Below are 113346 nucleotides of genomic sequence, written 5' to 3' on the forward strand. Positions count from 1 at the left end.
CAGCGACGCTTGCGCTTCCTGTCTCGGTCCCATCATGGCTGATCCCTCCCTTTAGGAAGAATTGAATCAGCAACTTACCAACCGATCAAGCCCGAGTTTTTCAACAAAATAGTCCGAACAGGAACGCCAGTTCGGCTTTTGATAGCTTCAGATCCTGCGTCCCTGATACAGGGTCCGCCCTCCCTGATCCGCCGGAACAATTCCCTGTTCCCGCGAGAAAATTCCCTGTTCCGCTTTTTAGGGAATTTGCAACATAAACCTCTGAAAAACATGCAGTTCTGACAGGAGAAATGACCGAACTCAGACCCGTTTCACGAAAATTCCCTGTAAATTGCCGGGTATCAGGGAAATCCAGCCCAAAGCGACCCCGCCAAAATGCGGCACTGAGACTGCGGCCGGAATTGCGCTCTGAATGTACAGTCTGCTCCGTCTCTGATTGAAAGCGCACGCGCCAACTCGCGGAAATTGCGGCACAATTCCGGGTCAGAAAACACAACTGAAGTGAGACGGGTATGGGTGGCGGGGAGACAGGGATTCGAACCCTGGGGACGCTCTCACGCCCAACGGTTTTCAAGACCGCCGCATTCGACCACTCTGCCACCTCCCCGTCGAAGGCAGGGTCTAAGCGCAAGTTCTGCCAGAGGCAAGTCGAAATCGGGATTTCTTGCCGAAGCCCGCGCAGCGGTCTTTCCATGACTCTTCAGCCGCGTTATGATCCCCGAAATAGACCGAAACAGGCTGGCAAGCAGAACCAGCAGACCGGCAGCGGGGTTCCGAGAACGAGACCCCTTCAGGCAAGGGATAAGCAGATGAAGCGAGCGATCATGACACGCCCGGGACCAAAACGGTTGGCGTATCTGGCGTTGACTTTGACAGTTCTGAGCGGGTGTGAGGACATTCTTCAAGAGTCTGAAAAACCTGAAGAAAACTCAAACAAAACCGAACTCCTTCCCGAGGCGGCATCGGGTTCGCAGCGTGACGTTGAAGCTCCCGAGGTTTTTCAGGTCACCGAAGCGGGGCTTTGGGATGGCAGACCCTCGCTGGGCGGGATCTGGGTCGCGTACCCGGATGTTTCACAGCCCGAGCGTGTCGTGATTACGAACACTACAAACAACAAGTCCGTAACAGGGGCCCTGTTCCGACGTGAACGCAACCTGCCCGGCCCGGCACTTCAGGTGTCATCTGCGGCTGCGGAACAGCTCGGAATGCTGGCGGGCGCGCCGACAAAGGTCAGTGTTGTCGCTCTGCGCCGTGAAGTTGCAAAGGAATCACCACCAGAGGACGCGCCCAAACCGGAAGACGAGGCGGCGGATACGGCTGCGGTGTCGGACGCCGCGACCACCGACGATCCATCCGCGGCAGATAGCGAAAAACCGGCCAAGCCGAAATGGTGGCAAAAGAAGGCGCCAGCGGCAGCAGCTGGTACAGCAGTGGTTGCGGCGGAAGCGGCAAGTTCTGCCAATGAAGCAACCGAAGGTACGGGAACAACCACCGATGCGGGATCATCCACTGAGGATCCGACAGAGCCCGCTGAAGAAAAACCCGCCAAGCGGAAGTGGTGGCAGAAACAAGAGCCAGCAGCGGCGGCTGCGGGAGCCACCGTGGCTGCGGCGGATGTCGCGACGGACAGTGTTGATGTGGCCGCGGATGTAGCGGTAGCCGCAGCTGCACCGGCGTTGTCGGATGCGCCTGTCGAAGCCCCCGCTGAAAAACCCGCGAAACGGAAGTGGTGGCAAAAGAAAGATCCCACTGAAATCACCGAAACGCCGCTGGACCCCATCGAAGGCGCGGCAGCCGCGATTGACGCGACCGAAGCGATTCCGGCCGCGGCAGCAGCAACAGGCGCTGCGTCTCCGCTGAGCAAACCATTCGTGCAGATCGGGACATTCAGCGTCGAAGCAAATGCCAATGCCGCTGCTGAGAAAGTGCGCCGGAATGGCATGTCGACTGTTGTGCGGGAACTGAAAACCGAAAACAAAACAGTATGGCGGGTCCTGGTTGGCCCTGCCACAACCCGGGCCGAACGCAAAGCCATTCAAAAAGATGTAAAGGATCTTGGTTTCAAAGATGCGTTCACCGTGTCCGACTGATACAGGGAGGCATAACATGCTATCCTCATTGCGAGTTTCTGTTCTGGCCTTTGGGCTTGCCGTGCTGGCAATCCCGGCTCAGGCTTTTGATACATCCGCCCGCGCGGCATATGTGATCGATCAGACCACCGGTACGGTGCTTTTAGCAAAAGACGCTGATCAACCCTTGCCGCCTGCATCCATGTCCAAGCTCATGACGCTGTATGTTGCTTTCGAAGCGCTGCGTGACGGAAGACTGACGCTGGACGAAACCCTGCCCGTGTCTGAACACGCGATGAGCTATGGCGGCTCGACCATGTTTCTGAACACGCAGGACCGGGTTCGGGTCGAGGACCTGCTGCGCGGCATCATCGTTCTGTCAGGCAATGACGCTTGCGTGGTGCTCGCCGAGGCGCTGAGCCCCGACGGGACAGAGGCCGGGTTTTCCCGATACATGACCCAACGCGCCAAGCAGATCGGTATGAACAACTCGAATTTCGCGAACTCGAACGGTTGGCCTGCCGCCGGACATATGATGTCGGTTCACGATCTGGCGGTTCTGGCCGACAGGCTGATTACCGACTTCCCCGAATATTACCCCCTGTTTTCAGAAGAGGAATTCGAATTCGATGGCCGTGCGCCATCGAATGCCCGTAACCGCAATCCGTTGCTGAAACTGAGCATCGGCGCGGATGGCCTTAAAACCGGCCACACGCAGGAGGCCGGATACGGCCTCGTCGGCTCCGCCAAACAGGGCGACCGCCGTGTCATCTTCGTCCTCAGCGGGCTGGACAGCACCGGCCAACGGGCAGAGGAGGCTGAGGCCGTGGTTAACTGGTCGTTTCGAAATTTTGTCGAGAGGACAGTTGCCAACGCGGAAACGCCGATAGCTGAAGCCAAGCTGTGGATGGGCGAGAAAAAGACCGTAGGTCTTGTACCTGACGGCGATCTGACGGTTCTGTTTCCAGTTCTGGGCACACAGAACGTCAAGGCCGAAGTGGTCTATCAGGGTCCCATCAATGCGCCGGTCAAAAAAGGCCAGCAACTGGCCGAGCTTGTCATCAAGCCTGAAGGATTGCCGGAAATAAGACGTCCGCTGGTGGCAGCGGAAGACGTTGCAATTGGTGGATTTGTCGTTCGTATGCTGACCGTTGGTGGCATTGTTCTGAAAGACGTGATCAATAACCCGCTGGAGTCGATGTGACCAGGGCTGGGTTATTTCTGACTTTCGAAGGCATTGACGGATCAGGCAAGTCAACTCAGGCGCGGATGCTGGCAGATCAACTGCGCGCGCAAGGTCATGAGGTCGTTTTGACGCGTGAACCGGGCGGCTCGCCTGGCGCGGAAGAAATTCGTAGTCTGGTGTTGGAAGGTGATCCCGACCGCTGGTCGGCAGAAACGGAAATTCTGCTGTTCACGGCCGCCCGCCGCGACCATCTGGAACGTACGATCGAACCCGCGCTGGCCGCAGGGCAAGTCGTGATCTGCGACCGTTTTGCCGACAGCACACGCATGTATCAGGGCCTATCGCGGGGAGATCTGCGCGGCCTTGTTGATCAGCTGCACAGCCTGATGATCAAGCGCGAGCCTGACTTGACGCTGCTGATCGACATGGACCCCGATACCGGCCTGTCCCGCGCCAAAGGGCGGCAAGGCGCGGAAGAACGGTTCGAAGATTTCGGCCCGGACCTGCAAAAGAAAATGCGGGCGGGCTTTCTGGCGCTGGCCCGTGAGTTTTCCGACCGTTTCCGCGTTGTGGACGGCAACCGGGACATGGACAGCGTTGCACAGGATGTGACAGAAATCGTCCAGGCTGCATTGCGATAGACGATGAATGACGAAATCCCCTCTCCGGATCAGGTGCCTGGTGCGCCGCATCCCCGCGAGACCGCCCAGCTTTTTGGTCAGGATGCGGCAGAACAGGCGTTTCTGACCGCCTTCAACTCGGACCGGCTGCACCACGGCTGGTTGCTGACCGGGCCGCGTGGCGTCGGCAAGGCGACGTTGTCTTGGCGGATTGCGCGGTTCTTGCTGGCAACACCTTTGGCAAACGACGGTGGGCTGTTTGGCGCGCCGCCACCGCCAGGGACTCTCGACATTGATCCCAACCACCCGGTGTCACGTCGCATACTGGCCGGGGCCGAGCCGGGATTGGCCGCGATAGCTAGGTCACTGAATGATCAGGGGCGGCTGCGCAACGAAATCGTTGTGGACGACATCCGAAAACTGGGAAAGTTCTTTGGCCTGTCCTCTGCCGATGGCGGGCACCGGGTCGTAATCGTGGATTCCGCGGATGAGATGAATGTCAGCGCCGCTAACGCGTTGCTGAAAATGCTGGAAGAACCTCCGGCGCGTACAGTCCTTTTGCTGGTGTCGCACCAACCCTCACGCTTGCTGCCAACCATCCGCTCTCGTTGCCGTACCCTACGTCTGGGGCCCCTGAGCGCTGGGGATATGCAGGACGCGCTGTCGCAAACCGGGACGACCTTACCGGCGCACCCCGAATATCTCGCCGCATTGGCCGCTGGCTCGGTCGGGGACGCGGTTCGCCTGATCAATCTGGGCGGACTTGAAATCTATGCCGAACTGATTGCCATTCTGGGCACCCTGCCCCGTCTGGACCGGCAGCGCGCACTGGCCCTGGCCGAGGCTGCAGCACAACGCGGCGCGGCCGAGCGCTTTGATCTGCTGCTGACACTGATCGATGTCGCCTTGTCTCGGCTGGCCCTGACCGGGGCAACCGGCGCACCACCGTCCCCCGAAGCCGCCCCGAACGAAGCTGAAACGCTGGCCAGATTGTCGAATTCTACGGATCAGGCTCGTCGATGGGCCGAAGTCGCCGCGACAATCACAGCCCGCGCGCGACATGGTCAGGCGGTGAACCTTGACCCTGCCGCTCTGGTCCTAGATACGGTGTTCAAGATACAGGAAACCGCCGGCCAGGTCAGATGAGCGACACCCCCCAGATCACCGACAGTCATTGCCATCTGGACTTCCCGGATTTTGACGGTCAGTTGAGCGACATCATTTCGCGCGCAGCCGAGGCTGGCGTGACCCGGATGGTGACGATTTGCACCAAGCTGCGCAATGAACCCGCGGTCCGTGCGATTGCCGAAGCCCATGCGCCGGTATTCTACGCCGCAGGGACCCACCCGATGAGTGCCGCAGACGAGCCTATGGTCTCGGTCGATGAACTGGTTGCACTGGCACAGCACCCGAAATTTGTGGGCATCGGCGAATCCGGTCTGGATTACCACTATACAGCCGACAGAGCAGAGCTTCAGAAGCAGTCGCTGCGCATTCATATCGAAGCCGCCCAGTGCACAGGGTTGCCTTTGATCATTCATGCCCGCGCCGCAGACGACGATATGGCCCAAATTTTGGCCGAAGAGTATCGCAACGCGCCCTATTCCTGCGTGATGCACTGTTTCTCGTCCTCGGCCGAGTTGGCCAAAGCCGCGCTGGATCTGGGGTTTTATCTGTCCATGTCCGGCATTGCGGCCTTTCCCAAAAGCCAGGAGTTGCGCGACATTTTCGCAAGCGCGCCAGTGGATCGCATTCTGGTGGAAACTGACGCGCCCTATCTGGCACCGCCCCCTTATCGTGGCAAGCGAAACGAACCGGCCTATACCGCACATACAGCCCGAAAAGGGGCCGAGCTGTTCGGGCTGGAGTATCCGGCTTTTGCCGCCCAAACTCAGGCGAACTTTGACCGGCTGTTCAGCAAGGCGGCAACGTACAGGGCCGCTGCATGACCGAATTGAGATTTACCATTCTGGGCTGCGGATCGTCAGGCGGCGTACCCCGGTTGGGTGGTCACTGGGGTGATTGCGACCCTGCAAACCCCAGGAACATTCGCCGACGCTGTTCCCTGCTTGTCGAGCGTGACGGTCCAGGCGGCACAACCTCCGTGTTGATTGATACGACCCCGGACATGCGCAGCCAGTTGCTGGACACGGGCACCGGGCGGCTTGATGGTGTGGTCTATACACATTCTCACGCGGATCATGTCCATGGAATCGACGACCTGCGCATGATCGTGTTCAACATGAAAACCCGTGTTCCGGTCTGGGCTGATGGTGATACTCAGAACGCCCTGCTGGGGCGGTTTGGATACGCCTTCATTCAACCCGAAGGGTCACCCTATCCTCCGATCCTCGACCTCAAGTCCATCGAAGGGCCGTTCGAAATCAACGGACCCGGCGGTTCCATTCCGTTTCGTCCATTCAAGGTGAACCACGGCTCGATTGATTCTCTGGGCTTTCGTATGGGGCAGCTCGCCTATTTGCCGGATGTTGCCGAAATTTACGACCACGCATGGCCTGAAATGGAAGGGTTGGATTATCTCATTATCGACGCCCTGCGCCGAAGCCCTCATCCCACACATGCACATCTGGAAAAAACGCTGGAATGGATTGGGAAGCTGCAACCAAAACAGGCGATACTGACCAATATGCATATCGATCTGGACTATGCGACCGTCGATGCAGAAACTCCGGACAATATCACCCCCGCCTATGACGGGATGGTGATACATCACGCGTTTCAGACCCCTGTTCCTTTTGCATAAGATAACGCAGCTTGGCAGCTGCATGGGGGCCAAATGCTGCAAAGCCTGATTGACGTCATTCTTCCTGTCTTTCTTGTGATCGGTGCCGGTTACACGGCAACACGAACAGGTTATTTCAAAGAAAACCATGTCGACGGGCTGATGAGATTTACGCAAGGGTTCGCGATCCCATGCCTGTTGTTTCTGGCAATCGCGCATCTGGACCTCAGTGCCAGTTTCGATCCCCGGCTTTTAGCCAGCTTCTATTCCGCCGCTGCCTTGTGTTTCACCACGGGTCTTTTTGGTGCGCGCATCATTTTCAACCGCGAATGGGAAGACTGCGTGGCAATCGGGTTTTGTTGCCTTTTCTCAAACTCGGTTCTGCTTGGATTGCCGATTACCGAACGCGCTTATGGTCTTGAGAACCTGACAGGCAACTATGCGATTATCGCCTTCCATTCCCCGTTTTGTTACGGCGTTGGGATCACGGTGATGGAGGTTGTCCGCAATCGCGGAAACGGTGGCGCGCGCATGGCACGTTCTGTTCTGTCTGCAATGTTCAAGAACGCGCTGATCCTTGGTATTGCACTGGGGTTCGTGGTCAATCTGTCCGGTTTGACCATCCCAGCTGTGGTGGACGAAGCCCTTGGTCTTATCACTCGGGCCGCCCTGCCCGGCGCCCTGTTTGCACTGGGCGGGGTACTGGTCAAATACAAACCCGAAGGCGATCTGCGAACTATCGCCTTTGTTTGCGCAATCTCGCTGATGCTACATCCCAGCCTAGTGTGGATATTCGGCAAGTCCACGGGGCTGCCGCAGGACCTTTTCCGCTCGGGGGTGTTGAACGCAGCCATGGCGCCCGGGTTTAACGCCTATATCTTTGCCAATATGTATGGCCGCGCCAAGCGGGTCGCAGCTTCTTCTGTTCTCATTGGGACAGCCACATCCATCCTGACTGTCTGGCTTTGGCTAACGGTTCTGGGCTAACAGTAGTGTTGACTTCAGTTCGCACAGAGGCACGTAACGCATATCGTGTCAGGAGATCCAAATGCCACATGCCATCATCGTCGCACATGGCCAGCCGTCCGATCCAGAACCGGCTGAGGCTGCTTTGGCTGCATTCGCGGCTACGGTCGGCGCCCTGACCGAGCATGTAACGGTGCATGCTGCAACTCTGGCCGCGCCCGGCGCGTTCGAGGTTAAACTGAACAGCCTGCCGGAAAACACGGTCATCTATCCGCTTTTCATGGCAAACGGATGGTTTGTCACCAGCGCACTACCCAAGCGATTAGGGGATCACAAAGCGCGCATTCTAGACCCATTGGGTGTTGACCCAGAGCTACCGGCATTGACCGCGCACGCCCTGCAATCCGAGTTGTCCCAAAGGAATTGGGCAACTGCGTCGACCGATCTGGTCATTGCCGCACATGGGTCGGGGCGTAGCCGAAACCCGTCGGCCGTGGCTCTGGGTTTCGCATCGCAGCTTCAAGAAATGCTGGCTTTCAAATCTGTCCGCGTTGGGTTTGTTGAAGAACCGCCATCCATTTCCGAAGCCGCGACTGGCATGGGGGCTCAGGCGCTGTGCCTTCCGTTCTTTGCCTGCACCGGGGGGCACGCAGTAGACGACGTGCCCGCAGGATTGAGCCAAGCAGGCTTCGAAGGCGTCCTGCTGCCAGTGGTTGGGGAACTGCCACCCATCCGGCACCAGATTGCCAAGCAGGTAACGAAGGCCGTTCAGCTCGCGTAAAAATTCGCTTGAGTTCTTTGCCCCGGAAACAGGCAAAACTCAGGTTTGCGCTTTGATCAGAGTGGAATACAGGCGGTGGCAGGACCGGCCATCTCGCTTGGCCTGATAAAGGGCGACGTCGGCGGCGTGAAGGATGTCGGCGGCTTTGGGAACCTTGAACTGGGTGGACAAGGCCGTTCCGATACTTGCAGAGATACAGCACGGTTGGTCCTGAAACATTATGGGTTCATTCAACCTCGCGATCAGGCGCCCGGCGATGGACTCCAGGGTTTCTTCCCGCGTCAGACCTTTGAAAATAATGACAAACTCATCCCCGCCGACCCGCGCGACCGTATCGTCTCCACGCGTCTCTTCAAGCATGATGCGGGCCGCCTGTTGCAGGACGTAATCCCCGGCAGCATGGCCCAGCCGATCATTCACGGATTTGAAGAAGTCCAAATCCAGATGCATAAGGGCGAATGTAGAATTTGTCAGGATCAGATGCCCCAGCAAATGATCCATCGCGCGGCGGTTCTTCAATCCTGTCAATGTATCGGTATATGCCTGCTCTTCCGCGGCTAGCATTGCCCCCTGAAGCCTGAGATTAAGTGAACGGGACGCTTCCATCGCGGCAGATTTGGCTTCGACCAGATACAACAGCTCGATCGCCAGGTCGGTGCCGGAAAAATCTGCGCTCGTCAGGGCGTAATCCCGAACCGCATCCAAAATCGAAATACCGAATGACAGATTGATGACTGCACCGCCCGTCTCGGGCAAGGGTGCGACCAGGCCTTTCAGGGTCGTACGTGGTTCATCGCGAAATCTCAGATGCAGTTTGGCACCGGCCATCGACATCAATGCGGGAAGGGTGGTGACTGTTCTGGGGCGGATCAGCTCGAACATGTCCAGAACCCCCAGCCCGACCAAAGGCAATTCGGGCCGCAACTTTTGCAATGTCGGGCCCGCTTGTTGAATGCATCCGCTGCGGTCCACCAACATGAACATCGGGCAAAGCGTTTCCAGAAGTTCGGCCAGTTCTTGGGTATGCGTCATCTGTTCCGAGCCCCCAGATCAAAATGGCGCCCCTCGGCAAAGGCGCTTTCGACCAAAATGATTGAAATGATTTCACAAAACTCCTGACGACCCTCATGCGACAGCATCACCAGCGCACCATAATCATCGGCCATCGCTCGTAGGACCCCGACCATAACACTGGAAAATCCCGGTAAGTCCGGAAGGCAGCACAACTGGTATTCCGTGGCTGAAAGCTCTCTCAACTCAAGCGCAGGCAAAGTCAGATCAGAGACAGCCAGTCTCACACGATCCGCAAGATCATCTAGGGAATGAAGAAACTCGACATAGGTGACACCCCCAAACCTGAGCAGTCGGCGCAGCCCTTCCATGTTCGGATGGGACACCAGATATGTTCCTAGATCTTCAAGGATTTCCGCCTGTGGTCGGTTGAGGTCAATACTCAGGGCCTCGAGCAACCGGGTCGTCATGTCATCGTCATAGATGAGCATGGCTTCAAACTCGACAAACCCAAGCCGCGCACCTTCGGTCACGCGAACCCAGCAGGATTGCCCGTAGGTCGCGCCGACAAAGGACTGTATCGCCCGATTGATCAGACCATGCATCGGATGCCTCAGATTGGTGTCCTTGGCACTGTGGTCTGAGAAACCTTAACAAATAGCCAAAATTCGCCCCGAGTTGCTGTGAATGCAGCGGAGTATCAAGACGACACTACCCACCTTGTCAGAAGTCCGTCGGCGCGCCGCCTTCGGCCTTGCGGCGTTCGACGAACTCGGCCAGTTCCTCGCGAATACCATCGTCCATCGGAGGGGCTTCAAAGCTCGAGATGATCTCTTTGAACATGTGATGCGCACGCTCAGCCGTCCAGATGCCTCCGGCGGCCTCCCAGCCTTCATAGTTCTTCCAGTCACTCAGGAAGGGCTGGTAGAAGGCCGTGCTGTAGCGATCCTGTGTATGCTGGATGCCAAAAAAGTGACCGTCATTGCCAACCGCTCGAATTGCATCCAAAGCAATCTCATCCGGCCCGGTCGCGGTCAGATTAGGGTTCATATAGCGCTGAATTTGCTGCAAAACCTCGCAATCCATGATGAATTTTTCCGGGCTGGCGATCAGGCCGCCCTCCAGCCAACCGGCGGCGTGGTACACCATGTTGGTGCCCGACTGTACGGCCGCCCAGAGCGAGTTCGAGGTTTCCCACACGGATTGCCCGTCTGGCACATTGGCCGCACACACACCGGATGAACGCAGCGGCAGCCCATAATATCGCGCCATCTGCCCGGTCATCTGTGTCGAGCGCATGTATTCCGGCGTCCCAAAAGCGGGCGCGCCTGATTTCATGTCCACATTGGATGTGAAAGTTCCGATTACACAGGGGATACCAGGGCGCACATATTGGAACAGAGCGATGGCGCACAAGGCTTCGGCCAGGGACTGTGCAACCGCACCCGCCATCGTTACTGGTGCCATTGCCCCCGCCAGCGTAAAGGGGGTTACGACAATCGCCTGCCCGCGCCGCGCCAATCTCAGGCAACCATCTATCATCGGATGGTCATGCTTCAACGGCGAGGTCGAGTTGATGTTGGTGTACATCCGTGGCGAGGCCTCGAATTCCTCGTGGCTGAGACCGCCCGCGATGCGCACCATCTCCATCACATCTTCAACACGTTCCTTACCCAACGAATAAGCGTGCATCGCCTTGTCGGTCAGGGTCAGCTTGTCATACAGCACATCCAGATGCCGGACACTGGCATGAATATCGACGGGTTCTACAGGATATCCGCCAGCGAAGTGAATACAGTTGAAGTACTGCGTCAGTTTCAGAAGATTCTGGCACATCTCGCGATTGCCCGGCACTTTCTTTCCGATTTCCATGTCCCAGTAATTGGGCGGCGACGAAACGTTGCCAAACAGAATGTTCTTTCCACCTATCTCGATCCTGTGGTCAACATTTCGGGGGGTAATGGAAAACTGGCTGGGCGCCTTGGCGATCATCTCCATGACAAAATCGCGCCCCATGCGGACGTTGTCACCATTGATCGTGCACCCCGCTTCGCGCAGGATGCCGATTGCCTCTTCGTTGTAGAATTCGATCCCGATCTCTTCCAGAATACGCATGGCCCCTTCATGGATCGCTTCGATCCCGGCCTGATCCAGCGGTTCAGTCGGGCGATCTATATTGATGGGTGGGTCCCACGGCATCTGGTCAATCACCGCGCTACCCCTGCGCGCTGCCGCACCTGCGCGTCCTCCGCCGCGGCGTTTGCGTGTGTTGGTTTCGGCCATGGTTGCCTCCGTTCTGGCTTGGTACAAGCAAGACCCGAAGACGCGTTTCTGGCCGCTCCATCTGCGACAGAGCTTGTCGGTTTTCTATAATTGTTCGTCGATTTTCTGGATCAACACATCATTTTTCGGCCAGCCACGCTGGAATGTGACCGATATCCGGAAGGACCACATCCGCCATCGGTGCCAGCGCATCTGCTTCAGCCAATCCGGTCAAAACGCCAATGGTGATCATCCCGGCTGCGCGCCCCGCTTGCAGGTCATGAACACTGTCCCCCACCATTGCAATGCGCGACGGCTCGACCCCGACCTGTGCGGCAAAGGCCAGCAACTGACCTGGCCCGGGTTTGAACCCATGACCACTGTCATACCCGGCGACAAAATCGAAGTGTTCGCGTATTCCCGCAGATTCCAGATGCTGCAAAGCCGGATGCTCGCTGTCATTTGTCGCAAGGCCCAGTTTGATCCCGGATTGCTGCAACCCTTTCAGGAATGGACCCAACGGCACGGCAGGGGATTGAGGAGCCGCTGCGGCCTCGGCATTCATCATGTCTACAACTTCCTGCAATGTCACATCGTCAACATGCGCAATAAGCACCTCGGCGATTTCTTCGACTGTTGCGGCTATCACAATGCTATCCGTGGAATACCGCTCTTGCTCGAAGTCAAATCCGATGATGCTGCCGAGTTCCACAGCCCGGTCTACATCCCCCTTTGTCAGACGCATCAGCAACGACCGCCCGAAGGTTCCCCAGGTTTTGGCAAAATCGAACAAAGTGCCATCCTTGTCGAAGACGATTGCTTCTATTGGCATCGCGTGCTCCTGCGGAAAAGGTGTTCAGGTCCAGTGTACATCGCCACCGCCTGACAGAACCGCCCGCGCTTGGGCAGGGTGATCATAGGCGATCGAGTTGGCGTCACAAAACGCCATGACCCACGAATCGTCAAGCACTAGAAAATCGAGAACCGAAGCCAGAAAGTCCCGGTCACCGGCCCGATTGCGAACATCCCCGATCGAAGCACCTGTCGAGCCAAGAAAGACAGGCAAAAGCTCGTCATTGCTGACCAGCCAACCCAAGGCCGTCAGAGCAAGAGTCTCGGCTGAATCGGGCGAAATGGACATAAACAGTGCTCGGATCAGGTGATGGAAAGAGTTTGTTAACCAGACTCATAAACAATTTGTTCACGCATGCAATCAACGGTGAACGACTATGTCTGTGCAAGGCACCATCCTTGTCCTCGACGGGGTATCAACCAACCGCATAATGCTGAAGGTTCAACTGACCGCTGCCTGGTATCACGTGGTACAGGGTGGAAAACTTGAAGGGCTACAAGCCCTTGCGCGTCGCGTTCAGCCGGACCTTGTACTGACGGCACAGACATTGCCCGACGGAACAGCCGCAGATGTCAAGAAAGCCCTTACCGAAGTATCTGGCCTGGATGACGTGCCCGTTGTCGTACTTGCAGCACAGAATGACAAAAACGCGCGCCTGCGTGCCCTGAAAGACGGGCTGGACGATGTGTTGACGCATCCTTTCAAAGATACGTTGCTGCTGGCACGCATTCGCAGCCTTTTGCGTGCGCGCGCAGTTACTCAAGATTTGCAGGTCAGCAACGGATCACAACCTATTGGATTTGGGGAACCCGCCCCTGTCATGATCACCCCCCCGAACGCGGCCCGGGTTGATATCTTGACCAATACTGTCCGAACCGGTGCCCTTTGGCACAAGGCCTTGCAAGGCCAGCACCATTTCGATCTGTCCTGGCACCTTCAATCGAACTTGCAGGGCGTTTTGTCCGGACCGATACCGGACGCGATTGTGGTCGAACTGAGCTCGCACCCGTCCGCGCTGAATATCCTTGCAGATCTCAGGTCACGGGCAGCAACCCGGAACACTGTCCTGATTGGCGTCTTGCAAGACTACGATGCCGTGCAGGCCTCAGAAGCGCTGGACAGAGGAGCAGACGCCGTGTGCCTGGGGGGGTTCTGCGCGCAAGAGATCCTGTTGCGGCTGAACAATCAGATTGCGCGCAAGGCGCGGCTTGATCATTTGCGCGTATCATTGAGAAAAGGGATCGCCGAGTCCTGGATTGATCCGCTGACCGGGTTGCACAATCGTCGTTACGCCATGCGGGCATTGGATCAGATCGTGCGCCAGTCTGCCCGTACCGGGTGTGGCTTTGCCGTCATGCTGGCGGATCTGGACCATTTCAAGGCCATCAATGACTGCCATGGCCACGGCGCCGGTGATTGTGTTCTGACGCTGGCCGCAAAACGCATGCAAAGCGCACTAGGATCCAAAGGTTTTGTCGCCCGTATCGGCGGTGAAGAGTTCATGTTCGCGGTGCCCGATGTGTCACAAAAGCAAGCCAGAAAACTGGCTGAGACCATCTGCGACAGCATTTGTCGCGCCCCGTTCCTGCTATCGGACCAAGGTTTACAGGTTAACGTCACGATCAGCATTGGGCTGGAGATGCCGCAATCGGGTCAGCCGGGAAAAGAACGCACGCCCGTTCCTGTAGAAGATATCCTGAAAGCCGCCGATAAAGCCCTTTACGCAGCAAAAAAAGCGGGGCGCAATCAGGTGAGTATCAGGCAAAGCGCCGCCTGAACCCGTCAATCCTTTTTCTTGTGTCCATGCGGCCCGCGTTCGACGATCTTTTGCAACCTGTCCGCATAAGACTGCCGCTCTGCGTCGCTCATGGCGGTGACGCGAGCCAGCCATCGTGTCTGCAAGGCTAGTTGCAGTTCTGCCGTTGCCTGCGACTGTTTCTGCAACAACACTTCAACGGCGACTGGTTCGAAGGGCACTGTGCGCAGTGCCAGGCTCAAGGCTTCAAAGTCCTGTCTGCGCCCCCTTAGGTCTTTTTCGCGTAGCGCAGACAGTTCCCCTCGCATCGCTTTTCGATCATCTTTCGGCAAAGAGCGATATAGCGCCGGGCCGAATCCCGGCGGTGCCTCGGTGTGATCTCCATCCTTCAGGCGCAGCACAGTTCCGACTGCAACACCGACAACCAACAGGTTCAGAGCCAATGACAAGACCAGCAATACTGTCATCCACCGGCGTTTCGGTTTAGGGGCAGCGTTCATTCTGTGCTCTCCAGAAAACTCGTGTCATATCCAAGGTCAGCCACAAAAAGAGCCGTCTCTTGCGAGGTCAGCAGATTAGCAGGGTCGGGCAGGAACCCCGGCGCGGAAAAGCCGATCCAGAGCCCCGCCGCACTGGCGGCGATCAAGCCGCCCACCCCCTGCCAGCCACCAACGTTGTCCATCATTCGATGCCAGATCGAAGATTGAGGTCGAGGTTCAGGCCCTAGGCGACTAAGACGGAGTTTTTCAGCATCTGTCTGGATGCGCACGGCCAGATCGTCGGGCAGCGCCGGTCGGCTCTGCCGAGCCTGCGCAAACAAATGATCCAGTTCCAGGTTTTCATCCGTCATCGTCATACCCCAGTTCTTCACGTCGCCCGGCCAGTATCGCGGTCAGACTTCGTTTGCCCCGCGCGGTCAAGCTTTCAACCGCTTCCACTGAAATTCCCATGATCCCGGCAATTTCAGTGTTGGGCAACTCTTCGATGTGGCGCAGAACCACAGCCTGCTTCTGCCTTTCTGGCAGCTCCGCCAGGGCAAGCTGCAACGCGTCCACGCGGGCTTCATCCTGCAGTCGGTCGGCCACGCTGGCTTTGCCATCTTCCGGCTCAGGAATATCCGACAACCTGCCGGGGGCCTTCCTGCGCCGGATGTCCACACACAGGTTCAGCGTTACGCGATACAGCCATGTCGAAACTTTGGCCTGACCCGGCACCCAATCCGGCGCCATCTGCCACAACCGCATCATCGCCTCCTGCGTTACGTCTTCTGCCTCGGCCCGATTGCCCAACATACGCAACGCAACGGAATAACAAAGCGGCCCAAGGCGATCGGTTAAAACCCGCGCAGCCTGTGCGTCACCATCAGCGAATTGGCTCAGCAACACATCGTCGCTGAGAGAGCTCGCGGTGCAATCCGCACCGCGAACATCGTGTAGGTGGGAGGTCAGGTCCTCCACCCTGCTTCAGTTGTCGATTGCACCTGACTTATGGTTCTTTTTCTTATGGTGCCGTCCCATCCGGTCTTTGGCATCGGCAAATTCCTGTTCCGATATTCCACCACTGTTATCTGCATCCATCCGGTCAAACATCTTGTCACCCCGGCGCGGTTTCGGCAACTCGTCCTGGCTTAGGAACCCGTCATTGTTCGCATCGTTGTTTTCGAACATTTTGGCGACCCGGTCGTTTGCTTTTTTCTGAGCAGCAGCCTGCATCTCCTCTAGGCTGAACTGGCCGTCCCCATCGGTATCCGCGGCTGAGAAACGCTCGGTGTAATGTGCTTCCATCTCCTGCTGCGTCACTTGACCATCGCCATTGGCATCCAATTCCTGAAAGGACACTGGCTCACGACCACCCGGACCAGCCGCCAGAACGGACGTGCCGGTGATTGCAACACCCGACAGGACAATCGCCGTGATGAACTTTGCATTTTTCATTTCGGTTTTCCCTTGTTGACGCGGCCTGAGTGCCGCTGCTCATAACCATTCAAACGCGCGAGGCAGGGAATTCCGTCGCGGTGCCAGCAACTTTTTTTGAACCAGCGCGGTATTTCACGACGTGGTTCACCTGAGGTGCGTTGCAAAGCGACGCACCCCCCTTTAAAAACCACCCGTTCAGGCGCATTATCCGCCAAAGATTACTGCGCGAGTTATATTATGACGGATCAGACGATCGACACCACAACCCAGAACGAGCGAGAAACCTGGCCTGCATTGGTCAAAGGGTTTCGGTGCAAGTGCCCAAATTGCGGTGAAGGCAAGCTGTTGCACAGCTACCTGAAGGTGAATGACACCTGCTCGAACTGTGGGCAGGAACTGTTTCTCCATCGCGCCGATGATGGCCCAGCTTATCTGACGATCCTGCTGGTCGGGCACCTGTTGGCCCCGGCCCTGCACGTCTCGTATGTGAACTGGCGCCCGGACCCATGGGTGATGGCCATCGGGTTTTCCATTGCTTGCGTTGCACTGTCGCTGTTTTTGCTCCCCCGTCTGAAAGGCGCTGTGGTCGCTTATCAGTGGGCGCGTCGTATGCACGGTTTTGGCAACGTTTCATGAGCCGGAAGAAGCGATTGTTTTCCGCATGACGACCGACAAGACCGCCATCCGCGATGCCGCAACCGTCATCGTGCTGCGAAACAGGTGGACCAATCCGTCGATCCTGATGGGGCAACGTGGGTCCAAGGCCGTGTTCATGCCCAACAAATTCGTGTTCCCCGGTGGAGCTGTCGATCCGGCGGATGCAGATGTACCGCTTGCGACCGCACTGCCTGACCTGTGTTTTGAGCGGTTGGCGGAACAGGCGGAATCCGGAAAACAACACGCCCTTGCCGCCGCAGCAATTCGCGAGCTTTGGGAGGAGACAGGACTTGTCCTTGGCCAGACAGGACACTGGCCGGGCAGCGTTCCTGACGACTGGCAGAGCTTTTCCGCCATGGGTTACGTGCCGTCGGCAGCTGCGCTGCAATTTGTTTTTCGCGCAGTCACACCGCCCGGCCGCCCCCGCCGCTTCGATGCGCGGTTTTTTCTGGTCGATGCCGATGCGCTGCAGGGCGATCTGGATGATTTCAGCCATGCCTCGGACGAGCTGTCGCATCTGCAATGGGTGGAACTGGATCGGGCGCGTGAACTGGATCTGCCGTTTATCACCGAGGTTGTTCTGGCCGAGGTCGCAGCCCGGGTGACCTCACCCGAGCCGCCAGTATCGGTTCCGTTCTATCAGAACAACGAAGAAGCCAATCTGTTCCTGCGGCTCAGAGGCTATCCGATGCCCGAGCACGACTGACCAATCAGTTTCACCGCATCCGGCTGACAACCACCGTCACTTCGGGTTTTTTGCCGATTTCCGCTTTTGCCGTCTGACGCACGATCCGGCGCATTTCGTCTTCCAGCTTGTCGTCATCTCGTAGGGTCTTGGCCGCCGCCCGCATTAGGAACTGGTTCAGGTCTTCTTCCAACACTTCGACCAATCCGGCGCGGGACGTTCCGACCTCGGGCAGGCCCATCGTGTCGCACCACGGTTCGCCCAGCGGCTCGTCTTCTTCATCCAGAACAACCGTCACAGTAACATGGCCGTTCAGAGCCATGCGAATACGGTCCCGTACCACGCCGTCCAACGCACCGATTTTCACCGTACCGTCCAGATAGGTACGCCCGGATTCGACATAGTCGACCACCACGGGTGCATTGCCGCTGAGGTCCAGCATGGTGCCGTTTACGGCCAGCACACCCGTTCTGCCGCCCTGCTCAGCCAGTTTGACATGCTCGCGCAGGTGCCGGTGCTCTCCATGCATTGGGATCACAATTTGCGGATCGATCAGCGCGTGCACCTTCTCAAGATCAGGTCGGTTCGCATGGCCAGAGACGTGATAGAGGCCCGAGCTGTCATCCACCACATCCACGCCCTTTTCACTGAGCTGGTTCATGATGAAAATCACGCCACGTTCGTTTCCGGGAATGGTTTTCGACGAAAACAAGAACAGGTCGCCTTCGGACAGTTCCAGACCACGGTACTTGCCACGGGCCAGTTGCGCGCTTGCCGCACGGCGTTCGCCCTGGCTGCCAGTCACGATCAGCATCAGGTTCTGGCGCGGCAGATCCAACGCTTCTTCCGCGCTGATCACCTTGGGGAAGTCCGACAGGATACCGGTTTCGGTCGCAGCTTCGATCATCCGCCGCATTGCGCGCCCTAGCAACACAACCGAACGCCCCGCTCGCGCGCCCGCCTCGGCTAGTGTTTTGACCCGTGCCACGTTCGACGCGAAGGTGGTTGCCACAACCATACCCTCGGCGTTTTCGACTAGCTTTGTAATCTCTGGCCCGACCTCGGATTCCGAACGGCCCGGATGCGCCGAGAAAACATTCGTGCTGTCGCAAACCAACGCTTTGACGCCCGGCTTGGCAATCTCGGCCCACAGGTCGGGATCAAAGGCTTCGCCCACGACTGGGTTTGCATCTAGCTTGAAATCACCCGAGTGCACCACGCGCCCTGCGGGCGTGTCGATGACCAAAGCAGCACTTTCCGGGATCGAATGTGAAACCGGAAGGAAGCCCACCGTAAACGGTCCGACTGAGATCGTTTCGGGCCAAGAGGACACGGTTGTCACCGCATCGGTCGGGTGCGCGTATTCTTCCATCTTGCGACGCGCGATATTGGCCGTGAAAGCCCGGGCATAAATCGGAGCTCCCAGTGCCTCATAGCAATGAGCCACGGCGCCGACATGGTCTTCATGTGCATGGGTGATGAAAACGCCATCCAGCCGGTCGGCCCGTTCTTTCAACCAAGAAATATCCGCATAGATCAGGTCGACGCCCGGTGTTGTGTCCATATCGGGAAAGGTGACACCCAGATCCACCAGGATCAGGCGTTCCTGCCCGGGCTGGCCATATCCGTACACGTAGGCATTCATACCAATTTCGCCCGCGCCACCCAGCGGCAGGTAGATCAATCTTTCACTGCTCATATCGAGCCATTATCCTTGTTATAGCGATGAATCACGGTCAAGCCGTGCATCGTCAAATCATCTTCGATTACGTCGAACCCCACGTCGGCCTGATCGAACAAGGGGGCCAACCCTCCGGTTCCCACGACTTTCATCGGCATTCCATATTCGGCCTTGATCCGCGCGATCAGCCCCTCGATCAGGCCGGAATACCCCCAATACACGCCTGACTGGATACAACCAACCGTATTCGTACCGATCACCTTCTCGGGACGCGTGATGTCGATATGCGGCAGTGCGGCTGCGCCCTGATGCAAAGCCTCAAGGCTGAGATTCACACCCGGAGCGATGACGCCCCCAACATAGGCACCGTCCGCGGCGACAACGTCGAAATTTGTTGCGGTACCAAAGTCCACCACAACGACATTGCCGCCATGACGGTCAAATGCACCAACTGCATTGGCCAGTCGATCCGGGCCCGGCACAGTCCCCTGATCCACGCGCGGCGGCACGGGCAACAGGCAATCCGGCCTACCTACCACCAGCGGCCTGCACCCAAAAAAGCGATCGGCAAAGATGCGCAGGTTGAACACCACGCGCGGCACGGTCGACGCAATGATGACATCCGAGATATTCGCCTCGATCCCGTAATGTTTCACCAGCGTCGAATACCAAGTGAAATAGGCGTCCGCCGTGCGTGCATGATGGGTCGAGGTGCGCAGGGTGCACAGAAATTCCTGACCGTTCCAGATCGAGAAGACTGTATTGGTATTGCCGCAATCAATGGCCAGAAGCATTTGCGCCCCTTTCAGAAATAGACATCCGCCGCAGGAATGCTCACGCGGCCTTTGGCGGTGTTTAAGACAAGGTTACCGCCTGCGTCTACCGTTTCGAAGGTCCCAACCGTCTCAGACGTGCCGGTACGGGCCGTAATAACCTCGCCCAGCCGGGCAGCACGGGACAGCCACGCGGTGCGAATGGGTTCGAACCCGTAGGTAACAAACTGAGTTTCATATTTGGCATAGGCTGAAGCAAGCTCGGTCAGAAAATCCTCGGGCGTGACGTTTGCACCGGTTTCCGACAAAAGAGAGACAGGTCGGACCGCGCCCGGTTCCACCGCGTCGGCGTCTGGGGCGTTGGCCAGATTCACACCAATACCGATGGACAGATACGCCACACCACGCCCCTGCCCGGCGCTTTCCAGCAAAATACCAGCAAGCTTGCCACCGTTCAGTAGTACGTCATTGGGCCATTTCAACGACAGCCCCGCCGCACGCCCCGTCACAGAGACACAAGCGTCAAACAGAGCCAGTGCCGCAACAAAACTGCGCAGAGCCGCCTGTTCTGGAGCACCTTCAGGGCGCATCAAAAGGGTCGCGGCAAGGTTGCCCATAGGGTTGGCCCATGACCGTCCGCGTCGCCCACGCGCAGCCGTCTGATGATGCGCCATGATCCACACAGGACCACGGGCATTGGGGGCAATCCGCGCAGCTTCGTTGAGTGTGCTATCAACTTCCTGCACCTCGTGCAGGCCATAGCCTTGTGGCCACTTGGTCATATCAAAAAGGCCCGGTCACGCGACCGAGCCCCCTCTTTCAGATTGTGCAAAACGTTCAGTTGACAAGAGTTGCCGCCGCAGCCGCTGCCGCGCCCTCGATCCCAAACTGATAGAAGACCCCGATCAGCATCAGCGCCGCGGACCCCATCAGGGCGACCCACAGAACGGGTGTCGACCGCGTTTCAATCGGGTCTTCGTTCTCGGCCCCGAAATACATGTAGAACACAATCCGCAGGTAATAGAAGGCGCCAATTACCGATGCGATGGCTGAAACTACAACAAGGCCGGTCAAATCGGCACTTACACCAGCCCGCCAAACACCAAACTTCGCAAAGAAACCCAGCATCGGTGGCACACCGGCAAGCGAGAACATCAGGATCAGAACAGCAAGGGCCTTGCCCGGATCACGTTTGGAATACTGGCGCAGCGCATCAATGTCAGTGACGGGTTTGCCGTCGCGTTCCATCATCAGGATAAACGCAAACGTGCCGATGTTCATGGTCACGTAAATCGCCAGATACATCAGCATCGCCTGAATACCCAACTCGGTGCCTGCCGCCAGACCGATCAGCGCATAGCCCATATGGGCAATCGACGAGAACGCCATCAGTCGCTTGATGTCGCGCTGACCAATTGCGGCAACCGCCCCCAGCAGCATCGACAGCACCGACAGCAAAACGATCACTTGCTGCCAGTCTTTGACCACACCTCCGAAGGCGTCATGCAGCAGGCGTGCAAACAAGGCCATTGCCGCGACTTTCGGGGCGGTGGCAAAGAAGGCCGTAATTGGCGTCGGCGACCCTTCATAGACATCCGGTGTCCACATATGGAACGGAACAGCCGAAACCTTGAATGCCAGACCCGAAATCAGGAAGATCAGGCCAAACAACAGACCAACCGAGACATCCCCATGATGGACCGTCTGAATAATGCCCGAGAACAGTGTCGTGCCTGTGAACCCGTAAACCAGCGAAGCACCATACAGCAGCAGACCTGAACTGAGAGCGCCCAGAACAAAGTATTTCAGCCCTGCTTCGGTTGATTTCGCGCTGTCACGACGCAGCGCGGCAACAACATACAGCGCAAGGGATTGCAGCTCGAGTCCCATGTAAAGAGACATCAGATCGCCCGCGCTCACCATCATCATCATACCGACGGCTGCAAGGGCCACCAGCAACGGATATTCAAAGCGCAGCAGACCCCGGCGCGCCATGTATTCCTGGCTCATCACCAGCACGGCACCTGCCGACAAAAGGATGGCAACTTTGGCAAAACGCGCGAACCCGTCATCCACGAACATGCCATTGAAGGCTACGTTGGTGCCACTGCCCTGGGTAGCGATCCAGATCGCCAGAACCGCCATCAGGCCCGCCGTGGTCCAGACCAGAACCGAAGCCAGCCCGTCTTTCGAGGTGTAGACAGCCCCCAACAGAGCCACCATCGCATAGATCGCCAGAACGATTTCCGGCAGGATAATTGTCAGATCAGCCTGGATCATGTCTCCAAAGCTCCCTTAATGCGAAGCGGCAGTCTGGGTCGCAGCCTTAGCCGCGGCCAGAGCCGTGTCATAGTTCGAAATGAGTGCCGTCGTCGATTGGCCGATCACATCGGTCACCAGTGACGGGTAAACGCCCAGAAGGATCGTCATCACGATCAGCGGGGCAAAAATCAGCCGCTCGCGCGAGCTCATGTCGGTCATCGCCTTCAGGCTTTCCTTGATCAGATCCCCGAAGACAACGCGACGGTAGAGCCACAGCGCGTAGGCTGCCGAGAAGATCACACCGGTCGCCGCAACTGCAGTCACCCAGGTGTTAACCTGGAATGTACCCATGAGTGTCAGGAACTCACCAATAAACCCGCTGGTGCCCGGCAGTCCGACATTGGCCATGGTGAACAGCATGAAGACCAGCGCATAGGCGGGCATCCGGATGACCAGACCGCCATAAGCCTCGATATCGCGGGTGTGCATCCGGTCATAGATCACGCCGACACAGAGGAAGAGCGCGGCAGAGATGAACCCGTGGCTCAGCATCTGGAAAATCGCGCCGTCAATGCCTTGCTGGTTCGCTGCAAAGATGCCCATCGTGACAAAGCCCATATGCGCGACCGAGGAATACGCGATCAGCTTTTTCATGTCTTCCTGCACCAGTGCCACCAGCGAGGTATAAACAACCGCTATAGCTGACATCCAAAGCACAAGATCAGTCATCACCGCCGAGCCAACCGGGAACATCGGCAGGCTGAACCGCAGGAAGCCGTAGCCGCCCATCTTCAACAGGATCGCGGCCAGCACGACCGAGCCCGCCGTCGGCGCTTGAACGTGCGCATCGGGCAACCAGGTGTGCACCGGCCACATCGGCATTTTCACCGCAAAAGACGCGAAGAAGGCCAGGAACATCAGCGTTTGCATACCGCCGGTGACATAGATGCCCAACACGCTGAAACTCTCGGATGCGAACTGATGGGCCATCAGCGCTTCGATATCCGTGGTGCCCGCGTCAGCATACATTGCGACCATGGCCACCAGCATCAGCACCGAGCCAAGGAAGGTGTAAAGGAAGAACTTGAAGCTGGCATAGATACGATCCTTGCCGCCCCAGATACCGATGATCAGGAACATCGGGATCAGACCCGCCTCGAAGAACAGGTAGAACAGCACCAGGTCCAGCGCCATGAACACGCCCAGCATGAGCGTTTCCAGCAGCAAGAAAGCAATCATGTATTCTTTGACGCGGTCCGTCACATTCCAGCTGGCCAGAATGGTCAGCGGCATGATGAAAGTGGTCAGCAGCACGAACAGAACGCTGATTCCATCCACACCCATCTTGTATTTCAGGCCCATCAGCCATTCACCCTCTTCCACCATCTGGAAACCGGTGTTCGAAGGATCAAAGCCTGTGTAGATGCCAATTGACACCAGAAACGTCACAGTTGTCGCCAGCAATGCAATCCACTTGGCGTTGCGCTGCGCTGCAACGTCGCTGCCGTGCAGGAACAGCGCCAGAATGCCTGCTGCGATGGCGGGGATAAAGGTGACAATAGATAGGATATTGTCCATTAGTGTGCGCCTCCGCCGATCGACATCCAGGTGACAAGGGCCGCAATGCCCAAAACCATCCAGAAGGCGTAAGTAAAGATGTACCCGGTCTGCGCCTTGCCTGCGAGGCGGGTGAAGAAGGGAATCACGCCCATAGCAACCCCATTCAGGAAGCCGTCAATCGTGTTGCCGTCACCGCGTTTCCATAAGAACCGGCCAAGGGCGACAGTGGGTTTGACAAAGATCGCGTCGTAGATTTCGTCGAAATACCATTTGTTCAGCAGGAACAGGTACAGCGGACGCTGGTTTGCTGCCAGACGTGCGGGCAGAGACGTGTTCACGATGTAGAACCAATAGGCCACGATAAAGCCAAGCACCATCGCAACGAATGGTGAAACCTTGACCCATTTCGGAGCCGCATGCGCATCGTCCAGAATGTGGTTGTCCGGCGCCATATAAAGCGCCCCTTCACCCGGCTCGCCCGCAAACACATAATGGTGGTCCCCGCCCTCTGCGGCATTCTCACCATGCGCGGCGTCATCAGCATGGCTGTCATCGGCATGGCTGTCTTCGCCGTGCGACGCATCCGCCGCCGCGTGATCACTGGCCTCGGCATGCTCTGAGGCTTCTGCAACCGGAATACCGTAGAATTTGCCGACTTTATCCGCATGGCCAAAGAAGTTTCCGTACCAAATCATGCCCGCGAATACCGCACCCAGCGACAGTACACCCAGCGGCACCAACATCACCATCGGGCTTTCATGTGCGTGATCATGCGTGTGCTTGTCGCCGCGCGGCTCGCCATAGAAGGTCAGGAAGATCAGACGCCAGCTGTAGAACGAGGTGAACGCGGCAGCGACGACCAACAACCAGAAGCCATAGCTTGATCCGCCCGCATAGGCGCTCTCGATAATTGCGTCTTTTGACAGGAAACCGGCAAAACCAAAGGTGGTCAGCGGGATACCAACACCGGTAATCGCCAGGGTACCGATCATCATCGCCCAGAAGGTGTAGGGGATCTTCTTCCGCAGACCGCCATATTCGGTCATCTCCTGTTCGTGATGCATCGCGTGGATCACGGAACCGGCCCCAAGGAACAACAACGCCTTGAAAAAGGCATGCGTAAACAGGTGGAACATCGCCGCCGAATACATGCCCACGCCCGCCGCCACAAACATGTAGCCTAGCTGCGAACAGGTCGAATACGCGATGACACGTTTGATATCGGTCTGAACCAGACCAACAGTAGCAGCGAAGAACGCGGTTGAGGCGCCAAGAACAGTGATGAACCCTGTCGCACCCGGTGCGAACTCCATCAGCGGGGACATGCGACAGACCAAAAAGACGCCTGCGGTCACCATGGTCGCAGCGTGGATCAGTGCTGACACAGGCGTCGGGCCTTCCATCGCGTCCGGCAACCATGTGTGCAGGATCAACTGCGCCGATTTACCCATTGCACCGATGAAGAGCAGAACGCAGATCACTTCGATCGCGGTCCATTCCCCCCACAGGAAATGCAGCTTCTCTTCTGCCAGCGCAGGAGCAGAGGCAAAGATATCCGAGTAGTTGATACTGTCGGTCAGGAAGAACAGCGCGAAGATGCCCAGAGCAAAACCAAAGTCGCCAACCCGGTTGACCACAAAGGCCTTGATTGCCGCCGCATTGGCCGAAGGCTTGCGATAATAGAACCCGATCAGCAGGTATGAGGCGACGCCGACGCCCTCCCAGCCAAAGAACATCTGCACCAGATTATCCGCCGTCACCAGCATCAGCATGGCGAAAGTGAAGAAGGACAAATAGGCAAAGAAACGCGGCTTATAGCTTTCGCCTTCGCGCCATTGCGGATCGTGATCCATGTAGCCGAAGGAATACAGGTGCACGAGCGCCGAAACGGTTGTCACCACGATCAGCATGATCGCCGTCAGTCGGTCCAGACGGATGGCCCAGCTTGTCGAAAGCGAGCCGCTTTCGATCCAGCGCATGATCTCGATCTGCTGCGTTTGCCCGTCGAAGGTGAAGAACACGATCCAGGACAGCAGACAGGCCAGGAACAGCAGGCCCGTCGCGGTCCACATGGCCGCTTTCTCGCCAATGAACTTCCAGCCGAACCCGCAGAGCAGCGCGCCCACCAGCGGGGCAAAGAGGATGGTGGTTTCCATGTTCCCTTACCCCTTCATCATATTGACGTCTTCAACCGCGATCGTACCGCGGTTGCGGAAGAAACAGACCAGAATGGCCAGACCAATCGCCGCCTCGGCTGCTGCAACGGTCAGCACGAACAGCGTGAACACCTGCCCGACCAGATCGCCGAGGAAACTGGAAAACGCCACGAGGTTGATATTCACTGCCAGCAGCATCAGTTCGATGCTCATCAGCAGGATGATGACGTTCTTGCGGTTCAGGAAGAGACCGAAGATGCCGATGACGAACAGCGTCGCCGCGACCGTAAGATAGTGTTCAAGTCCGATCATAGCTTCGCTCCTGGCGAGTCGGGGTAGTAGAGTTTGCAGCCGCAGGTGTAGTCGATGCGCTTGTGGTTTTTGGTTCGAGCAAAGAACTTCCGGATATCTTTCGTGAATGAATTTCGATGTTCGGATGCAATCTGCTTCAGTTCGGCGACTGTTGTCTCAGCGGTTAGTCCGATGGGACCTTCTGGCTTTTGTATCAGATCAATAGAACTTGGCACGTAACCGGCGATGTTGGTCGGCCTATATTCTCTATCGATAACGATACCTTCTCCGCTGCCGCAGTTTTGAAAGAACAGGCTTTGTTTCGGGCTGCAACCGTCTCCGGCATTCACACGTTGTCCAATGCGTCCATTGCCGATATTGACTACGGCTTCTTCGGAGAACGTTTCGAATTGCCCTCTACCGCCATTTACAAAGCTGCAATCGGAGTTCATTCGTTTTAACTTGTAACCCTCGTTCTGCGGCGCACTCTCACACGCCAACAGCGACGCCGGAGCTAGCGCAAGACAAGCCGTCATGGCTAAAACTTTCAAGAGTTCGCCTCTCACAATCCCTGCCCCGGTTTCACGTCCTTCAACTCCATCGCCTTGGCCGGGTCACGCATCATCTGGCCGATAATGTCCTGACGCTTGATGTCCTTGCGGTGGCGCAGCGTCAGAACGATGGCGCCGATCATGGCCACCAGCAGGATCAGGCCCGCCAGTTGGAACAGAAGGAAGTATTGATCGTAAAGGATGAGGCCAAGCGCCTCGGTGTTGTGGCGGTCTGTCGGGACCGGCTGGGCCAGATTGGCCGCAGCACCCTGTGCGCTGTCCCACGCCCCGAAAGCCATGACAAACTGCATCAGGATGATCAGACCAATCAGCAGGGCCAGCGGCATATAGCGCGCCATTTCGGCCTTGAGCTCGGCAAAGTCCACGTCCAGCATCATCACCACGAAGAGGAACAGAACCGCGACCGCGCCGACATAGACGATGACCAGCAGCATCGCCACGAACTCGGCCCCCAGCAGCACGAACAGCCCTGCCGAGGACAGAAACGCCAGGATCAGCCACAGGACCGAGTGCACCGGTTGGCGGCTGATCACCGTGAACAGCCCGCCGGTGATGGCGCTGATGGCAAACAGGTAGAAGGCAAAGACGGTCATTGATCCTCATCCTCGTTGTCGCCCATGACCTCTTGCGCCAGATCCAGCGCGCGGGTCATGGCCGGGATGCCGGCAAAGACCGACATCTGACCGATCGTTTCCACGATCTCTTGTTTCTTTGCGCCCGCTTCCAGCGCATGACGCACGGTCTGACGAACAGCCGAATCCGCCTGAGCGCCCTGACAGGTCAGCCCGGCCAGCGTCAGCAGCAGGCGTGTTTTGGCATCCAGCCCGTCCTTGTTGACGGTGTTGCCGAACATCATCTCCATGACCTCTTTGGGCATGGTCGGCCACAGCGCCTCGAACCCTTTGGGCGAGAAGCTTTCCATCGCCGGGTTCATCGCCTTGGCCATGTCCTGAGCTTGCTTCATCATCAGCTCGAACGGATTTGTCGGGCTGTCACTCATCGGTAAGGTGCGTCCAGTTCCAGATTGCGCGCGATCTCGGCTTCCCAGCGTTCGCCATTCGACAGGAGTTTTTCCTTGTCGTAGAACAGCTCTTCCCGGGTTTCCGTCGCGAATTCAAAGTTCGGGCCTTCGACGATGGCATCAACCGGGCATGCCTCTTGGCAGAAGCCGCAATAGATGCACTTGGTCATGTCAATGTCATAGCGCGTGGTGCGGCGGCTGCCGTCCGCGCGGGGTTCGGCATCGATGGTGATGGCCTGTGCCGGGCAGACCGCCTCGCACAGTTTACACGCGATGCAGCGCTCTTCACCGTTTGGATAGCGGCGCAGGGCGTGTTCACCGCGAAACCGCGGGGACAGAGGGCCTTTTTCGTGCGGATAGTTCAGGGTGGCCTTGGGAGCGAAGAAATACTTCATCCCCAGTTTGAAGCCGACCCAGAAATCCTGCAGCAGGAAGTATTTGGCAGCGCGGGTGTAATCGATGTTTGCCATATCAGCCTCCTACGCTCCAACGGGCGAATGCGCCCCAGAACCAGTCGAATTTCGCCGCAAAGGCCACAAAGACCACCCAAACCAGCGAGAACGGCAGGAAAACTTTCCAGCCCAATCGCATCAGCTGGTCATAGCGGTAGCGAGGCGTGATGGCCTTGACCATCGCGAAGATGAAGAAGAAGAACGCCATCTTGGCGACCATCCACAACACGCCATCGGGCAGGCCCGGGATTGGCGACAGCCAGCCGCCGAAGAACAGCAGCGAGGTCAGCGCGCACATCAGGAAGATCGCGATGTATTCACCGGCCATGAACAGCAGGAAGGGTGTGGCCGAATATTCGACCTGATAACCCGCCACCAGTTCCGATTCCGCTTCGGGCAGGTCAAACGGTGGTCGGTTGGTCTCGGCCAGCGCCGAAATGAAGAACAGAAAGACCATCGGGAAATGCGGCAGCCAGTACCAGCTGAAGAAGCCGAACGACCCATCCTGCGCGCGGACGATGTCACCAAAGTTCATCGACCCGGTCGAGATGATCACACCGATGATGATCAGACCGATGGAAACCTCGTATGAGATCATCTGTGCGGCTGAGCGCAACGAGCCCAAGAACGGGTACTTTGAGTTCGACGCCCAACCACCCATGATCACGCCATAAACCTCAAGCGAGGACACGGCGAAGACATAGAGGATTGCGACGTTGATGTCCGACAGGACCCAGCCATCATTGAACGGGATCACCGCCCAGGCGATCATCGCCAACACGAAAGAGGTGAGCGGCGCGAGGATGAAAACCGTGCGGTCGGCTCCCGCGGGGATCACGACCTCTTTGACGACGTATTTCAACGCATCCGCCACCGATTGCAGCAGACCGTAAACGCCGACCACGTTAGGGCCGCGGCGCATCTGGACAGCGGCCCAGATCTTGCGGTCGCCATAAACAAGGAACAACAGCGAGATCATCACGAAGGCAACAACAGCAAGCACTTGCGCCAGAATGATGATGGCTATTCCGCCGGGGGTGTTAAAGAATTCAGCCATTGGTCCTCACACCGTGGGTATTCCGTTTTTCGCGCGCGATGCAAAGGCCCGATGCCTGCGCAAACTGCGGCTGGGTCGGCGCGTTGGTGTAAACAGTATCTGCCGCCATTGCGCCACCCTTTTTCTTTCGTTTCAAGCACATTTCCGGCGCAGTCAGGTGCCACCCGACCACAGCGCTGGTTTGCGATATGAAACTGCTTTCGTTCATTCCGCCGCAATCTTCTCAGCTTTGCGGGCTTGCGCCTGCGCCGAAAGCTCGGCCATCAGTTGCGAGGCCCGAGCGATCGGGTTGGTCAGATAGAAATCCTTGATCGCATTGCGGAAGGTCGCCTTGCCCAAAGACCCGGCCTCCAGCGCTTGAACCTCATTCTCGATCACCTCGTCGATGCGGGCCAGATGGGGAACCGCCTCGATCAAGGCTGTGCGCAACTGCGCAAGCGAGTCATAGGGGAGTGTCGCCCCCAGCTCAGCCGACAGCGCACGCAGGATGGCCCAGTTTTCCTTGGCCTCACCAGGCGCAAACCCAGCGCGCATCGCCAGTTGCGGGCGGCCTTCCATGTTCACGAACAGACCGTTTTCTTCGGTATATGCCGCGCCCGGCAGGATCACATCTGCGCGATGCGCGCCCCGATCCCCGTGGCTGCCCTGATAAATCACAAAGGCGCCTTCGCCGATTTCGACCTCATCCGCACCAAGGTTATAGATCACATCCGCAGCATTTATTGCTTCCATACCGCCATCGTTGGTGGCGTCCACATCCATCGCGCCCACGCGCGACGCCGCAGTGTGCAAAATGATCAGGCCGCTTTCCGTATTTGCGGCAATTGTTTGCGCGGCAGCCAGAACAGCTCCTCCGTCCGCCTCCTGCAGCGCTCCCTGCCCGACGATGACCAGCGAGCGTTTACCCCTGATTTCATCGTCGCCGCCCATGTCGACAACCTTTTGCAGCGCTGCGCGATCATCGCCCACATGATGGTACCCATAAGTCAGATCGACCGCTGGACCCACCAAAGCGACTTCGGCCCCGTGCGCCCACGCCTTGCGGATACGCGCGTTCAAAACCGGTGCTTCATCGCGCGGGTTGGTGCCAATCAGAAGAATACGCTCGGCCGTATCGATGACTTCAATCGCGGCGGTCCCGGCATATCCGCCACGGTTCCCGACCGGAAGCTTGGCCCCATCGGTGCGGCACTCAACAACTCCGCCTTGCCCTTCGATCATCTGTTTCAATGCGAATGCGGCCTCGACCGGTACCAGATCACCGACGATACCGGCTGGCTTCTCAGCACCTTTCAGCGCTTCTGCGGCCTTGGTAAGTGCTTCGGACCATGAGGCCGGGCGCAGCTTGCCGTTTTCGCGGATGTAAGGTTTGTCCAGTCGCTGACGCCGCAACCCGTCCCAGACAAAGCGGGTTTTGTCGCTGATCCACTCTTCATTCACTCCGTCATGATTGCGAGGAAGGAAGCGCATCACCTCGCGCCCTTTGGTATCGACACGAATGTTCGATCCCAGCGCGTCCATAACGTCGATGCTTTCGGTTTTGGTCAATTCCCACGGGCGCGCCGTAAACGCATAAGGTTTCGAGGTCAGCGCCCCAACCGGGCACAGGTCGATAATGTTGCCCTGCAGGTTCGAATCCAGCGTCTGGTTCAGATACGAGGTGATCTCGGCATCCTCACCGCGCCCTGTCTGACCCATCTGAGTGATCCCAGCGACTTCGGTGGTAAAGCGCACGCAACGGGTGCAACTGATGCAGCGGGTCATTGCCGTGCCCACAAGCGGTCCCAGATCCAGATCATCAACCGCGCGCTTGGCTTCCTTGAACCGCGAACCGGACAGGCCATAAGCCATCGCCTGATCCTGAAGATCGCATTCGCCGCCCTGATCGCAGATCGGGCAATCCAGCGGATGGTTGATCAGCAGGAACTCCATCACACCTTCGCGGGCCTTTTTGACCATGGGAGAGTTCGTCTTGACCACCGGTGGCTGCCCTTCTGGCCCCGGGCGCAGGTCACGCACCTGCATCGCGCAGGATGCAGCCGGTTTCGGCGGACCGCCCACCACTTCAACCAGACACATCCGGCAGTTTCCCGCAATCGACAGACGCTCGTGATAGCAGAAACGCGGCACCTCGACCCCGGCCTGCTCACAGGCCTGTATCAGGGTCATCGCACCTTCGACTTCGATTTCCTGCCCGTCGATATTGATCTTGCGGAGGTCAGACATGGCTCTCAGTTCGCTCTCAAATAAACGCCAATGGCGCTGTTTCTTTGGATTTCCTTCTGCCCCAAAGAGCAGAATGTTTTGGGGTTGTCGTAGGACACGCCGTTTTTCGCCAGATAAGCCTCGCCCTTGGCCCGCATCCGATCCTTTTCAGCATCCGACTCGACATATGAGCGGATTTCCGTGTCCGAGTACCCCAGATTATTCGCTTTGGACCGCAGTCCCCACATCACACTGATCGCTTTCAATCGCCGCCCGCTGATCGACGGGCAGAACTCGGAAATCTCATTTGCAATGGCGATGTAGTAGAGTTCGTTGTCGATCTCTTTGACATCCCTCAAGGGCGGCTTTGCTTCTGCAACCACGGGCAAGGCCATCAGCGATGCGAGGGCGGCTAGTTTTGTAACAGACATGGGTTTTCCTTTCGTCTTGGACTGTCCAAGACGAAGCGGTTCGCGGCTGCTAGGCAATAACACCCTGCCCGCCCACCGGAGATATGGAAAAACACCGGTCATGGCCGCTGGCAGGTTCCTGCAAATGTCAGTTGATCATTGCTGATGCTAAGGTTCTGCGGGTCTGTATCCGGACCCACCGTCCACGAAATCCGAGACGACCCGAAGTTCTGGATGCAGAATTTGGTACCTTCATGACGTCCGGCCTCGCGCGCACCATCGAGTGAAGCAGAGACGCCTTTGACGACAACCGTAAAGTCCGCGGGCGAGGTCTTCTTGTCGACCACCTTCGCCTTGGTTCTGAACGACTTGCCATCAAACAAAAGCCGATCTGCCGACGGCTTAACCAGACCGCAAGCGGAAACACCAACCAATGCCAGCGCAACAATAAGGGCTTTGGGGGCCTTCATACTTTCCCTCTTTGTTTTCTGTTCCGCTGCGTCGCTATCAAAACGCCGCGACCAATGCCATGAGCCCGATTACGACCATGCACGCCCATCCGATCACATACAAAATTGTCCGCGGGCCGCTGGTTGGCTTGCCGATCCCCTTCAAGTGCACCACCAGCATCGCCAAGCGCGCAACCAGCGCCACCGAGGCCAGCAGGTTTACCCAGAACGGGCTGACGCCCAGCAGAATCGCCGCTGTAATGACTGTCACAAACGCAGGAAGTGTCTCCGTCCCGTTCAGATAGGCCCGGTTCAGACGATACGCCTTGTCGGCATAATCCTGGTCAGGTGTCGCACCGGGTGCCAGCCCCTTGGCTTGTTTGGCCAGTGCCGAAAACGGCGCCAGAAACAATACAACCAGCGTGAATAGCACAACCGACGCAATTGCGTGGCTATATTCTGCAAACACTTCCATCTTCGTTCACTCCGCTGCCATCGCACCCATACGGCCCGATTTCTGAGCCTTGATGCGGTCTTCGATCTCTTCCCGGAAATTCCGGATCAGGCCCTGGATCGGCCAGGCGGCCGCATCGCCCAAGGCGCAGATCGTGTGTCCTTCGACCTGTTTGGTCACGTCAAACAACATGTCGATCTCTTCCAGCTCAGCTTCACCACGCACCAGACGATCCATCACACGCATCATCCAGCCGGTGCCTTCGCGACACGGCGTACACTGACCACAGCTTTCATGCTTGTAAAACTTCGACAAGCGCCAGATCGCCTTGATGATGTCGGTGGACTTGTCCATCACAATCACCGCTGCCGTACCCAGACCCGACCCCAGATCGTTGCGCAGGTAATCGAAATCCATGATCGCGTCGCGCATGTTTTCACCGCGCACGCAGGGAACCGAGGATCCACCAGGGATAACCGCCAGCAGATTATCCCACCCGCCGCGAATGCCGCCGCAATGGGTTTCGATCAGCTGTTCGAACGGGATCGACATCGCCTCTTCGACGACGCAAGGGTTGTTCACGTGGCCCGAGATCGCAAACAGCTTGGTACCTGCGTTGTTCTGACGACCAAATCCAGCGAACCAATCCGCACCCCGTCGCAAGACGGTCGGCACCACCGCGATGGATTCCACGTTGTTCACAGTGGTCGGACATCCGTACAGCCCCGCGCCCGCCGGGAACGGAGGTTTCATCCGCGGCATACCCTTCTTGCCCTCAAGGCTTTCGATCAGGGCGGTTTCCTCGCCACAAATATAAGCCCCTGCCCCGTGATGAAGGAAAAGATCGAAATCCCAGCCCGAACCAGCGGCGTTTTTGCCAAGAAGCCCCGCGTCATAGGCCTCGTCAATCGCGGCCTGCAATGCCTCGCGCTCGCGGATATATTCGCCGCGCAGGTAGATATAGCAGGTATGCGCGTTCATCGCGAAAGAGGCGATCAGACACCCTTCAATCAACGTGTGCGGATCATGGCGCATGATCTCACGGTCTTTGCAGGTGCCGGGCTCGGATTCATCGGCATTCACAACCAGATAGGAAGGGCGACCGTCGCTTTCCTTTGGCATAAACGACCATTTCAGGCCAGTTGGGAAGCCCGCACCGCCGCGTCCGCGCAGCCCGGAATCCTTCATTGTCTGAATGATCCAGTCCCGGCCCTTTTCAATCAGGCCAGCTGTGCCGTCCCAATGCCCGCGGGCTTGCGCGCCTTTCAGCGTGCGTTCGTGCATCCCGTAGATGTTGGTAAAGATCCGGTCCTGATCCTTCAGCATCATTCGTTACCTTCAGCTGTCCTGACGCATGCGCCAGAGTTGAAAAATGTTCACACCCGCATAAATGAATGCCGCCAAAGCGGCAAAATCAAACAGCAGCGCGTGCCGGGCTGTCAAACCCAGCGCGGGGCCAATGAACAGATTCATGGCAAGCCAGATCACCATCGTCACCGCTATTACGATGCCGATATGTCTGCCCTTTCGGGCTATGGCCTGATCCTTATCCTTGTCCATCATCCCCCGATGCCCCGATGGGGCACCCGTTTAGTCTTCGTAGGTGCCATCTTCCTTGGCACGTTTGGCAAATTCGGTTTCCTCACCCGCCGCAAGCTTGGCTGCCTGTTCAATCCAGCCATCGCGCTCGATCCGGCCCTTGAACTTCAGCCGAGCATCGACCCAGGCGACCTGTTCCGGCGTCCAGGCTGCGATCTGATCATAGTGGAAGAAGCCCAACTCGTTCAGGGTCTGCTCCAGCTTGGGGCCTACGCCTTTCAACAGTTTCAGGTTATCTGCCTTGCCGTTGCGCGCGCCCGTCAGTGTTTCGGGCTGGTCCTCTTGCGCTGCCTTCGCCTCAGCGGCCTGTTTCACAGCAGGTTTCGCCGGGGTTGGCGCTTTGGGCGGCTTCGGTGCAGCTTTGGTCGCAGCCGCTTTGCCATCCTTGCCCAACCAAGGGGTCAGGATCGGAACCTCGGTCCCATCAATGCGCCTGACCGTATCGCCAATATCGGTGGCCAGTTCGACGCTGGCGTTGTACTGCGTTTTGCCGCTGTCATACTCCGTCAGGCTGGTCAGCCCCTTGAGCGGTTCAGCCGCATAGCGACCATTCTGCGGGCCCGGCGTCGGAACTTTCCCCGCCACCAGATCATCAAGGATCTTGCCAAAGCTCGCAGCGGTCAGGTCTTCGTAGTAATCCTTGCCGATCTGCGCCATCGGCGCATTGGTGCAGGAGCCAAGGCATTCGACCTCTTCCCAGCTCAGCTTGCCATCGGCGGACAGCACGTGTGGCTTGGCCGCGATCTTCTCCTTGCAAACAGCGATCAGATCCTCGGCCCCGCAAATCATGCATGAGGTCGTTCCGCAAACTTGAACATGGGCCACAGATCCCACCGGTTGCAGCTGGAACATGAAGTAGAACGAGGCCACCTCTAGCACGCGGATATAAGCCATACCCAGCATGTCGGCGACGGATTCAATCGCCGGGCGGCTCAGCCAGCCTTCCTGCTCCTGCGCACGCCACAGCAGAGGGATCACCGCACTGGCCTGACGGCCTTCGGGATATTTGGTAATCTGCGCTTCGGCCCATTGCTGGTTGGCAGCGGTGAAGGCAAAGCTTTCAGGTTGTTCGGGATGAAGACGGCGGAGCATTAGCGGTCAATCTCTCCAAATACGACGTCCATAGTGCCGATGATGGCGGCGACGTCGGCCAGTTGGTGGCCTTTGGCAACGTGGTCCATGGCTTGCAGGTGCAGGAAACCCGGCGCGCGCAGTTTGGCGCGGTAGGGTTTGTTGGTGCCGTCAGCGACCAGATAGACGCCGAACTCGCCCTTGGGGGCTTCGACGGCGGCATAAACTTCACCGGCAGGAACGTGGAAGCCTTCGGTGTACAGCTTGAAGTGATGGATCAGACTTTCCATCGAGGTCTTCATGTCCGAGCGTTTCGGCGGAGTGATCTTGCCACGCGCCAGAACGTCACCCGGGCACTCGCGGATTTTGGCGATGGCCTGACGGATGATCAGCAGCGACTGGCGCATTTCTTCCATACGGACAAGGTAGCGGTCATAACAGTCGCCGTTCTTGCCAACAGGGATCTGGAACTCGAACTCGTCGTAGCACTCGTAGGGCTGCGCGCGGCGCAGGTCCCATGCCAGACCCGATCCGCGCACCATCACGCCCGAGAAGCCGTACTTCTGGATGTCATCCTCGGTCACGACGCCGATATCAGCGTTGCGCTGTTTGAAGATGCGGTTTTCGGTCAGCAGCCCGTCAATGTCATCAAGGACGTTGGGGAATTCGTGGCTCCACGCCTCGATATCGTCCAGCAGTTCCGGCGGCAGGTCCTGATGTACACCACCCGGACGGAAATAAGCGGCGTGCAGGCGGGCACCGCAGGCACGCTCATAGAACACCATCAGCTTTTCACGCTCTTCAAAACCCCAGAGTGGCGGGGTCAGTGCGCCGACGTCCATCGCCTGCGTCGTCACGTTCAGCAGGTGGTTCAGGATGCGCCCGATCTCGGAATACAGAACCCGGATCAGAGAGCCACGGCGCGGCACCTCGACCCCGGTCAGCTTTTCGATGGCCAGACACCAGGCATGTTCCTGGTTCATCGGTGCTACATAGTCCAGACGGTCGAAATACGGCAGGTTCTGCAGATAGGTCCGGCTTTCCATCAGCTTTTCGGTGCCACGGTGCAGCAAGCCGATATGCGGGTCGCAACGCTCGACGATTTCACCGTCCAACTCGAGCACCAGACGCAAAACTCCGTGAGCCGCAGGGTGTTGCGGGCCGAAGTTGATGTTAAAGTTGCGGATCTTCTGCTCGCCGCTCAGCGCGTCCGTGCTGCCGTCATCGTATCTTGAGCCGTCCATCACCGCCCTCGTTTCTTCTTTGCTTCGGCCCGAACCCGGACCTTTTCCGCCTCGGTCGCTTTGACCGCAGCTCCGGCCAGTAGAACCCCTAACGCGCCCAGAATGATCAACTCACCCATCATCTCAGCGTCGCTCCATCTCTTGCAGTTTCATCGCCATCATCCACAGCAGGACAATCACGACCGGAGAGATGATGCATGCAAACGCCCAGTTCTTGTTGATCCCGAAATGCGGCAGCAGCTTGATCATCGGAATGACCGTTGCAACAACCAGAATTATCCAGATCAGGAACTCCATGATTACGTCTCCTGTTTCTCATCCCCCGGCAGAATGTAGTTCGCACCTTCCCATGGGGACATGAAATCAAACTGACGGTATTCCTGCACCAGACTGACCGGCTCATAGACCACGCGTTTCTGCGCCTCGTCATAACGCACCTCGGTGTAGCCGGTGGTCGGGAAATCCTTGCGCAGCGGATGGCCACGGAATCCATAGTCCGTCAGAATCCGCCGCAAATCTGGATGTCCCGAGAACAGGATGCCGAACATGTCGAACACCTCACGCTCGAACCAGTTGGCCGAGGGGTGGATATCGACGATCGAAGGCACCATGTCATCTTCGCGGATCGAAACCCGCAGACGGACACGCTGGTTCTGGTACATCGACAGGAAGTGGTACACCACATCGAACCGCTTGGCACGTTCGGGGTAATCGACGCCGGTGATATCCACCAATGTTGAGAACTTGCAGTTTTGGTCCGACCGCAGGAATTCTACGAATTCCACCAGATTCGACGGCGCCACATCGACGTTCAGCTCGCCATGGGTCACATCCCAGGACAGAACGCAATCGGCTCGTTTCAGTTCAAGCTGGGTGCCGAGTTCTTTGAGTGCTTCGCTCATCTACCCTTCCCCTCAGCGTACAATTGTGCCGGTGCGGCGGATTTTGCGTTGCAGCTGTAGCAGACCGTAAAGCAGCGCCTCGGCGGTTGGAGGGCAGCCAGGCACGTAAATATCCACCGGAACAACCCGGTCACAGCCACGCACGACGGAATAGGAATAGTGGTAGTAGCCCCCCCCATTCGCGCAGGATCCCATCGAGATCACATAGCGCGGCTCGGGCATCTGGTCGTAAACCTTGCGCAAGGCAGGAGCCATCTTGTTGGTCAGCGTGCCAGCCACGATCATCACGTCAGATTGGCGCGGAGAGGCGCGTGGCGCGATGCCGAAACGTTCCGCATCATAGCGCGGCATCGAAGTGTGCATCATTTCAACCGCGCAGCAGGCCAGACCAAAGGTCATCCAATGCAGCGAACCCGTACGGGCCCAGTTGATAATATCCTCGCTCGAGGTCAGCAGAAAACCTTTGTCCTGCAACTCGGCATTCAGGGCCTGAGTGGCGACTTCTTTGTCGACGCCAGCGGTATTTGCACCGGTCATCACTCCCATTCCAGGGCCCCTTTCTTCCACTCATAGGCAAAGCCGATGGTCAGCACGGCCAGAAACACCATCATCGACCAGAAGCCGACATCGCTGATATCGCGGAACCCGACAGCCCAGGGAAACAGGAATGCGATCTCAAGATCAAAGATGATGAAGAGAATCGAGACCAGATAGAATCGGACGTCAAATTTCATTCGCGCATCGTCGAATGCATTGAAGCCACATTCATATGCGCTGACCTTTTCGGGGTCGGGATTGCGGACAGCCAGTACAACGGCGGCAAGAATCAGGACGATTCCAAGGCCTACGGCAACGGCCAGAAACACCAGAATCGGGAGATACTCCCGCAGCAGGTCTTCCACGAATAGCTCCTTTCTTGCGCACGCATCTTGTCGGGTGCGCCGTCAATTGGCGTGTTGACTGGACATTCTCTATCCCCGCCGGGTCAGAGGGTCAACCGAACACAGCCCCCTCTGCCATCAAACATACGCTTGACAGCGCGGCATAGAATCGCATCACGAGCGATTTGCATTGGCTTACGGAAACTCGGTAAACTTACTTATTCCATGCAGGTTTACGTTTTTCGAAGAACGCCGCGATCCCTTCACGTGCCTCTTCCGTTTCCCAGCGCTCGACCAGTTCGTTGATGGTCTGGTCGATTGTGGCATCATCAATACGAGGTCCCAGAGTTCGAACCAATGCCTTGGCAGATGCAACTGCCCCCGGCGCGCACGAAAGATAGGGCCGGAGTTCATCTTCTATCGCAGCCGCAAGCTGCTCGGGAGGCACAGCCTTTGCCAGCAATCCCAAATCAACCGCTTCGGGCGCATCGAACAACCGGGCCGACATGAATACACGCCGTGCCCGCGCCTCACCCATACGAGCGATAACATAAGGGCCGATTGTCGCTGGGATCAGCCCAAGCCGGGTCTCGGTCAGTCCCATCTTCAGACTATCTACACCGATGGCGACATCGCACACGGCCGCCATTCCAACACCTCCGCCAAAGGCGTTGCCTTGTAGCGCCCCGATCAGGGGTTTGGGCATCGTGTTCAACGCCTGCAACATCTCGGCCAGCTTGCGCGCCTCGACAAACCGCGTCGCCTTGTCGGCCGCCATCTGGTCCTGCATCCATCCCAGATCACCACCAGCGCAAAACGTCTTTCCCGCAGCAGCCAGAACGACCGCTCTGACAGTGCCATCCTGACCCAGTTGCGACGCCGCCTGTGTCAGCTCGGCAATCATCTGACCCGAGAGCGCGTTGTGCTTTTCCGCCCGGTCCAGAGTTAACGTGGCAACACCGCGTTCGTCTGCTGAAATCGAGATTGTTTCGAACATGTTAGCCTCTCAACGCCTTGGCCATCTGCGCGGCCTCTTCGACCACATCGATATCCAGACCGGTTTGATAGCCCAACCGGTGCAAATGCGCTGCAACGGTTTCAGTCGCGACATTACCCGCAGCCCCCGGAGCATATGGGCAACCGCCAAGCCCACCCACGGCCGCGTCGAACACACGCACACCCAGCGAAAGTGCCGCATCGATATTGTCGATTGCACGCCCATTGGTGTCATGAAAATGCCCGGCAAGCCGCGTCACAGGAACCCTTTCCCGAACCGCCAGAAGCATATGCGCAATCTTGTCTGGCGTGCCTTGCCCGATCGTGTCCCCCAATGACACCTCGTAACAGCCCAACGCAAACAACCGGTCGGCAATTTCGGCGACTTTCTCGGGCGGGGTCGGGCCATCATAGGGGCAATCCGTCACGCAAGAGACGTAGCCGCGAACCGGAAGGTCGATATGACGCGCCGCTTCGAGAATCGGCGTGAACCGTTCGATTGACTCGGCGATCGAGGCATTGATGTTTGCCTTGGAAAACCCCTCGGAAGCCGACGCAAAAATGGCAATCTCATCCGCTTTGGCGGCCAGCGCATCCTCATACCCGCGCATATTCGGCGTCAACGCCGCGTAGCGCACGCCGTCCGCGCGGGTAATACCGGCCAGAACCTGCGCCGACCCCGCCATTTGAGGCACCCATTTGGGAGAGACAAAGCTTGCAACTTCGATCCGTCGAAACCCGGCGCGACTGAGGCAATTGATCAGCGCCACCTTGTCGGCAACCGGTATCTCACGCGTTTCGTTTTGTAGCCCGTCGCGCGGTCCAACTTCGTAGATTTCGACCAGATCACCCATGTCAGAACCCCTTATGGCTTGTTCTCATTCCAAATACGGATCGCGCGACCGTGGCACGTCAAGCCGCGCGGGTACAGATCACTCTTCTTCCAAACGCACCAAAGCTGCCCCAGCCTCGACCTGCGCGCCATCTTCGACCAGCACCTCGGCCACCACACCATCGCGCGCGGCCAGCAACGAATGCTCCATTTTCATCGCTTCCAGAATGGCCAAACGGTCGCCTTCCTGAACGGTCTGCCCCGCGGTGGCAAAAACTGCCTTGACCAGACCCGGCATCGGCGCCTCGATCACGTTGGTGTCACCCGTCGCGCTGGCATCCCGGTCCAGCGGGTCGATAACGTCGAAACTGTGACCGTAGTCGGTAAATACGGTCAAAGTTGTTCCGCTGACAGCGACCCGCGGCATCGGTGCGCCGTTCAGCGTCCACTGCCCCGAGATCCGCTCGGCCACGACACGGTGTTCGCCCAGCTGCCAAAGCTGGCGATCCGACCCGTCGACCTGCACGTCCAGATCAAAAACCTCTCCCTGATCGGACAGCTGCACCGCCCGATGCAACGGAGCCCAGAGCGAAAACCCGGTGTCAGGCGTGACATTAACCAAATCCAGTGCGGTCATAGCAGCCGCAACTGCGGTTGTGGCCGAAGTCGGCGATTCCCGCACCAACCCGTCAAGATCGCGCCCGATCAGGCCCGTATCCACATCGCCCGAGGCAAATCCGTCATGGCGGGTCAGCGCTCCCAGAAAGGCGAGATTCGTAACGGTGCCCGCCACTTCGGTCTCCCGCAGCACTCGGTTCAACGTCTCAAGCGCGACGGCGCGGGTCGGACCGTGCACCACCACTTTGGCAATCATCGGGTCATACCAGGGGCTGATCGTGTCACCTGCGCGAACGCCACTATCCGCACGGCAGTTGGCCGGGAAAACCAGATGAGTCAGTGTACCTGTCGCCGGCAAGAACCCTTTTGGTACATCCTCGGCATAAAGCCGGGCCTCGAAGGCGTGACCCGAGATCGACAGATCATCCTGTTGCCTGGGAAGGCTCTCTCCTGCTGCAACGCGCAACTGCCATTCCACCAGATCGATGCCGGTGATGGCCTCTGTAACCGGGTGTTCCACCTGCAGGCGGGTGTTCATCTCCATGAACCAGAATCTGTCGGGGCGCAGCCCGTCCGAGGCATCGACGATGAACTCCACCGTGCCTGCACCCTTGTACCCGATCGCCTCGGCGGCACGCACACCGGCCTGCCCCATCGCCTCCCGCATCTCAGAAGTCATGCCCGGGGCTGGTGCCTCTTCGATCACTTTCTGATGGCGGCGTTGCAACGAGCAATCGCGTTCAAACAGATGCACCGCATGGGTACCGTCACCAAATACCTGCACTTCGATATGGCGAGGTTTGGCCACGAATTTCTCGACCAGCACTGCGTCATTGCCAAAAGCGGTTTTGGCTTCGCCCCGTGCGCTGTCCAATGCGGAACGGAAATCCTCGGGGCGTTCGACCAGACGCATACCTTTACCGCCGCCGCCTGCAACGGCCTTAATCAGCACCGGATACCCAATCGCATCCGCCGCACCCGCCAAATGTTCGGGATCCTGATTGTCGCCGTGATAGCCGGGCACCACGGGCACGCCAGCCTGCTCCATCAACACCTTGGCAGCATCCTTGAGGCCCATCTTGCGGATCGCATCCGCCGAGGGGCCTATGAATATCAACCCTGCCGCTTCGACCGCATCCACGAATTCGGGATTTTCGGACAGAAAGCCATAGCCCGGGTGGATCGCCTGCGCGCCGGTATCCAACGCCGTCTGAATGATCACATCGCCCTTCAGATAACTCTCCGCCGGAGCCGACCCGCCGATATGCACCGCCTCATCTGCCATCTGCACATGCTTGGCCGAGGCGTCCGCATCGGAGTAAACAGCCACACAGGACACGCCCATCTTCTGAGCCGTTTCCATCACCCGGCAAGCAATCTCGCCCCGGTTGGCTATCAGGATTTTGTTGAACATATCTTACCCCTCAACCGCCAGATCTTCGACCAGACGAAACCGTTCACACAGCAGTTCCATCTTAGGATCGAACCCGCCATTGCGTTCGAAATACCGGCGATGACCCTCGCGCCATCCCTCAAGCGTTTCATTTTCGCCCTCTGCCAACGCGAAATCCTCGGTTACGTCGCAGTATCGGCAGGTCGAGACGTCGACCGTTTCGATCACCAAGGCCGGACGATCATCCCAATCCAGCGCAATGTCTCTCCGCCCGACAACAGGAGTGTCAGGGCTACCTTCGGGATAGTCGCGCAACGCACCGCAGGTTGCCGTTTTCCGCCCTGATCGCACCAGAGCCAGCAGCTCAGCACTCAGCCGGGCATTGTCACCAAACTTGAAAGTCTGCGCACCAGGATAGCGGGCCATGACGTCATTCAATGAAACGTTCATCTTACATCCTGAACACGCCGAAACGTGTCTCCTCAATCGGGGCATTCAGCGCCGCACTCAGCGACAAGGCGAGCACATCGCGGCTTTTGCGCGGGTCGATGATGCCATCGTCCCAGAGACGGGCCGAGGCATATAGCGGGTGCGATTGCTCTTCGAACATGTCCAGCGTCGGACGTTTGAATTCGGCCTCTTCCTCGGCCGACCAGGTACCGCCCTGTCGTTCGATCCCGTCGCGCCTGACTGTCGCCAATACGCCTGCGGCCTGCTCGCCCCCCATCACCGAAATCCGAGAGTTCGGCCATGTCCACAGAAACCTTGGCTGATAGGCGCGTCCTGCCATGCCATAGTTCCCGGCCCCAAACGAGCCGCCCACCAGCATCGTGATCTTGGGAACGCTCGTCGTTGCAACTGCCGTCACCATCTTGGCGCCGTGGCGGGCGATCCCTTCGTTCTCGTATTTGCGGCCTACCATAAAGCCGGTGATGTTCTGCAGGAAGACCAGGGGCGTTTTGCGCTGCGAACACAGCTCGACAAAATGCGCGCCCTTTTGCGCAGCCTCCGAGAACAGCACGCCATTGTTGGCAATGATCCCGACTGGGCACCCTTTGACATGGGCAAAGCCGGTGACCAGTGTCTCGCCAAAGCGGGGTTTGAACTCATCAAACCGAGAGCCATCGACCAGCCGTGCGATCACTTCACGGATGTCATAGGGCGTGCGCAAGTCGGCGGGAACGACACCCAGAATTTCATCCGGATCATAAGCTGGCTCCTCGGGTGCTTCGAACAGTAGGCCGGGCTTCAGCCCGGCACCCCCCAATGACCCGACAGCCCGCCGCGCCAATGCCAGCGCATGTGCATCATCTTCGGCCAGATAATCCGCCACACCCGACAGGCGTGTGTGCACATCGCCGCCACCCAGATCCTCGGCGCTAACAACCTCACCCGTTGCAGCTTTGACCAATGGTGGCCCTGCCAGAAAGATCGTGCCCTGTTCCTTTACGATGATCGTCACATCGGACATCGCAGGTACATAGGCCCCACCCGCCGTGCATGATCCCATCACCACGGCAATCTGAGGGATACCCTTCGCGCTCATCCGCGCCTGATTGTAGAAAATACGGCCAAAATGGTCGCGGTCGGGGAACACCTCATCCTGATTGGGCAGGTTCGCGCCGCCGCTGTCGACCAGATAGATGCAGGGCAGATGGTTTTCCTCGGCAATCTCCTGCGCGCGCAGGTGCTTTTTGACAGTCATCGGATAATAGGTGCCGCCCTTCACGGTGGCATCGTTACACACCACCATGACTTCGCGCCCCTGCACCCGGCCAATCCCCGCAATCACCCCGGCACATGGCGCGGCATCACCATACATCCCATGCGCCGCTGTCGCGCCGATTTCCAAAAACGGAGACCCCGGATCAAGCAGGTTCGCCACCCGCCTGCGCGGCAACATCTTGCCCCGAGATTCATGCCGCGCGCGGGATTTCTCGCCGCCCCCCATACGGGCTGCCTCGGCGGCGGCAGAGATCTGCGCCAGCGCGTCGAGATGAGCGGCGCGGTTTGTCTTGAAGCCCTCGGAGGCGGGCATGGCTTTGGATGTGAGTTTCATTTTCGTTCACCCTCCAGCAGCCGGTCTGCATACCGCAAATCCAGCCACCTCAAAGTTGCATTCTTTAATTGGCACTGTTTTTCAGACAAATCGGCACCGCAAATTGCTTGAGTAACTTCCGAAGCACGCTGCAAAGCATTGGCATACGAAAATCGCCTGACTTCCGTTAGGTTCGGGTTCACAGGCAATGATTTCGAAATTTCTTCACTTCGAAATAGAATATGCTCAACCAAAATGTCGTGACATATCTCGCCATAAGAGTTCGACTGCTCCCGTGTACAATATTCCAACGCTAACAAGACACAGTCGGTTTCCAGTTCGGTTTTCGAAACCGTCATCACCGTTTCTTCGCTGAGTCGCGCGCACCCATCTAACCAATCTTCAACGCCGAGGACGGGCTCATGGAACTGACTCGGATCATCGTCAGTACTCAGTGCTGCTGACGGAAAGATCAGAGCGACCGAGGCCGACCATAGTAACCTGCTTATGACGCGAGTCTCTCTCACGAACCAATCTCCCCCGCCGCCCGCGCCTTCAATTCCTTCCGGATCACCTTCCCCGTCACCGTCATCGGCAGTTCCTCCAGAAACGCCACCTCGCGCGGATAGGAATAGTGCGCCAAACGGTCTTTGACCCAATCCTGCAACTCCTGCTCTGCAGCCTCGGCTCCCGGCTTCAGCACCACATAGGCCTTGACAATCTCGGTTCGCAGCGGATCGGGTTTGCCGACCACGCCTACCGTCGCCACTGCCGGGTGGGTCAGCAGGCAGTCCTCGATCTCGGCCGGGCCAATGCGGTAACCCGCCGAGGTAATCACGTCGTCATCGCGCCCTACGAAACGCAGATAGTCGCCCTCCCACACGCCGCGATCACCGGTGATCAGCCAGTCGCCCCGGAACTTGTCGGCAGTCGCTTCGGGGCGATTCCAGTACTCCAGCAGCATCGAGGCCGAGCCGCGCCGGATGGCCACGTCGCCCTCTTCACCGGTCGGGTTGCCGTCTTCATCAATCACCGCAACCTCATGCCCTGGCACCGGTTGGCCGATACAGCCGGGACGCACAGGGAAATCTTCGGCGCAAGATGATACGACCATGTTGCACTCGGTCTGACCGTAGAACTCGTTGATAGTCAGACCAAACGCCTGCCGCCCCCAGGCCAACATCTCGGCCCCCAGCGGCTCACCACCCGATGCAACCGAGCGCAGGCCAGGGATCACCTGATCCGCTGCCTTGAGCATTCGCAGCGCCGTTGGTGGGAAAAAGACGTTCCGCACCCCGCCACGCGCGATGATGTCAGCGCAGGCCTCGGGGGTGAATTTCTCAAGCCGCGCGGCAACGACGGGAATGCCCAGCGCAAGACCCGGCATCAGCACGTCGAACAGCCCGCCGATCCACGCCCAATCCGCCGGGGTCCAAAGACAGTCACCTTCGCGCAAGTGATTATGGCTGATCGAAACTCCCGGCAGATGCCCGGTCAGAACCCGGTGTCCATGCAGCGCGCCCTTCGGGCTGCCGGTGGTGCCCGAGGTGTAGATCAACACTGCCGGATCATCTGGGCTGGTCGCGACGAATGGTACAGCAAGGCCTTCCTCGCCAATTTCCGACGCGATCAAAGGCGCAGCCAGATCACCCAACAGATCAGCCCCTTCGGCGTCGGTCAGCACAATCCGGGCACCTGCGTCACTGACCCGCGACCGCAACGCGTCCTGCTTGAACAGTTTGAACAAAGGGACCGACACCGCGCCGATCTTCCAGATCGCCAGATGGGCCGCCGCACACCAGGGAGATTGGCTTAGCAATACTCCAACGCGATCACCGGGCTGCACATGGCGCAATAATGCTCGGGCTATTCCGTCCGTCATTTGCGACAGCTGCGCATAGCTGATGCGCTGCGGGTCCGGTCCGGTTAAATCGATCAGCGCAACCCGATCCCCCGCATGCCGCAGGCACTGCTGCGCCATGTTCAGACTGTCCGGCAGATCCCAGCCTCCATCCGGGCGCAAACCCGGTATGCGCTCAGCGCTTGGCACGGTGATTATTCCCTATATTTCCTGCACTTATCGATTCATCTGCAGCCAGTTCTTTCACGTTTACTTGATGCAGATCAGAGTGGGCAATTTCAGTCGCTGCAACACCAAGGTCATCAACGAAACCAAAGGCAAGACAATGACCAAGAAACTCGCCGCTTTGACTCTTTCCACCGCGTTGGTGGCTCTGGCCGCCCCTGCGTTTGCCCAATCTCAGGGGGATTGGACTCTCGGTATCGGTGTGGGGTACCTGGACCCGAAATCCAACAACGGAACTCTGGCCGGCCTTAGCGCCGATATCGACTCGGATACGCGCCCGATCTTCACCGCCGAGTATTTCATCCAGGACAATTTGGGGATCGAGCTGCTGGCCGCGACCCCGTTCAAACATAACGTCACCTTGGGCGGAAGCGTGGACGCTGGCAGCGTCAAACATCTGCCGCCCACCTTGTCGCTGAACTATCACTTCCCGACCAATAGCGCCTGGAAGCCCTATGTCGGTGCCGGTCTGAACTATACCATCTTCTTTGACGAGCAATCTGCCCTTGGCAACCTCAAGGTCGATGATTCCTTCGGCGTATCGCTGCAAGCCGGTCTCGACTATATGATCACCGACAAAGGTGCGGTCCGTCTGAATGTGCGCTGGTTCGACATCGACTCGGACGTCACGCTGAACGGAGCCGATATTGGCACTGCAAACATCGACCCTTGGCTGGTCGGTATTTCCTACGTTCATCGCTTCTGATCCTTTGATCGAAACGCCCCGCTGCAAACTCGTCTGCGGGGCGTTTTCGTTCAGCGCATTTCGTTCATCATTTCCCGGCCGATCAGCATCCGTCGAATCTCGCTGGTGCCTGCGCCGATCTCCATCAGCTTGGCGTCCCGGAAAATCCGGCTGACCGGTGCATCCGACAGAAACCCTGCCCCGCCCAGCGCCTGAACCGCCTGATGCGCCTGAACCATCGCCTGTTCGGATGCGTAGAGACAGCACGCCGCTGCGTCCTGCCGAGTGACGTCTCCTCGATCACAGGCCTTGGCCACCTCATAGACATAGGCCCGTGCCGAGTTCATCGCGGTATACATGTCGGCAATCTTGCCCTGCATCAGTTGGAAGCTGCCAATCGGTTTGCCGAATTGCTTGCGCTCGGCCAGATACGGCATCACCTCATCCAGACAGGCTGCCATGATGCCGGTTCCGATCCCGGCCAGAACCACGCGCTCATAGTCCAGACCTGACATGAGCACGGCTACGCCCTTGCCCTCTTCTCCCAATACGTTCTCGAACGGCACTTCGACATCTTCAAAGATCAGTTCAGCCGTGTTCGACCCGCGCATCCCCAACTTGTCGAAATGGGGTGAAGTCGAAAAACCCTTCATCTCTTTTTCAATCAGAAATGCAGTAATACCCTTCGATCCGGCATCGGGGTCTGTCTTGGCATAAACCACCAGTGTATCCGCGTCTGGCCCGTTTGTGATCCAGTACTTGTTGCCGTTCAGTCGGTAATGGTCGTTGCGTTTTTCCGCCCGCAGCTTCATCGACACCACGTCCGAACCTGCGGAAGGTTCCGACATCGCCAGCGCACCCACATGTTCTCCCGATACTAGGCGCGGCAGGTATTTCTGTTTCTGCTCTTCCGTACCGTTCAGCTTGATCTGGTTCACACACAGGTTGGAATGCGCCCCATAAGACAGCGAAACCGAGGCAGAAGCGCGCGCAACTTCTTCGACAGCAATTGTATGCGCCAAATAGGACATGCCCGCACCGCCGTATTCTTCTGGCACGGTGACACCCAAAAGACCAAGCTCTCCCATTTCTTTCCACAGTTCATTCGGAAAGCTGTTCTTGGCATCAATCTCAGCCGCCATCGGCTTGACACGCTCCTGCGCCCACCGATGCACCATCTCGCGCAGGGCGTTCACATCCTCACCCAGATCAAACTTCATCGTGGCCATGAACATCTGTGTCCTCCCTCCGCATTAATGAACAAGTGTTCAATAAATCTCTAACAGCGAATCTGTCATCGGTCAATCTTTGTGAAAGCCCGGACCAAAACGCGAAACGCCGCCCAAACCGGGCGGCGCTCTCAAGGGTCGAGTGTGCGCTGAAAGCGCACTCTGTTTTGCTAGGATTGATAAACTGCGCCCACTTCGGCTCGGATGATGCGCGCGATCACTTGGCAATCCTCCAGTGAAAAGGTCAGCGGCACACGCATATCCATGATGCCTGCCAGAACACGATCACTTTCCGGCATTCGTTCGCTTTCAAAATATCTCCAGCTGTCATAGCGCGACGTGAACCCTGTTGGCTCAGCCCCGCCAAACCATTTGATCTCGACCCCACGCGCGGCGCAGCGGCTGATAACGTCGGCTATCCGCTCAGGCGACCAATCCAACAGCAGGAACTGGATCGAAGACCCGACATAGGTTTCCTCTTCGGGTCGCTCGACAATCGTCAGGCCCGGAGTGCCGCGCAGCCCGGTCTCGATCTCGCGATAGCGCTCGTTCCACCGTGTCACCTGCCGGTCCAGATCCCGCAACTGAGGGCGTAGGATGGCGGCACGCAAATTGTCCATGCGACCTGACACATTGGGTGTGGTGTACTTTATCCGCTCGAACACTTCAGGTCCCGGCGCTGCCAGATGGCGTTCATACAGCATGTATGACCCCGACAGCATTGTGGCCTTGGCCGCCAGTTCCGCGTCATCAGTAACCAGCAAACCGCCCTCGCCCGAGTTCACGTGCTTATAGGTCTGGCAGGAATAACACCCGATCGCCCCCTGCCGCCCCGACAACTGACCACGCCAGGCCGCGCCCATCGTGTGTGCGCAGTCCTCGATCACGATAACGCCTGCCGCGTCACACATCTGCATCAGACGATCCATGTCACACAGATGCCCGCGCATATGGCTGAGCATCAGGACACGGGCCTGATCCAGTTTGCCCTCAAGATCCTCCAGATCGATGGTCAGGTTTTCGGTGACGCCGACAAAGATCGCCCGCGCTCCGACCGATGCAATTGATCCCGGCACCGGAGCCAGAGTGAACGCATTGGTCAGAACCGGGTCGCCCGGCTGCACACCGACGGCCCGCAACGCGGTGGCAAGCGCATAACCGCCAGAGGAAACCGCCAAGCAATACTTGGCCCCCATCTGTGCAGCAAACTCCTGTTCCAACAGGGCCGTTTCCCCCAACTCACCGGGGACCACGTTATAGCGATGCAGCCGCCCGTGACGCAGGACAGCCAGCGCTGCCTCGATTGCGTCGTCTGGAAGGGGTTCCTGCTGCGTGAAATTACCAATGAATGTTTCCGTCATGGTCTTTTTCTGGATCTCCGACAGGGTCCGGTCAAGGTTTCAGGCTGCCGCACCGATCAGATCAGGCACAAGATCGGGCAAGTCGTCAAAGTGATGCAGCAGGGCTTCGGGCTCCAGCGCTGCCATGTCCTCCCCTGACGGCCCGAAAGTCACCAAAACCGATGGGACCCCTGCCGCTCGGGCGGTATTGCGGTCGGTATCCGAATCTCCGATCAGCACGCACCAGGCTGGATCTCCCCCGGCCCGTCGCGCAGCCTCGCGCAGAGGGGCCGGGTCCGGCTTGCGCACCGGCAGCGTATCCGCACCTACCAACGAGGCAAAACGGTCCCGCACTCCCATGCGCGTCAGTAACAATTCGGCCAGATGTTCCGGCTTGTTGGTGCAAATGCCGACACCGTAGCCCGCGTTACTCAGCATCTCGACGGCCTGCAACGCTCCCGGATAGAAACTTGTGTGGGTGTTGATATCTTGCGCGTAAGCCTCAAGCAGAACCGGATAATAGGCCTGAACGGTGTCCTCGTCGTAAGCTCCAACGCGTTTCAGCCCTTGGGTTAACATCATGCGCCCGCCACGCAGCGCGATGCCTGCATCCTGCCCATGGACCAGCACATCACCATGCCCCATTTCGCGGAAACAATGGTTCGCTGCCGCCAGCAAATCGCTTGATGTATCCGCCAAAGTGCCGTCCAGATCGAAGATGACGGTCCGCATGTTGCCTCCTGTTTCGGCAGGTTTTCGCCGTGTCCTGTTTCAATCGGCAATCTTGTTTGATGGCCGAACAGCTTGCGCCTTTGCCCCCAGCGGATAAAACGGTCGGCAACAAAACACAAAGAGAAAACGATTTCATGACCATTGCCCTTGTCATCCTTGCCGCCGGAAAAGGCACCAGGATGAATTCGGACCTTCCCAAAGTCCTGCATCCCATCGCTCAGGCTCCGATGCTTGTTCACGCGATGCGTGCCGGGTCTGTTTTGTCGCCCGAACGCACGGTGATCGTCACCGGCCACGGGTCCGAAGCTGTAGCAAAGGTTGCTCAGGACGAAGACGAAGATGCCCGGATAGCCGTTCAGGAGGAACAATTGGGTACAGCCCATGCGGTTGGTCAGGCCCGGACAGCACTGGACGGGTTCGACGGTGATATCGTAGTTCTTTACGGCGACACCCCGTTTTTACAACCCGATACGCTGGAGCGGATGGTCGAGGCACGGTCCCGAAATGACCTGGTCATCCTTGGGTTCGAAGCGGCTGATCCGGCCCGCTATGGCCGGTTGGTCATGAATGGCGACACGTTGGAACGCATTGTCGAATTCAAAGACGCATCAGATGATGAGCGCGCCATAACATTTTGCAACTCGGGCCTTTTGGCCTGTGATGCCCGGTTGCTTTTTTCGCTGATTGACGCCGTTGAAAACAACAATGCCTCAGGCGAATACTATCTGACAGACGTAGTTGAGATCGCCCGCAACCGCGGTCTGAACGTAACCGCCGTCGCCTGTGACGAGGCGCAGACGCTGGGCGTGAACTCACGCGCTGATCTGGCCGCCGCCGACGCCGTATTTCAGGCGCGCGCGCGGGCAGAACTGCTGGATATGGGTGTCACATTGATGGCACCGGATACGGTATACCTGTCCGCAGACACTGTGATTGGGCGTGACACAGTAATCGAACCCAACGTGGTTTTCGGCCCCGGAGTGACTGTCGAAAGCGGTGCAACCATCCGGGCCTTTTCCCATCTGGAAGGGTGCCATGTCAGTCGCGGTGCCATCGTCGGCCCCTACGCGCGGCTGCGTCCGGGCGCAGAATTGGCCGAAAACACGCGGGTTGGCAATTTCGTCGAAATCAAGAATGCAGAAATCGCCGAAGGCGCGAAGGTCAACCACCTCAGCTATATCGGGGACGCATCGGTGGGTGCTGCGACGAATATCGGCGCGGGAACAATCACCTGCAACTATGATGGTGTGATGAAGCACAAGACCAACATAGGTGCGAATGTCTTTATCGGCTCCAACACCATGCTCGTGGCCCCGGTCACGGTGGGCGATGGCGCAATGACAGCGACAGGCACAGTGGTGACCAAAGACGTAGCGCCCGAGGCGTTGGCCTTGGCGCGCGCCAAGCAGGAAAACAAACCCGGCTACGCGCGAAAACTGTTTGAAATGTTGAAGGCGAAGAAGGCTCGCCGCGAAAACGAGGCCTGAGATATGTGTGGAATTGTAGGTGTCTTGGGGCAGCATGAAGCAGCCCCTATTCTGGTAGAAGCCCTGAAACGGCTGGAATATCGCGGCTATGACAGTGCCGGGATTGCAACCGTTAATGACGGTGTCCTGGGGCGTCGGCGTGCGGTCGGCAAGCTGGTCAACCTCAGCGATCTGTTGGTGCATGATCCGCTGCCGGGAAAATCCGGCATTGGTCACACCCGCTGGGCCACGCATGGTGCGCCTTCCGTCAACAACGCGCATCCCCACAAGGCTGGCCCGGTGGCCGTGGTTCACAACGGGATTGTCGAAAACTACCGCGACCTGAGGGCGGAACTGGCCAAACACGGCGTGGCCTTCAAGACCGAAACCGACACGGAAACCGTCGCGCTGATGACGGAACATCACCTCAACACAGGCATGTCCCCGGTCGAGGCCGCTTTCAAGACCATCGACAAGTTGGAAGGTGCCTTCGCCCTTGCATTCCTGTTCGATGGTGAGGACGACCTGATTGTAGCCGCCCGCAAAGGATCACCTCTGGCCATCGGCCACGGGGATGGTGAGATGTATGTGGGTTCGGACGCCATTGCCCTTGCGCCGCTAACCAACCAGATCACTTATCTTGAGGAAGGCGACCGCGCGGTTCTGACCCGAACATCATTGGAAATCCGCAACGAGGCCGGTGAACTGGCCAACCGGGAAAAGCGCAAGATCAAGCTGGATCATGCGCGCGCCGACAAGGGCGAGCATAAGCATTTCATGGCCAAGGAAATCGCTGAACAGCCTATCGTTGTGGCTGAGGCCATCCGATCCTACCTGCCAACGGGCGGTGATCGCGTGGTGTTACCCGACGCCGAGCTGGATTTCAGCAAGTTGGACCGTCTGACCATGGTCGCCTGCGGCACCGCGTTTTACGCCTGCCTGACTGCGAAATACTGGTTCGAGCAACTGGCAAAGATGCCGGTGGAAGTCGATATCGCCAGCGAGTTCCGCTATCGCGAACCTCCGATCACGGGTCGCACACTGGCGCTGTTTGTCAGTCAGTCAGGCGAAACCGCCGACACCCTGGCCGCGCTGCGCTATTGCGAGGGCAAGGCGGACAAGATCGTTTCCGTCGTCAATGTCCCAGAAAGCTCGATTGCTCGGGAAAGCGATATCGCCCTGCCGATCCATGCTGGCGTTGAAATCGGTGTGGCTTCGACCAAAGCCTTCACCTGTCAACTAAGCGTTTTGCTGATGCTGGCGCTCAAGGCAGCGGCCGACCGCGGCACTCTGACCGATGAGGAAATCGCCGATCACACCGCTGCGCTGCGCGGATTGCCGACCGTGCTGAACACGGCATTGGATCAGAACCGGGCGATCCGCAAAGCAGCCCAACGCCTGTCCGAGGCGCGCGACGTTCTGTTCCTGGGCCGTGGCCTGATGTATCCTCTGGCAATGGAAGGGGCGCTGAAGCTCAAGGAAATCAGCTATATCCACGCCGAAGGGTATGCATCGGGCGAGTTGAAACACGGACCCATCGCCCTGATCGACAAGCATATGCCTGTTGTCGTCATGGCACCCCGCGACACCGTGTTCGACAAGACCGTGTCGAACATGCAGGAAGTGATGGCGCGCAAGGGCAAAGTGATCCTTGTGTCTGATGATGATGGAATTGACGAGGCCGGAGACGGCGTCTGGAGCACAATCCGGATGCCTCATATTCACACCAGTCTTGCGCCGATCCTTTATTCGGTTCCCGCACAGTTGCTGGCATACCACACGGCTGTAGCCAAAGGGACGGATGTAGACCAGCCGCGCAATCTGGCAAAATCAGTGACGGTAGAGTGACCCATGTCCAAACAGTTTTCCCGGCTTGATGACGCGCATCAAAAGTTCATCGAAGATCAGCATATGTTCTTCGTCGGCACTGCCGGGACCGAGGGAAAGGTCAATATCTCGCCCAAAGGTATGGACTCGCTGCGAGTGCTGGGACCAAACCGCATCGTCTGGATGAACTTGACTGGCAGCGGCAACGAGACGGCGGGGCATCTGATGCAGGTCAACAGGATGACACTGATGTGGTGCTCCTTCACCAAACGCCCGCTGATCCTGCGCACATATGGCACTGCCCGCACTCTGCACGTCGGAGATGAGGGCTGGGATGAACTGGCCAATCTTTTCCCCAACCACCGCAGCGCCCGGCAGATCTACGACCAGTCGATCGAAATGGTTCAGACCTCCTGCGGGTATGCAGTGCCGTTCATGGCATTCCAGTCCGACCGCGACACGATGCAGAAATGGGTCGATGGCAAAACGGACGGCGACATCCGGTTTTATTGGGCAGAAAAGAACAGCCAGACGATAGACGGCGAACCAACAGGCGTTCCGGTCTGACCCCGATGCTGACCACTTTTCTTGATCAGATCAAAGCCCATGCCGACCCCGAACGTGCGGGTCAGATGGCCAGTTATCACAAGGCGGATCGCGTCTATCTGGGCGTCGCCAACCCGGTTCTCAACGATCTGACCAAAGCATGGCGGCAAGAGCTGGATGTGAAAAAACGCGTCGCGCTGGCCAAGGCGCTGTGGCAAACCGATATCCACGAAGCGCGCCTTGCCGCGGCCAAGCTTCTGACCCAGGCCCGCATCCGGCCCGACGATCAGGTTTGGGACCTGCTTCAAAGCTGGCTACCGGATTTTGACGCCTGGGCCGTCGCCGATCATGCCTGCATGGCGATGCAAAAACGACTGATGGCCGACCCCGAGAGACTGATTGTCGTCGAACAGTGGACTCAGTCCGATCACATGTGGACCCGGCGCGCGGCCCTTGTCGCAACACTGCCCTGGACCAAACAGAACCACCCCAAGCCCGAAGACCTGCAACGTCGCGACTGTATCCTCGGCTGGGCCGCCGGATATGTCCCTGACCGCGACTGGTTTATTCAGAAATCAATCGCCTGGTGGCTCCGGGAACTGTCCAAACACGACCCCGAACGTGTGATCGCGTTTCTGGACAGACATGGTGATGCCATGAAACCGTTCGCCCGACGCGAAGCAGCCAAATACCTGAAAAGTCAGTCGGCATAGACCGCGACTTCGACCAGTTCGTCTAATGGCACCAGAAGGGCCCGCATGGCATCCAGCGACAAGCGGCTGCCGCTACTTTCCGGGCCTGCGGCAGGAACTAGGGTGATATAGGCCTGCGCGCCGGTTCTGGGCACAACAACTCGCGCCGTTACCTCGCTATCGACCAGCGGCGTCTGCATCCAGCGCCCTGGTGTGGTCGGATCACCAAGCCCGGCAATGGTTGTTTTGGCTCCGACCCAACTGGGGCGTGCCGCAACCGGCTCGGGCCGAAGAACCTCCTCAGCGACAACTGGCGCAGTTTCAACGTCCGATACGGCCGCAGCCGCCTCATCCCCCGACCCGAACACACGTTCCGTCGATGCCCGGACAGTATCGCACCCGGTCAAAACAACGCATAGAAAAACAAATGCCTTTTTCATTCCCGGAAACTACAACCCCATGCGGGTGTGATCCAGTGCAAAGCGCAGTTCGCACTTGTCGCAGGCTGGTTACAGCTTTACCTATGTCGCATGTCTGCTCCGCTCATCGACCCGTTTGCCCGCGCCATCACGTATCTCCGCGTCTCCGTCACGGACCGCTGTGATTTTCGCTGTGTCTACTGCATGTCCGAAAACATGACTTTTCTGCCCAAGAAAGACCTTCTTACGCTGGAAGAGCTGGATCGCATGTGCTCGACCTTTGTGAGAATGGGCGTCGAGAAACTGCGCATTACCGGCGGTGAGCCATTGGTTCGTCGCAATATCATGACCTTCTTCAACGCTATGACCCGCCACTTGGAAAGCGGTGCGTTGAAAGAACTGACGCTCACGACAAACGGTTCGCAGTTGCATCGCTTTGCCGAAGATCTTTATGCCGCCGGTGTGCGCCGTGTGAATGTTTCTCTGGATACGCTGGATGACGACAAATTTGCAAAAGTCACGCGCTGGGGCCGCCTCAAACAGGTACTGAATGGCATCGACGCGGCGCAAAAGGCCGGGCTGCGGATCAAGATCAACGCTGTTGCGCTCAAGGGATTCAACGAACCCGAACTGCCCAAGATCACTGAATGGTGCGCCGAGCGCGACATGGACCTGACCTGGATCGAGGTCATGCCGATGGGCGATATCGGTAACGAGGATCGACTGGATCAATACTGGTCTCTCAAGGATGTGCGCAAAGAGTACGAAAACCATTACACGATCACTGATCTGGCCGAACGCACAGGCGGACCGGCCCGCTATATCAGGCTGGAAGAAACAGGTCAGAAGATCGGCTTCATCACGCCCCTGTCCCACAATTTCTGCGAAAGCTGCAACCGCGTGCGCCTGACCTGCACCGGCGAGCTTTATATGTGTCTGGGGCAGGAGGACATGGCGGATCTGCGGGGCGCATTGCGGGATCACCCCGATACCGAACAGCCGCTTGAAGATGCCATCCGTGCGGCGATTAACCTGAAGCCAAAAGGTCATGACTTCGACTATTCCCGCCAGTCCGTTGATGGTCGGATGAGCCGCCATATGAGCCATACAGGCGGCTGATATATGCCGGATCACCAAGACCGCCCCACAGCACTGTACTCCCTGTACTGCGCCTTGATCTCTCTGGCCGCACCTCTGGTCTGGAGAACCGTCCGAAAGAAACTTGAGGCTGCCGGTGTACCAGCCAATCGCCAACAGGAGCGTCTTGGCCATGCCAGTATGCCCCGCCCCGCAGGGCAGTTGATCTGGTTCCACGCCGCCAGTGTCGGCGAAAGCCTGTCGGTCCTCACTCTGATCAATCGGCTGGCCGACCGCCTTCCCAAAACCGAGTTTCTGATCACCTCAGGAACGCCAACCTCAGCGGCCCTGATCGAAAAGCGACTGCCGTCCCGCACCCGACACCAGTACCCACCGCTTGACACAGCCGGCCCGGTTCAACGCTTTCTGGACCATTGGCAACCCGATGCCGGGATCTTCGTCGAAAGCGAGATCTGGCCGCGGCTGATTGTCGAAAGCGCGGGGCGCGACATTCCGCTGGCTCTGCTGAATGCTCGATTGTCGGACAAATCTGTCGCCGGATGGAAGAAGCGCCCTAAAACAGCAAGGTTTGTCCTGAATAAATTTCGCCTGCTCTTAACGCAAAACAACAAAACAGCAGCCAACCTGATTGCCATGGGCGCCCCAGCCCAACGGGTGCAGCCCGGCACCAACCTCAAGGCCATGTCCGATCCTCTGCCCGTGGACCAGAGCACGCTGGACGACATTCGTGCGCAAATAGCCGCCAGACCTGTCTGGATCGCCAGTTCCACCCACGCCGGAGAAGAGGACAGCGTTCTGACAGCCCACAAGGCGTTATTGCAACATTGGCCCGACCTTCTGCTGCTACTGATCCCACGCCACCCCGAACGACGCGACGAGGTTGCAGAACTTCTGAACAACGCCGGGCTCAAGGCATCCTTCCGGTCAAAAAATGCACCGATCACAGATACGACGCACGTGTATGTTGCCGACACACTGGGCGAAACCGGAACCTGGTACGCGCTTTGCCCGATCGTGTTCCTTGGGGGCTCACTGAAAGAGATTGGCGGACACAACCCGTTTGAACCGGCACAGGCTGGAGCCGCCGTGGTCACCGGCCCAGGGTATTTCAACTTTGCAGAAACGTTTGCCCCGCTGATCGACGCCAAGGGCGCTGTCGAGGTCCAGACATCCGCTGACCTCTCTGAGGCCGTTTCACATTGGCTGTCGGACCAGAATACCCTTCAAGCCGCCCGAAGGGCTGCACAATCCTGCGTCAATACGCAGTCGACCGCCTTGGATGCCGTCGTCGAAACCCTCTGCACGGTGCTTGATCTGCAAGCAAAGGATCCCGCTTCATCTGGCTAGAAATATCCCGGGGGTGTGGGGGCAGAGCCCCCACCCTCACCATCAGGCGGCTGGCATCCGCTGTTCAACAATCTCTGCCCACCAGCTGCATCCGGCCGGAATGGCTTCGTCGTTGAAATTGTATTCCGGGTGATGAACCATTGCGGTGTCACCGTTGCCCACAAGAATATAGGCGCCTGGGCGCTCTTCCAGCATGAAGGCAAAATCTTCGCCCCCCATGACCAACGGTGCCTCGTCGCAATCACCGGACACCGACCGGGCCACATCCGCCGCAAACTCTGTTTGCTCGTCGCTGTTCACCATTACCGGGTACCCGCGAATGTAAGTCACGTCAGCGGTGCCGCCAAACGTGGCCGCTACACCGTTGCAAATCTCGTTGATCCGCTTTTCAGCCAGATCCCGCATGCCCTTGCTCATGGTGCGCACGGTGCCTTTGATCTGCACGGTCTGAGGGATCACATTGAATGCCTTGGATGACGTCTCGAACGACGTCACAGACACCACGACCTGATCTATTGGGTCGGCATTGCGCGAAGAAATCGTTTGTAACGTAAGGACAGCCTGCGCAGCCAGAACTGTGGTATCCACAGTCTCATGCGGCTTGGCGGCATGTCCGCCGCGACCTTCAAAGGTGATGTCGAACTGATCGGTTGCCGCAAAGAACGACCCCGGCCGGATTGCGAACTTGCCGACAGGCTGTCCCGGCCAGTTATGCATGCCGTAGACTTCCTGAATGTTCCAGCGGTCCATCATTCCATCTTCGCACATTTCGCGCCCCCCGCCGCCACCTTCCTCAGCCGGTTGGAAGATCACGACAACGGTGCCGTCAAAGTTGCGGGTTTCCGACAGGTACTTTGCCGCCCCCAGCAGCATCGCGGTGTGCCCGTCATGCCCACAGGCATGCATCGCACCCGGCGTTTTCGAGGCATAGTCCAACCCCGTTGCCTCATGTATCGGCAAAGCATCCATATCTGCGCGCAGGCCGATCACCTTTCCTTTGCTGTCCGACTTGCCTTTGATCACCCCGACAACACCGGTACGTCCGATACCGGTCACAACCTCATCGCAGCCGAACTCCTTCAGCTTCTCGGCCACCTTCGCGCTGGTGCGGTGGGTTTCGAACAGGATCTCGGGATTTTCGTGCAGATCCCTTCGCCATTCCGTGATTTCATTCTGCAATTCGGCAAAGCGGTTCTTGACTGGCATGTCTTTTCTCTCTCCTGATTCAGGTCAAGCCGCTGGCATCCGGCGCTCGACCATTTCCGCAAACCACGAGCACCCAATGGGGATGATCTCGTCATTGAAATTGTATTCGGGGTGGTGCAGCCCGGCACTGTCACCGTTGCCCAAAACGATGAATGCCCCGGGCCTCTCTTCCAGCATGAACGAGAAATCCTCGCCCCCCATCACCATCGGCGCTTCAATGCAACTGCCCTCAACCGACACCGCGGCCTCTGCTGCATATCCCGTCTGAGCTTCGGCATTGATCGTCACCGGAACACCGCGTTTATAGGTGACGTTCACAGACCCGCCAAATGTTGCAGAGATCCCTTCCGAGACTTCCTTCAGCCGTTGTTCGATCAGGTCGCGCAACTCGTTGGAATGGGTCCGAACAGTGCCGCGGATCCGTGCTGATTGCGGGATCACGTTGAACGCTTTCGAGGACGTCTCGACCGAGGTCACAGACAGCACGGCCTGCAAAATCGGATTCGCATTGCGCGACACAATCGTCTGCAACGCCACGATCAGCTGCGACAGCATCACCGTTGTATCAATCGTCTGATGAGGTTTTGCCGCGTGGCCGCCGCGCCCTTCAAGATGGATGTCAAACTCATCCGCTGCCGCCAGCAACGGCCCCGAACGAATGGCAAACTGCCCGGCAGGAATACCCGGCACATTGTGCATCGCATAGACTTCCTGAATGCCGAACCGATCCATCAGACCGTCCTTGCACATGGCCTCGGCACCATTTCCACCCTCTTCGGCGGGCTGAAAGATCACGATTGCCGTGCCATCAAAATTGCGGGTTTCCGCCAGATACTTGGCGGCCCCCAAAACCATCGCCGTATGGCCGTCATGACCACAGGCATGCATCGCATTCGGTATTTCCGAGGCATAGTCCAACCCGGTCTGTTCCTGCATCGGCAGGGCGTCCATATCGGCGCGCAGGCCAATCACACGGCCCCGTGTGTCGCTTTTGCCGCGAATGACGCCAACGACTCCGGTACGACCGATGCCAGTCACGACCTCGTCGCAACCAAACTCGTTCAGCTTTTCCGCAACCAGCGCACTGGTGCGGTGAGTGTCGTACAGAATTTCCGGGTGTTGGTGAATGTCACGCCGCCAACCGGTGATCTCATTATGCATCTCTGCGAGACGGTTCTTGATCGGCATGTCATTCTCCCTGTTTCATACGACAGGCAATCGTCGTTCCACAAGCTCGGCAAACCAGCTGCAACCGGCGGGGATCGCGTCGTCGTCAAAGTTGTATTGCGGGTGGTGGCACATGGCCGTATCCCCGTTCCCGATAAAGATGTACGCGCCGGGGCGTTCTTCAAGCATATAGGCAAAATCTTCGGACGGCATGATAGGGTCCGTGCTGTCGTTGACCTTGCCCGCAACCGCAGCTGCCGCCTCGGCCGCATAGCCCGTTTCGGCCTCGGAATTCACTGTCACCGGATATCCGGGTGTCCAGATAACCTCCGCCTTCGCGCCAAAGGCCGAGGCTGTATCCTCGGCAATCCGGCGCACGCGTTCTTCGGTGATTGTACGATACTCGGGGTCAAGTGTCCGCACGGTTCCCTGCAAACGCACCGTATGAGCGATCACGTTCGACGCAACGCTATCCGTCACAAACGTCCCAACGGTAAGGACAACTCGCTTGATCGGGTCAACGGTCCGGGACACCACCGATTGCAAGGCAACAACGATATGCGAGGCTACCAGAGTTGTATCCACCGCCTCGTGCGGTGCAGCGGCGTGTCCGCCCTTGCCAGTGACCGTGATTTCAAACTCATCGGACGAGGCCAGCAACGCGCCGGGGCGAATTGCGAACTCGCCCACCGGAAGACCGGGCATATTGTGCATGCCATAGACCTCGTGAATGCCCCAGCGGTCCATCAGCCCGTCCTGACACATGGCCAGACCGCCGGCCCCGCCTTCTTCGGCGGGCTGGAAGATCAGAACCACAGTGCCATCGAAATTGCGCGTCTCGGAAAGGTACTGCGCGGCCCCAAGCAGCATCGAAGTGTGCCCGTCATGTCCGCAGGCGTGCATCTTGCCCGACACGGTCGAGGCATAGTCCAGCCCTGTCGCCTCTTCAATCGGAAGTGCATCCATGTCCGCCCTCAGGCCGATGACGCGCCCCTGCGTATCCGTGCGCCCTTTGATCACCCCGACAACACCTGTTTTGCCAATGCCCGGAGTGATCTCGTCCACTCCAAACTCTTTCAGACGTGCGGCAACAAATGCCGCAGTTTCATGGACGTCATACATCAGCTCCGGATGGGCGTGCAGGTGGCGGCGCCATTCGGTGATCTCGCCATGCATTTCCGCAAGTCTGTTTTTTACGGGCATCTCAAGACCTCCCTTTCAACCGCTGGCACCGTATTACACCGGGCTAGGCGCATAGTTTTTCAACCAATCGCTGCATGAATTTATGACCGGCTTCGAATTGTTCAATCGTAACGAACTCATTCGGCTGATGTGCCTGCGCTATGTCTCCGGGTCCACATATCACGGCAGAATACCCGGCCTCCTGAAACTGGCCTGCCTCGGTCCCGTAACTGACCACATGGCTTGCGTTGTCTCCGGTCAGGGCGCGTACCAGTGCTTCGGCTTCACCATCCTCTTCCGGGATCAACCCCGGAATCGCGAAGTTTTCAGTCAGTTCGATGCGGGTATCCGGGTGAACGGCCTGCATCTGAGCCTCAATGTGCCGAACCTGTTCGAAATAGGCATCTCGCCATTGGGCCTGCGTTTCGTCGGGCACGGTCCGAAAATCCATCATGAACCGGCAGTCTTTGGCAGTAATGTTGTGGGCCGTTCCGCCTTCAATCATACCGACATGGCAGGTTGTCCAGGGTGGATCGAATACGGCGGCAACGGCACTGGGTTGCGCCGCCAAGTTCCGCGCGTTCTGCTGGTTGGCCCAGTCGATCAATGGGGCCGCTGCCATGATGGCGTTGACGCCTGTGTGCATGATCGAGCTGTGAACTTCGAACCCGACGATATGGGTGTCAAAGCCGAAACCGCCCTTGTGACCCGTTACCGCCTGCATCATCGACGGCTCACCTACGATCACCGCCGAGCCTTTGGGCAAAATGCCCTGCATTGCCTCGATCATCGGCGGCGCTCCGGTACACCCGACTTCCTCATCAAAACTCAGCGCAAGTTGGAGCGGTCGCCTCACATTTGCGTAATGCGCCTCGACCAGCGTCCAGATGGCAAGCGCATCAAATCCCTTCATGTCGCAGGTGCCGCGCCCGAAATATTTGCCGTCCTTCTCGGTCACGGTGAAGGGGTCGGTGTCCCAGGGTTGCCCGTCAACCGGCACTACATCCGTGTGCCCGGACAGCACAACTGAGCCTTCTTCCAAAGGGCCGACATGCGCAAAGATTGCCGCCTTATGCGGCTGATTCGGATCAGCCCAGCGGTGCGACGTGATCCCATGGCTTTGCAGGTATTCGTCCACCCAGTCGACCAACGGCAGGTTGGTGTCACGACTCACGGTTGGAAATGAGATCAGCTTGGTCATGATCTCAAGCGGCGTCAGGCGCTTGCCCATCGGGTCAGTACCCACTGTCTGTGGTCAGGATAAAGTGACCCGGTTCAACCTCTTGATATTGAGAGGGTTCCGGCTTGAAATCGACAGGGTGGATTGGTGACGGGATCGGTTTGAAGTTCAGGTCTTTTTCAGTCTTTCGCTTGTTCGGGTCAGCAATTGGAACTGCCTTCATCAACGCCTGCGTATAGGGGTGTTGTGGGTTTTCAAAGACACGCGCACGCGGGCCCAGTTCCACGATGCGACCCAGATACATAACGCCGACATAGTGGCTGACACGTTCAACCACGGCCATGTCATGGCTGATGAACAGATAAGACAGTCCCAAATCGGATTGCAGTTCCATCATCAAGTTCAGAACCTGAGCCTGAACCGACACGTCGAGGGCCGAGACCGCCTCATCCGCGATGATCAGTTTGGGGTTCAGGGCCAGTGCGCGGGCAATCGCGATCCGCTGACGCTGCCCCCCGGACATTTCATGAGGGAAACGACGCATGAAGCTGCGCGGCAGCTGCACCTTGTCGAACAATTGTGCGACGCGGTCCTGCAACTCGGATCCCGACGCCACGCCATAGTTGCGCATCGGCTCGGCAACCTGATCGACCAATTGCATCTGTGGGTTCAGCGAGGCGAACGGGTCCTGAAAGATCATCTGCATGTCCAGCCGCGCCTTGCGCAGGCCGGACGGGTCCAGCTTCATGATATCGACACCGTCCAGATTGACCTCGCCCGCCATCGGCTCGACCAGCCGCAGGATCGAACGCCCGGCCGAGGACTTGCCGCACCCGGATTCGCCCACAAGGCTGAGCGTCTGACCTTTGTTCAGTGTGAATGACACATCCTCGACCGCATGAACGTTCGAGATCGTGCGCCGCAGAAGACCACCTTTGACCGGAAACCGCGTGGTCAGGTTCTTTACCGTCAACAAAACTTCTTCGGTTCCGGGGATTGGTGCAATTTTCTGCCCCTCGACACCCAGCAACTTCATCGGTTCGGGCGCCGACTTACCCTGCATTTCACCCAGCTTCGGCACTGCAGCCAAAAGCGCCTTGGTGTAATCATGCTGCGGGTTTTCAAAGATTTCCCTGACGGTCCCCTCTTCGACCTTGTTGCCGCGATACATGACGACAACACGGTCAGCCATCTGCGCCACAACCGCCATGTCATGGGTGATGAACATTACCGCCGTACCGGTTTCGCGCTTGAGGCGATCCATCAGGGCCAGGATCTCGGCCTGAATAGTCACGTCTAGCGCCGTGGTGGGTTCATCCGCGATCAGCAAGCGGGGTTCGCAGGCCATCGCCATTGCGATGACGACACGTTGGCGCATCCCGCCCGACAGCTCATGCGGGTACTGTTTCAAACGACGCTCAGGCTCGGGGATACGAACCTGGCGCAACAACTCAAGCGCACGGTCCTCGGCCTGTGACTTCGACATCTGCTTGTGGATGCGCAGACCTTCGGTCAACTGGCGACCAACGGTAAAAACTGGGTTCAGCGCCGTCATCGGCTCCTGAAAAATCATCCCGATCTCGTTGCCGCGAATCTGTTTCATCAGATCCGGATCGGCTTTGGACAGGTCCATTTCGCCCCCATCGCGGCGATCGAACAGAAGTTCACCACCCGCGATTTCGCCGCCTCCAAACTCGACCAGCCGCATCAGAGACAGCGACGACACCGATTTCCCCGAGCCCGATTCGCCAACGATACAAACGGTTTCACCCGGTTTGATCTCAAACGAGACATCCTCAACACCGACAACGGGGCCATCCTTCGTCTGAAACTCCACCCGCAGTTTTTTAATCTGTGCAATAGGCTGATCCAGCACGCGCGCGCTCCCTTGACGACGGTATTCTTTTCTGAATTCCGAACGCTAAGGCGGGCCGCCGGGAAAAGTCAAACCCATTACACATTTTCGCGACGGCACTACTTGCAATTTTCTCAGGTTCTGTTTCGATACGCCATGTAACCGACCTGGGGAGGCGGCGCAGACTGAAATCGTTAGCGCTATTATCTTTGTTGATCAAAACCTTACCTTGGGGCGGCAACGCCAAACCCGCAGGCCTTGCGGAGATAATCGAGACACGAACGTGTCCAACTTGGGAGTAACTTATGAAAATCAAAACCCTTTTGCTTGGTGCGATTGCAAGCACGGCGATGGCCCCTGCGGCCTTTGCTGAGCGTGGATCGGACGGCAATGTCAGCATCATTTACTGGCAGGCTCCGTCGATCCTGAACCCGTACCTGTCCTCGGGCACCAAAGACATCGAATCGGCTTCGTTGGTGATTGAACCGCTCGGTCGCTATGACCAAGACGGGAACCTTGTAGCCTATCTCGCCGAGGATATCCCGACCGTGGAAAACGGTGGTGTTTCGTCGGATCTGAAATCGATCACGTGGAAGCTGAAATCCGGTTTGGTCTGGTCCGATGGATCGCCCGTGACGTCGGCCGACGTAAAGTTCACCGCGGATTATTGCATGCATCCGGAAGGTGGTTGCGCCCAGCTTGCCAAGTTTGAAGGCGTCGAAAGCGTCGAGGCAATCGACGATCTGACCATCAAGGTCAACTTTGCCGAACCAAAGCCGAACCCCTATGGCCCGTTCATGGGTGGTCAGTCGCCAATTATCCAGATGGCCCAGTTTCAGAACTGCATGGGCTCCAAGGCGCCTGAATGTACAGACCAGAACTTTGGCCCGATCGGAACCGGCCCGTTTGTTGTGGACGAATTCAAGCCAAACGACGTGATCACCATGTCGGCCAACCCGAATTATCGTGACCCAAACAAGCCCGCTTTTGCCACGCTGACCTTCAAAGGTGGCGGCGACGCAACGGCGGCTGGCCGTGCTGTGATGGAAACCGGCGAATTCGACTATGCGTGGAACCTGCAGCTGGCGCCCGAAGTCATCGAGCAGATGAAGGAAGGCGGCAAGGGTACTCCCATCGCGGCATTCGGGACCTTGGTTGAACGGATCGAAATGAACATGACAGATCCGTCCCCCAGCCTGCCTGAAGGCGAACGTTCAACCGCCAAACATCCGCACCCAGCCTTGTCGGAACTGGCTGTTCGCAAGGCCCTGTCGATGGCAATCGACCGTGATCTTCTGGTTGAGATTGGCTACGGTCAAGCCGGTCGCCCGACCTGCAACCTGGTACCGGCCCCGGCATTGTACGCAAGCGACAACACCGAGTGTCTGACGCAGGACATTGACGGCGCGAACCAGATGCTGGATGAAGCCGGCTGGGTGAAAGGCGCTGACGGCGTCCGCGCCAAGGATGGTGTAAGACTGTCGCTGGTCTATCAAACCTCGACCAACGCTGTTCGTCAGGACTTCCAGGCGCTGATCAAGGAATGGTGGAGCCAAATCGGTGTTGAAACCGAGCTGCGCAACATCAACGCGTCGGTCTTTTTCGGCGGTGACCCGGGCAGCCCGGACACATTCCAGCGTTTCTATGCAGACGTTGAAATGTACGCCAACAACTTCGATGGCACCGATCCGGAAAGCTATCTTGCGCAGCACACCTGTGACAAGGCACCCAAGCCGGAAAGCCAGTGGCAGGGTGAGAACATCAACCGTTACTGTGACGCCGAGTATGACAAGCTGGTGGCCGAACTGGGCCGCACCGGTGAGCTTGAAAAGCGTGGCGAAATTGCACGTAAACTCAACGATATGCTGACCAAGGACAGCTATGTCGTGGTTCCGCTGGTTGATCGTGGACGGGTCTCTGCACATTCCAACACGTTGGGTGGCGTGATCCTGAACACTTGGGACAGCGAGCTTTGGAACGTTGCGGACTGGTACCGCAAAACCGGCTCCTAAGCGTTAAACCTGCCAAGCCGCGCCCCGATCTTCGGGGCGCGGTCATTTGCAGGCCGTTCCAACAAGAAGACGCATCAACAAAGGCGCCTTTGAATGCTCAACTTTACAATCAGACGACTGGTGTTGGCGGTGCCCACACTGCTGTTCATCAGCCTCGTCATCTTCCTGCTGCTCGAGCTTGCCCCTGGCGACCCGATGGCACAGGTTCCGCTCACCGTTCCCCCGGAAGTCAAAGAGAAGATGCGCGAGGCGCTTGGCCTCGGCCAGCCGATGCATATCCGGTTCTGGAAATGGATCGTGCAGTTCTTCTGGATAGAACCACAGGTATTGGTCGACTCTGTATTCGGTACAACCTTCTCCGAAGGCGACTTGCGCGTGATTTCATGGCAGACCCGCTCGCCGGTCATGGACATCGTCGTTCAGCGGATCCCGCAGACCCTGTGGGTTGTCGGCACCGCCTATGTGGTCGCCATCCTGATCGCGCTGCCCATCGGCATCTATTCGGCGTACCGCCAATATTCCTGGTTCGATCAGATGGGTACCTTCGTGTCGATGGTTGGCTTTTCCGTTCCACCCTTCTTCTCGGGTGTTCTGGTGATCGTCATATTCTCGGTCCAGCTGGGCTGGTTCCCGTCGATCTATGACACCACGCTGGTGGTCAACAGCTGGGACAGTTTCGTTGTGCAACTCAAACAGATGATCATGCCGGTCATGGTTCTGGCCTTGCAGATTACAGCGCAGCTCAGCCGGTTCATGCGCGCGTCCATGCTGGATAACCTCAATCAGGATTATGTTCGCACCGCCCGCGCCAAGGGTCTCAGCGAATACACCGTGGTCATGGTTCACGTTCTGCGAAACTCGATGATCCCGGTGGTCACCGTGATTGCGCTGGGTATTCCGTCCATCTTTGGTGGCGCCATCATCACCGAGCAGGTGTTCAAAGTGAATGGCATCGGTCAGCTGCTGATCGGAGCGATTCAGGCCAATGATCTGCCGATGGTGCAAACCCTGACCTTCATCTTTGCCGTACTGATCGTGCTGTTCAACCTGATCGCTGACGTACTTTACGGCATTCTGGACCCGAGGATTCGATATGACTGATCATGATCGTACCGATACACTGGTCCCGGACGAAGGATTTGCACCTGCCTCGACAGCCTTGCCAACGGCCGGCGTGATGGAAGAACTGGCCACCCCTCCCCGCAGCCAATGGCGCGATGTGTGGGATCAGTTCAAGACCCACAAAGGCGCAATGGTCGGTGCGATCCTGTTTATCATCATCGTCGCCGGTGTTTATTTGGGCCCGTATCTGTGGAGCATCGATCCAACCCAGATCGATATCCGGTCGCGCAATCAGGGCCCCAGTTGGGCGCATCCCTTTGGCACCGATCAATTGGGTCGCGACATTCTTGCGCGCATGATGTCGGGTGGTCAAACCTCAGTCTCGGTTGGCATAACCGCGATGTTGCTGGCGCTGTTCCTGGGTTCGTTCATCGGCGTTCTGGCAGGATTCTTCAGACGGCTCGATGGGCCGCTGATGCGCCTGACCGACCTGTTTCTGGCCCTGCCCCTGCTGCCTTTGCTGCTGGTCATGATGCTTCTGTTCCGCGAGCCCCTGTCAGCGGCTTTTGGGCTGGAGCGCGGGATATTCATCCTGATCGTCTGCGCCATCGGCATCACCTCATGGATGCCGACTGCGCGGATCGTGCGCGGTGATGTGCTGGCCATCAAGGAACGTGAATTCGTTCTCGCCGCGCGCTCCATCGGCACCAGTAACAGCCAGATCATCACGCGGCATATCCTGCCGAACGTTCTGTCGCCAATCATGGTGTCGGCAACGCTGGGGATTGCCACAGCGATCATCACCGAAAGCGCGCTGTCCTTCCTTGGGTTGGGATTCCCGCCCGACTTCCCGACATGGGGCCGCCTGTTGTTTGATGGTGTCGACTATCTTCAGCAATACCCCGAGCGTGTATTCTGGCCCGGTCTGGCAATCTCGCTGACGGTGCTGAGCGTCAACTATCTGGGTGACGGTCTGCGCGACGCGCTGGATCCCCGCATTCGCGGACGCTGAAACAAGTTTAGTCGGCGCGCCTCAGCGCGCCGGCCAACAGCACGATCAGAACGGCCAGTGGCAACAGCACGGCGAACGCCAGACGCAGGCCAAACAGTTCCGCCAAAAATCCGATCAGCGGCGGCCCTATCAATAACCCGCCATATCCCAGCGTAGCTACACTTGCGATGGCTTGCCCCGGCGGGACAAGCGGATCGCTGGCTGCACGGCTGAACGCCAGCGGCATGATCACCGCATACCCTATGCCCATCAGCGCAAACCCCGCCAATGCGGGCAAAGGCGCGACCGAAGAAACCACAGCGAAAACGCCCAACGCCGCGCAGATCCCGCCGAACCGGGCCGTCGCAGCGGGACCAAACCGCATAATGACAATCGCGCCTGCTAGGCGAAACGCCACCATCGTCACGGAAAACACGGCATAGCCCAATGCGGCAACACTTTCGGGCGCCCCGGAAACGTCTCGCAGGAAAATCGCGCTCCAGTCTGCGACGGCGCCTTCACCCAATGCACCGCACATGGCCGCGAATCCGACCAGTATCAGCGCGCCCGAGGGCAAAGCAAAACCCGAGCTTTGCGACCGCTCGGACCGTTTCGACGTCCAGCGCACCCACGACAAGGCCAGCGCGAAGGCAACAACCGCGCCACCCGCCAATAGGAAATGCACCAGAACCGTCAGCCCCATCTGAACAGCCACGTACCCGCTGAGCGCGCCAAGACCGGCCCCAAGGCTCCACATGGCGTGGAATGACGACATTACAGGTTTGTCATATGCCTGCTCGACCTCGGCGGCCCAGGCATTCATCGCCACATCCATCGATCCGTGAAAGGCGCCAAAAACAAACAAACATAACGCCAGCGCCCAAAACCCGCCAGCAACAGCAAGCAGGACCAGCGACATCGTGTACAGAACGGCCACAATCCGGGTTATCGCAACTGCGCCATACCGATCCGTCAACCGCCCTGTGACCGGAAACGAACAGACGGCCCCGGCCGCCATGAACAACAACCCGTACCCCAACGCGTCATGGGACAGCTCCAACCGGTCGCGCACGGCCGGTATGCGCGAGGCCCAGATGCCGAACAAAGCCCCGTTCAGGATGAACATGGTCGCAACTGCCCGCCATGCCGAGAAAACACCAATCAACAGAGAACCTCGTGCTGTCTGCCCGCCTCACCCGTTCTACAGGTTGGGCGCAAATTGGCAATTGCAGCTTAACCCAGGCGTTTGCGGATGCGCCGAACGGCGAACCATACGCCCGCTACAACCGGGATCGTCGCCGCCGCCGTCAGCATTCCCTTGCTTATGCCGGCGGCAGTCAACGGATACAGAAGGTAGCCGACAAGTGAGACCGCGTAATAACTGATGGCCACCACAGAAAGGCCCTCAACCGTGTGCTGCAAGCGCAAGGCAAGATCGGCCCGACGATCCATGCTTTCCAACAGGGCCTGATTTTGTGCACTCCGCTCGACGTCCACCCTTGTGCGCAACAACTCACCCGCACGTATGGCCCGGTCAGACAGCGCCTGCAGGCGGCGTTCTGTTGATTTCACGGTACGGATCGCAGGGTCATAACGGCGCATCATGAAATCGGCAAAGCTTTGGCCGCCTTCGAACCTTTCCTCGCGCAGGACATCGATCCGCTGATTGACCAGCGCCTCGTAAGCGCCGGTCGCACCGAATCGGAACGAACTGCGGGCCGATATGGTCTCGAGCTCGGTCGATATGGCCAGCAATTGAGGCAACAGCGCATCTGGTGGGGTGGTGTCATCCGTCATTTCAACCATCAGCTTCGCCAGCTGGGCATCCAGTTCCTCGATCCGGGGGGCCAATTGTTTGACGCGGGCAAAGCCAAGCATCGACATCGCCTTGTATGTCTCGATCTCGCACAGCCGCTGGATGATACGCCCTGTGCGGCGCGTGCCCGTGCCTTCGGTCACGAACAGGGCAAAACGCATGTGACCAGCCGGGTCGATACGGAAATCGCTGGCGCAAATTGCTGAAGCATCCAACACCCGCGACACCGCCAGACTTTCAGATTCGAACCAATCAGCCAGAGCGACCTTTACAGCCGCATCTTCCGGGCGCGGCACCACCCGCATCAGCAGCGAGGTGATCCTCTGGCCCGGACTGGCCATTAGCCAATCCGGGGGAAATACCTCGAAATCAGCCGGGTTGAAGGGGCGGCCGCTGACATTCGGCACAATCGCCGTATACGTGACAAACTCAGTGTGCTGCTCCCATTTCAGCCAATGGCGTCCTATCTGCCCGGCGTAATGCGTGGCCCCCGGCTGCGGATGTTGCGCCCCATGTCGGTCAAGCAGATCGATCAGATGGGCAATATCCTGACTGCGGTCCCGAGCGACGGCTGCTTCAGGCTTCTTGATCGCAAGAAAGGCGACCGTGCACGGCGTATCGGCGGCCGGAAACGGGCGGGCATGAAGTTCATTTGCCAGCGCATAGCGCAGCGGGTGATCATCGATTGGCGTCATTCCGAGGCTCCGATAGCGGTGTCCGCACTATACGTCACAACTCGGATACATCAATTCTTATTTTATTTCATATACTTACACGAATACAAAGGTATACAAACCGACTATCTCATTGATTTGGCTGCCACAGCTCGATCGGATTTCCCTCCGGATCGTGAAGCCGAGCGAACTTTCCGATCTCGCTGTCCCAGTCTGGGCGGGTCTCAACAGAGATTCCGGCAGCTTCGAGCTGCTGTATCATCGCGCCCAGATCATCGACCCGAAAATTGATCATCCATTGCTGATCCGGGTTTCCGAAATACTCAGTGTCTTTAGCGAACGGCGCAAACACCGTATACCCTTCGCGCTGCTTCCAGGGCACCGGATCATAGTGGTTTACGCCCAGATGTTCTTCGTACCAGCGGCTCAACGCCTCAGGATCACTGGCCCGAAAGAATACGCCCCCTATACCGTTCACTTTCTGCATGTTTCGCTCCAACCATACGCACATCTAATATACCACAACCCGCGCGCTTCATCTGGCCATAAATATCCTAGGGGTTTGGGGGCAAAGCCCCCAATAAAACCAAAAAAAAGAAAAGGGCGCCCAAAGGCGCCCTTTGCAAATGGATCAAACCGGTTAATCACTCGATCATCGGCAGCAGCTTGTCCAGCGACGCTTTGGCGTCGCCATAGAACATGCGGGTATTTTCCTTGAAGAACAGCGGGTTTTCGATACCCGAATACCCCGTACCCTGACCACGTTTGGACACGAAGACCTGCTTGGCCTTCCAGCATTCCAGAACTGGCATACCGGCAATGGGACTGTTGGGATCTTCCTGCGCCGCAGGGTTCACGATGTCGTTCGAGCCGATAACGATGGCCACATCCGTGTCCGGGAAGTCATCATTGATCTCGTCCATTTCCAGAACGATATCATAGGGCACCTTCGCCTCGGCCAGCAGCACGTTCATATGGCCCGGCAAACGACCCGCGACCGGGTGGATCGCGAAACGCACCTCTTTACCTTTGGCGCGCAGCTTACGGACCAGTTCACTGACCGATTGCTGTGCCTGCGCAACCGCCATCCCGTAGCCGGGAATGATGATTACACTGTCGGCATCGTTCAAGGCTGCAGCCACGCCATCAGCCTCAATAGCCACCTGCTCTCCCTCAACAGCCATCTGTTCACCCTGCGGGCCACCAAAGCCGCCCAGGATCACGCTGACAAAGTGACGGTTCATCGCCTTGCACATGATGTAGGACAGGATCGCACCGCTTGAGCCCACCAGCGCGCCGACCACGATCAGCAGGTCATTGCCCAGCGAGAAACCAATCGCCGCCGCGGCCCAGCCCGAATAGCTGTTCAGCATCGACACAACCACTGGCATGTCCGCGCCACCGATGCCCATGATCAGGTGATAACCGATGAACAGAGCGGCCAGGGTCATCAGGATCAGCGGCAACAGCCCGCCAGACGCGGTGTACCAGATCAGACAGATCAGCGAGAGGCCCGCTGCCGCCGCGTTCAGCGCATGACCACCGGGCAGCTTTGTCGCCGCCGAGGTCACTTTGCCCGCCAACTTGCCATAGGCCACGACCGAACCGGTAAAGGTGATCGCACCGATAAAGATACCAAGGAACAGTTCCACGTGCAGGATTGCCAGTTCGGCCGGTGTCTTCTTGGCGATCAGTTTGGCAAATGTGCCCAGATCATGCAGATCCGCCTCTTTCGCCGTATCCGCAATCGCCATGACCTGTGCCACGTTGCCGATTTCAAAATGTGCATTGAAACCCACAAACACAGCGGCCAGACCGACGAGTGAATGCATCGCGGCCACCAGCTGCGGCATCTCGGTCATCTGGACGCGCTGCGCCACGTATTGACCGATCAGACCGCCGCCAATGATCAGCAGGATCGACAGCAGCCACAGGCCAGAACCGGGGCCAACCAGTGTGGCAAAGACCGCCAGCGCCATGCCGACGATGCCGTACCAGACCGCGCGCTTGGCGCTTTCCTGGTTCGACAACCCGCCAAGGGAAAGGATGAACAGAACAGCCGCAACAACGTAGGCGGCAGTGGTGAAGCCAAATTCCATGTGCCCGGCCTCCTTAAGATTTCTGGAACATGGCGAGCATGCGCCGGGTTACGAGGAAGCCGCCGAAAATGTTGATCCCGGCCATGAAGACGGACAGCGCCGCCAGCAGAATGACCAGGAACGACCCCGATCCGATCTGCATCAACGCCCCAACGATAATGATCGACGAGATCGCGTTGGTGATCGCCATCAGCGGCGTGTGCAGGCTGTGCGAGACATTCCAGATCACCTGGAAGCCAACGAAAATGGCCAGCACGAAGACGATGAAATGCTGCATGAAGCTGGCCGGGGCAACCAGCCCCACCAGCAGCATCAGCGCGCCACCAACACCCAAAAGGGTGAACTGCTGCTTGGTCTGCGCCTTGAAGGCCGCAATCTCCTGCGCCTTTTTCTCTTCCGGGGTCAGTTCCTTGACCTCGGGCTTTTTCTGCGCCGCAATCGCCTGAATCTTGGGCGGTGGCGGCGGGAAGGTAATCTCACCCGCATGGGTCACGGTTGCGCCGCGGATCACGTCATCTTCCATGTTGTGATTGATCTGACCGTCCTTCTCGGGCGTCAGGTCAGTCATCATGTGACGGATGTTGGTTGCATAAAGCGACGAGGATTGTGCCGCCATCCGGCTGGGGAAGTCTGTATAACCGATTATGGTCACGCCATTATCGGTTACGACTTTCTCATCCGGCACAGTGCCTTCGACGTTACCGCCACGCTCGGCTGCAAGGTCGATGATGACCGAACCCGGCTTCATCGCCTTGACCATATCCTCCAGCCACAGCTTGGGCGCCGGACGGTTGGGGATAAGGGCGGTGGTGATCACGATGTCAATCTCGGGCGCAAGTTCGCGGAACTTGGCCAGCTGGGCGTTGCGGAATTCTTCCGACTGGACCGAGGCATAACCGCCTGTGGCCGCGCCATCCTGCTGCTCTTCTTCGAAGTCCAGATAGACGAACTCCGCCCCCATCGATTCGACCTGTTCGGCCACTTCAGGGCGCACGTCGAACGCGTAGGTGATCGCGCCCAGCGACGTGGACGTCCCGATTGCGGCCAGACCGGCCACACCGGCCCCAACGATCAGCACCTTGGCAGGAGGAACTTTACCGGCGGCGGTCACCTGACCGGTGAAGAAACGGCCAAAGTTGTTGCCTGCCTCGATCACGGCGCGATAGCCCGCGATATTTGCCATCGACGACAGCGCGTCCATCTTCTGCGCACGCGAGATGCGTGGCACCATCTCCATGGCGATCACGTTGGCGCCCTTGGATTTGGCCAGCTCCATTCCTTCTTCGTTTCCCGCAGGATTGAAGAACGAAATCAGGGTCTTGCCCTTGGTCAACCGTTTCAGTTCGGCCTCAGTCGGGATCCGAACCTTGGCAATGATATCCGCGGTCTTCCACAGCGACGCTGCGGTCTTGACCACCTCAACGCCTACGGCCTCGTATGCGGCATCCGAAAAACCGGCAGCCGCGCCCGCGCCTTTCTCGATCAGGCACTCATAGCCCAGTTTCTGCAATTGCACGGCCGAGTCGGGCGTCATTGCAACCCGGTTCTCACCGTCCAGTATTTCCTTTGGCGTGCCTATCTTCACTGGCAGTCCCCCTAATTTTTACTCTGTCCGAGCGGGTGGTCGGTATTCTTTGTTAAGCAAAGATGTATCCTGCGCAACATTATTTCGCAAGTGCAGCATTTTTTACGTGACATCACGAAATCAGCCACATTAGATCCAACGCCGCGTCTTGCGTTCGTAGCGTGCGAAATCCGTGCGGAACTGCCGGCGCAGGCGGTCTTCTTCCGGCAGGATAAACCGGCGCTCCAGCACCCAGACGAAGACTGGAACCAAAACCAGTGACAACACGGCGTCAAACCGCAGGATCAAACCCGCAAGAATCAGAACGTCACCGACGTAGATCGGGTTTCGACTGCGTTTGTAGATGCCCGTTTGCACCATCGCGGTCGGTGTCTCATGGGGAATGACGGTTGTTTTGTGGCGGCGAAACTCGACAATGGCTAGAACGGCCATCAGAAGGCCGCCGCCGATTAGAACTCCGCTGAGAAGGTCGGTCAGGCCACTCTCAAGAGACAGACCCAGCGCCATGTATCTGGCTTGCGCCCATGCCAGCGCCGCGAAAGCGATCAACCAAACCGGCGGTACATCTATCCAGCGCATTCCAAGCCCTCATGAGCGACGACAGTGTCGGGTATATGTCGCTTCTGACCGACGTCCTACCGTTTTTCGGCCAGATTGGCAAAAGACCAGTATGTCGCATCGATAGACAGACATGTCAGGATCGGCTACCCCAAATGCAACAAAAGACGACCACACAAGTGAGTGAGCCTTCATGACCGATTTTGCAGCAACCAAAGCCATGTTCGACCTGCCCGAGGGCGTGATTTACCTGGATGGCAACTCTTTGGGCCCGCTGCCTAAAACGGCTGCGTCTCGTGTGCAGAACATGCTGACCGAGGAATGGGGGCAAATGCTGATCACCGGCTGGAACAAGGCCGGTTGGATGGGCCTTCCCACTGGGCTTGGAGATCGAATTGGCCGCCTTATCGGTGCCGAGCCGGGCAGCGTCGTGACCGGCGACACCCTGTCGATCAAGGTTTATCAGGCCGTGTCCTCTGCCCTTGAACTGAACCCGACCCGCAAGGTTGTGCTTTCCGACAATGGGAACTTTCCGTCAGACCTGTACATGGTCGATGGCCTGCTGCGATCCCTTGCGGGCGCATACGAACTGCGCGTCGTCGACCCGCAGGGCGTCGCAGATGCAATCACAGAAGAGGTCGCGGTCCTGATGCTGACCGAAGTGGATTACCGCACGGGCCGGATGCACGACATGAAGGCGCTGACGGAACTGGCCCATGCCAACGGTGTCGTGACGGTTTGGGATCTGGCGCATTCCGCAGGTGCCATCCCCGTTGACCTTGCAGGGTGCAATGCCGATTTCGCAGTCGGGTGCACTTATAAATACCTCAATGGCGGCCCCGGTGCGCCCGCTTTCATTTATGTTGCGCCCCGACTGGCAGATAGTGTGCGCCCGGCCCTGTCCGGCTGGCTGGGGCACGAAGCGCCCTTTGCCTTTGACCTGGACTATCGGCCCGGAAGCGGGATTGAGCGTATGCGCGTTGGAACACCTCCGATCATCCAAATGACCGCACTTTCGGCGGCCATGGATATCTGGGATATGGCCGACATGGCGGATGTGCGCGCCAAATCCATTGAATTGACCGAGCTTTTCATCCGTCGGGTCGAGGCGACCTGCCCCGACTTGCAATTGGACAGTCCGCGTGTTCCCGAGCAGCGTGGCAGTCAGGTTTCATTCCGCTTCAGGGAAGGCTACGCCGCGATGCAAGCACTGATCGCGCGTGGTGTCGTCGGAGATTTCCGCGCACCTGACACAATGCGGTTTGGTTTCACGCCGCTGTATATCGATGAAAGCGATGTCGAGCGTGCAGTCGGGATTCTGGCGGATGTCATGCAGAACAAGCTTTGGGACACGCCAGAGTACAAAACCCGGCAGCGCGTTACCTGATTTCCAGCCCAGCTCCGATCAGGGCAGCCAGCTGTTTGGTGCGCCTTTCAAATTCCTCGGCGTCTGACGCGGTCAGCTTGATCCCCTTCAGCGTGACCGTAAGTGTTTTCGCCGTCTCTTCAGGCGTGTCAAACAGGCGAACGCGGCCAGCATCCTGCTCTCGCCTCAGCCATTCGGCATAAAGCGCGGCAAGTTCCCCTTCGCCCCGCTCGACAATATCGATGGCCATGGATTTGGTTGTGTCCAGCATCTCAATCCCATGCGGCGACGCCAAAATCGCAGCCATACCCTCGGTCTGGGCATGGATCGCCTTCCTGGCAATGTCCGAAACCGAGCCTTCGCCGTTGAACGCCTCGGCCACCGCTACGGTCTTTTCCTCGTAATGCCGTTCGGTCAGCTTGCGAACGATCGCTTCCTTGTTCCTGAAATACAGATAGACCGCTGGCCGCGACATCCCTGCACCGCGCGCAATGTCATCCATCGAGGTCTTGCGGAACCCGTATGCAGAAAAGGCCTGAAAAGCAGATGCTAGGATCGCTTTCTGCCGGGATTCGTCACTCGTATCTTTCATAAGAAAATCTCTGACATTCTTTGTTTAATTTGTCAATTGACAGACTGACACTTTACAACCATTATGTCAGAACCTTCCACAGATACAAAAAGGTGCGCCATGGCGACGGCCCTGAAGATTAACGGAACTCCCCATCAGATCGACCTGCCGGATGATGTCCCCCTGCTTTGGGTTCTGAGGGATGAGGTTGGCCTGACCGGCACCAAGTTCGGCTGTGGCGTCGCCGCTTGCGGGGCCTGTACGGTTCATATCGATGGCGAGGCCGTACGCTCATGCCAGGTGGCGCTGTCGGATGTCTGGGGCGAGGTGACCACAATCGAAGGCGTCGGCACGCCAGAAGCGCTGGCTACGATCCAGCAGTCCTGGGCTGATCATCAGGTGGCGCAATGTGGCTATTGCCAGTCGGGCCAGATCATGCAGGCCGCTGCCCTGCTTGCGGAAAACCCTGCGCCCACGGACGCAGAGATCGATGAGGCGATGCAGGGAAACCTGTGCCGCTGTGGCACCTACCCCCGCATCCGGGCCGCGATCCACGACGCAGCATCCAAGTTGATGGAGGCGTAAGAGATGGCTTCTGTTGGCAAAATTATCCGCCGTACGTTCCTGATCGGCTCAGCCGCAATTGTTGGCGGCGTCGCCTTTGGCGCGTATTATGTCACCCGCCCTGCCCCCAACCCGCTGAAACCGAAAGAAGGTGAAGCGACACTGAACCCCTTCGTGCTGATCGATCAGAATGGCGTCACCCTGTTCGCGCCCCGTGCCGAGATGGGACAGGGCGTGAAAACCACGTGGGCCGCGCTGATCGCCGAAGAACTGGATGTCGATCTGGATCAAATCACCGTCCTGCACGGTCCGGCAGCAACCGCCTATTACAACTCAGCCATGATGGGCGAGGGACTGCCAAACAAGGGCTACGACATCTCGGACTTCCAGCACAACTTAGGTGAAGCACTGGGTGTTCTTGGCAAGGCCCTAAGCCTGCAAGTCACAGGCGGCTCAACCTCGATGAAGGACGGGTTCGAGAGGATGCGGCAAGCCGGCGCTTCGGCCCGTGAAACGCTGAAACGCGCCGCCGCTGATCGGTTGGGGGTCGCGCCCTCGGACCTGAAAACAGCTTCAGGCCATGTCATCGCCCCGAACGGTGACAAGATCGCTTATACCGATCTTGCAGTGGAAGCGTCCGGACTGGAACCCGTCGAGGTACCTTTGCGAGACCCGTCCCAATGGCGTTATCTGGGCCGGACACAACCGCGACTGGACATGATGGGCAAAGTGACAGGCACTGCCGAGTTTGGCATCGATGTTCGCCTGCCCGGTATGAAATTTGCTGCCGTGCGCATGAACCCCAAACTGGGTGGCGCGATGATCAGCTTTGACGACAGTGCGGCAATCTCAATGCCCGGGGTCGAGAAGGTTGTTGATCTGGGCACTGGTGTTGCCGTGATCGCGAACAACACATGGCTGGCCAACCAGGCGGTTGAGGCTGTTGAGATCGACTGGGGCGATGCGCCATATCCACCTGATACGGACGGCATCTTCTCAAAGATTGCCGAGGCGTTTGACGACGCGCCGAACTCGACTATGCGCGACGATGGCGATGTCAGCATGACGCCGGATGGCGCGACCGAGATCACTGCCGAATACCAAGTGCCCTATCTGGCGCACGCCACGATGGAGCCGATGAATGCAACCGCGCTCTATACCGGAGATGCTCTGGAGCTGTGGTGCGGCAATCAGGCCCCGACGCTGATCCGGTTTCGCGCAGCAAACACTGCAAATCTAGACACTGAGGCTGTTCAGATTCACACCACCTATCTGGGGGGTGGGTTTGGCCGCCGGGGTGAGCTGGATTTTGGGGAAATCGCCACCAAGGTCGCGATGGCCGTGCCTGGCATACCGGTCCAGACAACCTGGAGCCGCGAAGAAGACATGCGTCACGACTACTTCCGCCCCGGCGCCATCGCCCGGATGCGCGGCGCTGTTCAGGACGGCAAAGCCGTTCTCATTGACGGCAAGGTTGCGGCACAGTCCTGCACGCAACAGGCGGTTGAGCGTTACACCGGCTTCCCCGGAGGCGGACCCGACAAAGTGCTGGTCGAAGGGTTCTTCAACCAGCCTTACGCCGTGCCAAACTACCGGATGAGCGGCCACGTCGCTGATCTGGCTGTCCCGGTAGGCTTCTGGCGTTCGGTCGGCAACAGCCACAACGGCTTTTTCCACGAGACCTTCATGGACGAATTGGCCCATGCCGCAGGGCGCGACCCGCTGGACTTCCGGCTAGAGCTGATGAGAACCGAACACGCCCCATCTGCCGGATGTCTGGAGGCGGTCAGGGAAATGTCCAACTGGACCGGGAAAACACCTGACGGCGTAGGCCGTGGCGTAGCCTTCACCTACAGCTTCGGCACGCCGGTGGCTCAGGTTATCGAAGTTGTCGACGAAGACGGTGCCATCCGCATTCACAAGGCCTGGATCGCCTGCGACATGGGGATGGCGCTGGACCCGGAAAACGTCAAGGCGCAGATGTTTGGCGGCATGATGTATGGCCTGTCGGCTGCATGTTTCGGCGCGATCACCTTTGCCGACGGGGAAGTCGAGCAGTTCAACTTCCCTGACTATGACGCCCTTCGTATGCATACTGCGCCACAAGTCGAGGTGCGCGTTCTGGAAACCAATCGCCATATGGGCGGCGCTGGTGAGCCCGGCACGCCCCCCTCAATGCCCGCGCTGGGCAACGCCCTGTTTGATCTGACCGGCAAACGTGCGCGCAGCCTGCCGCTGGTCAATCAGTTCAACCTGCTGGTCTGATTGCCATTTACCTTCCCCTTCACCGGTCCGTCGCGCACCCGCACGGTCCGGTGCCCAAGTCAGGCTGATTTCTGAACTGCCTGACAGGCAATCCCCGCCGCCCATCCCCGCACAGCCATGCCGAAGGCTTCGAACAAGGGGCGTGAAACCGGGTCGTTGATCGCATCCCATTCGGGATGCCATTGCACGGACAGCGTGAAACCGGGCGCATCCTTGACATAAATTGCCTCGGGCGTTCCGTCCGGCGCATGCCCATCGATCACCACACGCTGTCCGATGCACTTGATCCCCTGCCCGTGCAGCGTGTTGGTCATGACCTCCTGCGCACCAAACAAGTCGTGGAACACACCATTTTTGGTCAGTTTCACAACATGGCGCAGTGCAAATTTTTCCTCAAGTGTACCATCGGGCGGCATCCGGTGGTTCATCCGCCCCGGCAAATCGCGAATTTCCGGATAGAGCGTTCCGCCCATGGCCACGTTGACCTCTTGAAATCCGCGGCAAATACCCAGAAACGGCTGACCCCGGTCCACACAGGCCCGAACCAGCGGCAAGGTGATTGCGTCACGCGCGCGGTCAAACTCTCCATGCGCCTCGGTTGCGGGTTCACCATATTCTTCGGGATGCACATTGGGGCGGCCGCCGGTTAGAAGGAACCCGTCGCAAACCTCCAGCAACTCCTCAACCGATACATAACGGGGATCGGCGGGGATCAGCAGCGGCAAACATCCTGAAACGTTCGCCACAGCGTCAGAGTTCATCGTCCCCCCTGCATGGGTCGGGTATTGATCGTTCATGAGGTATGAGTTGCCGATAATACCAACAACGGGTCGAGACATTCCGCTTTCCTTGTTATTCATCCCCTTGGAAAGGAAGCTAACCGCAGCTTCACAGTCGTGCAAGAATACACCTCCTGCATGACAGCGCAGGGACGTGTTCAGGGGTGCACAAATTTTCTCCCGACATTTAGTCCAGTCTCGGCACGTTTTCCCAGCACCAAACTTCAAGTTGGGAACATGCGCCAAGTCATTACTTTGACGGAGCTGCTCTCTATGGTCGGATCTATATCTCTCCGTCCAACCCGGCGGCCTCAATTCCCGCCATCGCAACGGCAGCGTCGTTTTCAGACGTGTCGCCGGTAACCCCAACGGCACCAATTACGTCCCCCTTTCGCCCCCGCAGCAAGACCCCGCCCGGAACCGGCACGACCTGCCCGCCATACACACCGTTTACCGCCGCCATGAAGTAGGCTTGCGCCTCGGCCCGCTGCATCTGTGCCGTGCCCGCCATACCCAGCATGACAGAGCCATATGCCTTGCCATGCGCAATCGCAAAGCGGCCCGGTGCGGCATCATCCTCGCGCTCGAACGCGATGACGTGGCCGCCTGCGTCCAGAACAACCACTGAAAGTGGCTTCAGCTCCATCTCGCGGCCTTTCTCAAGTGCTTTGCGGATAATGGTACGGGCTTTGCGAAGGGAAACTTCCATGTGCATTCCTGTGTCTGCATGTCGAAAGAAGAAAAGGGGGGCGGATCGCCCCCTTCGTTTTACGCTGTGGCCGCCTTCAATTCCAGACGGCGCGCGTGCAGGACCGGCTCGGTGTAGCCCGAGGGCTGCAGACGACCTTTGAACACAAGGTCACAAGCCGCCTGAAAAGCGATTCCGTTAAAGCCCGGCGCCATCGGGACATAACCCGGATCACTTGCATTCTGGCGATCCACGACAGCCGCCATTTTCTGCATCGCAGCCATCACCTGTGCCTCGTCGACAATGCCATGATGCAACCAGTTGGCCAGTGCCTGAGACGAAATTCGGCAGGTCGCACGGTCTTCCATCAACCCGATGTCATTGATGTCGGGGACTTTGGAACATCCCACGCCCTGATCGACCCAACGCACGACATAGCCCAGAATGCCTTGTGCATTATTCTCGACCTCGCGCGAGATTTCTGCGTCACCAAGGTTGCGGCCCCCCAGCAAGGGAATGGTCAGCAAATCGTCAAGTGTTCCTCGGGCACCCGCCATTGCGATCTCGTCCTGACGGGCCAGTACGTTGACCTTATGGTAATGTGTGGCGTGCAGCGTCGCAGCTGTGGGCGACGGCACCCAGGCGCAGGTCGCACCAGCCAGCGGGTGACCGATCTTGGCCTCAAGCATGTCGCCCATCCGGTCCGGCATCGCCCACATGCCTTTGCCAATCTGCGCCTTGCCTTTCAGGCCACAGGCCAAACCGATATCGACATTGCGGTCTTCATAAGACGCAATCCAGGGCGTGTTCTTGATGTCGCCCTTGGGCAGCATCGGCCCGGCCTCCATCGAGGTATGAATCTCATCCCCCGTCCGGTCCAGGAAACCGGTGTTGATAAAGGCGACGCGCGATTTCGCGGCGCGAATGCACTCTTTCAGGTTTACCGACGTGCGGCGCTCCTCATCCATGATCCCCAGCTTTACGGTGTTGCGCGGCAGACCCAGAATGTCTTCGACCATGTCGAAAATCTCGACCGCAAAGGCAACCTCTTCCGGCCCGTGCATCTTGGGCTTCACAACATAAACCGACCCTTCGACCGAGTTCCCCCCATCCCGTTGCAGGTCATGCATTGCGATCAGAGTAGTGCAGAGTGCGTCCATCAACCCTTCGCCAATCTCGCGCCCTTCGGCGTCCAGAACGGCCGGGTTCGTCATCAGGTGGCCGACATTCCGCACCAGCATCAGCGACCGGCCTTTCAGGGTCGCCTGCTCACCTGTCGGTGTGGTGAAAGTCAGATCCTCTGCCAGCTTGCGGGTAAACGTGGTGTCGCCCTTGGTGACGTCTTCGGTCAGATCACCCTTCATCAGACCCAGCCAGTTGCCATAGGCAACGACCTTATCCGCCGCATCAACACAAGCGACCGAGTCTTCACAGTCCATAATCGTTGAAAGAGCGGATTCCAGCCGGACGTCTGCTATACCTGCGGGATCAGAGGCGCCGATGGCTCCAGTCGGATCGATCATGATCTGAATATGCAGGCCATTGTTTTTCAGAAGCACAAAAGCCGGCTTGTCTGCCGCGCCACCGAAACCAACAAATTGATCGGGGTTTGCCAGTGCCGGGGAAAGAGCACCTTCATCGACATGCAGTCCCGACACGTCGGCCCAAGACCCACCAGCCAGAGGTACAGCGTCATCCAGAAAGGCTTTCGCCCATGCAATCACCCGTGCACCGCGCGCCGCATCATACCCACCGCCTGTTGGCAGATCGCCTATCGCATCGGTGCCATAAAGCGCATCATACAAGCTGCCCCATCTCGCATTCGCCGCGTTCAGCGCAAAGCGTGCGTTGGTGATCGGCACAACAAGCTGCGGCCCCGGTGTCAGCGCGATCTCGGGGTCGACATGCGTCGTGTCGATTTGAAACCCGTCGCCTTCCTCGACCAGATAACCGATTTCCTTTAGAAAAGCCTGATAGTCAGTGGGATCAATGCTCTGACCCTTGCGCGCAATATGCCAGCCATCGAGGCGCCCTTGTATTTCGGCCCGCTTGGCCAGAAGCGCGCGGTTTTTCGGCCCCAGTTCAGAAACCAGTCGTGCCAGACCCGCCCAGAAATCCTGCGCCGACACACCCGTACCCGGCAATGCCCGCGTCTCGATAAACTCTGCCAGTATTGGATCGATCTGCAGCCCGCTCAGGGTTTGTCTGCCACTCATCTTCCTGCTCTCCTGCGATTGTGTGCCATTGTATGCGTAAGTGACTTAGGCCGAAAGTTTCCGATAGGCAACTTTCGACTTTGCGTTAGGGTTATTCGGATCGAACGGAAGCTGTTTCAAAAACAACAAGGGAATGGCGGGGGCCAGTTGCAGCTCTGGAACGATGCCCCTAACGTCGCGCCAGACACGAACCGATGCGAGGCCCCCATGCGCGACGCTGCCCCCACCACGATCTTCCTGAAAGACTACACTCCATTTGGTTATCTGCTGGACAGCGTGCACCTGACCTTCGATCTGTCGGCACATGCAACACGGGTCACGTCGCGTATCGCGTTTCGCCCAAACCCCGACGCCTCCGACCGCACCTTTTTCCTGCATGGCGAGGATCTGAACCTGATCCGCGCCTCCATTAACGGAACCGAAGTTTCGCCTGACGTCACGGACAAGGGCCTGACCGCCGATGTCCCCGACGCCCCGTTCATCTGGGAAGCCGAAGTTGAGATCGATCCGGGCAACAACACGGCGTTGGAGGGGCTTTATATGTCGAACGGCATGTATTGCACCCAGTGCGAGGCGGAAGGTTTCCGCAAGATCACGTATTACCCGGATCGCCCCGATGTCATGTCCACCTTTACCGTGCGCATCAATGGTGACCTGCCGGTTCTGCTGTCGAACGGCAACCCTTCGGGCAAAGGCGAAGGATGGGCCGAATGGACCGACCCGTGGCCCAAGCCTGCCTATCTGTTTGCGCTTGTCGCTGGGGATCTTGTGGCCCATCCCGACCGATTCACCACCAAATCAGGCCGGGATGTTGAGTTGAACCTGTGGATACGCCAGGGGGATGCGGGCAAATGCGCCTTCGGAATGGAGGCGCTGAAGAAATCCATGAAATGGGATGAAGACGTCTATGGCCGGGAATACGATCTGGACGTCTTCAACATCGTCGCCGTCGATGACTTCAACATGGGCGCGATGGAAAACAAGGGGCTGAACATCTTCAACTCTTCGGCTGTTCTGGCCAGTCCCGAAACCTCGACCGATGCCAATTTCGAACGAATCGAGGCGATCATCGCGCATGAGTATTTCCACAACTGGACGGGCAACCGCATCACCTGCCGCGACTGGTTCCAGCTGTGTCTGAAAGAAGGCCTGACCGTCTTCCGCGATGCACAGTTCACATCCGACATGCGCTCGGCCCCTGTGAAACGCATCCACGACGCCATCGACCTGCGGGCGCGGCAATTCCCCGAGGATAACGGCCCGCTCTCGCACCCGGTCCGGCCCGACAGCTTTCAGGAGATCAACAATTTCTACACGGCCACCGTTTACGAAAAAGGTGCCGAAGTGATCGGCATGTTGAAACGGCTGGTCGGGGATGAGGCCTATGCAAAGGCGCTGGACCTCTATTTTGACCGTCATGACGGGCAGGCCTGCACGATCGAGGATTGGCTGAAGGTGTTCGAGGACACCACAGGCCGCGACCTGACCCAGTTCAAACGCTGGTACAGCCAGTCGGGCACGCCGCGTTTGACCGTATCTGAAGATTGGGCCGACGGGACCTATACCCTGACGCTGAAACAGCGAACCGATCCCACACCGGGTCAGGCAAAGAAACTGCCCCAGGTGATCCCGGTCGCTGTTGGCCTGCTGGGGCCAAACGGGGATGAGGTCCGCACGACTGAAGTGCTGGAACTGACAGAGGCCGAGCAGAGTTTTCAGTTCACCGGGCTTGCGACAAAACCCACAGCCTCGATCCTGCGCGATTTCTCGGCACCGGTCGTTCTGGAACACGATCATTCAAACGCCGAACGCGCGTTTCTGCTGGCGCATGACACAGATCCGTTCAACCGCTGGCAGGCTGGTAGATCGCTGGCGCAAGACACCTTGCTGCGGATGATCTTGGACGAGGCAACCCCGGACGCCGATTACCTTGACGGGCTATTGGCTGTGCTGCGTGACGACACGCTGGACCCGGCCTATCGCGCCTTGATGCTTGGGCTGCCGACGCAATCCGAACTGGCTGCGGCCTTGCATGAACGCGGCCAGACGCCCGATCCGATGGCAATCTGGTCGGCGGTCGAAACGCTGCGGCAGGCCACGGCACAGCACGTGCAGGATCTGCTGCCCCGCCTGCACAGCGAGGCGTTGGTTGATGGCCCCTACAGCCCGGATGCCGAGCAATCAGGAAAACGCGCCCTTGGCAGCGCGGCACTGGCGCTGACTTCTCGTCTGGACGGAGGGGCAATGGCGGCCACTGTGTATGCCAAAGCGGATAACATGACCCTGCAACTGACCGCCCTGTCCTGCCTGCTGCGCGCCCGCAAGGGCGAGGCGCAGCTGGCCGCCTTCTATGACCAATGGCAGCATGACCGGCTGGTCATGGACAAATGGTTTGGCTTGCAGGTGACCATGGCCGCACCAGAGGCGACACCGGAAACGGCGAAGGCATTGACCGGGCATCCCGACTTCAACTGGAAGAACCCGAACCGGTTCCGCGCTGTTATGGGCGCGCTGGCGATGAACCACGCAGGGTTCCACCAACCGGATGGTGCCGGGTACAGCCTGCTGGCCGATTGGCTGATCCGCCTTGATCCTGTGAACCCGCAAACCACGGCACGGATGTGTTCTGCCTTCCAGACCTGGAAACGGTACGACGCCGGGCGTCAGGACCTGATGCGCGCACAATTGTCCCGCATTGCGGAAACTCCGAACCTGTCGCGCGACACGACGGAAATGGTATCCCGCATTCTTGGCGCATGACACCTTACAGCTTTACCCGTCGCAACAGGAACACGCGAGCAGTGGTCATTCTGGCCAGTGTCTACGCGGCCCTACTGGCGCTGGTCATCCTGTTCGACGCGGCTTGGTGGGTTGTTGGCCTGCTGTCTCTGGCCACCCTCCCAGCGCTATGGGACGTGATCCAGAATACCAGCGCGGGCGTGCAGCTGGACCGGGATGCCGTACGCTGGTTCACGGGCAATCGGCAGGGCGATATCCCAATGCGGGATATCGACCATTTCCGATTTGACACCCGGTGGGACACTTCCGTTCGCGTATCCATCGCCCTGAAATCCGGGAAACGAATCCGGCTGCCAGATGAGTCTCTGCCACCGCATCGGGAGCTGGAAGCCATTCTGAAACAGGCAGGTTTTCGCGTAGACCGTCATCATTTCACTGTTTTCTGAAACACTGCGTGATCTACGGCCGCATTGGACACAAAAAACAAAGTTTATTAAGCAAATCACTTGAATTGAGCCTGATACCTCGCCAGACTTCAGACTCAGTTAAGTGTTTTTACAGTTTTGAGTTTTACCATGTTTCGGTCGTTAAGGGCGTTGTTTGCCCAGCCCATATCCAATCCCACGGACGCCTCAGAAGATCTGTGCGCAACGAAATCTGCGCTGGCCGCTGCCCTGCCTGAACATGGGCAGCTCAACATTCCTGTGGCGACATCGAATTGCGACAATCTGATTGGACATTCTACAATCGAACATGGGCGCTATCTGGCCAGACAGGACCGCTGGACCGAGTTGTCCCAAGAAATGCGTGCAGCGGATCAGGATCGTGCCGCCGTATCGGATGGTATGCCGATTGCCGATCTTTTGGCGTTCGGGGCCAGATCTGACGTGGTTCTGGCTGCGGAACATGCGCTGTCGGACGGCAAGGCCATATCCGATTACGATTTGCTGGGTGGTATTTCGGAACTGGAAGGCGAGTTGTCTGACAATCCTGGTGATCCGATGATCGCTGCCGTTGTGGCGCTGGCCCATATCGATCTGGCCTGGGCCTGGCGCGGGAACGCCACGGACACGGCCTTGCCGCCCTTGCACCGCTCGCGCTGTGCCGCTCATTTCGACCGGGCCGCTGCGATCCTGCCCAAGTGCAAGGCGGATGCGCCGGACAGCCCTCTGATTGCGGCCGCCGGTTGTGCCCTGTTGGCCGGGCAGCGCAAGTCAAACGCCCGCGTTACCGATGAGTACGAGCACCTGATCACACTGGACCCGCACAATCAGCGTCACATGCGCGCGATGGGCAGCCATCTTTTGCCCCGGTGGTTCGGCAGCTACGCAGAACTGGAATTACAGGCGCTGCGCAATGCCGTCCGGACACAGGATATCTGGGGCGCAGGTGGATATACGTGGGTGCAATTCGATGCCATCGCTTTGGACGAAGAGGCCTGCGCACAGGTCGATGTCGAATATTTCCTTGAAGGATTGCGCGATATCGTCGGTCTGCGCCCTGATCAGCAGATGATCAATATGTTGTCGGCCTATTGTGCAATCACCATTCAGAATGGTCACGGGCTGAACGAAAAAGCAGACAATGTCCGCGCCCAGATGCGCGACACCGCAAACTGGCTGATCCGCGATCACCTGACCGAGCTTCACCCCCTGATCTGGGCCCATGCCGCCAACGGGTTCAACAACTCGGTCCGCATCAACTCGCCCGAGCGGTTTGCTGCGCGCGGTCAGCGCGACGCGCTGCGCGCTATCTCGGATCTGTTCCGGGATGAACTGCGCAGCGGCAAGGATGTAACCTTCACACCGTCTGGTCTGCAGTTTTCCAAGAACTGAACGCGTCAGGATTCCCCCTTGCCCCTAGGCCCTGCCGGGCCTAATACGCAGGCTTAGACTTCTGCGGAAATGAGGCGCGCCATGCTCGACCTGACACACGAAATGCCCAAACCCAAAACCATTGCCGGGGCCAAGCACGATTGGGAACTGGTGATCGGAATGGAGGTGCATGCGCAGGTCTCATCCAATGCCAAGCTGTTCTCGGGCGCGTCCACCAAATTCGGGGCCGAGCCGAACTCGAACGTGGCCTTCGTGGATGCGGCAATGCCGGGGATGCTGCCGGTGATCAACGAGTTCTGCGTGGAACAGGCGGTGCGCACCGGGCTGGGCCTGAAAGCGGATATCAACCTGAAATCGGCCTTTGACCGCAAGAACTATTTCTATCCTGACCTGCCGCAAGGTTACCAGATTTCCCAGCTTTATCATCCTATTGTGGGCGAAGGCGAAGTGCTGGTCGAGATGGGTGACGGCACTGCGCGCATGGTGCGGATTGAACGTATCCACATGGAGCAGGACGCAGGCAAATCGATCCACGACATGGACCCGCACATGTCCTTTGTCGACCTGAACCGGACCGGTGTCTGCCTAATGGAGATCGTCAGCCGCCCTGATATTCGCGGGCCGGAAGAGGCCGCCGCCTATATCGCCAAACTGCGCCAGATCATGCGCTATCTGGGCACCTGCGATGGCAACATGCAGAACGGCAACCTGCGGGCGGATGTGAATGTCTCGATCTGTTTGCCAGGTGCTTATGAGAAGTATCAGGAAACACAGGACTTTTCGCATCTGGGCACCCGTTGCGAGATCAAGAACATGAACTCGATGCGGTTCATCCAGCAGGCCATTGAGGTCGAAGCCCGCCGCCAGATCGCCATCGTCGAAGCCGGTGGCAAGGTCGAGCAGGAAACCCGCCTGTATGATCCGGACAAGGGCGAAACCCGGTCGATGCGGTCCAAGGAAGAAGCGCATGATTACCGCTATTTCCCCGATCCCGACCTGCTGCCGCTGGAGATCGAACAGGCATGGGTGGACGATATCGCCGCCCATCTGCCAGAGCTGCCTGACGACAAAAAAGCGCGCTTTATCAGTGAGTTCGGTCTGACCGACTATGATGCTTCGGTGCTGACTGCCGAAGTGGAATCGGCGGCCTATTTCGAAGAGGTCGCGCAGGGCCGCAATGGCAAACTGGCCGCAAACTGGGTGATCAACGAGCTGTTCGGACGTCTGAAAAAAGAAGACCACGACATCACGGAGTCGCCGGTTTCTCCGGCGCAGCTGGGTGGGATCATTGACCTGATTTCCTCTGATGCTATCTCGGGCAAGATCGCCAAGGACCTGTTTGAAATCGTCTATACCGAAGGCGGTGATCCGGCGCAGATCGTCGAAGATCGCGGAATGAAACAGGTCACCGACACCGGCGCGATCGAGGCCGCTTTGGACGAGATCATCGCGGCCAATCCGGCGCAGGTCGAGAAGGCCAAGGTGAACCCGAAACTGGCGGGATGGTTCGTGGGTCAGGTGATGAAAGCGACCGGCGGCAAGGCCAACCCGAAGGCCGTTAACGATTTGGTCAGCAAGAAGCTGAGTTCCTGAACCTTACATTTTGTACAAGCCTGCCAGTGGCAATTGTCAGGTTTGTACAATCAGATTTCCACGATTTCTTAAGAAATGGGGTCAGCTCATCGGCTTGACTTCGCCTGTGATTGCACCCTTTCTTCCGACCCAGAGAGGTGAGGTATCATGCAGAACAGATTTGATCAGGAACTCGAAGATCGGCTGGTGCGTTACGCGGCGATCGACAGTCAGAGCGACGAGACCTCGGCGATTACGCCGAGCACACAGATACAGTTCGACATGCTGAACCTGCTGAAGCAGGAACTGACCGAGATCGGCGCCAGCGATGTGACGCTGACAGGTGACAGCGTGGTCGTCGCGACCATCCCCGGCACCGCACCCGGCCCGACGGTAGGCTTTCTGGCGCATGTGGATACGGCCCCCCAGTTCAATGCAACGGGCGTCAAGCCGCGGGTGATCAAGGGGTACAACGGTGGCGACATTTCCTTTCCGGACGATCCGGATCTGGTGCTGTCTCCGGACGAGAACCCCTATCTGGCCGAGAAGATCGGACATGATCTGATCACGGCGTCGGGTACCACCCTGCTGGGCGCGGATGACAAGGCCGGGGTGTCGATCCTGATGACCATGGCGCGGCATCTGATCGAAAACCCGGATATACCGCACGGCCCTATCCGCATTGCCTTTACCCCAGATGAAGAGATCGGGCGCGGCGTTACCGAACAGCTGCCCAAGGATCTGGGGGCGGATTTCGCCTATACTCTGGACGGTGCCGAAGTGGGCGAGATCGAATATGAGAGCTTCTCGGCCGACCGCGCCGTGATCCGGATCGAAGGGGTATCAATCCACCCCGGACTGGCCAAGGACAAGATGGTGAACGCGACCCATCTGGCGGCGAAGATCGTGCAGACCTTGCCGCAGGCCACCATGACGCCCGAAACAACCGATGGCCGCGACGGGTTCATCCATGTCACCGACATGAGCGGTGGATCGTCCGAGATGGAAATCAAGCTGATCCTGCGCGATTTCGAGATGGAGGGCCTTGAGGCGCAACGTGACATCGTGCGGCAGGTCTGTGCGGCCGTGCAGGCCACGGAACCGCGCGCGACCATCACCTGCGATATCAGCCACCAATACCGGAACATGCGCTATTGGCTGGAAAACGACATGACACCGGTTGATCTGGCGCGCGACGCCTGCCGCGAGCTGGGGATCGAGCCGCTGTCGGTGCCGATCCGCGGCGGCACCGACGGGTCGCGCCTGACCGAGTTCGGCACCCCCTGCCCTAACCTGTTCACCGGAATGCAGTGCATTCACGGGCCACTGGAGTGGATTTCGGTGCAGGACATGGCAGTGGCGACCGAGCTGTGCCTGTCGGTTGTGACCAAGGCGGCACAGGCTGGCGGCAATAATCAGGGCTGAAAACCGCCGGTCGGGCGACGGCCCTTTCACCCCGGGGTCAGCGTGGTAAGTTGGCGCGAACAGGTATTTAGGAACACTTGATGCAGCTTTTTGAATACAAGGTCGTCCCCGCGCCGCAAAAGGGCGTGAAAGCCAAGGGCGTGAAAACGGCCGAGGGCCGCTTTGCGGTCTCGGTCGAACAGGTTCTGAACCAGATGGCGCAGGACGGCTGGGAATACCAGCGCGCCGAGCTGCTGCCCAGCGAGGAACGCTCGGGCCTGACCGGATCGACCACAAACTGGCGCAATGTGCTGGTGTTCCGGCGGGTCGTGGCCGAGGAAGTCGATGCGTCGGTGATCGGAGAAGTGCCCGAGTTTGACGATACCCCATTGGCCCAACCGATCCCCGGCCCCGGTGTGGTGGCCGCGCCGAAACCAATTTCAGAAGAAGCGAATGAACCGCCTTTGTCGTTGAAAAGCCGGGACCAGGTTGACCAGGACACTGACACCGCCAATGACAAGAAAGACGCCTGAGACGGATCAGGGTTTGACGTGCGGTTACACCTGCAACACGGTGTGCACCGCAGTTTGAGCAGCCCGCCCGCGGGCAGGTTTGGCGCTGCGGGCGCGATATGTGCTTATCAACCCAGCGAAATCTGTGGCATGTTAACCGAAAAACCGGGAGGGACTTTGAAATGGGTATTCGGCAGACACAGGGGCGGGCACGCCTGTATGACAGCATCCTTGATACAGTCGGCGACACGCCCTGTATCCGGATCAACCGGATCGCGCCGGAGCATGTGACCGTTTATGTGAAGTTCGAAGCGTTCAATCCGGCGGGGTCGGTCAAGGACAGGCTGGCGCTGAATATCATCGAGGCGGCAGAACGGGACGGGCGGCTGAAACCCGGTCAGACGGTTGTCGAGGCGACATCGGGCAATACCGGGATCGGGCTTGCTATGGTCTGTGCGGCCAAGGGATATCCGCTGGTCGTGACGATGGCCGAGAGCTTTTCGGTCGAGCGGCGCAAGCTGATGCGCTTTCTGGGCGCGAAGGTTGTTCTGACCCCCAAGGCACAAAAGGGGTTCGGCATGTATACCAAGGCCAAGGAACTGGCCGAGGAAAACGGGTGGTTTCTGGCCAGCCAGTTCGAGACCGCAGCCAATGCCGATATTCACGAGAATACGACCGCACGGGAAATCCTTGCGGATTTCGAAGGCACGCAGTTGGATTACTGGGTCACGGGATATGGCACCGGCGGCACGGTCGCCGGGGTGTCACGAGTGTTGCGCAAGGAGCGGCCCGATACGAAAATCATCCTGACCGAACCGGCAAATGCCGCCATCGTGTCGTCAGGCTATGTGAATACGCGCAACGACGATCACCAGCCCACCGAAAGCCACCCCAATTTCGAGCCGCACCCGATTCAGGGCTGGACGCCGGATTTCATTCCATGGGTCCTTCAGGAAGCCATCGACAACGCCTATTACGACCAACTGATCCCTGTTCCGGGGCCGCAAGGGATTGAATGGGCGCGCCGCCTTGCCTCGGAAGAGGGGATATTGACCGGGATCTCGGGCGGGTCGACCTTTGCGGTGGCCATGAATCTGGCGGAAACCGCGGCGCCGGGATCCGTCATGCTGGTGATGCTGCCGGATACGGGCGAGCGTTACCTGTCGACGCCTCTGTTCGAGGGGATCGAAGACGTCATGACGGATGAGGAATATGCGATCTCGGCCTCGACCCCGTCGGCGCAGATGAGCGCGGAATAGGGCGCAGCGTCAGGTTCCGATATCCAGCGCCAGCGCGTGGATGCGGGGCACGATATCGCCCAGCGCCTTGTGCACGGCCCGGTGGCGGGCGACGCGGGATTGACCGGCGAATGCGGCGGCGCGGATGCGGACGTTGAAATGGCTTTCGCCGCCTTCCCTGTGACCTGCATGGCCGCGATGGCTTTCGCTGTCGTCGATCACGTCAAGTTCATGCGGGTCAAAGGCGGCTTGCAGGCGGGTTCGGATTTCGTCGGTCACACTCATTTTTTTGCTCAGCGGCAAAATTTTTGCCGCCCCCCTCTTCTACTTTCGGCTGCTTAGACTAAACTGCTGCCTCCGAGTCGAAAAGATGCGTTCGTGAGGATAGAGCATGGCGAAATCAGACCCCTTCGGATTCGATATGTCCGTTTCCAGCGCCAAGAAAAAGAACCCGCGTGGGCGCCGGGGCATGTCAGGCGCGTCCGAGACCTCGGTCCGGATCTGCGATCACGACGGGTGTGACGAGCCGGGCAAGTTCCGCGCGCCAAAGGCACCGGATGTTCTGGATGACTATTTCTGGTTCTGCCAGCAGCACGTGCGCGAGTATAACCAGAAGTGGAACTTCTTCGATGGCACCACTGAGGCCGAGCTGAACGCGCAACGCTCGAAGGACAAGGTTTGGGAACGTGAGACCAAGCCGATGGGAGACCCGGAGGCGCGCGCCTGGGCCCGTCTGGGCATTGAGGACCCGCATCAGGTTCTGGGCGCCAACAGCACGCAGAACAAGGGGCGCACCTCGGGTGGTGGCGGACGTCGCCTGCCCCCCACTGAACGCCGTGCAATCGAGATTCTGGAAGCCCATGACAGCTGGTCCAAAACCGAAGTGCGCAAGGCGTACAAGAAGCTGATCAAGGTGCTGCATCCGGACATGAACGGCGGCGACCGGTCGCAGGAAGAGCAGTTGCAAGAGGTCGTCTGGGCCTGGGACCAGATCAAGGACAGCCGGAATTTCAAGTAGGGCCGCCGTCAGTCGCCAGCTGTTTACACAGTTTGAAAGGATTGTGAGGATGCTGTCTGGAAACCTGTTTCAATTCCCGCAATAGTAGTGGGAATTGAAACAGTGCTTTTCCCGGAGCAACCGCTGTGCGTATGCCTTTCTTTTTGTTGCTTGCCTCACTTTGTGGGCTGGTCGTGGCGCAGTTCTATCCAACCGAGATGGACTGGCTGTTCCTTTTGGCCCTGCTTTGTGTGTTCGCCAGTACGATCCTTCTGATCCGGGCCTGGTTCGGCTGGCGCAGGGCCAACACATGGATCATCGTGGACGGGTCGAACGTGATGCACTGGAAAGACGGCGCACCAGATCTGGCAACGTTGCGGCAGGTTCTGGCCAGCCTGAAGCAAGCCGGGTTCAAACCGGGCGTCGTGTTCGATGCGAACGTCGGGTACAAGGTCGAAGGGGAATACATGAACGACCGGGCGCTGAGCCGCGCCCTGGGCTTGCGGGCCAAGCGGGTCATGGTCGCGCCCAAAGGCACGCCGGCAGATCCGTTGATCTTGCAGGCGGCGCGGGACAGCAAGGCACGTATCGTTACAAATGACATGTTCCGGGACTGGGAGGACGAGTTTCCGGATGTGTTGAAAGCGGATCGTCTTGTGAAAGGCGGTTTTCGCAAGGATGAGCTTTGGTTTTCGCTTTGACCACGCGACCATAGCTTTACGCATCGATCCGGGTTTCGTAGCGTTCAGGGATGACACTGACGTGGCCTTGCCCAGACAGAACAGTTTTGGATGCAAGGACCGTGGCACGCAAAGAGCAGAAACCGCCAAACGCGAAGATCCCGCCGGATCATCCGTTTTCTGACATCGTCAGCGATGCGTACAGGGTTTTCGCCTATCCAAAGCCGAGCAGTATCGAGGTTTGCGAAGGCTGCTGCATGGACGCCGATATTGAGGCGGACTTCTTCACGCCGTCCATTGCCGAGCTGCCCCTGCATTACGTTCAGGATTGGTTCTTCGCCGCTTGTGATCCCGCGGGGATAGCCCGCGACACATGGGGGTACCTGCTGCCCCGGATCCTTGAGATTCTGTCCGTGGACGAAGACCCCGCCAGTGTTGGGCTGGAGGTGAGCCTGAACCGGTTTGAAACCGGTAACCCGGATAACTGGTCACCCGAGGAATGGCAGATTCTGGACCGGTTCCAGCGCGCGTATCTGAAACGCGAGATGGCACGGGAACGCGGCTGTCTGGACGATACGCTTTGCATGTTCGCCCTGGCAGGGTGGCCGCTGGAGTCGCTGTTCGAACAGGTCGCCGCAAGCCCGGATACCGAATTGGTGCTGCGCCTGTGGCGCGATTGGTGTGCATATTGCGTTCCGGGGCGAGACTCGATCTGGATCACCGCGTTCTGGAACAGCCCGGGCAATACGCGAGCCTTTGAGTTTTACACCTCGGAAGCGATGCACGACAGGATGACCCGCATCGCGTTCGCCGAGGACACTCCGGAGGATATCGCGGAAAAGGCGCTGGCTGTGGCCAGTGTTATCGAGACCCATGCCGATTGGGGCATAGGCGGGTTGAACGGCCCATAATGCCCGTGCCATGCGCGAATGATGTTGGGTCGATGTCCCGGAGGATGAAGGCGTCAAACCTTGTTCGGTTGATCCCCGATTAGCAAATTCTGCACTTATGCAGTTAACAGCGGGGCGTGATCCGGGCGCGCACCAACAGCGGCGCCACGATTTCCGTTATGTGGGCCTAGTCTGCGAACATGTCTCGCAACGCGCGTGCCTCACGCCCGGTCAGGCAGCTTAGGCACGTTTGGGGGTGCGGTCCTGCGTCTGAAAGTAACCCCGGAAAGAGCGCGCGCAGTTCCTCGACATCGTCGCGATGCAGTGATTTCAGCGCCATATCGCCCGGAAACAGGCTTTCGCTTTGCAGGCCGTGCGAGGTGAGGATCACATGTTCGGCGCAGGCGATGTGGTAATATGTCACCGCTTCGCCCGTCGTCACCTGCCGGATGGTATCATCGTTGACCAGATGAATGGCCGCGCAGAACACGCTTGGTGCGCCAAAATATAGCTCGGCCCGCCAGCCCCCCAGCACGACCCGGTGTTGCGGAGAAAGGTAAAGATCCCTGTCCGGCAGGCCCTTGCCCATCGCATCGCGCCGGATGCAAACCGGGTTGAATTGGGGCCGGACGCGCAGGATTTGCGCACTGAGCGTTCGTTTGCCGATCCATTCGATGGGCAGCGTGGTCCCACCGGCCACGCAAACCCGATCGCCCACGGCCAGATCTTCGACCGGGCGCGGACCGCAATCCGTTTCGATCAGGGTGCCCGAGACAAAACAGGGTGGATCGGTCGGGTTCAGATCAACCGGGGTGATCTTCCAGTTGCCTGTGGTCATCGGGCCTGTTGGGTTATTGGCATCCCAGGCGTAGATCTGCCCGCCGACCTGAATGAACTCTCCGGATTCCCCGGTTCCGCGATAGTTTCCCTGGCCAAGATAGGTGTAGGGCTGGAAGGTCGTGCCCCCATCAAACGACACCATCGAACCGCTGATGATCGCGGGTTGTGTCGTGTTCTGGACGATGAGATCGTTCTGGCCCGTCGTATTGACGGTGTGGAGAAGAGCGTTAAATGCCACCGGGAGTCACCGCGGCTTTGCAGGCAATTTCTAACGTCTGCCTGTCATTCGACACGGAGCGACACCCCGGTAAGGCCTGCGCTTGGCATTCCTGCTTCACCAACACCCGATCACTTACAAAACGCCCCATAAGACCATATTATATGCCTGATAAGGTCATCCTCTACAACATGTAGATTGTTGAATACCTACCTGCGTGCAGCCTTTCGGACACATGGTTTGGCGGGAGCGTCCGAATGGCAGCACTGTCATTGTTGATGAACGCGGCTTGATCTGCGTCTTGTACCCATCGCGACCAAGGATCGTCCGCGCGTCAATAGGGCCAGTTTGAAAGAAAAACCTGCTCACCTTTCGGAGCGGGCCGCTTTCCCTTGCCCTTGTCCGCAATATGTTGCACCACACACGGGTTCAAACCCGGTGAGCGGGGCAAAGGATAAGGACAAGGCGCATGGCTGACGGATCGATCGATGTAAACGCAAAACCCACCGAAGATATCTCGGTCCGTGACGTATTTGGCATTGATACGGACATGAAGGTCAAAGGGTTTGCCGAAGCCACCGACCGTGTGCCCGTGATCGACCCGACCTACAAGTTTGACCCCGAGACAACATTGGCGATCCTGGCGGGCTTTGCCCATAATCGCAGGGTGATGATTCAGGGCTATCACGGCACCGGCAAATCGACCCATATCGAGCAGGTCGCCGCCCGTCTGAACTGGCCCGCTGTGCGCGTGAACCTGGACAGCCACATCAGCCGGATTGACCTGATCGGCAAGGACGCAATCAAACTGCGCGATGGCAAGCAGGTGACCGAGTTCCACGAAGGCATCCTGCCCTGGGCCCTGCGCAACCCCGTGGCCATCGTGTTCGACGAATATGACGCGGGCCGCGCCGACGTGATGTTCGTGATCCAGCGGGTGCTGGAACATGATGGCAAACTGACCCTGCTGGACCAGAACGAGATCATCACGCCGAACCCGTGTTTCCGCCTGTTTGCCACTGCAAACACCGTGGGTCTGGGCGATACCACAGGTCTGTATCACGGCACGCAGCAGATCAACCAGGCCCAGATGGACCGCTGGTCGCTGGTCTCGACCCTGAACTATCTGAGCCATGACGCCGAGACGATGATCGTGCTGTCGAAGGCGCCGCATTACAACACCGCCGAGGGCCGCAAGACCGTCAGCCAGATGGTCACCGTGGCCGACCTGACCCGGACCGCCTTCATGAATGGCGACCTGTCCACCGTCATGAGCCCGCGGACCGTGATCAACTGGGCGCAGAATGCCGAGATCTTCCGCAACGTGGGCTATGCTTTCCGCCTGTCGTTCCTGAACAAATGCGACGAGTTGGAACGTCAGACCGTGGCCGAGTTCTATCAGCGCTGCTTTGACGAGGAATTGCCGGAAAGCGCGGCGAGTGCGAGCTTGGGCTAATTGGTGATACGACAAACGATAGGTGCAGCGTTAATTTCGTTGCCCTCTCTGGCGCACGCCGAACTATCTTCAAGCGTTTTTCCGACCGGTGCTTCAGAAGTCGAGAAGATCAAACACTGTGTGGCTGTGAACTATGCCAACGCACTAGCTGGACTAGTTGGTTCGGAGATAGCCAACTTGTCCTCTAAGCCACGCGAATACTACTTTGGCGACAAAGTTCAGACCAACCTACCCGCCGACTGGATTCTTGAGGCCATAGGAGGAATGTCGGTTTTAGCAGATGCGCAAAAAGTAGCACTCGGCTGGGAAAAAAACTGGCGAAGCCAAGGCGAAACCTACTGGGCACCGATCAAACTTAACGATGGCGAACCTTACAATGTTCACGAAGGCAGACTTCTCGCTGCCCACACAATTGCATGTGCGGAATTCACGCACGCTATCACTATTAAGTATGGTCGCGGTTTCTACTCGAAAAACACCCAGGAAGTTTCGCTACCTGAGTAACTCCTAACTGGCGAGTGTTTAGATGGGACTGTAGGTTAAATGGGGCAAGTGCATCTGATTGCATAAGAACCTGCTGTAGAGGTGTGCTGGTTCGATGGGAAAAGGGGGTTGGCCCTATGGTCAAGGCCCCGGAATAGCTCTAGGTTGCCGGGACAGAACAAGACCGGACCTGCCTGATGAGCAAACCCAACGACAACCCCGCTGATCCGTTCAAAAAAGCGCTGGCCGAGGCCACCAAGGTCATGGCCAACGACCCTGAGCTGAACATCTCATACACGGTCGACCCATCAGGTCTGTCGGGCGAGGCGATGCGGCTGCCGCAGGTGTCTCGGCGTATGACGCGGGAAGAGGTTCTGCTGGCGCGCGGCACGGCGGATGCGCTGGCCTTGCAGCGCCGGTATCATGATGACGCCACCCATGCGCGCTATGCGCCTCCGGGGGATATGGCGCGGGACTTGTACGAGGCGATGGAGACGGCGCGTTGCGAGGCGATGGGTGCGCGGGATATGCCCGGCACCGCCAGCAACATAGACGTCAAGATCGGGCATGAGGCGATCCGGCGCGGATATGACCAGTGCAAGCAACCTGCCGATGCGCCTTTGTCGGTCGCGGCGGGCTATCTGATCCGGCATCTGGCCACCGGGCGCGATCTGCCGCCTGCGGCCGAGAATATCATGAACCTGTGGCGCGGGTTTATTGAGGAACAGGCCGGTGGCGTCTTGGAGAACCTTGATGACGTGCTGTCGGATCAGGCGGAGTTTGCCAAGTTCGCGCGGCAGATGATCAAGGATCTGGGCTATGGCGATCAGCTGGGCGATGACCCCGACGAGCTGGACGACGATCAGGAAGATCAGGCCGAGGACGACGCCGAGGAACAGCCCGATCCTGACAGCACCGGTCAGGATGATCAGGACGATCAGGACGCGGATGCGACCCCTGAGCAGACACAGGAAGAGCAGCAGGATCAATCTCAGGCGCAGGTCTCGATGGATGAGATGGCCGAGGATGAGCTGGGTGACGAGGCGGAGATGCCGGATGGCGAAGCGCCGCTGGAGCCGCCTGCCCCGCCGCCCGCATCCGAGGCCGACCCGGATTACAAGGTCTATCTGAGCACGCATGATGAAGAGATTGCGGCCGAAGATCTGGCCGAGCCTGCGGAACTGGAACGGCTGCGGGCCTATCTGGATCAGCAGCTTGAACCTTTGAAAGGGGCGGTTTCGCGCCTTGCCAACAAGTTGCAGCGCCGATTGCAGGCGCAACAGAATCGCAGTTGGGAGTTCGACCGCGAGGAAGGCATTCTGGATGCGGGCCGTCTTGCGCGCGTTGTGGCAAACCCCACCACACCGCTGAGTTTCAAGGTCGAGAAGGATACCGAGTTCCGCGATACGGTGGTGACGCTGTTGCTGGACAATTCGGGGTCGATGCGGGGGCGTCCGATCTCGATCGCGGCCATTTGTGCCGATGTTCTGGCGCGGACGCTGGAGCGCTGCAATGTGAAGGTCGAGATTCTGGGCTTTACCACGCGGGCGTGGAAAGGCGGACAGGCGCGCGAGGCATGGCTGAACGATGGCCGCCCGCAGCAACCCGGCCGCCTGAACGACCTGCGCCATATCATCTATAAGGGCGCCGATGCCCCATGGCGGCGGGCGCGGCCCAATCTGGGTCTGATGATGAAAGAGGGCCTGCTGAAGGAAAACATCGACGGTGAGGCGCTGGAATGGGCGCATCGCCGGATGATCGCGCGGCGCGAGCAGCGCAAGATTCTGATGGTGATTTCGGATGGAGCTCCGGTTGATGATTCAACGCTGAGCGTGAACCCCGCCAACTATCTGGAGAAGCACCTGCGCGATGTGATTGCCATGGTGGAAAAGCGCAAGATGGTCGAGCTGCTGGCGATTGGCATCGGTCATGATGTGACCCGGTATTACGACCGTGCGGTGACGATCACCGATGTGGAACAGCTGGCTGGTGCGATGACGGAACAACTGGCGGCTTTGTTCGACAGTGATCCACGCGCGCGGGCGCGGGTGATGGGGATGAAAAAGGTCGGCTAGGCTGGCCTTGCCTCCGGCGGGAGTATTTCCCAAAAGATGAAAAGGCGGCGATATCGACCGCCCGGCTGAGGGAGGAGTAGTATGTTCCAGTCCTTTGAGGTGACCGCGCGGCCCGAGCAGGGGCCGCCGCGTCTGGCTGCGTTGCGCGCTGAGCTGGTGCGCGAAGGGTTGGACGGGTTTCTGATCCCACGGTCGGATGCGCACCAGGGCGAGTATGTGGCCCCGCGGGATGAGCGTCTGGCCTGGTTGACCGGGTTTACGGGATCGGCCGGGTTCTGTGCTGCGCTGACCGACATGGCTGGTGTGTTCATCGACGGGCGGTATCGCACGCAGGTCAAGGCGCAGGTCGCGGATGTGTTCACGCCGGTGCCGTGGCCTGACGTGAGCCTGAGTGCATGGCTGAAAGAGCAGTTGCCCGGTGGAGGCAAGGCCGGTTTCGACCCATGGCTGCACGCGGCAGGGCAAATCTCGGCCGCGCTTGACGAGCTTGAGGGCACAGGCGTCGAACTGGTGCGCTGCGACAATCTGGTGGACCGGATCTGGGCAGACCAGCCTGAACCGCCGATGCAGGCCGTCAAGGCGCATCCGATCGAGTTTGCGGGTGAAACCGCTGACAGCAAGATTGCCAGACTGGCCGCAGACCTGCGGCAGGCCGGGCGAAAGGCCGCAGTAATCACATTGCCGGATTCGATCATGTGGCTGCTGAACATCCGGGGATCGGATATCGCTTACAACCCCGTGGCCCACGGGTTTGCGATCCTGCATGACGACGGCAGGGTCGATCTGTTCATGTCTGCGGCAAAACTGTTGGACGTGCAGGATCATCTGGACCCGAAGGTAACGGTGCGCAACCCTGCGGAGTTTCTGGATGCGGTGGCAGCGCTGGACGGTGCAGTGCAGGTGGATCCGAGCACGGTGCCGCAGATCGTGGCAGACGCGTTGGGCGATGCCATGGTGGATGGCGGCGACCCCTGTGCCCTGCCCAAGGCCTGCAAGAACCCGGCCGAAATCGCGGGCAGCGCCGAGGCGCATTTGCGCGATGCGGTGGCGGTGGTCGAAACCTTGTGCTGGCTGGACGCACAGCCCCCCGGCAGCCTGTCCGAGACGCAGGTGGTCACGCGGCTGGAAGAAAACCGCCGCAGGGACAATGTGTTGCAGGATATCTCGTTCGATACCATTGCCGGGACAGGCCCGAACGGCGCGATCATGCATTACCGCGTGACGGACGAGACCGACAGCCGGTTGCAGGACGGTCATCTGCTGGTGCTGGACAGTGGCGGGCAATATCTGGATGGCACCACCGACATCACGCGGACGCTTGCCATCGGCACTGTCGGGGCGGAGGAAAAGACCTGCTTCACCCGCGTGCTGAAGGGCATGATTGCCATGTCGATGCTGCGCTGGCCCGCAGGGCTGGCCGGACGTGATATCGAATGCGTGGCCCGCACGCCGCTATGGGCGGCGGGGCAGGATTTCAACCATGGTGTCGGACATGGTGTCGGGGCCTATCTGAGCGTGCATGAGGGGCCGCAACGCCTGTCGAAGGTCAGCCATGTCCCGCTGCAACCCGGCATGATCTTGTCGAATGAGCCGGGATATTACCGCGAGGGCGCTTTTGGCATCCGCATAGAAAACCTAGTGGTGGTGGAAGAAGCTCCGGCCCTGCCCGGTGGCGACGTGGAACGCGCGATGCTGTGCTGGCGCACCCTGACATTTGTGCCAATTGACCGCAGGCTGATCATGGTTGATATGTTGACGCCTGACGAACGCGGCTGGCTGAACGCCTATCATCGCGACGTCGCGGAAAAAATCCGCCCAAGGCTGGGACATGACGCGCAACTGTGGTTGGATGCCGCAACTGCGCCGATCTGACACCCGCCTGTTACATAGAACGGGCAGAGGAGAGGCCCCAATACGTCGACGGAAGGAATAGAAATGACTGAGATCACGATCCAAAAAGCACCGGGCAAATGGACTGTCCGTTCGGGCGGTGCGATTCTGGGCGAAACGAGCAACGCGCTGGAACTGCACGAAGGCGACAAAGCTCCGGTGATTTACTTTCCGCGCGGCGATGTTGCGATGGCGTTTCTGGATCAGACCGACAAGGTGACGCATTGCGCCGGCAAGGGCGACGCGACGCATTTTTCCATCGTCAACAAATCCTCGGTGACCGAAAACGCGGTCTGGAGCTATGAAGACCCGATTTCCACCGTGGCCGAGATCAAGGGATACCTGGCGTTTTATCCGGTGGACTCGGTGAAGGTGGAGCAGATTTAGAGGCGCCGGACAGGGTTTCAGCGGAGGCTTCGGGAACGCTTGTCCCGGTCGCGGGCCCCTTACGAATGTTCCTCGGCCGCGGTGGCTGCAAGGGCCCGGTTGTAAGCCTTGAGCGCGTCGACATGGTAGAGCGCGCCAACCGGTGTCTCGGACCCGTCCTGTTCCAGAACGATAACCGGAATGCAGGGAATGTCGTCGCGGTCGAAATAGGGCATCGCGGCCTCAAGCGTGGCGCTGGCCTGAATGCACAGGCCCTGTTTGATCAGGGCTTGCGCCTCGTCCGCAGTGATCGACCGTTGATCCCCGAGCGGACGCATTACCGCCCCGGCACGGAGCATTGCCAGCAGATAGGCCTGCGGCCCGGCGGCCAGATGGACATCGCGGCGTTCCAGCTGGGTCAGGAAGAACGACCTGTCCACCAGGCGTGAGGCCAGCGCCGTGGACATGGACACACTGACCATAACAGCAAGGCCGATCTGCCAGTCGCCGGTCAGTTCAAACACGATCAGAGTGGTCGAGATCGGGGCACCCAGCACCGCCGCGGCCACCGCGCCCATTCCGGCAAAGGCATAAAGTGTGTGCGTGCCGGACACATCCGGCAGCAGCCCTGTGGCGATCAGTCCGAACGCCAGCCCGGTCAGCGCGCCGATCATCAGGGACGGTGAAAACACTCCACCCCCCATGCGCCCGCCCATGGTGATCGCCACAGCCACTGTCTTGGTCACCGCAAACAGGATCGCGGTTGTCAAAACCAGATCGCCGGTTAAAGCGCGGATCGTAGTCTGGTAGCCCACGCCGATGATATGCGGGAACCAGATCGCCATCAGCCCCAGCATCGCGCCGGACACGGCCGGTCGCAGCCAGCCCGGAATGGACAGGCGGTTCTGGATATGGCTGCCGATATCTTCAGCAAAGAAGATCGATCGCATCAGCAGCAGCGCGACAAAGCCGCAGATCAGGCCGAGGATCAGGAAGGCGGGAAGTTCGACATAGAATTGCAGCGATCCGGGCGTTTCCAGCGTGAACTCGGTAACGTCGCCATATTCGAGGCGGTTGATTACCGTTCCGGCGACCGAGGCGATGACGATCGGGGCAAAGGCATGCACGGCGAAGTGGCGCAGCACGACCTCGAGCGCGAACAGGGCCCCGGCGATGGGGGCGTTGAAGCTGGCTGATACGGCGGCGGCGACAGCACAGCCCAGCAAGTCGCGGCCCGTGATCCCGTCGGCATGGATGCGGTTGCTGACCCAGGTGGAAATCACCCCGGCCATATGCACCACGGGGCCTTCTCGGCCCGTTGACCCGCCCGAACTGAGCGTGATCAGCGAGGCAAAGAACGAGGCGATGCCGGCCTTGACCTCGACCCGCCCGTCGGTGATGGCGGACCCTTCGATCACATCTGCGACTGACCTGACGCGCCCGTCATTGGTGAACCGGTTCAGGATCAGGCCCACGACCAGCCCACCGATGATCGGGATGATCAGGATCATGAACCACGGCAGTTTCTCGGCATGGCTGTGCAGCAGCAGGACGTCGTCGGTGTCATAGAGATAGGCCTGCAACGCACGGATGGCTTTGCGGAACCCAAGCGCCATGAAACCGGCAGCGATACCGATGACCAGTGCGATGAACCAGAACTGGATCTGGCTTGGCCCCCGGCGCAGCATCACCCGCCACGCATCCTTGATCGCGGCCAGAGCCTGATTGAGCTGGTTGCGCAGAACGGTGCGGGTCGACTGGGTCATTGGCCCTCGGGGATCATCACGTAACCCTTAGTAAGCCACGGAGCACCCTAATAAAAGTGAGATAGCGACAGTGTGAGGCCAATTCGTGCCACGGGCGCATCAGGCCTGCAGCAGGGCCCGGGCGGCGGCGCGGGCCTCGTCCGTGATGGTGTCGCCCGCCACCATGCGCGCAATCTCGTCCACCCGGTCGGGCTGGGCCAGAGGGATGACGGTGGACAGGGTTTGCCCGTCCGTGACCTGTTTCTGCACCCGCCAGTGATGCGCCGCACGCGCGGCGACCTGCGGAGAATGGGTGACAACCAGCACCTGCCCGCCCTGCGCCAATGACGCGAGCCTGCGCCCGACCGCGTCGGCAGTGGCCCCGCCAACGCCGCGATCAATCTCGTCAAAGATCATCGTGCGGGCGCTGTCATCGCCCGACAGGCACACTTTGAGCGCCAGCAGGAAGCGGCTGAGTTCACCCCCCGAGGCGATCTTGTTCAGCGGCCCCGCCGGCGCGCCCGGGTTGGTGGCCACGGTAAAGGCCACCGCGTCGGTTCCTTCGGGGCCGGGTTCAGCCGGGATGAGTTCGGTCCGGAACACCGCGCGTTCCATTTTGAGCGGAGCCAGTTCCGCCATGACGGCAGCGTCCAGCCGCCCGGCAGCCGCCGCGCGGGCCGCGCTGAGGTCGGCGGCAGCATTGTCATAAGCCTTTTGTGCCGCGTCCACAGCGGCACGCCTGTCCGCCAGGTCGGCATCGCCTGCTTCCAACTGGTTGAGGCGGGTGCGCAGAGTGTCGGCAAACGCGCCCAGGTCATCCGGGGCCACGTCATGTTTGCGGGCCAGTGCGCGGATGGCAAACAGGCGTTCCTCGGCCTGTTCCAGTTCCGACGGGTTGAAGTCCAGCGCCTGAAGGCAGGCGTTCACGCCATCCTGCGCCTCGCCCAGTTCAATCATCGCGCGCCCCAGCGCGGCAATCGGTTCGTCCAGCTGACCACCTGCGTTGCCGGACACGCCTTCCAGCCACCGGATAGCGTCGGACATCGCCCCTTCGGCACCGTCCCCCGACAGCAGCGCGTAGGCGCGGGCGATATCATCGCGGATACGCTCGGCCCCCTGCATCATGCGGCGGCGGGCATCAAGTTCGGCATCCTCACCGGGCTGAGGATCAAGCTGATCCAGCTCGGAAACCGCGTGGCGCAGGAAATCTTCCTCACTTCGGACGGCCGCCAGCGCGGCCTCTGTCTCGGCCAGTGCCTTGCGGGCGCGTGACATGTCGGCCCAGGCCGCACGAACGGATGTCAGCCGGTCCGAGACCCCGGCGAAATCGTCCAGCATGGCCCGGTGGCCGCGCGGGTTCAGCAACCCGCGGTCATCATGCTGGCCGTGCAGTTCGATCAGGGTTTCCGACAGTGCGCGCAGCACATCGCCCGAGCAGCGACGGTCATTGACCCAAGCGGTCTTGCGCCCTTCGGCGGTGTTGATCCGGCGCAGGATCAGCTCATCCCCGCCCGGCAAGCCCGCCTCGGCCAGTATCGCATGTGCGGGATGATCGGCGGAAAGCTCGAACTCGGCCACAACCTCGCCCTGTGCCGCACCCTGCCGTACCAGTTCCGCACGCCCGCGCCAGCCCAGAACAAAGCCCAGCGAATCCAGAAGGATAGACTTTCCCGCGCCGGTTTCACCGGTCAACGCATTCAGGCCCGGCTGAAAACTGAGTTCCAGCCGGTCGATGATCAGCATGTCGCGGATATCAAGGGCGCGCAGCATCGGGTCTTCAGCGTCCCAAGCCTAATGCCATGGCGATTACAACCACTCACCCTTGATGGTCTGACGATAGATCGTGCTGAGCCAGTTGTTGCCACGGCTCTTGAGCTGAAGCCCGCGTGAGGTCAGCAGCTTGTACGCATCGTCATACCATTCCGAGGATTGGTAGTTGTAGCCAAGGATGGCACCTGCGGTTTGCGCCTCATCCAGCAGGCCGAGGGAAAGATAAGCCTCGACCAAACGATAAAGCGCTTCGGCGGTGTGGGACGTGGTCTGGAAATCCTCGACCACGACGCGGAAGCGGTTGATGGCCGCGGCAAAGTGATCCTGACGCAGGTAATAGCGCCCGATCTCCATCTCTTTGCCGGCCAGGTGGTCAAAGGCCAGATCGAATTTCAACACTGCCGAGGTGGCATATTCGCTGTCGGGATAAACCTCGATCACGGTGCGCAGCGATTGCAGCGCCTGAAAGGTCAGCCCCTGATCGCGCCCGACCTCGTCAATCTGGTCGTAATAGCTGAGCGCCAGCAGATACTGGGCATAGGCCGCGTCTTCGTCCGTTGGATAGAAGTCGATATACCGCTGGGCCGCGGCCCGGCTTTCTTCGTAGTTCTTGTCGGAGTGGAACGAGAACGCCTGCATGATCAGCGCACGCTTGGCCCAGTCTGAATAGGGATACAGACGCTCAACCTCGGAGAAATACCAAGCCGCGTCATCCGAGCGATTCTGCGACAGTTCGTATTCGCCACGGGTGTAGATCTGTTCCGGTGTGAACCCTTCCAGATTCTGTTCCCGGTCCGCGCCCTTGTTGCCGAAAAGGCCGCCCCCGTTACCGCATGCCGTCAAAACTGCTGCCAGAAGAACCGCGCCTGCGAATCTGACTGCCGCTTTGCTGCCAACCATACCGCCCATCCTTGTCGTCTTACTTAATGGGGTTCGCCCCGAATTGAGCCATGGTCTAGCACAGAAAATTCCGGTGCAAAACGCCTTATGCAACATCTGGCGCAAATGTCGTCAGAGTTGATCTGATCAGGCGACTTCGGGAATTTCGTTTACGATCAGGCCCTGCCCCGGCAGGCGTGCGGCCTGTTCCGGCGTGCACAGAACCGGGCGCACCGCGCCGGGCGTTTCAAACAGATTGCGCAGCAATGTGTTGGTCAGCGAATGACCCGACTTGTCGCCCGTGAAACGGCCCAGAATCGGCCCGCCTGCCAGATAGAGGTCACCCAGAGCATCCAGCATCTTGTGGCGCACGGCTTCGTCGACGCGGCGGAACCCGCCGGGCGTCAGAACCTCGCTGCCCTGCACGACCACGGCGTTATCCAGAGTACCGCCCAGGGCCAGCCCGTGTTCGCGCATGGCTTCAACATCAATGCGGCGGCAGAAGGTGCGGCAATCGCTGAGTTCGCGCGCGAACGACCCGTTGCGCATATCCAGCGTCTTGGTCTGGCTGCCGATTGCGCTGTCTTCGAAATCGATGTGGAAATCGATGATCAGCCCATCCGCAGGTGCGATGCTTGCGCTGGCCCCTTCACGCGATGCGGTGACGGTCTTCAGCACCTCATAGGCCAGCACCGGGCTGGCCTGACGGCGCACGCCTCGGGCCATGATGCCGCGTACGAAATCGATCGAAGACCCGTCCATGATCGGAACTTCGGGGCCGTCGATTTCAATCAGTGCGTTGTGAACGCCGCACCCGGCCAAAGCTGCCATGATATGTTCGATGGTGGATACCGACACCCCGGCATCATTCACCAGACGGGTGCAAAGCGGGGTCCGTTCGACCACGTGATAGATCGCCGGGATCATCGCATCGCCCAGATGGATATCCGTCCGTTTGAACCAGATGCCATGACCAGCTGCTGCCGGTTTCAGGATCATGGTCGCAGGCTTGCCGCTATGCAGCCCGACGCCTTTAAACGTGACCGGAGATTTGAGCGTATGTTGCAAAATGGGCCTCGGCGAGTGGTGTCCAGCCTGCTGGGGCTGTGTTGGACACTCAGTTAAGGAAGCCCGCGTCAAGGCTCAACTCACTCTTTGTAACCGAATGAAACATGTATGTAACAGATCGGCAAAACCCTGCTTACCCGTTCGTAAGCCACTGTTTTAAAAAGAATTAGGGCCGCCAAATGGCGACCCCGTGAGTGGATTTTGTTACCGCGATCAGTTGGCCTGACGGCGCAGGAAGGCTGGAATTTCGATACGATCCTGATCCGGGTCGGCCTCATCGTGAATCGGTGCCGTGGCCTCGGACTGGCGCAGAACGGGCTGCTGACGCGGCGGATGGGCCGGTGTATCAGAGGCGTGCCCGGTCATCCGGTCGATCAGCCGATTGAAGCCAAACCGCGAGCGTTCTTCGGGTTCGTGATGCGAAACCGCCGCTTGCGGGCGGGGCGCTGCGGCGCGCTGAGCTGCCGAGGGAACCTTCTGAACCGCTGCCTGCAAACGCTGGAGCGCTTCGGGCGACGGGGTGCCTGCGACAGGCGCGCGCGGGGCAACAAAAGCCTCGGGCGCCGGTTCTATTTGCTCGGGCTGCGGCTCGAATTCGGCGACGCGCGGCTGATAGGCCGGTGGCGGCAGATCGTCCTCATCCCGTTCATCAAACGGCTGGAACTTCGGCTGGGCGGGCTCTTCCGCGGCTTCAAACAACGAAGGTTCGCGGTCCTCTTCCATCTGCGGCGCGGGCTCTGCCATTTCGGCGGCTGCGGGCGCTTCTTCGCGACCGTATTCTTCGGCCGAAACGGTGCGGGTCAGCGGCTCGGACATCGAGCGGCGCGCGACCGGAATATCAGCCGTTTTTTCGGTGGCGTCGATGCCGGTCGCAACAACCGACACGCGCATGCCGCCTTCCATCGCGGTATCCAGCGTCGAGCCGACGATGATGTTCGCCTCGGGGTCCACTTCCTCGCGGATGCGGTTGGCGGCTTCGTCCAGCTCGAACAGGGTCAGGTCGTGCGAACCGGTGATGTTGATCAGTACACCCTTGGCGCCCTTGAGGCTGATTTCGTCCAGCAGCGGGTTGGCGATGGCTTTTTCCGCCGCCTGAATGGCGCGGTCTTCGCCAGTTGCCTCACCGGTGCCCATCATGGCTTTGCCCATCTCGTCCATCACGGCGCGTACATCCGCAAAGTCGAGGTTGATCAGGCCCGGACGCACCATCAGGTCGGTTACGCCTTTGACACCCTGATACAGGACATCGTCGGCCATCGAGAACGCCTCGGTAAAGGTAGTCTTTTCATTGGCGAGGCGGAACAGGTTCTGGTTCGGAATGATGATCAGCGTGTCGACGACCCTTTGCAGTGCCTCAACACCGTCCTCGGCCTGACGCATCCGCTTGGCACCTTCGAACTGGAAGGGCTTGGTTACGACACCCACGGTCAGCACGCCCAGCTCACGCGCGGCCTGCGCGATGATCGGAGCGGCGCCGGTGCCGGTGCCGCCACCCATGCCCGCGGTGATAAAGCACATATGCGCGCCTGCCAGATGGTCGACGATCTGTTCGATGCTTTCTTCGGCAGCCGCGGCACCCACGGCCGGACGGGCCCCTGCCCCCAAACCTTCGGTGACCTTCACACCCAGTTGCACCCGCGCCGAGGACTGGCTTTGCTGCAGCGCCTGCGCATCGGTGTTGGCGACGACAAAATCGACGCCGTCCAGCTGTTTTTCAATCATGTTGTTGACAGCGTTACCGCCCGCACCGCCAACGCCAAATACTGTAATCCGAGGCTTCAGTTCGTCTTGCCCGGGCATCGAAAGATTCAATGTCATGCTCTGTCCGCCTGTATTTATGTTCCGCCAAAGCGGTATTTTTCTTACCTATCCTTGCTCGATTCTAGCGGGCTGATGCGAAAAGGTCACGTCAAAAATCGCGATTCACCACAAAATATGGAGGAAATAAGGCAGAAACCGGCGGCATTTCGCAGGTACTGCCAGATATAGCGGAAACAGCGGCGACCATCACAAGGCAGACGACCCCGGCGCGAGGACTCAGCCGTTCGTCACGCTTTGGTCGACCATCATTTACACTGCGGAAAACTGCTCAGGTCCTGCCGCGAGGCCTCTGCCGGGCCTTGTGGATATCTTGAGGGATAAATCGGCGCGCCGCAACCGGATTTTTCAACTGAGCGGCGCACTTGGACAGTTCAGGCTGGTTTCGGTGATGCTGCGCACCTCCTGGATTTCGCTTTCTGCAAACGAGGCCAGACGCACCATCAGACGGCCTTCGTGCAGGAAGGGCCACCAGCAGACGGGAATACCATCTGGATCATTATCATAGAGAAAGCAGATTTGACCGTTTGGCGTGGTGATCTGCCCATAGACACAGCCCTGCCCCTCTTGTCGCCAAACCGAAGCGTGACGGTTCAGAAATTGCTCGGTCCCGACGAAATAGCCGCTGCGAATCTCATGGAACGTGAGCGTTTTGCCGACGGCGGCATCCAGAAATGCCTCGGGCGTGATGATGGTCTGGGCCGAAACCCATCCCGGCAACAGGGCCGTACACAGCGCGGCCCGTTGCAGGTGTCTACCAATTGTCACGGAACCACCGGACGGCCCGCTTGAACGGGCGCGCGGCATATGTGTCGACCGGGATTTCGAAATCCCACCATTCGTCCTGCGGGTGCGCCGCAAACAGGCTAAGCCCCACTGAGGACGAGAACGCCGGTCCTGTCGCCGATTGCGGCAGGCCATGCACTCGCAGCGGGCGGCCCAGACGCACGCGTTGACCAAGGATGCGGGTCGCCAGACCGTCCAGCCCCATGATCTGACTGCCGCCACCGGTCAGAACGATCTGCTGGCTTGGCATGTGTTCAAACCCGGCCGCATCCAGACGCACGCGGACCTCTTCTAGAATTTCCTCGACGCGCGGACGCATAATGCCGATCAGTTCGGCCCGACTGACTGTGCGGCGGTCGTGTTCCCAGTCACCGGTATCGCCGCCGATATCGATCATGTCGCGGTCATCAGCGCCGGTCGCATGAACGCCGCCATTGAACGTCTTGATCCGCTCCGCAACTGCTGCGGGCACACCCAACCCCATCGAGATATCGGCGGTCACGTGATCGCCGCCCATACGCACGCAATCGGCATAGATCATGTGTTTCTTCATGAAGATCGAAACGCTGGTGGTACCGCCGCCCATGTCGATACAGGCCGCGCCGAGTTCCTGCTCATCTTCGACCAGCGCGGAAATTCCCGAGACATAGGCCGAGTTCGCAATCCCGGCGAGTTCCAGATCGCAGCGTTTGATACAGCGCACGATGTTCTGGATCGCCATCGCATCGACGGTCAGCATGTGCATATCGACCGCAAGGCTTTGGCCCATCTGCCCGCGCGGGTCGATCAGGCCCGAGCGGTTGTCGAGCGCAAAGTTGACCGGCTGTGCGTGCAGCACCTCGCGCCCGTCGCCGTAATCCGGCACGTCGCATGCGTTCAGAACACGACCCACTTCGGCCTCGGTCACCAGCTGGCCATCCAGATCAACCTGTGCGTCCAGCCCGTAAGAGCGCGGGTTGGCCCCCGAGAAACAGGCGATGACGTGATCGACACGGATATCGGCCATCTTCTGTGCGGCCTGAAGCGCGGTGCGGATGGCGCGTTCGGTTTCCTGCATGGCGGTGACTTCGCCAAACTGTACGCCGCGCGAACGTGTCGTTGCGGCCCCGATAACCCGAAACCCAGTCTGCCCCGCCATTGAGCCGATGGTGTTATCTTCACTCAGCCGGCCCGATCCGTCAAAACGCAGAACGAGGCAGGCAATCTTGGAACTGCCCACATCCAGAATCGCGATCACACCGCGTTGCAATGCCTGGCGCCGCATTTGACGCATGGCGCGTTGGGACTGATAAAGATCGGTCATCATGCTCGTTACTGCCCGTTACTCAGTGTCACTTTTGTATTCCACCAGTCTTCGCTGGCGGCTTTGGTCATTCGGATGGTGGGACGCTGGCCAAGGCGCATGTCGACCACGGCCACGTCGCGTTCCAGAAGGTCCTGCACCTCGTTCACCGCAAGGACGCGTTCCAGCGCGCGCACCGGGCGCTCGGTCGGCAGCATGATGCGCTGGCCACGGTCCAGGACCAGATCCCAGCGCCGTTCACCCACGCGCACCAGCCCGCGCACACGATTGCCCAGGCTGCGGGCGGTCTGAAAGATCTCGAGCGCCTGCGCCACATGGGCATCCGCGCCCGCGCCCGCGATCAGCGGCAGGTCGGCATGGTCCTTGCGAGAGGTGGTTTCCTTGACATGCGCGCCGGTCTCGTCGAGCAGTTCGAGCCCGTCATGCGTCCGCCAGACAATCACGGGCTGACGCTCGACCACGTTGACCTGAAGGATGCCGCCCGGACGGATACGTACGGTTGCCGATTTCACCGGATCAAGCCCGGTGATCGTGTCGCGCATCTGTTCGACATCCAGATCCCAGGAACTGATCGGGAAATCCAGAGGCACGACCTCGCGGATATCATCGGACAGGCTGGTGCCTGCCCCGTCGATGGCCATCAGGTTAACCATGAACTCGGGGCGTTCCTGAATCGAGGTGCGAATATCGGCAATATAGGTACCAAGCGCTTCGCGCCGTTCCTGAGAGGCAAAATAGACGCCAACTGCCGCGGTAATGGCGCAGATCGGCAGGCCAAGCTTGACGCCCAGACGGATACCCGGTGTCAGCATCCAGCGCTGAAGACGATAGCTGAGGCGCGACGGGGCCGGATCGCTGCGGCGTGCGGTGCGGGAAAACACCCGCGCCCCGCGCAGACACAGAATGGGCTGGGTGTCATGCGGCTCCGTATCAGCCGAGGCAAAATCGGCGTCCGGCCCGGCAAGGGGCTTGGTGCGATGGATTTCCAGAGAGCGGCTGGCGATTAACGGTTGCATGAGGCGTCCTTAACCATCCAGGCGCAGAGCTGGCCAAATGTC

The 113346-nt window shown here is 58.8% G+C and carries 110 protein-coding genes and 1 tRNA gene (1 of these 111 only partly in view); 39 read left to right on the forward strand and 72 right to left on the reverse strand.

The window, feature by feature from the left end; translation table 11 throughout:
- Nucleotides 1-517: 517 nt before the first annotated feature.
- Nucleotides 518-607: transfer RNA gene (locus AC2FNC_RS04620), tRNA-Ser, on the reverse strand.
- Nucleotides 608-809: 202 nt separating this feature from the next.
- Here AC2FNC_RS04620 and AC2FNC_RS04625 point away from each other — a divergent pair.
- The 8 genes from AC2FNC_RS04625 to AC2FNC_RS04660 all read left to right on the forward strand — a co-directional run bounded on the left by AC2FNC_RS04625 (nucleotide 810) and on the right by AC2FNC_RS04660 (nucleotide 8365).
- Nucleotides 810-2090 carry an SPOR domain-containing protein gene (locus tag AC2FNC_RS04625; RefSeq protein ID WP_496714724.1) on the forward strand — a complete coding sequence of 427 codons (1281 nt, stop codon included), beginning with the start codon at nucleotides 810-812 and terminating at the stop codon, nucleotides 2088-2090.
- A 16-nt stretch (nucleotides 2091-2106) separates the two neighbouring features.
- The gene (locus AC2FNC_RS04630; protein ID WP_480476144.1) at nucleotides 2107-3273 is read left to right on the forward strand and encodes a D-alanyl-D-alanine carboxypeptidase family protein; all 1167 of its coding nucleotides are present in this window, start codon (nucleotides 2107-2109) and stop codon (nucleotides 3271-3273) included.
- Nucleotides 3270-3896 carry a dTMP kinase gene (tmk, locus tag AC2FNC_RS04635; protein WP_480476142.1) on the forward strand — a complete coding sequence of 209 codons (627 nt, stop codon included), beginning with the start codon at nucleotides 3270-3272 and terminating at the stop codon, nucleotides 3894-3896. Before AC2FNC_RS04630 ends, tmk begins: the two co-directional genes overlap by 4 nt.
- Nucleotides 3897-3899: 3 nt before the next feature.
- The gene (locus AC2FNC_RS04640; protein ID WP_496714725.1) at nucleotides 3900-5021 is read left to right on the forward strand and encodes a DNA polymerase III subunit delta'; all 1122 of its coding nucleotides are present in this window, start codon (nucleotides 3900-3902) and stop codon (nucleotides 5019-5021) included.
- Nucleotides 5018-5824: a TatD family hydrolase gene (locus AC2FNC_RS04645; protein ID WP_496714726.1), complete on the forward strand. Its 807-nt coding sequence runs from the start codon at nucleotides 5018-5020 to the stop codon at nucleotides 5822-5824. The genes AC2FNC_RS04640 and AC2FNC_RS04645 overlap by 4 nt, the downstream gene beginning before the upstream one ends.
- Nucleotides 5821-6639 carry an MBL fold metallo-hydrolase gene (locus tag AC2FNC_RS04650; protein WP_496714727.1) on the forward strand — a complete coding sequence of 273 codons (819 nt, stop codon included), beginning with the start codon at nucleotides 5821-5823 and terminating at the stop codon, nucleotides 6637-6639. The genes AC2FNC_RS04645 and AC2FNC_RS04650 overlap by 4 nt, the downstream gene beginning before the upstream one ends.
- Before the next feature lie 33 nt (nucleotides 6640-6672).
- Nucleotides 6673-7605 (forward strand): AEC family transporter, encoded by a 933-nt coding sequence (locus tag AC2FNC_RS04655; protein WP_496714728.1) that lies wholly within the window; start codon nucleotides 6673-6675, stop codon nucleotides 7603-7605.
- A gap of 61 nt (nucleotides 7606-7666) precedes the next feature.
- On the forward strand, nucleotides 7667-8365 hold the full coding sequence (locus AC2FNC_RS04660) for a CbiX/SirB N-terminal domain-containing protein (RefSeq protein WP_496714729.1): 699 nt from the start codon (nucleotides 7667-7669) through the stop codon (nucleotides 8363-8365).
- A 39-nt stretch (nucleotides 8366-8404) separates the two neighbouring features.
- Here the strand turns inward: AC2FNC_RS04660 and AC2FNC_RS04665 are convergent, their stop codons facing one another.
- The 5 genes from AC2FNC_RS04665 to AC2FNC_RS04685 form a co-directional block, all read right to left on the reverse strand.
- A complete protein-coding gene (locus AC2FNC_RS04665; RefSeq protein WP_496714730.1) occupies nucleotides 8405-9397 on the reverse strand; it encodes a diguanylate cyclase domain-containing protein in 993 nt (330 codons plus the stop codon).
- The gene (locus AC2FNC_RS04670) at nucleotides 9394-9981 is read right to left on the reverse strand and encodes a heme NO-binding domain-containing protein (protein WP_480604353.1); all 588 of its coding nucleotides are present in this window, start codon (nucleotides 9979-9981) and stop codon (nucleotides 9394-9396) included. Before AC2FNC_RS04670 ends, AC2FNC_RS04665 begins: the two co-directional genes overlap by 4 nt.
- 118 nt (nucleotides 9982-10099) lie before the next feature.
- Entirely contained in the window at nucleotides 10100-11659 is a 1560-nt protein-coding gene (locus tag AC2FNC_RS04675) for a trimethylamine methyltransferase family protein (protein ID WP_496714731.1), read from the reverse strand.
- A 118-nt stretch (nucleotides 11660-11777) separates the two neighbouring features.
- Nucleotides 11778-12470 carry an HAD family hydrolase gene (locus AC2FNC_RS04680; protein WP_480516416.1) on the reverse strand — a complete coding sequence of 231 codons (693 nt, stop codon included), beginning with the start codon at nucleotides 12468-12470 and terminating at the stop codon, nucleotides 11778-11780.
- A gap of 24 nt (nucleotides 12471-12494) precedes the next feature.
- Complete coding sequence (locus AC2FNC_RS04685) at nucleotides 12495-12779, reverse strand: DUF3572 domain-containing protein (protein WP_480476122.1); 285 nt, start codon at nucleotides 12777-12779, stop codon at nucleotides 12495-12497.
- An 88-nt stretch (nucleotides 12780-12867) separates the two neighbouring features.
- Here AC2FNC_RS04685 and AC2FNC_RS04690 point away from each other — a divergent pair, with 88 nt between their 5' ends.
- Nucleotides 12868-14268 (forward strand): diguanylate cyclase domain-containing protein, encoded by a 1401-nt coding sequence (locus tag AC2FNC_RS04690; RefSeq protein ID WP_480476120.1) that lies wholly within the window; start codon nucleotides 12868-12870, stop codon nucleotides 14266-14268.
- 5 nt (nucleotides 14269-14273) lie between these two features.
- Here AC2FNC_RS04690 and AC2FNC_RS04695 read toward each other — a convergent pair whose 3' ends face one another.
- From AC2FNC_RS04695 to AC2FNC_RS04710, 4 genes are read right to left on the reverse strand one after another with little or no spacing between them, the layout of a single operon-like run.
- Nucleotides 14274-14747, reverse strand: a complete 474-nt coding sequence (locus AC2FNC_RS04695; protein WP_480604359.1) for a periplasmic heavy metal sensor — start codon at nucleotides 14745-14747, stop codon at nucleotides 14274-14276.
- Entirely contained in the window at nucleotides 14744-15097 is a 354-nt protein-coding gene (locus AC2FNC_RS04700; RefSeq protein WP_480604361.1) for a hypothetical protein, read from the reverse strand. The genes AC2FNC_RS04695 and AC2FNC_RS04700 overlap by 4 nt, the downstream gene beginning before the upstream one ends.
- Nucleotides 15087-15704 carry an RNA polymerase sigma factor gene (locus tag AC2FNC_RS04705; protein WP_480516414.1) on the reverse strand — a complete coding sequence of 206 codons (618 nt, stop codon included), beginning with the start codon at nucleotides 15702-15704 and terminating at the stop codon, nucleotides 15087-15089. The genes AC2FNC_RS04700 and AC2FNC_RS04705 overlap by 11 nt, the downstream gene beginning before the upstream one ends.
- A gap of 6 nt (nucleotides 15705-15710) precedes the next feature.
- Complete coding sequence (locus AC2FNC_RS04710; protein WP_496714732.1) at nucleotides 15711-16181, reverse strand: EF-hand domain-containing protein; 471 nt, start codon at nucleotides 16179-16181, stop codon at nucleotides 15711-15713.
- Nucleotides 16182-16400: 219 nt separating this feature from the next.
- On the opposite strand from AC2FNC_RS04710, the gene AC2FNC_RS04715 reads away from it, so the two are divergent.
- Both AC2FNC_RS04715 and AC2FNC_RS04720 read left to right on the forward strand, forming a co-directional pair.
- Nucleotides 16401-16799, forward strand: a complete 399-nt coding sequence (locus AC2FNC_RS04715) for a DUF983 domain-containing protein (protein WP_496714733.1) — start codon at nucleotides 16401-16403, stop codon at nucleotides 16797-16799.
- A gap of 25 nt (nucleotides 16800-16824) precedes the next feature.
- Nucleotides 16825-17526, forward strand: coding sequence for an NUDIX hydrolase (locus AC2FNC_RS04720; protein ID WP_480516408.1), 702 nt, complete (start codon nucleotides 16825-16827; stop codon nucleotides 17524-17526).
- 10 nt (nucleotides 17527-17536) lie between these two features.
- On the opposite strand, the gene AC2FNC_RS04725 is transcribed toward AC2FNC_RS04720, so the two are convergent.
- The 32 genes from AC2FNC_RS04725 to AC2FNC_RS04880 all read right to left on the reverse strand — a co-directional run bounded on the left by AC2FNC_RS04725 (nucleotide 17537) and on the right by AC2FNC_RS04880 (nucleotide 46472).
- The gene (locus tag AC2FNC_RS04725; protein WP_480516406.1) at nucleotides 17537-19204 is read right to left on the reverse strand and encodes a ribonuclease J; all 1668 of its coding nucleotides are present in this window, start codon (nucleotides 19202-19204) and stop codon (nucleotides 17537-17539) included.
- Entirely contained in the window at nucleotides 19201-19980 is a 780-nt protein-coding gene (locus AC2FNC_RS04730) for a type III pantothenate kinase (RefSeq protein ID WP_480476108.1), read from the reverse strand. Before AC2FNC_RS04730 ends, AC2FNC_RS04725 begins: the two co-directional genes overlap by 4 nt.
- 11 nt (nucleotides 19981-19991) lie before the next feature.
- Nucleotides 19992-20741 carry a biotin--[acetyl-CoA-carboxylase] ligase gene (locus AC2FNC_RS04735; protein ID WP_480476106.1) on the reverse strand — a complete coding sequence of 250 codons (750 nt, stop codon included), beginning with the start codon at nucleotides 20739-20741 and terminating at the stop codon, nucleotides 19992-19994.
- Nucleotides 20742-20796: 55 nt separating this feature from the next.
- Nucleotides 20797-22239, reverse strand: a complete 1443-nt coding sequence (gene nuoN / locus AC2FNC_RS04740) for an NADH-quinone oxidoreductase subunit NuoN (RefSeq protein ID WP_480476104.1) — start codon at nucleotides 22237-22239, stop codon at nucleotides 20797-20799.
- A gap of 15 nt (nucleotides 22240-22254) precedes the next feature.
- Nucleotides 22255-23799, reverse strand: a complete 1545-nt coding sequence (locus AC2FNC_RS04745; protein ID WP_480516404.1) for an NADH-quinone oxidoreductase subunit M — start codon at nucleotides 23797-23799, stop codon at nucleotides 22255-22257.
- Nucleotides 23799-25937, reverse strand: coding sequence for an NADH-quinone oxidoreductase subunit L (nuoL, locus tag AC2FNC_RS04750; protein ID WP_496714734.1), 2139 nt, complete (start codon nucleotides 25935-25937; stop codon nucleotides 23799-23801). Before nuoL ends, AC2FNC_RS04745 begins: the two co-directional genes overlap by 1 nt.
- Nucleotides 25938-25943: 6 nt before the next feature.
- Nucleotides 25944-26249: an NADH-quinone oxidoreductase subunit NuoK gene (gene nuoK / locus AC2FNC_RS04755; protein ID WP_005984024.1), complete on the reverse strand. Its 306-nt coding sequence runs from the start codon at nucleotides 26247-26249 to the stop codon at nucleotides 25944-25946.
- On the reverse strand, nucleotides 26246-26779 hold the full coding sequence (locus AC2FNC_RS04760; RefSeq protein ID WP_496714735.1) for a hypothetical protein: 534 nt from the start codon (nucleotides 26777-26779) through the stop codon (nucleotides 26246-26248). Before AC2FNC_RS04760 ends, nuoK begins: the two co-directional genes overlap by 4 nt.
- Before the next feature lie 11 nt (nucleotides 26780-26790).
- A complete protein-coding gene (locus AC2FNC_RS04765; protein WP_480516396.1) occupies nucleotides 26791-27393 on the reverse strand; it encodes an NADH-quinone oxidoreductase subunit J in 603 nt (200 codons plus the stop codon).
- Nucleotides 27390-27800, reverse strand: coding sequence for a carboxymuconolactone decarboxylase family protein (locus tag AC2FNC_RS04770; RefSeq protein ID WP_170476531.1), 411 nt, complete (start codon nucleotides 27798-27800; stop codon nucleotides 27390-27392). The genes AC2FNC_RS04765 and AC2FNC_RS04770 overlap by 4 nt, the downstream gene beginning before the upstream one ends.
- Nucleotides 27797-28291, reverse strand: coding sequence for an NADH-quinone oxidoreductase subunit NuoI (gene nuoI, locus AC2FNC_RS04775; RefSeq protein WP_480554123.1), 495 nt, complete (start codon nucleotides 28289-28291; stop codon nucleotides 27797-27799). Before nuoI ends, AC2FNC_RS04770 begins: the two co-directional genes overlap by 4 nt.
- 1 nt (nucleotide 28292) lies before the next feature.
- Nucleotides 28293-29330 (reverse strand): NADH-quinone oxidoreductase subunit NuoH, encoded by a 1038-nt coding sequence (gene nuoH, locus AC2FNC_RS04780; RefSeq protein ID WP_117868407.1) that lies wholly within the window; start codon nucleotides 29328-29330, stop codon nucleotides 28293-28295.
- A 204-nt stretch (nucleotides 29331-29534) separates the two neighbouring features.
- Nucleotides 29535-31556 carry an NADH-quinone oxidoreductase subunit NuoG gene (gene nuoG, locus AC2FNC_RS04785; RefSeq protein ID WP_480604372.1) on the reverse strand — a complete coding sequence of 674 codons (2022 nt, stop codon included), beginning with the start codon at nucleotides 31554-31556 and terminating at the stop codon, nucleotides 29535-29537.
- Nucleotides 31557-31561: 5 nt separating this feature from the next.
- Complete coding sequence (locus tag AC2FNC_RS04790; RefSeq protein ID WP_480516390.1) at nucleotides 31562-31966, reverse strand: DUF5333 domain-containing protein; 405 nt, start codon at nucleotides 31964-31966, stop codon at nucleotides 31562-31564.
- A gap of 98 nt (nucleotides 31967-32064) precedes the next feature.
- Nucleotides 32065-32415, reverse strand: a complete 351-nt coding sequence (locus AC2FNC_RS04795; protein WP_480476087.1) for a hypothetical protein — start codon at nucleotides 32413-32415, stop codon at nucleotides 32065-32067.
- A gap of 37 nt (nucleotides 32416-32452) precedes the next feature.
- On the reverse strand, nucleotides 32453-32869 hold the full coding sequence (locus AC2FNC_RS04800; RefSeq protein ID WP_480476085.1) for an MAPEG family protein: 417 nt from the start codon (nucleotides 32867-32869) through the stop codon (nucleotides 32453-32455).
- 6 nt (nucleotides 32870-32875) lie between these two features.
- A complete protein-coding gene (gene nuoF / locus AC2FNC_RS04805; protein WP_480476083.1) occupies nucleotides 32876-34174 on the reverse strand; it encodes an NADH-quinone oxidoreductase subunit NuoF in 1299 nt (432 codons plus the stop codon).
- Between the two features lie 12 nt (nucleotides 34175-34186).
- Nucleotides 34187-34408 carry a DUF5337 domain-containing protein gene (locus AC2FNC_RS04810; RefSeq protein WP_209598087.1) on the reverse strand — a complete coding sequence of 74 codons (222 nt, stop codon included), beginning with the start codon at nucleotides 34406-34408 and terminating at the stop codon, nucleotides 34187-34189.
- 30 nt (nucleotides 34409-34438) lie between these two features.
- Nucleotides 34439-35539, reverse strand: coding sequence for an NADH-quinone oxidoreductase subunit NuoE (gene nuoE, locus AC2FNC_RS04815; protein ID WP_496714736.1), 1101 nt, complete (start codon nucleotides 35537-35539; stop codon nucleotides 34439-34441).
- A complete protein-coding gene (locus AC2FNC_RS04820; RefSeq protein ID WP_480476079.1) occupies nucleotides 35539-36762 on the reverse strand; it encodes an NADH-quinone oxidoreductase subunit D in 1224 nt (407 codons plus the stop codon). Before AC2FNC_RS04820 ends, nuoE begins: the two co-directional genes overlap by 1 nt.
- Complete coding sequence (locus AC2FNC_RS04825) at nucleotides 36762-36884, reverse strand: hypothetical protein (RefSeq protein WP_280923171.1); 123 nt, start codon at nucleotides 36882-36884, stop codon at nucleotides 36762-36764. The genes AC2FNC_RS04820 and AC2FNC_RS04825 overlap by 1 nt, the downstream gene beginning before the upstream one ends.
- 1 nt (nucleotide 36885) lies before the next feature.
- Nucleotides 36886-37059 carry a hypothetical protein gene (locus tag AC2FNC_RS04830; protein ID WP_170569030.1) on the reverse strand — a complete coding sequence of 58 codons (174 nt, stop codon included), beginning with the start codon at nucleotides 37057-37059 and terminating at the stop codon, nucleotides 36886-36888.
- Between the two features lie 2 nt (nucleotides 37060-37061).
- The gene (locus tag AC2FNC_RS04835; protein ID WP_480554116.1) at nucleotides 37062-37664 is read right to left on the reverse strand and encodes an NADH-quinone oxidoreductase subunit C; all 603 of its coding nucleotides are present in this window, start codon (nucleotides 37662-37664) and stop codon (nucleotides 37062-37064) included.
- A gap of 12 nt (nucleotides 37665-37676) precedes the next feature.
- Complete coding sequence (locus AC2FNC_RS04840) at nucleotides 37677-38210, reverse strand: NuoB/complex I 20 kDa subunit family protein (RefSeq protein ID WP_209504454.1); 534 nt, start codon at nucleotides 38208-38210, stop codon at nucleotides 37677-37679.
- The gene (locus AC2FNC_RS04845) at nucleotides 38201-38566 is read right to left on the reverse strand and encodes an NADH-quinone oxidoreductase subunit A (protein ID WP_209504455.1); all 366 of its coding nucleotides are present in this window, start codon (nucleotides 38564-38566) and stop codon (nucleotides 38201-38203) included. Before AC2FNC_RS04845 ends, AC2FNC_RS04840 begins: the two co-directional genes overlap by 10 nt.
- Before the next feature lie 193 nt (nucleotides 38567-38759).
- Complete coding sequence (locus tag AC2FNC_RS04850) at nucleotides 38760-39542, reverse strand: crotonase/enoyl-CoA hydratase family protein (protein WP_480476075.1); 783 nt, start codon at nucleotides 39540-39542, stop codon at nucleotides 38760-38762.
- Between the two features lies 1 nt (nucleotide 39543).
- Nucleotides 39544-40395: a hydroxymethylglutaryl-CoA lyase gene (locus AC2FNC_RS04855; RefSeq protein ID WP_480545725.1), complete on the reverse strand. Its 852-nt coding sequence runs from the start codon at nucleotides 40393-40395 to the stop codon at nucleotides 39544-39546.
- A gap of 78 nt (nucleotides 40396-40473) precedes the next feature.
- Entirely contained in the window at nucleotides 40474-42405 is a 1932-nt protein-coding gene (locus AC2FNC_RS04860; protein WP_496714737.1) for an acetyl/propionyl/methylcrotonyl-CoA carboxylase subunit alpha, read from the reverse strand.
- A gap of 3 nt (nucleotides 42406-42408) precedes the next feature.
- Nucleotides 42409-42834, reverse strand: a complete 426-nt coding sequence (locus AC2FNC_RS04865) for an ASCH domain-containing protein (RefSeq protein WP_496714738.1) — start codon at nucleotides 42832-42834, stop codon at nucleotides 42409-42411.
- Nucleotide 42835: 1 nt separating this feature from the next.
- Nucleotides 42836-44443, reverse strand: a complete 1608-nt coding sequence (locus AC2FNC_RS04870; protein WP_480554112.1) for a carboxyl transferase domain-containing protein — start codon at nucleotides 44441-44443, stop codon at nucleotides 42836-42838.
- The gene (locus AC2FNC_RS04875; RefSeq protein ID WP_480545728.1) at nucleotides 44440-44949 is read right to left on the reverse strand and encodes a hypothetical protein; all 510 of its coding nucleotides are present in this window, start codon (nucleotides 44947-44949) and stop codon (nucleotides 44440-44442) included. Before AC2FNC_RS04875 ends, AC2FNC_RS04870 begins: the two co-directional genes overlap by 4 nt.
- Nucleotides 44946-46472: an AMP-binding protein gene (locus AC2FNC_RS04880; RefSeq protein WP_496714739.1), complete on the reverse strand. Its 1527-nt coding sequence runs from the start codon at nucleotides 46470-46472 to the stop codon at nucleotides 44946-44948. The genes AC2FNC_RS04875 and AC2FNC_RS04880 overlap by 4 nt, the downstream gene beginning before the upstream one ends.
- A gap of 136 nt (nucleotides 46473-46608) precedes the next feature.
- Between AC2FNC_RS04880 and AC2FNC_RS04885 the strand changes: the two genes are divergently transcribed.
- A complete protein-coding gene (locus AC2FNC_RS04885) occupies nucleotides 46609-47214 on the forward strand; it encodes an OmpW/AlkL family protein (RefSeq protein WP_209504463.1) in 606 nt (201 codons plus the stop codon).
- 50 nt (nucleotides 47215-47264) lie between these two features.
- Here the strand turns inward: AC2FNC_RS04885 and AC2FNC_RS04890 are convergent, their stop codons facing one another.
- From AC2FNC_RS04890 to AC2FNC_RS04900, 3 genes are all read right to left on the reverse strand, one after another.
- The gene (locus AC2FNC_RS04890) at nucleotides 47265-48428 is read right to left on the reverse strand and encodes an isovaleryl-CoA dehydrogenase (RefSeq protein ID WP_267362877.1); all 1164 of its coding nucleotides are present in this window, start codon (nucleotides 48426-48428) and stop codon (nucleotides 47265-47267) included.
- Between the two features lie 164 nt (nucleotides 48429-48592).
- A complete protein-coding gene (locus AC2FNC_RS04895) occupies nucleotides 48593-49783 on the reverse strand; it encodes a DegT/DnrJ/EryC1/StrS family aminotransferase (protein WP_480476061.1) in 1191 nt (396 codons plus the stop codon).
- 39 nt (nucleotides 49784-49822) lie between these two features.
- The gene (locus AC2FNC_RS04900; protein ID WP_480516372.1) at nucleotides 49823-50494 is read right to left on the reverse strand and encodes an HAD-IA family hydrolase; all 672 of its coding nucleotides are present in this window, start codon (nucleotides 50492-50494) and stop codon (nucleotides 49823-49825) included.
- A gap of 134 nt (nucleotides 50495-50628) precedes the next feature.
- Here AC2FNC_RS04900 and glmU point away from each other — a divergent pair, with 134 nt between their 5' ends.
- From glmU to AC2FNC_RS04920, 4 genes are read left to right on the forward strand one after another with little or no spacing between them, the layout of a single operon-like run.
- Nucleotides 50629-51981, forward strand: a complete 1353-nt coding sequence (glmU, locus tag AC2FNC_RS04905; RefSeq protein WP_480516370.1) for a bifunctional UDP-N-acetylglucosamine diphosphorylase/glucosamine-1-phosphate N-acetyltransferase GlmU — start codon at nucleotides 50629-50631, stop codon at nucleotides 51979-51981.
- 3 nt (nucleotides 51982-51984) lie between these two features.
- Complete coding sequence (gene glmS / locus AC2FNC_RS04910) at nucleotides 51985-53808, forward strand: glutamine--fructose-6-phosphate transaminase (isomerizing) (protein ID WP_480516368.1); 1824 nt, start codon at nucleotides 51985-51987, stop codon at nucleotides 53806-53808.
- Nucleotides 53809-53811: 3 nt separating this feature from the next.
- Entirely contained in the window at nucleotides 53812-54354 is a 543-nt protein-coding gene (locus AC2FNC_RS04915; protein WP_496714740.1) for a pyridoxamine 5'-phosphate oxidase family protein, read from the forward strand.
- Nucleotides 54355-54359: 5 nt separating this feature from the next.
- Complete coding sequence (locus tag AC2FNC_RS04920; protein WP_480516364.1) at nucleotides 54360-55046, forward strand: DNA alkylation repair protein; 687 nt, start codon at nucleotides 54360-54362, stop codon at nucleotides 55044-55046.
- Here the strand turns inward: AC2FNC_RS04920 and AC2FNC_RS04925 are convergent.
- Nucleotides 55034-55465 (reverse strand): hypothetical protein, encoded by a 432-nt coding sequence (locus tag AC2FNC_RS04925; protein ID WP_480516362.1) that lies wholly within the window; start codon nucleotides 55463-55465, stop codon nucleotides 55034-55036. The genes AC2FNC_RS04920 and AC2FNC_RS04925 overlap by 13 nt on opposite strands.
- Before the next feature lie 90 nt (nucleotides 55466-55555).
- On the opposite strand from AC2FNC_RS04925, the gene moaA reads away from it, so the two are divergent.
- Together moaA and AC2FNC_RS04935 are read left to right on the forward strand one after the other, a co-directional pair.
- Nucleotides 55556-56563, forward strand: a complete 1008-nt coding sequence (moaA, locus tag AC2FNC_RS04930) for a GTP 3',8-cyclase MoaA (protein WP_480476047.1) — start codon at nucleotides 55556-55558, stop codon at nucleotides 56561-56563.
- Nucleotides 56564-56566: 3 nt separating this feature from the next.
- Nucleotides 56567-57889: a 3-deoxy-D-manno-octulosonic acid transferase gene (locus tag AC2FNC_RS04935; RefSeq protein WP_496714741.1), complete on the forward strand. Its 1323-nt coding sequence runs from the start codon at nucleotides 56567-56569 to the stop codon at nucleotides 57887-57889.
- A gap of 42 nt (nucleotides 57890-57931) precedes the next feature.
- On the opposite strand, the gene AC2FNC_RS04940 is transcribed toward AC2FNC_RS04935, so the two are convergent.
- From AC2FNC_RS04940 to AC2FNC_RS04960, 5 genes are read right to left on the reverse strand one after another with little or no spacing between them, the layout of a single operon-like run.
- Nucleotides 57932-59095: a M20 aminoacylase family protein gene (locus AC2FNC_RS04940; RefSeq protein ID WP_267362899.1), complete on the reverse strand. Its 1164-nt coding sequence runs from the start codon at nucleotides 59093-59095 to the stop codon at nucleotides 57932-57934.
- 24 nt (nucleotides 59096-59119) lie between these two features.
- A complete protein-coding gene (locus AC2FNC_RS04945; protein WP_496714742.1) occupies nucleotides 59120-60283 on the reverse strand; it encodes a M20 aminoacylase family protein in 1164 nt (387 codons plus the stop codon).
- A 15-nt stretch (nucleotides 60284-60298) separates the two neighbouring features.
- Nucleotides 60299-61465: a M20 aminoacylase family protein gene (locus tag AC2FNC_RS04950; protein WP_496714743.1), complete on the reverse strand. Its 1167-nt coding sequence runs from the start codon at nucleotides 61463-61465 to the stop codon at nucleotides 60299-60301.
- Nucleotides 61466-61508: 43 nt separating this feature from the next.
- Nucleotides 61509-62675 carry an acetylornithine deacetylase gene (argE, locus tag AC2FNC_RS04955; RefSeq protein ID WP_496714774.1) on the reverse strand — a complete coding sequence of 389 codons (1167 nt, stop codon included), beginning with the start codon at nucleotides 62673-62675 and terminating at the stop codon, nucleotides 61509-61511.
- Nucleotides 62676-62679: 4 nt separating this feature from the next.
- Nucleotides 62680-64500 (reverse strand): ABC transporter ATP-binding protein, encoded by a 1821-nt coding sequence (locus tag AC2FNC_RS04960; protein WP_480622276.1) that lies wholly within the window; start codon nucleotides 64498-64500, stop codon nucleotides 62680-62682.
- A 284-nt stretch (nucleotides 64501-64784) separates the two neighbouring features.
- On the opposite strand from AC2FNC_RS04960, the gene AC2FNC_RS04965 reads away from it, so the two are divergent.
- From AC2FNC_RS04965 to AC2FNC_RS04975, 3 genes are all read left to right on the forward strand, one after another.
- Complete coding sequence (locus AC2FNC_RS04965) at nucleotides 64785-66491, forward strand: peptide ABC transporter substrate-binding protein (RefSeq protein WP_480476033.1); 1707 nt, start codon at nucleotides 64785-64787, stop codon at nucleotides 66489-66491.
- A 93-nt stretch (nucleotides 66492-66584) separates the two neighbouring features.
- The gene (locus AC2FNC_RS04970) at nucleotides 66585-67592 is read left to right on the forward strand and encodes an ABC transporter permease (RefSeq protein WP_209504480.1); all 1008 of its coding nucleotides are present in this window, start codon (nucleotides 66585-66587) and stop codon (nucleotides 67590-67592) included.
- Nucleotides 67585-68565, forward strand: a complete 981-nt coding sequence (locus tag AC2FNC_RS04975) for an ABC transporter permease (protein WP_480476031.1) — start codon at nucleotides 67585-67587, stop codon at nucleotides 68563-68565. The genes AC2FNC_RS04970 and AC2FNC_RS04975 overlap by 8 nt, the downstream gene beginning before the upstream one ends.
- Before the next feature lie 7 nt (nucleotides 68566-68572).
- Here the strand turns inward: AC2FNC_RS04975 and AC2FNC_RS04980 are convergent, their stop codons facing one another.
- The 6 genes from AC2FNC_RS04980 to AC2FNC_RS05005 form a co-directional block, all read right to left on the reverse strand.
- Nucleotides 68573-69709, reverse strand: coding sequence for an MFS transporter (locus AC2FNC_RS04980; protein WP_480516350.1), 1137 nt, complete (start codon nucleotides 69707-69709; stop codon nucleotides 68573-68575).
- Between the two features lie 68 nt (nucleotides 69710-69777).
- Nucleotides 69778-71055, reverse strand: a complete 1278-nt coding sequence (locus AC2FNC_RS04985) for a DUF3422 family protein (RefSeq protein ID WP_496714744.1) — start codon at nucleotides 71053-71055, stop codon at nucleotides 69778-69780.
- Nucleotides 71056-71164: 109 nt separating this feature from the next.
- Nucleotides 71165-71521 carry a VOC family protein gene (locus AC2FNC_RS04990; RefSeq protein ID WP_480516348.1) on the reverse strand — a complete coding sequence of 119 codons (357 nt, stop codon included), beginning with the start codon at nucleotides 71519-71521 and terminating at the stop codon, nucleotides 71165-71167.
- A 157-nt stretch (nucleotides 71522-71678) separates the two neighbouring features.
- Complete coding sequence (locus AC2FNC_RS04995; protein WP_480476023.1) at nucleotides 71679-73133, reverse strand: NAD(P)(+) transhydrogenase (Re/Si-specific) subunit beta; 1455 nt, start codon at nucleotides 73131-73133, stop codon at nucleotides 71679-71681.
- Nucleotides 73134-73146: 13 nt separating this feature from the next.
- Nucleotides 73147-74718: a Re/Si-specific NAD(P)(+) transhydrogenase subunit alpha gene (locus tag AC2FNC_RS05000; RefSeq protein WP_480624606.1), complete on the reverse strand. Its 1572-nt coding sequence runs from the start codon at nucleotides 74716-74718 to the stop codon at nucleotides 73147-73149.
- Nucleotides 74719-74847: 129 nt separating this feature from the next.
- Entirely contained in the window at nucleotides 74848-75297 is a 450-nt protein-coding gene (locus tag AC2FNC_RS05005; RefSeq protein WP_480516344.1) for a methyltransferase family protein, read from the reverse strand.
- 172 nt (nucleotides 75298-75469) lie between these two features.
- On the opposite strand from AC2FNC_RS05005, the gene kynU reads away from it, so the two are divergent.
- Nucleotides 75470-76663 (forward strand): kynureninase, encoded by a 1194-nt coding sequence (gene kynU / locus AC2FNC_RS05010; protein WP_480624605.1) that lies wholly within the window; start codon nucleotides 75470-75472, stop codon nucleotides 76661-76663.
- Here kynU and AC2FNC_RS05015 read toward each other — a convergent pair.
- Complete coding sequence (locus tag AC2FNC_RS05015; protein WP_480624604.1) at nucleotides 76656-77234, reverse strand: TetR/AcrR family transcriptional regulator; 579 nt, start codon at nucleotides 77232-77234, stop codon at nucleotides 76656-76658. The genes kynU and AC2FNC_RS05015 overlap by 8 nt on opposite strands.
- A 99-nt stretch (nucleotides 77235-77333) precedes the next feature.
- Here AC2FNC_RS05015 and AC2FNC_RS05020 point away from each other — a divergent pair, with 99 nt between their 5' ends.
- Both AC2FNC_RS05020 and AC2FNC_RS05025 read left to right on the forward strand, forming a co-directional pair.
- Nucleotides 77334-77798 (forward strand): (2Fe-2S)-binding protein, encoded by a 465-nt coding sequence (locus tag AC2FNC_RS05020; protein WP_496714745.1) that lies wholly within the window; start codon nucleotides 77334-77336, stop codon nucleotides 77796-77798.
- Nucleotides 77799-77801: 3 nt separating this feature from the next.
- Nucleotides 77802-80042, forward strand: a complete 2241-nt coding sequence (locus AC2FNC_RS05025) for a xanthine dehydrogenase family protein molybdopterin-binding subunit (RefSeq protein WP_480624603.1) — start codon at nucleotides 77802-77804, stop codon at nucleotides 80040-80042.
- A 59-nt stretch (nucleotides 80043-80101) separates the two neighbouring features.
- Here the strand turns inward: AC2FNC_RS05025 and AC2FNC_RS05030 are convergent, their stop codons facing one another.
- The 3 genes from AC2FNC_RS05030 to AC2FNC_RS05040 all read right to left on the reverse strand — a co-directional run bounded on the left by AC2FNC_RS05030 (nucleotide 80102) and on the right by AC2FNC_RS05040 (nucleotide 83725).
- A complete protein-coding gene (locus AC2FNC_RS05030) occupies nucleotides 80102-80881 on the reverse strand; it encodes a gamma-glutamyl-gamma-aminobutyrate hydrolase family protein (RefSeq protein WP_480516334.1) in 780 nt (259 codons plus the stop codon).
- A 223-nt stretch (nucleotides 80882-81104) separates the two neighbouring features.
- Nucleotides 81105-81530: a GlcG/HbpS family heme-binding protein gene (locus AC2FNC_RS05035; RefSeq protein WP_480481817.1), complete on the reverse strand. Its 426-nt coding sequence runs from the start codon at nucleotides 81528-81530 to the stop codon at nucleotides 81105-81107.
- Between the two features lie 59 nt (nucleotides 81531-81589).
- Nucleotides 81590-83725, reverse strand: coding sequence for a malate synthase G (locus tag AC2FNC_RS05040; protein ID WP_496714746.1), 2136 nt, complete (start codon nucleotides 83723-83725; stop codon nucleotides 81590-81592).
- 207 nt (nucleotides 83726-83932) lie between these two features.
- On the opposite strand from AC2FNC_RS05040, the gene pepN reads away from it, so the two are divergent.
- From pepN to cysK, 7 genes are all read left to right on the forward strand, one after another.
- The gene (gene pepN / locus AC2FNC_RS05045) at nucleotides 83933-86485 is read left to right on the forward strand and encodes an aminopeptidase N (RefSeq protein ID WP_496714747.1); all 2553 of its coding nucleotides are present in this window, start codon (nucleotides 83933-83935) and stop codon (nucleotides 86483-86485) included.
- Nucleotides 86482-86910, forward strand: a complete 429-nt coding sequence (locus tag AC2FNC_RS05050) for a hypothetical protein (RefSeq protein ID WP_480493819.1) — start codon at nucleotides 86482-86484, stop codon at nucleotides 86908-86910. The genes pepN and AC2FNC_RS05050 overlap by 4 nt, the downstream gene beginning before the upstream one ends.
- A gap of 129 nt (nucleotides 86911-87039) precedes the next feature.
- A complete protein-coding gene (locus AC2FNC_RS05055) occupies nucleotides 87040-88299 on the forward strand; it encodes a hypothetical protein (RefSeq protein ID WP_496714748.1) in 1260 nt (419 codons plus the stop codon).
- A gap of 81 nt (nucleotides 88300-88380) precedes the next feature.
- Nucleotides 88381-89892, forward strand: coding sequence for an Asp-tRNA(Asn)/Glu-tRNA(Gln) amidotransferase subunit GatB (gene gatB / locus AC2FNC_RS05060; RefSeq protein ID WP_496714749.1), 1512 nt, complete (start codon nucleotides 88381-88383; stop codon nucleotides 89890-89892).
- 147 nt (nucleotides 89893-90039) lie between these two features.
- Nucleotides 90040-91296, forward strand: a complete 1257-nt coding sequence (gene pepT, locus AC2FNC_RS05065) for a peptidase T (RefSeq protein ID WP_496714750.1) — start codon at nucleotides 90040-90042, stop codon at nucleotides 91294-91296.
- 80 nt (nucleotides 91297-91376) lie between these two features.
- On the forward strand, nucleotides 91377-91808 hold the full coding sequence (locus AC2FNC_RS05070; RefSeq protein WP_480475993.1) for a DUF4177 domain-containing protein: 432 nt from the start codon (nucleotides 91377-91379) through the stop codon (nucleotides 91806-91808).
- 161 nt (nucleotides 91809-91969) lie between these two features.
- Entirely contained in the window at nucleotides 91970-93046 is a 1077-nt protein-coding gene (gene cysK / locus AC2FNC_RS05075) for a cysteine synthase A (protein WP_480624599.1), read from the forward strand.
- A gap of 9 nt (nucleotides 93047-93055) precedes the next feature.
- On the opposite strand, the gene AC2FNC_RS05080 is transcribed toward cysK, so the two are convergent.
- Nucleotides 93056-93310 carry a BolA family protein gene (locus AC2FNC_RS05080; protein ID WP_209597754.1) on the reverse strand — a complete coding sequence of 85 codons (255 nt, stop codon included), beginning with the start codon at nucleotides 93308-93310 and terminating at the stop codon, nucleotides 93056-93058.
- A 106-nt stretch (nucleotides 93311-93416) separates the two neighbouring features.
- On the opposite strand from AC2FNC_RS05080, the gene AC2FNC_RS05085 reads away from it, so the two are divergent.
- From AC2FNC_RS05085 to AC2FNC_RS05095, 3 genes are all read left to right on the forward strand, one after another.
- A complete protein-coding gene (locus AC2FNC_RS05085) occupies nucleotides 93417-94043 on the forward strand; it encodes a J domain-containing protein (RefSeq protein ID WP_480475989.1) in 627 nt (208 codons plus the stop codon).
- A 131-nt stretch (nucleotides 94044-94174) separates the two neighbouring features.
- Nucleotides 94175-94723, forward strand: coding sequence for an NYN domain-containing protein (locus AC2FNC_RS05090; protein ID WP_480517720.1), 549 nt, complete (start codon nucleotides 94175-94177; stop codon nucleotides 94721-94723).
- Between the two features lie 101 nt (nucleotides 94724-94824).
- Nucleotides 94825-95613 (forward strand): hypothetical protein, encoded by a 789-nt coding sequence (locus AC2FNC_RS05095; protein ID WP_496714751.1) that lies wholly within the window; start codon nucleotides 94825-94827, stop codon nucleotides 95611-95613.
- A 166-nt stretch (nucleotides 95614-95779) separates the two neighbouring features.
- Here the strand turns inward: AC2FNC_RS05095 and AC2FNC_RS05100 are convergent, their stop codons facing one another.
- Nucleotides 95780-96670: a Hint domain-containing protein gene (locus tag AC2FNC_RS05100; protein ID WP_480475983.1), complete on the reverse strand. Its 891-nt coding sequence runs from the start codon at nucleotides 96668-96670 to the stop codon at nucleotides 95780-95782.
- A 448-nt stretch (nucleotides 96671-97118) separates the two neighbouring features.
- Between AC2FNC_RS05100 and cobS the strand changes: the two genes are divergently transcribed.
- The 5 genes from cobS (at nucleotide 97119) to AC2FNC_RS05125 (ending at nucleotide 102940) form a co-directional block, all read left to right on the forward strand.
- Complete coding sequence (cobS, locus tag AC2FNC_RS05105) at nucleotides 97119-98105, forward strand: cobaltochelatase subunit CobS (RefSeq protein WP_480475981.1); 987 nt, start codon at nucleotides 97119-97121, stop codon at nucleotides 98103-98105.
- A 3-nt stretch (nucleotides 98106-98108) separates the two neighbouring features.
- The gene (locus AC2FNC_RS05110) at nucleotides 98109-98609 is read left to right on the forward strand and encodes a hypothetical protein (RefSeq protein ID WP_480516314.1); all 501 of its coding nucleotides are present in this window, start codon (nucleotides 98109-98111) and stop codon (nucleotides 98607-98609) included.
- 176 nt (nucleotides 98610-98785) lie between these two features.
- Complete coding sequence (gene cobT / locus AC2FNC_RS05115) at nucleotides 98786-100663, forward strand: cobaltochelatase subunit CobT (protein WP_480554085.1); 1878 nt, start codon at nucleotides 98786-98788, stop codon at nucleotides 100661-100663.
- A gap of 81 nt (nucleotides 100664-100744) precedes the next feature.
- Nucleotides 100745-102535 carry an aminopeptidase P family protein gene (locus tag AC2FNC_RS05120; protein ID WP_496714752.1) on the forward strand — a complete coding sequence of 597 codons (1791 nt, stop codon included), beginning with the start codon at nucleotides 100745-100747 and terminating at the stop codon, nucleotides 102533-102535.
- A gap of 63 nt (nucleotides 102536-102598) precedes the next feature.
- The gene (locus AC2FNC_RS05125) at nucleotides 102599-102940 is read left to right on the forward strand and encodes a DUF427 domain-containing protein (RefSeq protein ID WP_480475975.1); all 342 of its coding nucleotides are present in this window, start codon (nucleotides 102599-102601) and stop codon (nucleotides 102938-102940) included.
- 59 nt (nucleotides 102941-102999) lie between these two features.
- Here the strand turns inward: AC2FNC_RS05125 and AC2FNC_RS05130 are convergent, their stop codons facing one another.
- The 9 genes from AC2FNC_RS05130 to AC2FNC_RS05170 all read right to left on the reverse strand — a co-directional run.
- The gene (locus AC2FNC_RS05130) at nucleotides 103000-104685 is read right to left on the reverse strand and encodes a chloride channel protein (protein WP_496714753.1); all 1686 of its coding nucleotides are present in this window, start codon (nucleotides 104683-104685) and stop codon (nucleotides 103000-103002) included.
- 99 nt (nucleotides 104686-104784) lie between these two features.
- Nucleotides 104785-106434, reverse strand: coding sequence for a DNA repair protein RecN (gene recN / locus AC2FNC_RS05135; RefSeq protein ID WP_496714754.1), 1650 nt, complete (start codon nucleotides 106432-106434; stop codon nucleotides 104785-104787).
- A gap of 36 nt (nucleotides 106435-106470) precedes the next feature.
- Complete coding sequence (locus AC2FNC_RS05140; protein ID WP_480475969.1) at nucleotides 106471-107334, reverse strand: outer membrane protein assembly factor BamD; 864 nt, start codon at nucleotides 107332-107334, stop codon at nucleotides 106471-106473.
- A gap of 126 nt (nucleotides 107335-107460) precedes the next feature.
- Nucleotides 107461-108381: a UDP-3-O-acyl-N-acetylglucosamine deacetylase gene (gene lpxC, locus AC2FNC_RS05145; protein WP_480516302.1), complete on the reverse strand. Its 921-nt coding sequence runs from the start codon at nucleotides 108379-108381 to the stop codon at nucleotides 107461-107463.
- A gap of 213 nt (nucleotides 108382-108594) precedes the next feature.
- On the reverse strand, nucleotides 108595-110199 hold the full coding sequence (gene ftsZ / locus AC2FNC_RS05150; protein ID WP_480554080.1) for a cell division protein FtsZ: 1605 nt from the start codon (nucleotides 110197-110199) through the stop codon (nucleotides 108595-108597).
- Between the two features lie 348 nt (nucleotides 110200-110547).
- The gene (locus AC2FNC_RS05155) at nucleotides 110548-110967 is read right to left on the reverse strand and encodes a hypothetical protein (protein ID WP_480604439.1); all 420 of its coding nucleotides are present in this window, start codon (nucleotides 110965-110967) and stop codon (nucleotides 110548-110550) included.
- On the reverse strand, nucleotides 110954-112288 hold the full coding sequence (ftsA, locus tag AC2FNC_RS05160; protein ID WP_480475961.1) for a cell division protein FtsA: 1335 nt from the start codon (nucleotides 112286-112288) through the stop codon (nucleotides 110954-110956). The genes AC2FNC_RS05155 and ftsA overlap by 14 nt, the downstream gene beginning before the upstream one ends.
- A gap of 8 nt (nucleotides 112289-112296) precedes the next feature.
- Nucleotides 112297-113304, reverse strand: a complete 1008-nt coding sequence (locus AC2FNC_RS05165) for a cell division protein FtsQ/DivIB (RefSeq protein ID WP_496714755.1) — start codon at nucleotides 113302-113304, stop codon at nucleotides 112297-112299.
- Nucleotides 113292-113346, reverse strand: partial view of a D-alanine--D-alanine ligase gene (locus AC2FNC_RS05170; protein WP_496714756.1) — the 3' end only. 863 nt of this gene lie beyond the right edge of the window; the window shows 55 of its 918 coding nt (coding positions 864-918); its start codon lies beyond the right edge, outside the window; its stop codon occupies nucleotides 113292-113294. The genes AC2FNC_RS05165 and AC2FNC_RS05170 overlap by 13 nt, the downstream gene beginning before the upstream one ends.

The sequence above is a fragment of the Ruegeria sp. BHSA123 genome (assembly GCF_059613425.1).

What these genes read in the sequence shown, in the direction of transcription:
- AC2FNC_RS04625 (WP_496714724.1), top strand. Translation starts at nt 810, where the DNA reads ATGAAGCGAGCGATCATGACACGCCCGGGACCAAAACGGTTGGCGTAT.
- AC2FNC_RS04630 (WP_480476144.1), top strand. Translation starts at nt 2,107, where the DNA reads ATGCTATCCTCATTGCGAGTTTCTGTTCTGGCCTTTGGGCTTGCCGTG.
- AC2FNC_RS04640 (WP_496714725.1), top strand. Translation starts at nt 3,900, where the DNA reads ATGAATGACGAAATCCCCTCTCCGGATCAGGTGCCTGGTGCGCCGCAT.
- AC2FNC_RS04645 (WP_496714726.1), top strand. Translation starts at nt 5,018, where the DNA reads ATGAGCGACACCCCCCAGATCACCGACAGTCATTGCCATCTGGACTTC.
- AC2FNC_RS04650 (WP_496714727.1), top strand. Translation starts at nt 5,821, where the DNA reads ATGACCGAATTGAGATTTACCATTCTGGGCTGCGGATCGTCAGGCGGC.
- AC2FNC_RS04655 (WP_496714728.1), top strand. Translation starts at nt 6,673, where the DNA reads ATGCTGCAAAGCCTGATTGACGTCATTCTTCCTGTCTTTCTTGTGATC.
- AC2FNC_RS04660 (WP_496714729.1), top strand. Translation starts at nt 7,667, where the DNA reads ATGCCACATGCCATCATCGTCGCACATGGCCAGCCGTCCGATCCAGAA.
- AC2FNC_RS04665 (WP_496714730.1), bottom strand. Translation starts at nt 9,397, where the DNA reads ATGACGCATACCCAAGAACTGGCCGAACTTCTGGAAACGCTTTGCCCG.
- AC2FNC_RS04670 (WP_480604353.1), bottom strand. Translation starts at nt 9,981, where the DNA reads ATGCATGGTCTGATCAATCGGGCGATACAGTCCTTTGTCGGCGCGACC.
- AC2FNC_RS04675 (WP_496714731.1), bottom strand. Translation starts at nt 11,659, where the DNA reads ATGGCCGAAACCAACACACGCAAACGCCGCGGCGGAGGACGCGCAGGT.
- AC2FNC_RS04680 (WP_480516416.1), bottom strand. Translation starts at nt 12,470, where the DNA reads ATGCCAATAGAAGCAATCGTCTTCGACAAGGATGGCACTTTGTTCGAT.
- AC2FNC_RS04685 (WP_480476122.1), bottom strand. Translation starts at nt 12,779, where the DNA reads ATGTCCATTTCGCCCGATTCAGCCGAGACTCTTGCTCTGACGGCCTTG.
- AC2FNC_RS04690 (WP_480476120.1), top strand. Translation starts at nt 12,868, where the DNA reads ATGTCTGTGCAAGGCACCATCCTTGTCCTCGACGGGGTATCAACCAAC.
- AC2FNC_RS04695 (WP_480604359.1), bottom strand. Translation starts at nt 14,747, where the DNA reads ATGAACGCTGCCCCTAAACCGAAACGCCGGTGGATGACAGTATTGCTG.
- AC2FNC_RS04700 (WP_480604361.1), bottom strand. Translation starts at nt 15,097, where the DNA reads ATGACGGATGAAAACCTGGAACTGGATCATTTGTTTGCGCAGGCTCGG.
- AC2FNC_RS04710 (WP_496714732.1), bottom strand. Translation starts at nt 16,181, where the DNA reads ATGAAAAATGCAAAGTTCATCACGGCGATTGTCCTGTCGGGTGTTGCA.
- AC2FNC_RS04715 (WP_496714733.1), top strand. Translation starts at nt 16,401, where the DNA reads ATGACGGATCAGACGATCGACACCACAACCCAGAACGAGCGAGAAACC.
- AC2FNC_RS04720 (WP_480516408.1), top strand. Translation starts at nt 16,825, where the DNA reads ATGACGACCGACAAGACCGCCATCCGCGATGCCGCAACCGTCATCGTG.
- AC2FNC_RS04725 (WP_480516406.1), bottom strand. Translation starts at nt 19,204, where the DNA reads ATGAGCAGTGAAAGATTGATCTACCTGCCGCTGGGTGGCGCGGGCGAA.
- AC2FNC_RS04730 (WP_480476108.1), bottom strand. Translation starts at nt 19,980, where the DNA reads ATGCTTCTGGCCATTGATTGCGGCAATACCAATACAGTCTTCTCGATC.
- AC2FNC_RS04735 (WP_480476106.1), bottom strand. Translation starts at nt 20,741, where the DNA reads ATGACCAAGTGGCCACAAGGCTATGGCCTGCACGAGGTGCAGGAAGTT.
- nuoN (WP_480476104.1), bottom strand. Translation starts at nt 22,239, where the DNA reads ATGATCCAGGCTGATCTGACAATTATCCTGCCGGAAATCGTTCTGGCG.
- AC2FNC_RS04745 (WP_480516404.1), bottom strand. Translation starts at nt 23,799, where the DNA reads ATGGACAATATCCTATCTATTGTCACCTTTATCCCCGCCATCGCAGCA.
- nuoL (WP_496714734.1), bottom strand. Translation starts at nt 25,937, where the DNA reads ATGGAAACCACCATCCTCTTTGCCCCGCTGGTGGGCGCGCTGCTCTGC.
- nuoK (WP_005984024.1), bottom strand. Translation starts at nt 26,249, where the DNA reads ATGATCGGACTTGAACACTATCTTACGGTCGCGGCGACGCTGTTCGTC.
- AC2FNC_RS04765 (WP_480516396.1), bottom strand. Translation starts at nt 27,393, where the DNA reads ATGACCGTCTTTGCCTTCTACCTGTTTGCCATCAGCGCCATCACCGGC.
- AC2FNC_RS04770 (WP_170476531.1), bottom strand. Translation starts at nt 27,800, where the DNA reads ATGAGTGACAGCCCGACAAATCCGTTCGAGCTGATGATGAAGCAAGCT.
- nuoI (WP_480554123.1), bottom strand. Translation starts at nt 28,291, where the DNA reads ATGGCAAACATCGATTACACCCGCGCTGCCAAATACTTCCTGCTGCAG.
- nuoH (WP_117868407.1), bottom strand. Translation starts at nt 29,330, where the DNA reads ATGGCTGAATTCTTTAACACCCCCGGCGGAATAGCCATCATCATTCTG.
- nuoG (WP_480604372.1), bottom strand. Translation starts at nt 31,556, where the DNA reads ATGTCTGACCTCCGCAAGATCAATATCGACGGGCAGGAAATCGAAGTC.
- AC2FNC_RS04790 (WP_480516390.1), bottom strand. Translation starts at nt 31,966, where the DNA reads ATGTCTGTTACAAAACTAGCCGCCCTCGCATCGCTGATGGCCTTGCCC.
- AC2FNC_RS04795 (WP_480476087.1), bottom strand. Translation starts at nt 32,415, where the DNA reads ATGAAGGCCCCCAAAGCCCTTATTGTTGCGCTGGCATTGGTTGGTGTT.
- AC2FNC_RS04800 (WP_480476085.1), bottom strand. Translation starts at nt 32,869, where the DNA reads ATGGAAGTGTTTGCAGAATATAGCCACGCAATTGCGTCGGTTGTGCTA.
- nuoF (WP_480476083.1), bottom strand. Translation starts at nt 34,174, where the DNA reads ATGCTGAAGGATCAGGACCGGATCTTTACCAACATCTACGGGATGCAC.
- AC2FNC_RS04810 (WP_209598087.1), bottom strand. Translation starts at nt 34,408, where the DNA reads ATGGACAAGGATAAGGATCAGGCCATAGCCCGAAAGGGCAGACATATC.
- nuoE (WP_496714736.1), bottom strand. Translation starts at nt 35,539, where the DNA reads ATGCTCCGCCGTCTTCATCCCGAACAACCTGAAAGCTTTGCCTTCACC.
- AC2FNC_RS04820 (WP_480476079.1), bottom strand. Translation starts at nt 36,762, where the DNA reads ATGGACGGCTCAAGATACGATGACGGCAGCACGGACGCGCTGAGCGGC.
- AC2FNC_RS04825 (WP_280923171.1), bottom strand. Translation starts at nt 36,884, where the DNA reads ATGATGGGTGAGTTGATCATTCTGGGCGCGTTAGGGGTTCTACTGGCC.
- AC2FNC_RS04830 (WP_170569030.1), bottom strand. Translation starts at nt 37,059, where the DNA reads ATGGAGTTCCTGATCTGGATAATTCTGGTTGTTGCAACGGTCATTCCG.
- AC2FNC_RS04835 (WP_480554116.1), bottom strand. Translation starts at nt 37,664, where the DNA reads ATGAGCGAAGCACTCAAAGAACTCGGCACCCAGCTTGAACTGAAACGA.
- AC2FNC_RS04840 (WP_209504454.1), bottom strand. Translation starts at nt 38,210, where the DNA reads ATGGGAGTGATGACCGGTGCAAATACCGCTGGCGTCGACAAAGAAGTC.
- AC2FNC_RS04850 (WP_480476075.1), bottom strand. Translation starts at nt 39,542, where the DNA reads ATGTTCGAAACAATCTCGATTTCAGCAGACGAACGCGGTGTTGCCACG.
- AC2FNC_RS04855 (WP_480545725.1), bottom strand. Translation starts at nt 40,395, where the DNA reads ATGGGTGATCTGGTCGAAATCTACGAAGTTGGACCGCGCGACGGGCTA.
- AC2FNC_RS04860 (WP_496714737.1), bottom strand. Translation starts at nt 42,405, where the DNA reads ATGTTCAACAAAATCCTGATAGCCAACCGGGGCGAGATTGCTTGCCGG.
- AC2FNC_RS04865 (WP_496714738.1), bottom strand. Translation starts at nt 42,834, where the DNA reads ATGAACGTTTCATTGAATGACGTCATGGCCCGCTATCCTGGTGCGCAG.
- AC2FNC_RS04870 (WP_480554112.1), bottom strand. Translation starts at nt 44,443, where the DNA reads ATGAAACTCACATCCAAAGCCATGCCCGCCTCCGAGGGCTTCAAGACA.
- AC2FNC_RS04885 (WP_209504463.1), top strand. Translation starts at nt 46,609, where the DNA reads ATGACCAAGAAACTCGCCGCTTTGACTCTTTCCACCGCGTTGGTGGCT.
- AC2FNC_RS04890 (WP_267362877.1), bottom strand. Translation starts at nt 48,428, where the DNA reads ATGTTCATGGCCACGATGAAGTTTGATCTGGGTGAGGATGTGAACGCC.
- AC2FNC_RS04895 (WP_480476061.1), bottom strand. Translation starts at nt 49,783, where the DNA reads ATGACGGAAACATTCATTGGTAATTTCACGCAGCAGGAACCCCTTCCA.
- AC2FNC_RS04900 (WP_480516372.1), bottom strand. Translation starts at nt 50,494, where the DNA reads ATGCGGACCGTCATCTTCGATCTGGACGGCACTTTGGCGGATACATCA.
- glmU (WP_480516370.1), top strand. Translation starts at nt 50,629, where the DNA reads ATGACCATTGCCCTTGTCATCCTTGCCGCCGGAAAAGGCACCAGGATG.
- glmS (WP_480516368.1), top strand. Translation starts at nt 51,985, where the DNA reads ATGTGTGGAATTGTAGGTGTCTTGGGGCAGCATGAAGCAGCCCCTATT.
- AC2FNC_RS04915 (WP_496714740.1), top strand. Translation starts at nt 53,812, where the DNA reads ATGTCCAAACAGTTTTCCCGGCTTGATGACGCGCATCAAAAGTTCATC.
- AC2FNC_RS04920 (WP_480516364.1), top strand. Translation starts at nt 54,360, where the DNA reads ATGCTGACCACTTTTCTTGATCAGATCAAAGCCCATGCCGACCCCGAA.
- AC2FNC_RS04925 (WP_480516362.1), bottom strand. Translation starts at nt 55,465, where the DNA reads ATGAAAAAGGCATTTGTTTTTCTATGCGTTGTTTTGACCGGGTGCGAT.
- moaA (WP_480476047.1), top strand. Translation starts at nt 55,556, where the DNA reads ATGTCTGCTCCGCTCATCGACCCGTTTGCCCGCGCCATCACGTATCTC.
- AC2FNC_RS04935 (WP_496714741.1), top strand. Translation starts at nt 56,567, where the DNA reads ATGCCGGATCACCAAGACCGCCCCACAGCACTGTACTCCCTGTACTGC.
- AC2FNC_RS04940 (WP_267362899.1), bottom strand. Translation starts at nt 59,095, where the DNA reads ATGCCAGTCAAGAACCGCTTTGCCGAATTGCAGAATGAAATCACGGAA.
- AC2FNC_RS04945 (WP_496714742.1), bottom strand. Translation starts at nt 60,283, where the DNA reads ATGCCGATCAAGAACCGTCTCGCAGAGATGCATAATGAGATCACCGGT.
- AC2FNC_RS04950 (WP_496714743.1), bottom strand. Translation starts at nt 61,465, where the DNA reads ATGCCCGTAAAAAACAGACTTGCGGAAATGCATGGCGAGATCACCGAA.
- argE (WP_496714774.1), bottom strand. Translation starts at nt 62,675, where the DNA reads ATGGGCAAGCGCCTGACGCCGCTTGAGATCATGACCAAGCTGATCTCA.
- AC2FNC_RS04965 (WP_480476033.1), top strand. Translation starts at nt 64,785, where the DNA reads ATGAAAATCAAAACCCTTTTGCTTGGTGCGATTGCAAGCACGGCGATG.
- AC2FNC_RS04970 (WP_209504480.1), top strand. Translation starts at nt 66,585, where the DNA reads ATGCTCAACTTTACAATCAGACGACTGGTGTTGGCGGTGCCCACACTG.
- AC2FNC_RS04975 (WP_480476031.1), top strand. Translation starts at nt 67,585, where the DNA reads ATGACTGATCATGATCGTACCGATACACTGGTCCCGGACGAAGGATTT.
- AC2FNC_RS04985 (WP_496714744.1), bottom strand. Translation starts at nt 71,055, where the DNA reads ATGACGCCAATCGATGATCACCCGCTGCGCTATGCGCTGGCAAATGAA.
- AC2FNC_RS04990 (WP_480516348.1), bottom strand. Translation starts at nt 71,521, where the DNA reads ATGCAGAAAGTGAACGGTATAGGGGGCGTATTCTTTCGGGCCAGTGAT.
- AC2FNC_RS04995 (WP_480476023.1), bottom strand. Translation starts at nt 73,133, where the DNA reads ATGGAATTTGGCTTCACCACTGCCGCCTACGTTGTTGCGGCTGTTCTG.
- AC2FNC_RS05005 (WP_480516344.1), bottom strand. Translation starts at nt 75,297, where the DNA reads ATGCGCTGGATAGATGTACCGCCGGTTTGGTTGATCGCTTTCGCGGCG.
- kynU (WP_480624605.1), top strand. Translation starts at nt 75,470, where the DNA reads ATGACCGATTTTGCAGCAACCAAAGCCATGTTCGACCTGCCCGAGGGC.
- AC2FNC_RS05015 (WP_480624604.1), bottom strand. Translation starts at nt 77,234, where the DNA reads ATGAAAGATACGAGTGACGAATCCCGGCAGAAAGCGATCCTAGCATCT.
- AC2FNC_RS05020 (WP_496714745.1), top strand. Translation starts at nt 77,334, where the DNA reads ATGGCGACGGCCCTGAAGATTAACGGAACTCCCCATCAGATCGACCTG.
- AC2FNC_RS05025 (WP_480624603.1), top strand. Translation starts at nt 77,802, where the DNA reads ATGGCTTCTGTTGGCAAAATTATCCGCCGTACGTTCCTGATCGGCTCA.
- AC2FNC_RS05030 (WP_480516334.1), bottom strand. Translation starts at nt 80,881, where the DNA reads ATGTCTCGACCCGTTGTTGGTATTATCGGCAACTCATACCTCATGAAC.
- AC2FNC_RS05035 (WP_480481817.1), bottom strand. Translation starts at nt 81,530, where the DNA reads ATGGAAGTTTCCCTTCGCAAAGCCCGTACCATTATCCGCAAAGCACTT.
- AC2FNC_RS05040 (WP_496714746.1), bottom strand. Translation starts at nt 83,725, where the DNA reads ATGAGTGGCAGACAAACCCTGAGCGGGCTGCAGATCGATCCAATACTG.
- pepN (WP_496714747.1), top strand. Translation starts at nt 83,933, where the DNA reads ATGCGCGACGCTGCCCCCACCACGATCTTCCTGAAAGACTACACTCCA.
- AC2FNC_RS05050 (WP_480493819.1), top strand. Translation starts at nt 86,482, where the DNA reads ATGACACCTTACAGCTTTACCCGTCGCAACAGGAACACGCGAGCAGTG.
- AC2FNC_RS05055 (WP_496714748.1), top strand. Translation starts at nt 87,040, where the DNA reads ATGTTTCGGTCGTTAAGGGCGTTGTTTGCCCAGCCCATATCCAATCCC.
- gatB (WP_496714749.1), top strand. Translation starts at nt 88,381, where the DNA reads ATGCTCGACCTGACACACGAAATGCCCAAACCCAAAACCATTGCCGGG.
- pepT (WP_496714750.1), top strand. Translation starts at nt 90,040, where the DNA reads ATGCAGAACAGATTTGATCAGGAACTCGAAGATCGGCTGGTGCGTTAC.
- AC2FNC_RS05070 (WP_480475993.1), top strand. Translation starts at nt 91,377, where the DNA reads ATGCAGCTTTTTGAATACAAGGTCGTCCCCGCGCCGCAAAAGGGCGTG.
- cysK (WP_480624599.1), top strand. Translation starts at nt 91,970, where the DNA reads ATGGGTATTCGGCAGACACAGGGGCGGGCACGCCTGTATGACAGCATC.
- AC2FNC_RS05080 (WP_209597754.1), bottom strand. Translation starts at nt 93,310, where the DNA reads ATGAGTGTGACCGACGAAATCCGAACCCGCCTGCAAGCCGCCTTTGAC.
- AC2FNC_RS05085 (WP_480475989.1), top strand. Translation starts at nt 93,417, where the DNA reads ATGGCGAAATCAGACCCCTTCGGATTCGATATGTCCGTTTCCAGCGCC.
- AC2FNC_RS05090 (WP_480517720.1), top strand. Translation starts at nt 94,175, where the DNA reads ATGCCTTTCTTTTTGTTGCTTGCCTCACTTTGTGGGCTGGTCGTGGCG.
- cobS (WP_480475981.1), top strand. Translation starts at nt 97,119, where the DNA reads ATGGCTGACGGATCGATCGATGTAAACGCAAAACCCACCGAAGATATC.
- cobT (WP_480554085.1), top strand. Translation starts at nt 98,786, where the DNA reads ATGAGCAAACCCAACGACAACCCCGCTGATCCGTTCAAAAAAGCGCTG.
- AC2FNC_RS05120 (WP_496714752.1), top strand. Translation starts at nt 100,745, where the DNA reads ATGTTCCAGTCCTTTGAGGTGACCGCGCGGCCCGAGCAGGGGCCGCCG.
- AC2FNC_RS05125 (WP_480475975.1), top strand. Translation starts at nt 102,599, where the DNA reads ATGACTGAGATCACGATCCAAAAAGCACCGGGCAAATGGACTGTCCGT.
- AC2FNC_RS05130 (WP_496714753.1), bottom strand. Translation starts at nt 104,685, where the DNA reads ATGACCCAGTCGACCCGCACCGTTCTGCGCAACCAGCTCAATCAGGCT.
- recN (WP_496714754.1), bottom strand. Translation starts at nt 106,434, where the DNA reads ATGCTGCGCGCCCTTGATATCCGCGACATGCTGATCATCGACCGGCTG.
- AC2FNC_RS05140 (WP_480475969.1), bottom strand. Translation starts at nt 107,334, where the DNA reads ATGGTTGGCAGCAAAGCGGCAGTCAGATTCGCAGGCGCGGTTCTTCTG.
- ftsZ (WP_480554080.1), bottom strand. Translation starts at nt 110,199, where the DNA reads ATGACATTGAATCTTTCGATGCCCGGGCAAGACGAACTGAAGCCTCGG.
- ftsA (WP_480475961.1), bottom strand. Translation starts at nt 112,288, where the DNA reads ATGACCGATCTTTATCAGTCCCAACGCGCCATGCGTCAAATGCGGCGC.
- AC2FNC_RS05165 (WP_496714755.1), bottom strand. Translation starts at nt 113,304, where the DNA reads ATGCAACCGTTAATCGCCAGCCGCTCTCTGGAAATCCATCGCACCAAG.